Source organism: Ochrobactrum quorumnocens, from assembly GCF_002278035.1.
GTDB classification, from domain to species: domain Bacteria; phylum Pseudomonadota; class Alphaproteobacteria; order Rhizobiales; family Rhizobiaceae; genus Brucella; species Brucella quorumnocens.
Genome location: NZ_CP022604.1, coordinates 1490858 through 1601143, shown reverse-complemented (window position 1 = coordinate 1601143; position 110286 = coordinate 1490858). Strand labels below are relative to the sequence as shown.

The window sequence follows — 110286 nt, the reverse complement described above, 5'->3', positions numbered from 1 at the left end:
TACGCTGCAAAAGAGAAGTCAGGGCTATGTTGTACCTGAAAGCTTCAACCACGGCACATCGGCACAGCGTGCCAAATGGTTCCGGCGTGGTTTTGAAAGCGGAAAGATTGAATCCTGCGATACATTCAGCGGTGATATCTAACTGGTTCTTATGATAGGACTGAGAGGCGGCTTAGGCCGCCTTTTTATATGGGCGATAGGCGACGGCCCGCAATAATTTTACCGAGCATCAGGCTTGCTGTGGAATAATTTTCCCTGTAAAATTTAACGGCAGCGCGGCCCTTTTTGTCAGCCATTCGTGACGCTCAGTTTTGAGCGGCGATTGCGCGCGATTCTTTCCAACAATCAAATTATTATGCTTTGTTGCGGTTTGTCCGCATGTGCATTTCAGGTGTTCCATGCATAATCCCCAGTTTGTGCGGCGGGGCTTGTTACTCGTCTTTATGACCCTTTTTCTCGATATTATCGGCATTGCAATCATTATGCCGGTTCTACCGACTTATCTTGAAGAACTCACTGGAGCGGATATCAGTACGGCCGCCGTTGATGGCGGCTGGTTGTTGCTGGTCTATGCGGCAATGCAATTTCTGTTTGCACCGATGATCGGTAATCTCAGTGATCGCTTTGGTCGGCGCCCGGTGTTGCTGGCTTCGATCTTCACCTTTGCGATTGATAATCTGATTTGTGCACTCGCAACCACTTATTGGATGCTGTTTATCGGTCGTGTGCTGGCAGGTATCAGTGGTGCCAGTTTTGCTACCGCGTCTGCCTATATTGCCGATGTCAGCGATGACAGTAATCGTGCACGCAATTTTGGTCTTATCGGCATTGCCTTCGGGGTAGGTTTTGCACTTGGGCCGGTTCTGGGCGGATTACTCGGCGAATTTGGCCCACGTATACCGTTTTACGGGGCGGCATTTCTGTCGTTCGTCAATTTCATTCTGGCCTATTTCCTGTTGCCCGAAACCTTGTCACAGGAAAACAGACGCACATTCCAGATCGCCCGCGCCAATCCGCTAGGTGCGCTTAAACAGATGCAGACCTATCCAGGCATCGGCTGGGTAATATTAGTGTTCTTTCTGTTCTGGCTTGCCCATGCGGTTTATCCATCGGTCTGGGCATTCGTGGGTGCCTATCGCTACAACTGGAGCGAAGCGCAGATCGGTTTGTCGCTTGGCCTTTTTGGCATTGGCGCGGCAGTTGTCATGGCGCTCGTGCTTCCAAGGGTCCTGCCGGTTCTCGGCGAAAGGCGCACGGCAATTATTGGCGTGCTGTTTTCATGCTTCGGCATGATTGGTTACGCAATCGCGTGGCAGGGATGGATGGTGTATGCGGTCATCTTTCTGACTGCACTGGAAGGTTTGGCCGACCCGCCATTGCGCAGTATTGCTGCAGGTAAGGTGCCGCCTTCTGCTCAAGGTGAATTGCAGGGGGCGCTGACAAGTGTTTCGAGCATAACGACTATTATAGGTCCGCTGATCTTCACGCAGCTGTTCAGCATTTTTACGGGAACGAATGCACCTTTCGTCTTTGCCGGAATGCCTTATGCCGTTGGGGCTGGGCTGATCTTCCTCGCATTTGTCGTTGTTGTGGCAAGGGTGCGTCCGGCTGCATCGTTTATGGCCACTGGTATCTAAGCGCTTAAGCGATAAAAAAAGGCCGGAGCATCAGCTCCGGCCTTTTCATTTATAGACAAAGAGTTAGAGCGGCTCCAGTTAAGAATGAATCTTTGGAGCTGCTCCATCTATTCGTTTTTGCGCAATATCCCACTCAAAACCGCTTCGCACTTTTGCTGTAAGTATAGCGTGTTAGTGCGACCTTTGTGCGCCCAAAAGGGCGCACGGCGCTCTAATTCGCTTTATTCAGATTGCGGTTCACGCTGCCTGGTCGCGTTCTGGCAGAAGAGCTTCGCCCTTCTTTTCGCGGATCAGATTGATGAACCGGCGGAAGAGGTAATGGCTGTCCTGTGGGCCAGGAGAAGCTTCCGGGTGATGCTGTACCGAGAAGATCGGCTTGCCGATAACGCGTAGACCGCAATTGGTGCCGTCAAACAGCGAAACATGTGTTTCCTCGACATGCTCAGGCAGGCTGTCGGAATCGACCGCAAAGCCATGGTTCATCGATACGATTTCTACCTTGCCGGTGGTGTAGTCCTTGACCGGATGGTTTGCGCCATGATGGCCCTGATGCATCTTTTCAGTCTTGGCACCGAGCGCCAATGCCAGCATCTGATGACCGAGGCAGATGCCGAAAACTGGCAATTCGCTGTCTACGAGCTTCTGGATCGTTGGCACGGCATATTCGCCGGTTGCTGCCGGATCGCCGGGGCCATTGGAAAGGAAGATGCCGTCTGGATTATAGGCGAGAACATCCTCTGCCGTGGCTGTGGCTGGCAATACAGTGACCTTGGCACCAAGGCCTGACAGCAGACGCAGAATGTTGCGCTTCACACCGAAGTCGAGCGCGACAACATGATATTGCGTGGCTGACTGTTCGCCATAGCCCTCTTCCAGCGCCCACGGTGTCTGGTCCCAAGTAAGGCTCTGGCCAATGGTGACATCTTTTGCCAGGTCGAGATTTTCAAGACCGCTCCAGTTTGCAGCGCGGGCCTTGAGCGCATCGATGTCGAATTTGCCGTCCGGATCATGGGCGATGACCGCATTCTGCGCGCCACGCTCACGGATAAGCGAGGTGAGGGCGCGCGTGTCGATGTCAGCCAGCGCGATGACGCCGCGGTTCTTCAGCCATGCATCGAGATTTTCCGAAGCGCGGAAATTGGATGGGTTGGTGATGTCGGCTTTGAAAATTGCGCCCACAGCACCGTGACGGTTGGCAGGTGTGAGGTCTTCCACGTCTTCTGCATTGGTGCCTACATTGCCGATATGCGGAAAAGTGAAAGTAACGATCTGTCCTGCATAGGATGGATCAGTCAGAATTTCCTGATAGCCGGTGAGGGCGGTGTTGAAGACCACTTCGGCTTCAATTGCGCCAGTTGCGCCAAGACCCTTGCCTTCAATCACTGTGCCATCAGCAAGCACAAGAACGGCGGTTCGCTTTGCAGTCGTCCAGGGTGCTGTCTTCGATGTGGCTTCGGTCATGGCGTGCACTCCTGTCAGGTTTCGCGCTTGCCGTCTGGCGCGCGTTCTACGTTATCAGTCATGCGGCATGTATCCGTGTTTCAGCCGCCCGATGCCAGACAGCTTGAAAAATGGAGTTTATGGGGCCATATATGCGCCAAAAAGCAGCGGGGATTAAACTTCCCGCCGCGAGCACATGCCGATGTCCTGCTAAGCCTCGAGCAATAGAGAAACTTGAGCGCGTGGTCAATCGTTTGAACGCAAGCTTTTCAGGAAATTGTGAGAGTAATGCCTCATTCTTTCTATGATGGTTGTTCTGACAGGTCGGATTAGGCGTGTGATTGCTTTATGGGCCCGGTTCTGGATACAAGGGCTCTGATTTTTCATTATTACGCATGACGTCATTGGAAAAGCGAGTTTTTTGCTTTTTGGCGATATGCGCTAACACCGTCAGGAGAGACGTATGCTTCGCCAGGAGATTTCTCAGGCACTCACGCAGGCTATGAAGGCTCAGGATAAGCTGCGCCTATCGACATTGCGTCTGATCATGGCTGCGGTGAAGGACCGTGATATTGCCAATCGTGGCGCTGGCAAGGACCCGGTCGGCGATGAGGAGTTGCTCGGCATATTGGGCAAGATGGTCAAGCAGCGCGAAGAATCTGCGCGCATTTATGAAGAAGGCAACCGTATTGAGCTTGCCGAAGGCGAGCGTGCAGAAATTGTTATCATCAATGACTTTTTGCCTGTGCAGATGAGCGATGATGAAATCAAAAAAGCCTGCGCGGACACAATCACCGAGATCGGTGCACAAGGTTTGCGAGACATGGGCAAGGTGATGGCAGCTCTTAAAGAGCGCTATGCTGGTCAGATGGATTTCACCAAGGCCAGCACGCTGGTGAAAACGCTTCTTCAGTAGAAGCGTCTAAGTTTTCAATGAAAAAGCCCCGCCGAAGCGGGGCTTTTTTACAGCATAATTCCTTAAACTTGAATCAGTTTAAGATAAAATTATGCTGTAAATATAGAGTGTTAGAGCGACCTTTGTGCGCCCAAGAAGGCGCACGGCGCTCTAATTCTGCTTCGCTGTTTTCAATCGTGTCGAGCCGAGCAATCCTTGTTCTTCAAGGACTGGATAGGCCATTGATGCGAGCAGCGAATTGATCTGCTTCAAATCGCGAATGGTATCGAGATGGATGGTGCTTGTCTCGATGCTTCGGGTTGAACCCTCGCGCAGCCGCGAGAAGTGACGCATGCTCGTCTGCTTTTCCAGATCGCGCAGATTGTCTTTCTCCTGCACGAGCAGGCGGGCAGTCCGCCCATCACGCGAGACGATGACATTGAACGCCATGTGGGCGTTGGCAAGCACCATGGCGTGGAAATGGCTCAGTTCCTTCCAGCCCTCTTCGGTGAATTCGAGATTGTGATCCATCTTCTTCTGCACATGCGCGAGCATGTTTCGCACGATGATATCGCCAACCTGTTCGAGCTTCACACATGCGCCCATCAGTTCCTGCATCCGCAAAGCTTCAAACTCGTCGAGGTCTTTGCTTGCGAGCTTGGTGAGATAAAGCTTGATGGCAGCATGTTTCTTGTCGACCCGGTCGTCGAGGCTTGCCAGTTCGTTGATGCGCGCCTGATCCGGCTTTTCGTAGAGATCGATAATCCGGCGCAACATGACTTCAATTGTATCGCAAACGCCAACAACTTCGCGCGTTGCATTGGCGAGCGCCTGTGAAGGACGATCAAGAACGGCATTATCAAGAGCACTGTACTCTTCGACTTCAAGCGGCTGGGCGGGTGCGTTCTTGTCTGAATTGAGATGAACCAACGCTTCAGTCGCACGGAGCACCAGTCCAGACAATGGAATGCCTGCGACCATGACGATAACGTTGAACAGAATGTGGGCGTTGACCACTTGTGAAACAGGGTCGCCACCAAGGAAGCCAATCGACGGCTTAAACGTCTCAAACAGGATCAGCATGAGTAGCGAGCCAGCGCCGCGCATCAAAAGATTGCCAAGCGGTACGACTCGGGTTTCGGGTGGTGCGTTGCGGGTCAGGATCGGCGCGATGATTGACGAACCAAGATTGACGCCAAGCACCATGACCACAGCAAGTTCCGGCGTGATCAGTCCGCGCGATGCAAAAGTAGTCAGCAGGATGACACCCGCGATGCTTGAATGAAACAGCCAGGTCATCAAGGCTGCCAGCAGATAGGCGGTCACGGGATCGCTGGAGAGATAATCCACGATGACGGGCAGAAGCTCGCTCTGACGCAGTGGCTCTGTCGCCTGTCCTGTCATTTCCAGTGACATGATGAGCAAACCGATGCCGACGAGAATGCGCCCGATTTGTCGCCAGTCACGTCGCTCTGTCGTCATGAAAATGGCTGTGCCTGAAACGAGGCATAGTGGAACCAGCAATGTCAGATCGTAGCTCAGGATTTTCACAACGAGCGCCGAACCGAGTTCACCGCCGCGCACGGCCATCAGACCTGCAACGCCACTGACGATACCCGAGCCGACAAAGGAGCCGACCAGTAGCGTCACAGCTGTCGAGCTCTGTAAGGCGATAGCCAGAATAAGGCCAAATGCTATAGAAAGCAGTGGGTTCTGCATCTGATTGCGCAGGCGGCGCCGCAAACGATCGCCATAGGCGCGCTCCACTCCCGTTCGCACCATGCGCGTCGCCCATAATAGGAGCGCGACTGCACCGGCAAGATGCAAAAGGACCAGAGAACCGTTCACGGAAAAATCCTTTCGGGGTGTGAGGAGAATTGGATCTCGATTGGGTTAAGCTTACGCAACAAATAAAGAAAAAATATGTTCCGGCTAACCATATTCGTCGGAAATATGGGCCGGAAATGCTCTGAAATCAAGCGTCGCAATTGTAATGTGACAACTATATGACAGTTTTATGAACAGTGCGACTGTATGCAATCATTGTAATTTAGAGGCGTTCAGCATGTGATTAGCGGGGAGGGCCGCTTGTGTGTGATGGACTGTGTGTCTGCGCACGCCTATATATATTCCACTGGATACCATGGTTACAGCGGTTCCAGTTGCGACTGAATCGTTGAAGCCGCTGTAGTTATTTTTTACGCATTATCCTACGCAAAGTCGTTTCACAGTTTTGCTGGTAATGCTTATCTGACCCGAAAGTGACAATCGTAATGCGTTTTCCGCCATCCTTTCTTGATGAGATCAGAGATCGCGTGCCGATCTCGACGCTGATCGGAACGCGCGTTTCGTTTGACCGTAAGAAGAGCAACCCGCCAAAAGGCGACTTCTGGGGCTGTTGCCCGTTTCATGGTGAGAAGACCCCAAGCTTTCACTGTGAGGACCGTAAGGGTCGTTATCACTGCTTTGGTTGTGGGGTGACGGGTGATCATTTCAAGTTCCTGACTGATTTGGAAGGTGCGAGTTTTCCCGAAGCCGTCGAGCGTGTTGCCGATATGGCCGGTGTGCCGATGCCGGCGCGTGATCCGGAAATGGAAAAGCGCGAAGCGCAGCGTGCTACGCTCTATGATGTGATGGAGCTTGCGGCGCAGTTTTTTGAAAGCCAGCTACAAAGTGCGTCGGGCGCGAAGGCGCGCGCTTATTTGCGTGATCGCGGTCTTTCGAGTGCGACGCAACAGACATTCCGCATCGGCTATGGTCCGGAATCGCGCAATGCGCTCAAGGAATTTCTGGCAGCCAAAGGCATTTCGAAAGAGCAGATCGAGGCTTGCGGTCTTGTCGTTCATGGCGAGGGCATCGCTGTTTCCTATGATCGCTTCCGTGATCGCATCATGTTCCCTATTGAGGACTTGCGTGGACGTATCATCGCTTTCGGGGGGCGTGCGCTTTCCGCTGATGCGCCTGCGAAATATCTGAATTCCCCGGAAACTGAGCTCTTCCATAAAGGTCGCGTGCTTTATAATGGCCTTCGTGCGCGTAAAGCCTGCCAGCCGCAGGGTGGCGAGCCAGCCAAGCCCATTATCGCGGTTGAAGGTTATATGGATGTGATTGCTCTGGCGCAGGCGGGCATTCATCAGGCGGTGGCTCCACTTGGAACGGCGCTGACTGAAGAGCAGCTTGAACTGTTGTGGCGCATCAGCCCCGAGCCGATCCTGTGTTTTGATGGTGACGGAGCAGGTGTTCGTGCGGCACATCGTGCTGCCGATCTTGGACTGCCCACTTTGCAGCCGGGAAAATCCTTGCGCTTTGCGATGCTTCCCGAAGGACAAGACCCGGACGATCTGGTTAAGGCTGAAGGTCCATCAGCTTTTTATTCTGTTTTGCGTGATGCCAGGCCACTGGTTGACATGATCTGGACACGCGAAACGGCAGCGGGAGTATTTGATACGCCTGAACGCCGTGCGGAACTGGAAGCGCGCTTGCGTGAAATCACCACTCGCATCGCAAATGAGGACATTCGACGCCATTATAGCCAGGAAATGCGTGACAGAGCGCAGGCATTTTTCGGGCAGAGGCGGCAAAATAATGGCGGAAATGCATTTAATCGCGACAAAGGCAAGGGCCGTGGTCCGCAGGCTGGTGGTCGCAACGGTAACGCAGTTGGCGGGCGTCTGGCTTTTTCGGACAGCCTGACACGGTCCAATATGGTCAAAGGCCGTAATGCGCCTCTGCGTGAAACTGCAATTGTGTTGATGTTGCTCAATCACCCGCGCCTGATCGAAGAAGACTTTGAAACAATGGCGGCGCTCGATCTCGAGCATGAGGCTTTGAAGGTTCTGCATCTGGCGATGCTCGACGTTCTGGCATCGGATCATGTCGACGATGGTTTCGCGATGCGCAAGGCGCTGGTCGCAGCCGGACATAGCGAACTGATCGAAACGCTGGAAGCTGTTGTCCGACGCACGCGGGAATGGACGGCCACGTCGCAAGCAGCGGAAGATGACGTCCGCGAAGCATTAAAGCAGGCGCTTCACTTGCATCAGCGCGCGCGCACCCTACATAGGGAACTGCGCGCTGTTGAAGCATCGCTTGATAGCGATGAAACGGGCGAAATTTTCGCACGGCTTATTGATATTCAAAAACAGATTGCTCAGGCAGAAGCTACCGAAGCCCTTATCGACGGTTTTGGACTTTCCTCAGGACGCGCATCCGGCGGTTCGTAACCGCACTCAAGTGAGGCACTCATGGTGCCCGAATCACTTTGAATCGCCTAAAGACTCGAAACTGCCGGAAATGGTGGGTTTCGTGAATCTTTAGCGGCTTAAAGGCGTGAGAACGCGCCGCGACAATAAATGATTCGCTTTTTAGACCCGAATCAGGTGAGTCGCTCTTGACGTGGGCCAGAAATGACGGAATCACGACAGTTCGAGCAAGGATTAAAGAACTGATATTGATAAACGTTCCTTAAGTGGACTCCTGAAATTAGCCTTGATGGGCAACAGTCAAAGACCGGGCGGGCCTTAAAGGCGACCATTGATCCCGGATCTACCCACAAGAATTTGGAGACGGCAGGATCGGTTAATGACGGCACGGTTAATTCGGCATTAACACGAAATCAGCTATTCGCAGAATCAACAGTTAAACGGCGCTCTCGCAAAACCGTTTGACCACTCTATATATCTTAGACGCGACCGGTGTCGCCTGGAGACGAGCAATATGGCAACGAAGGCTAAGGAAAACGAAGAAGCCGAAGTCGAGCGCGAAGGTGCGACCGACGGGCCGCTTCTCGACCTTTCTGACGATGCTGTCAAGAAGATGATCAAGCTTGCGAAGAAGCGCGGCTACGTCACTATGGACGAGCTGAATGCCGTGCTGCCTTCCGAAGAAGTGACATCTGAGCAGATCGAAGACACCATGTCCATGCTATCGGACATGGGTATCAACGTGGTTGAAGACGACGAGCAGGAAGCTGATCGCGACGACAGCAACGATGATGATACGGACGAAGGCGGCGATCTGGTCGAGACGACCGGCACTGCTGTTGCCGCTACCACGACTAAGAAAGAACCGACTGATCGTACGGATGATCCTGTGCGCATGTATTTGCGTGAAATGGGTTCCGTCGAGCTTCTGTCGCGCGAGGGCGAAATCGCCATCGCAAAGCGTATCGAAGCCGGTCGCGAAACGATGATTGCCGGGCTTTGTGAAAGCCCGCTGACCTTTCAGGCCATTATTATCTGGCGTGAACAGCTGAATGAATCCAACATTCTGCTGCGTGAAATCATTGATCTCGAAACCACTTATGCTGGCCCAGAAGCCAAGCAGGCACCAATTGTTGAACGTGTGGAAGAAGAAAAGCCACGCGACGACAAGTCTGTGCGCCGTTCGCGTGACGACGACGACATTACCAATGTCGGCGGCGATATGCCTGCGGAAGAAGAAGAGGAAGACGAGGACGAAGCCAACCTGTCGTTGGCGGCTATGGAAGCCGAGCTGCGCCCGCAGGTTATGGAAACGCTTGATCTTATCGCTGACACGTACCGCAAGCTGCGTAAGTTGCAGGATCAGCAGGTTGAAAGCCGTCTGGCTGCAACTGCCGATCTGTCTTCGAGCCAGGAGCGCCGCTACAAGGAACTGAAAGATCAGCTGATCAAGGCTGTGAAGTCGCTGTCGCTGAACCAGAACCGTATTGAGCAGCTGGTTGAGCAGCTTTATGACATCAACAAGCGTCTCGTCCAGAACGAAGGCAAGCTGTTGCGTCTTGCTGAATCCTTCGGCGTCCGTCGCGAAGAGTTCCTGAAGGAATATCAGGGCCACGAACTGGATCCGAAATGGGTCGACCGCGTCAGCACTCTGTCGGCGCGTGGCTGGAAGGAATTTGCAGCCAAGGAAGAACGTGCGATTGATCGTCTGCGTTCGGAAATTCAGATGCTGGCCACTGAAACTGCGATTTCGATCGGCGAATTCCGCCGTATCGTCAATCAGGTTCAGAAGGGCGAACGCGAAGCAACCATCGCCAAGAAGGAAATGGTAGAAGCCAACCTTCGTCTCGTTATCTCGATTGCCAAGAAGTACACCAATCGTGGCCTTCAGTTCCTCGATCTTATTCAGGAAGGCAATATCGGCCTGATGAAGGCGGTTGATAAGTTTGAATATCGTCGTGGTTACAAGTTCTCGACCTATGCGACATGGTGGATTCGTCAGGCAATCACACGTTCGATTGCTGACCAGGCCCGTACCATCCGTATTCCGGTGCACATGATCGAAACGATCAACAAGATCGTTCGTACATCACGCCAGATGCTGCATGAAATCGGTCGTGAGCCTACGCCGGAAGAACTGGCAGAAAAGCTGGCCATGCCGCTTGAAAAAGTGCGCAAGGTTTTGAAGATTGCGAAAGAGCCGATCTCGCTCGAAACGCCAGTGGGTGATGAAGAAGATTCACATCTCGGCGATTTCATCGAAGACAAGAACGCGCTTCTTCCAATCGATGCAGCCATTCAGGCAAACCTTCGCGATACGACGACCCGTGTTCTGGCATCGCTTACGCCGCGTGAAGAACGCGTACTGCGCATGCGTTTCGGTATCGGCATGAACACTGACCACACACTTGAAGAAGTCGGTCAGCAGTTCTCGGTAACACGCGAACGTATTCGTCAGATTGAAGCGAAGGCGCTGCGCAAGCTCAAGCATCCGAGCCGTTCGCGCAAGCTGCGTTCGTTCCTTGATAGCTAAAGCATGTCGCCCGGAGCCGGAAACGGTTTCGGGCGATGTTCTTAAATAAAAAGAGAGGGAGCGACATGTCCTTTTTGAAGCGTCTTTTCGGTGGTGGTTCCACCGAAGAAACTCCAGCAACGCCAAAAGAAGCTGGGCGTCTGGAGCACAAGGAATTTCTGATTATCGCGACGCCTTATAGCGAAGGTGGACAGTATCAGGTCTGTGGTGTGATTTCCAAGACGATCAACGGCGAGCTGAAAGAACACCGCTTTGTTCGCGCAGATCGTTGCCCCGGTATCGAAGATGCTGCGAGCATTTCTCTGAACAAGGGCCGCCAGATCGTCGATGAGCAGGGCGAAGCCATTTTCCGCTAAGCCGTCAGCAACAAAATTGAAAAAGCCGCGCATCAAAAATGCGCGGCTTTTTATTTTGATTTGTCAGTGCGGGTGGCAGATGAAGCCGACCATTTTTCGGACGACTGGCAAAATAGCCAGCAGAACCGGAAAGGCGATGAGCCATGAAAGAACCCATGAGGTCATCCAGCTTGATGCAAGCTCAGGATGGCTAAAGCCAAGGTTTTTTGTGGTTGCGATCAGTGAGACGACGAATGTCATCATGATCGAGAGAATGAAAGGCATCACAATAGATGCATAACGCGCTGGCAGTTTTCTGCGGCGAGTGCCTTCAAACTGAGACATGTGTATTCCTGAATATTATGCGGGAAACGTGCAACGAAACATCAAAAATGGATAGCCGTTCCCAGCTAAATTGATGCGTTGCCTAACGTAAGACGCTTACGGTCATAAGGATGACGAGGGTTCTTTAACCCAAGAATACTCAGCATTCAATAGCGAAGGGCGGCGATTTGCCCATGCCACTAAGCTCGCAATTGCTCTATATGCTGCGGCATGGATAAGAAACCCTTTTGGCAAACCAAATCACTTGAGCAGATGACTCGCAATGAGTGGGAAAGCCTGTGCGACGGGTGTGGTCAGTGCTGCCTGCATAAATTGCTGGATGACGATACCGAGCAGGTTTACTGGACAACGGTTGCCTGCACGCTGTTGGACGCGCATAGCTGCAAGTGCAGCGACTATCCCAACCGCCGCAAAACTGTGCCCGATTGCGTGTTTCTGACGCCGGAAATTGTCTATGAGGTCAACTGGCTGCCGGCAACCTGTGCTTACCGCCTTGTTGCGGAAGGTGCAGATCTTTATTGGTGGCACCCGCTCGTTTCTGGTTCACCCGACACAATCTATGAAGCCGGTGTTTCCGTTCGTGGCAAGGTGACGGCGTTTGATCACGAATTGGCGGATGAAGAAGAATATCTCGAACACATGGTTCCGTTGGATTACAGCGGTTCCAGTTAATATTAGATCGGTGGAACCGCTGTAACTATTTGTTTTTAGGCATTTCCGAACACAAAACCGGTTCCCACTTTTGCTGGAAATGCTTTAGAGCGCGTTTCGATCTGATTGGATCAGATCGGCGCTCTAATTATCTGTTTTAACGCGCATCTTTGTCCGAAAACCGTTTCACACTTTTCGGGATGCGCTCTAATCGGTGCTATTGGGGACATTAATTAAGTTTAATGTTCTTCCGTCAGTATTTCCCAACAACCTAATCTTTTTTACCAAGTGCTTGTTTTATAATATTTTTTCGCATGTTCTTTTGCAGCGGTGTATAGCGGTGTTTACCAAGCTGAATGCGGTATGAACGTGAACTTGGCTTTGCGTTCATATTCGCTACGCTACTTATCGGATGTCTCGGGTGAGGATCACCTGACAAAAGTTCGAAAGGGTTTCAAGATGTCCGCAATTTCGCTCAAGTCGTTCGTTGTCACTACGGCAATTGGCTTTGCTGCTGTCTTCACCGCTGGTGCTTCAGCAAATGCTGCATCGCCTGCATCAACTCCTGCGGTCAGCACTGCAGCGCATTCCCCTGTGGTAAATATTGACTATCGCGGAAATCGCCATCATGCCCGTCCGCCCCGTCGCGGCCCGGCCTGTTCGGTTGAAGGTGCAAAGATGAAGGCGCACCGCATGGGTATCCGTAACGCACGCGTTGTCTATCGCGGGAAATCGGTTCAGGTCCGTGGCTTCCGCCAAGGCCGCCCAACTGGCGTTGTGTTCGCCAATGTACGCGGTTGCCCTATTATCCGCTAATTGCAGCCGGATTGAATAAAAGCCAACCTGAAAACTCAGGTTGGCTTTTTTGTTAGCTAAGACTGGCAAAATAAAGGGGCGAATGATCGCCCCTTTATGCTGTCGTTATTCCTTGATTTCGAAAACGACGTTAACTGAGACATCGTAGCTATTCTCACCTGCAGCGACAGGAACCGAATCCTGAGGTGCGGCGGCTGCCATCATCTTGGCCTGACGCGCGATTGGCATCGGCATAGGCGCGCGGCTCTGTTCGTTGATTTCAACAACGCGACCTAGGCCAACGCCTGCAGCATCGGCAAGTGTCTTAGCCTTAGCAATTGCATCCGCTACGGCGCGCTTGCGCGCTTCGTTGATGGTGGCTGCCGGATTGTCATTGACGAAGGTGAGATCGCCACCCTGATTGACGCCGAGTGTCACTGATTCATCGAGTACATTGCCGACCTTGTCCAGATCACGCACACGTACGGTCAGGCTGTTGGAGACGCTGTAACCACTGATCTTAGGCTCTTTCAGGCCGTTCTTGTCGTCTGGGTAGACGTAGCGTGGCTGAATGTTGATGCCGCTCGTCTGGAGGTCGCGCTCCTCGACTCCAGCCTTCTTCATCGCGTCCAGCACCTTGGCCATTGCTTCGTTGTTGGCTGTCATTGCTTCGCGTGCAGTTTCGGCATCGCGCAAGACGGTAAGGTTGAGAATGGCCATGTCCGGTGCAGAGTTCATCTTACCTTCACCGGTCACCGCAATACGCGCGGTCTGCTTCGTCATCTGATTCTCCTGCGCTGCGGCTGGCAAAGAAAGTGCGCCTGCGAGCATGATTGCCGAAAATGAGGTAGCAAGAAGGGTAGTAGCGCGATTGTTCATAAAATCTCCTGTAGAGAATGTTGAGGTAGCTTGTGCAAAGCAGTCTCCATGAGAGGCCATTTCTGCTTTGTCATTTATGTATTTAAGTTCCCTCTAAAGCAAAACGCCACGTTATCTGACTTGAAATGCAGTTAAATTGCAACCGAACGCTTCAAGTTCGATGAATCGTGCCTTGAGTTGCATGCATGACAATCGAATATGTGCGCATTAGGGCAACTCGTGCAATTGACAGCTTGTGTCCCGTCTTTCTTTAGGGTAGGTGCTGTGTTGCGTGGGGCCTGTAGCTCAATTGGTTAGAGCCGGCGGCTCATAACCGCTTGGTTGGGGGTTCGAGTCCCTCCGGGCCCACCATTCGCAAATTATGACATTGATTTTATTGTCTTTTTTGTCACTTTTTGCCCCACTTTTTGCAAGCCCGGTTTTGGTGGGACAACTTTGTTCTCCATTTGCTCCGGCAACAGCTTGTGGATCGCATTGCCAGCCAGACGCTTACGATTCGCATTTCGGGTGTAGAGCGTCGTCTGTTGCTTGGTAGTCCAACCGAAGATTGCCATAAGCTCGTCGTCAGTAGCGCCGTTCTCAGCTGCTATAGTAGCGCCTGCTTTGCGCAGTCCGTGGGCCGAACAGTGGGGAAGGTCTGCTGTGTCGCACCATTTACGCACGCGGTTGCCTAATCCTCCACTGGTATAAGCTTTCCCATATTCATTCAAAAGGAGCGTTAGATCGCCTGTCTGGCTGTCGGCAATGGTATTCTGCAAGATTGGCAGGATCGGAATTTCGACCATAACGCCGGTGCTATGCTGCGTCTTGCCGGGCCGATATTTTAACCAGCCACTCTGCATGTGCTGCCGACCGACTTGCGCGAGATCTGAAATGCGCAGCCCTGTGAAAAGGCCTAGATGAAGAAATAGACGCGCTGTCGATCCTGCTGGATGATGCTTCTCGAATTGTCTGACTTCTTCAATCGTCCACGTATGATACGATTGGTCAGCTTTGCCGCGCGAGATCCCGTGTGCAGGATTGTTTGCGATCAGACCATTCTTTTCAGCCCAATCAAAGAGCGCTGAAATCGCCTTCACCACATTGTTGCGAGCGCCAGCTGTGTCGCGCAACTCGTCGCGAGCCTCGGTAATGTGCCGCTTTTCCATCGCTTTATAAGGCAGGTCGCCTCGACGATGCTTGTTGGTTCTACTGTCGCATATCTCTTCGATCATCGTGACACGACGACTGAATGTGTCGTCGGTGACAGTCCCTCGCGCCCGTGCCTTGTACTGCTCTAGCAACCATTGCAAGCTGCCCGGCTTGGCTATCGTTATACCGGGCTTCTGCATCTTACCTTCGGGTTCGTATGGAATGTCAAGACGAGCGCAGGCAACCTCACGCTCAAAAGCGTGCGTGCCGGGTGTTTCATGCAGGCGCACTTTCGGGCGTCCCGCCTTTCTGAAATAAAGGCGGACGTTTTGAAACCGATCCCGATCTACGCTTACGCCTTTCGGCAGTTTGTTATCTGTGCTCATTCGTCCCAAGGATTGCCGTTTGTGCTGAGGGCGTCAAGATCTTCGCGGCGATGCGGCACAGATCTCCATGCTTCACCAAGTTCAACCACGTCCCATACCAGCCTGCCGCCAAGCAAGCGCGGCTGCGGTAGCTGCCCATTTTCGACCAGTCGGTCAAACAGGCTGGGGCTGATATCAAACAGTGCTGCGGCTTTTAGTCTGCCTACCCCGAAGGGCGGGAGTGAATGTGGCAAGGATGCCATGCGTTCCGCTTTAGCTGGCATCACGGTCTCCTGTCTGGCGGGTGGAACGGCCTGCATCTGTCAGGACACAATCAATGCGCACAAACGACTTGCAATCACGATCCCATTCAGCAACGCCCATCGAAATGAGTTTGCCGACAACCGTTGGGTTAGCGCCTTGAATGCGCCACGCGCCGTATCCGAATTTTTGCTGATAGACTTTGCCCTGATTAATCAGCGCAAGCGTTTCATTTTGAAGTGGGGTCAAGGCTCTCATCCCGAAACCTCAGGTGACAGAGACTCGATCTCGATATTTACACATTCACAGTGATCGCTAGGGCCTTCTACGCCCCAAACTACCCGCTTTACTGAGAAGGCGGCTTTCCCGTGAACATCACCAACATAGCGACATCCAGCGTTGAGCATGATTTCATCGCCCACGCGTGGGACATGGTGCCAAAAGCGCCCGGCATACTCGCCGTGTCGGTCAAAGAATCGAATTGATATTCTACCTTCCACGTCCAGCCTCCTTTGCGCGCAAGATGGCGATGCAGAGACTGACCGCATCAACCGGCGAGTGGCCGGTGAAATAGCTGTCTTTCTGTTCGCCGGGAATGAATATCTCACCCAGATAAAGGCTGGTGTCTGGTCCTTCACCATCATTGCCAACGCGATACATCATGTCAGGCCATAGGCGACGAGCCAGCGCGATAGCCGCGTCTACAGAGGCGGTGTAATGCGCGGTTTCCTTGTAAAGTTCTTGATCTGGATAGAGTGTCCACGGACCTGAAAAAGCTCCGATGCCTACAAGCAAGCCGAAATTGCGATCAATCTCCGCATCCACTTCCCTATCAGGCCCGTCCAGCTTGGATAGTCTGTCAATGAGGGTCATGCGCCTTCTCCTGATGACCAAGAGGCAATCACTAAACTGCCAATACCTCCCAAGAAGAACATTGTCGCGACCTGCGGATTGTTCATTGTGTGGTAGCCAGAAGTCAAAAAACCGCCTGCCATTAAAGTAAAAGCGTATGAGAATTTCATGGCTTGGCCTCCAAGGCGGCAGTACTTGTTATTCTGCCAGTAAACCTCTCACGCCAAGTTGGTCTCCTTCGAATAAGGTGCTCACCTTTTCCAATCTCAAGAACAATCGACCTACAATGATTGAAACTACGGCTTTTCCGATGCGCCATTGCATCGGCCTTAATCTCTGCATCATCAAGACAATCTGCCTCAATTGTCTCTACTTCAAAGTGAATGCTGTGCATCCACCAATGATGGAAAACTGCGATATACTTCATCGTCCTGTCTCCGAAGCTACGCGCGCATCAAAGAAGTCTCTCGCAGTCAATCGATGCTCGCCAAAGACATTGATGATATCGGTATCGTTGTAATTCCGCTCGAACAGCATCGCTGCATACTTGCTGAACGGCTCCAGCGCCTTTTCAGCCGCCGCGAGTTGGGCTTCGAGGGTTTTGACCTTGTCCGTAGCCAGCGCCTCGGCCATTGGATTATACGGCGTATCAAGCCGCTTAACCCGCGCAGTCAGCGCTGCGTTGTCGGCTTCGAGGGCATTGACACGGCTCGCTAGATTTCTGTTCACCTCAGAACCAAGATTTGCGGCGACTTGCCATTCTGCATCCTTCGCCGCCAATAGCTCCACAGCCCGCGAGCGGGTGACTTCCTCGCGTTCGAGACGCTTTTCCAGTCTTTCGGAATGTTCCCGGTAATCCTTGGCTTTAGCTTGAAGCTCAGCAATGATGGCTCCGGCCTGCGGGCGGGTGACGAGTTCTTCGTTATGAATGTCGGGCCTTGGGTGTTTGCTTTCGCTATATGTCCAGTTGACGTAATCGACATGGCGGTACCGATACGCCACAACCTCCAACCCTTCGACCGGCGCGGCGGGGCGGGTGTTCCAAGCTGCCAATGCCTTATCTTTGTCAGGGAACAAGAGTTGTTGCGGTTCCGTGGTGATGTGGCATTTATCGCAGCGAACTTCGGTATATTTTACGCGCGGTAACGTGAACCCGTTGCCAGTGAACTGGCTGTGACTAGCGGTGCTGCCACAAAACGGGCAAGGCTTAAGCGTCAGCATCGCTACCTCCATTCGGGCAGGTGGGCTTGAGGAAACAGATCCAGTGGGTGTTCGCCTGCTTGCCGGAGACGTGTCCGACGACTGGCTGCACATCGGTGAGAGCGAGGATTTCCCGCACTTTGATCTGCGTTTCATTCCATTTGAAAATCAGTGTGCCGTGTGGTTTCAGGACGCGGAAAGCCTCGGCAAATCCCTGCCGCAGATCCTCGCGCCACGTTTCACGGTTCAATGCACCATATTTCGCGCGTAACCAGCTTCTCTCACCTGCGTTGACCAGATGCGGCGGATCAAAGACGGCAAGACTGAATGTCTCGTCGTCAAATGGCAGGTTGCGGAAGTCCATAATGCGGTCTGGCGAAATGATCAGCTCGCGGCCGTCGCAAAGGACGTGGCTTTCTTCACGAATATCGCCGAAGACAGCGCGGTCGTCCTTCTTGTCGAACCAGAACATGCGAGGGCCGCAGCACATATCAATAATCGGCTTCATGTCGCCACCTCGGCAACGATTGCTTTCGCCTGTTCCATCTCTGCATCGAAGCGTTCGCGATCTATGACGACAATTCGGGAATAGTCGATGCAGTAGGAAAACACGCCTGATTGCTTGGAACTCCAGAACTTCCAAAACTCCCTAAGCCAATCGTAATCCTTGATAAGATCGCGTGCATCTTCGTGATGATTGTCAGCAAGGTAGCAATCGAGGGCTCCCTCAAGATCAAAGATGAATGCGTCCTCTGTGGTGCAATAAACCCAAGCGGGCAGGGATTGTTTAATCTCTTCCTCGGTCGGCTCGTTGTCGTCAGATTTATCGTTAGCGATGCGATCTGTGTAGTGTTCAATCAGCGCATCAATACTATCAAAATAGTCGTCTTCATCTCCGGAACATGTCACCCATCCAGCGTAATTTTCTACGATTTCCGCCTTAGTCAATCGGCCCGCCAGCATCCTACGGCGTGACCTTTCCTGATATTCTTCGGTATCCATGAGCATCGATTTCTCGGCCCACTGGCGTTCATAAAAAATGCGCTTGCCGTCCGATGTGGCAAAGCAATTCGGGTTTTCGTTATCTACCCGAATACGCAGCGGGATTGGCTGGGAATGATCGTGATCATCTGGCACGCGCACTGTAATATGCTGGCAGTTGATAGGTAGACCGTCGAGGCGTGGTTCAGGCACATCTCTTCTGGCTTCCTGATCGCGAATAACATTGGCCGCCACTTCAACGGCATGCCAATCGCGGCGGCTGATGGCGGCATGAAGGGCTTGGATTTCCTTACGATCGCTCATTGGACGCCTCCCTGCGTTTCGGGAAATGTCGCAGTAAGCCATTCCGGCAAATGAAGTTCGGGCTCCTTTGGAAGCCTCATCGGCATCATGACGCCTACGAAATCTGAACAGTCGCTAATTCGCAGCACAATCGGGGCGTCACCGGTTTCGCTATCAAGCGTTTGTCGGGCATAAAAGTGAGTGCCGTCCTGGTGCTTTTCCGTGATCGTGTTGTGGATGCGATCAAATAGGCCGACTACGCCCGGCGCTATGCCAATTAAGCTTTCTTTCCGATTGGCTAACTCGATGGATTTGCTGATCACTGCGCGCCATTCTACGGCGCTGCCTGCGTCAGCCTTATAATCCACGCCGATTTCAACAGAGTTTCCTGCCGATGTGCGTTGATACAGGCAAGGGTAAAATTCATCATCTTCAGTCATCCAGTCGGGATGGCGCATTTGCGTGCCGACAAACATGCCCGCAGAATGCATAACGACGTTGCCCGCCTGAGCCCACTCAGGAAGCGCCGGGGAATACTGCTGTCCGCAGTAATTCATTGCGACTGACACATGTGGCTTGCAATGATCGAATGCATCCTCAGGAACAAGAACGCTCATGGCCTCTTTGCAATAGCCTTCCGGATCGCGGAACACTGCCATGGCTGTTCCTGACACTGCTGCGATGATGCAGCCACCTAGGTCGCAAGGCTCAATGATTAGGTTCTGATCAAAGAAGCGCGTATCCTTGCGCTGCCTCGAAAGGATCGGCTGCACCATCCATAGTATCTCGGCGCGAAAATGCGCATACAAATTCTTCTCACGATTTTTCATGGTGCTCCCTCTCGCGGGCTAATCGAAATACTTGAATTAATCGCTCTGCCGCTATGCGCGGGATTGCCTCGCGCCTTTCCGGCGCGGCGGTGTGTGTAATCAGGTCGGCTGTCGCCCGTAGAAGCCCGTCAATGAGTGCGTCAAAGGTTTCGTCTGGGGGAAATCCGATTGTCCGTACTTCTCGCCATTGCTCGTGAAATGTGTCGAGCACTGCTTGTCGGGCGTCATCCGCAATCAATTGCAGAGTTGCTGGATTTGGCCCGCCTGCGGACAATTGGTGCGATCAGCCGAAAATGCTTACAGCCAAGATCGCCGCACATACGCTGCCTGCAATCAGCGTGGCAATCGCGACCATATGATCGAGCTGGCGTGCATGTGCTTTGTAAGCGGTAGGAAGATGAAATCCGCCATCAACCTCAGTTTGGAAACGGATTTCGTTATACATGGCTGGCAACCTGACGAACCGATAGGCGGCGTGCAAGCGCAGCTGCGCGAGCACCGAAACGGTCGACCACATCACCGGAAAAGCCGTGGTGCGCAAGTGTTTCAGGGGAAACGTTGTCGCCAGAAAATGCCAGCACGCGCATCGTGTCTGCCATTTTGACAATGACATTGTCACGGCAAGAGAGGGAGTAGCTAGGGGTTGGCTTCATCGGTTCAAATCTAATCATCAGTCTCGCTCCGTTTCTGCGCTAACCGATCTGTTTCGGCGGCTCGCAAAAGTAAAGCACTGCTTTCAAATAAAATGCAAGCGATACTTTAAAAAATAGAAGTGAGATTCGATTCGACAATGCGAAAAAAAGAATCAATATTGAGAACAAAATTAGAACAGGGTGGTTTGAGTAATGTCTTGTGTCCAAGAGCCAACCGTAGAGTCCACGTTGGTTATAGAGATTGAATGTGCGGACTGTGGGCGTATTAGATGGCGTAAGCCGCACGATTTGTATCGTGCTGGCGTCACCAAGCAGACGACGATACGTCAGCTCGGATTAAAGCTGTTTTGTACGGGATGCAGAGATGAAGGGTTGCCGGGGAGAAGTTTGATTCTCAGCCCTAGATTCGCCACGAACAACGCCCGAATTTACGCAGAAGCCTATCAAATCAATAGCCGAGAAGCTCGCGCGTAGGTATTACTCGCCACATATTCTTTATGGCATATGGATCAAAACTGAGTTCTTGAGCAGGGTTGTATTGCTTGCAGAGAATCTCGGTTTTCGTCCTTTTTATCAGTCTTTTAATGTAGGCTTTGCCTACAGTCTCGTCGTCGGTAGGAAACATTTCAATGACTACGTCATCTCCTGCGACAGCATCGCGACCGCCGCAATAAAGCAGTTCCCCCGGTTCGTAGCGGGGGACCATGCTATCGCTAAGAACATGTAGTGCGAAGACTTTGCGCAGATGGGCAATTCCAGCTGGTCGCCGGGCGTAGCCCGCTACTTCACCGTTTAGTGTGAAATCGCCGTCATCGCCGCCAACAGCTACTCCTAGAATCTCAACATCTAGTGGTCCGGTGTCTATGTGCCCAATATCCGTGATTATTTCTGCATCAGATATGGCGTGATTCTCTGTCAGGAATTTTACTTCACCTCTGCTTAAGGCAATGGGGTCGATCCCTAGGAACGCCGAAACCGCCTGCAAGTTCTCCATAGAGAGCGTATTTGCACCTCGCTCCCAGTTACCTACAGCCCCCGTGCTAACGCCCGCGGCTTGCGCAATGTCGCGCATTACCAAGCCGCGTTGCCGTCTAGCGGTACGAATAGCGGTACCAATTCTTTGAGCTAATTGAGTTTCGTTCATGTGAGGATGTGACGTAAACAGCATGATTTCGTCCATGGAAGAATTGCTTGCAAGAAAATGAAAGCTATGCTTTAAAACAAGCATGGCTGACAAAGATGAAATGCATCAGGCCCTAGAGGTCGCAAAATCAAAGGCGGGTGGCGCGAGTTCCTTGGCTCGTGCCCTCCGGATTACGCCGCAAGCAGTGAATCAATGGAACGTCGTTCCTCCAGAGCGCGTGCTTGAGGTTGAGCGCTTTACGGGTGTATCCCGCCATTTGTTGCGGCCCGATGTGTTTGGCAGTCAGCCTGACGGACTTCTCACTTCGGTGGGTAACACTGCTGGGGTGTCTGTTTCTTCCGCAGATCGTTCGGACACCTTGGAGTGTGTGACTGGCTTTGTTTCGTCCGCTGACCTCCCCAGTGACGAAGCGGGGGCGCGCTGTGTCAATGCTGCGCAGCGCGCCCCGACCGCAAGTTCCGATTTGGTGGCGGCGCCATGAAACCATCATTCGTATCCTTTCATAAGCGTTGGACCTGTGGTCCGCCTCGTTTCGAGTAGATGGTCAAGCTTTAACGGCGCGACCTGAGAGTTTCACCGAATCCTTTGACGACTTTTTTTCCTTGAAATTTTCAGGGGGGGTGTTTCGTGCGCACTATTTCCGAGCAAGAACAGCGTTCGCTTAAGTCTGCCACCGATGGCGCTTATGCTTTGGCAGGCGGCATTAGCTGCATTCTGCCATTTACCCGCGTCGGCACTTCGACGCTTTCCAAGTACGCATCATTCAATGATGAGCATCACGACAGTTTCATGCCGCTTGATGTTGCTATCGAGGTTGATCGCAAAGCGAAATCCCCGACGATCATTAAGCAAGCTGCGGAACTGCTTGGTTATGAACTGGTTGCTGCCAATGCTGTGATTGACGGTGATCACGCGCCGCTGACGGCAATGGATGCGCACCGCGTCATGTCTGAAACGATGGACGTTTCGCAGGCTGTTCTTGCAGCTCTGGCAGATGGTCGTATCGATGCTGGTGAACGCAAGACCATCGCCAAGGAAGCGCGCGAGGCAATGCGGGCGCTCGAAGACCTGCTGCGCAAGGTGGGGGCTTAACGATGGTTTCCGTCTCAAGCCTTGTTGATCAATGGATCGCTGACAATGGCGCTCCTCGCCGGTTCGAGCCGGAAGTAAGCGGGAGCTTTGAATACTTCAATTGCTATCTGCATCGCTTTGGTATCCGCCTGCGCATGCAGGGCTGGCGCTGTCATTACTCGCAGAACGGCGGTCAATGGCGTCCCATTCCTCGCCGCCGGGTGCGGAAACTGGTGGACGAGTTGCGCAAGCTTGAAGGGTTGGAACCCCTCCGGGCGGTGCGGCAATGATCAAGGGCCTGCTTAAGCACGATTTTCTTATCCCCGTCATCGTCGCTGTCCTGATCAATCTGATGGCGGCTTCTCCATTTTTTATAGCCATTTATCTGGCGGAAGGGCGCTGACATGGATGCACCTGTCCATATCAAGATTGCCGATATCGATGTTCGCGACCGCTTGCGCGAGGTCGATGCATCCAAGGTTGAAGCACTCAAGCAATCCTTTGCCGAACTGGGTATGCGCACGCCGATCACGGTTCGGGTTGGTGAGGACGGTTTGCCGTTTGTACTATCTGCGGGTGCCCACCGTCTGGAAGCTGCCCGGGAGTTGGGCTGGCTGGAGGTTCCGGGCTTTATTCGTGATGAAAGCAAGCTTGATTCCGAGTTGTGGGAAATCGATGAAAATCTCGCTCGTTCTGAATTGTCGCCTGCTGATCGTGCCGTCTTCACATTCCGCCGTAAGGAATTGTATCTGGAGAAATATCCTGAAACTGCGCACGGCGGTGACAGGAAATCAAGTGGACAAGTTGGCCACTTGATCGACCGGCAAGAACGAAAGAGTTTTGTCGCGGCGACAGCGGAACTATCTGGGAAATCTGAGCGTGCAATCAGGCGGGATGCCGATCGCGGCGAAAAGATTTGTGAAGCTGCGCTTCGTCTCTTACGCGGCACCCGTTTTGATAACGGAACCACGCTCGATAAGCTCAAAAAGCTCCCCAGTGACGTTGCCCAGATCGCCCTCATTGAGGGGTTGAAAGCTGAGGATAAGCGGGTTGCAGCTGAGAGCAAGCAAGCTCGTGCGCATACACAAAAGGTCAAACACGCAGTGCGCATGACAATCGCAGCTGAGATCGCAAAGCGGGGCAGAGAAACTGCGCCCGGCATTATCCAGAAGCTCTATCCGATCATCTATGCCGATCCGCCGTGGAAGTTTGAAACTCATTCGGAAATTACCGGGGGCGAGAAGGGCGCGGAAAACCATTATCCGACGATGGAATTTGACGCGATCTGTCGGCTGTTCAAAGAAATAGGCGATCCAGCCACCCCAGACGCAATGCTTTATCTCTGGGTGACAACGCCTATGAAAGGCCGCGCCATCAATGAACTGCTCCCAGCTTGGGGCTTTGAATACGTCTCAGAGCAAATCTGGAACAAGGTCAATATCGGCACCGGCTATCAGGTTCGTGATCAGCATGAAAGCTTGTTAATAGCCAAGCGCGGCAAAGGATTTTCGCCTGAGTTGGGCGATGCTGCACCCAGTCTCTATACCCAAAAGAAAAGGCGTCATTCCGAGAAGCCTGCTTGGTTCGCTGAGCAGCTCGAACGGATTTACCCGGACTTGCCAAAGTTGGAGATGTTCTGTCGCGATCCGCGTCCGGGTTGGGATGCCTGGGGCTATGAAGCTGCGGGGAAGGAACGATGCTGACCTATGGTTCCGTTTCTTCGGGCATTGAAGCTGCAACACAGGCTTGGCATCCGCTTGGCTGGTCGCCTGCATTCTTCTCTGAGATTGCACGATTTCCGTCACAGGTTCTCGCTCATCACTACGGCTCAAACATGCCGGGTGACGAATTGTCTACAAATGGTGTCCCGAACCTTGGCGACATGACAGAATTTGAAGGATGGCCAGATTATGCAATTGACCTTCTTGTCGGTGGAACCCCATGCCAAGACTATTCAATCGCAGGTCTGCGAGCGGGAATGGATGGAGTGCGTGGTAGCCTCACGCTTACCTATGCTGCGATTGCTCGCCGATATCGGCCCCGATGGATTGTCTGGGAGAACGTCTGTGGCGTCCTTTCAAGCAAAAGAGGACGAGATTTTGCGAGCTTTCTGGGATTGTTGTCCGGACAGCGCATCGAAGTCCCCGTCAACGGCTGGCGAAATGCGGGAGTGGTCCCAGGCTACAGTCGCGCTTACGGCCTCGCATGGCGAGTGCTTGACGCTCAGTATGTCCGAGTGGACGGCTATGGACGGGCAGTCCCTCAAAGACGAAGGCGTGTGTTCGTTGTCGGATATCTTGGAGATTGGCGACGTGCAGCGGCGGTATTATTTGAGCGCGAAGGCATGTCAGGGAATTCTGCGCCGCGCCGAAAAGCGCAACAGGTCGCTGCCGCTCTCACTGCAAACGGCGTTGGAACATGTGGCCCAGACGACAACCAGGCTCAAGCAGGTCACTTTGTAGCTGAAGTATCCCGCGCTTTAACTGCGTGTTCCACAGCAACTGGTCGACTAGACCCAAATGAGCAAGAGTTTATTGCTGAGGTAGCCCCGTGCTTGGATGCGAACTATGGCCGTCTGCAAGGTCACGATAATCAGCACATCGATGGCGGTGGCGGTCTCTTTGTCGCTGGCGCTATTTGCAAAGACAGCTTCACAGGCGGCGCAGGAGGTCGTCCGGAAGGTGCCGCAGCTGGTCACTTTGTACCTATCGCTTGGTCCATCATGCCACAGAATAGCGGCAAGGATTACAAGGCCCGTCAGGTTGATGTTGCGCAGCCTTTAATGGCCGGCGGCCCTGTCGGTGGTAATCAGGGCGGTGACTATATCCAGCAGCAATGGGCCGTCCGTCGCCTCACGCCAACCGAATGCGAGCGCCTGCAAGGCTTTCCAGACGGATACACGAATATTCCTGTTGGCAAGAAAATGGCCGCTGACGGCCCGCGCTACAAAGCTCTTGGTAATTCCATGGCAATCAATTGCATGCGCTGGATCGGCCGGCGCATTGAAATGGTCGAATCCTTGGCGGAGGTGGTATCATGACCGACACCATGCTGCCAATCCTCCGCGCAATGCATGATGAGGGGACCGATGCTGGGCGCGCGGCAATTCTGCTTACCTGCCCGATTTCGATCATGTTGAAGTATCGTCAGGTGCTGGAAGGCTCTTGCGAACGCCACGGCTTTGCTGCGGGCAGCGAGTATCTCACTTGCTTTTACGCGGCGATGCATCAGACGCGCTATCGCGGCAATGTTCGGGGCGCAGCACTCAAGCATGCTGAAGGGCAATTGCTTCTGCTTTGTGACGCGGTGTCGTCATGAGCGCAGAAGTAATCGCACTCCGGCGCATTCGATCCAAGCTTGCCGCTCTCGATGGCGCGCAGTGGTTTCGCTCTACCGATGAGCGCGGTGAGTTTGTTGAGGCAAAAACCCGCAATGGTGAACTGAATGAGATCGCTCGGTTTCATCCTGGCGCGCAGCCTGAAGAAATAGACTTCATCGTCAGCGCGCCTGAAATGGTGTCGTTCCTTCTGAAGCTTGTTGACCGTGCGATCAGCAAGGCGCGGCAGGTTTCCGGAACGGCACGGCAGCGCCCACAGACGCGTGAAGGGAACTTCGCGGCGGAAGCTGCCATGAAATGCGATGAGCCTGCTTTCAAGGTGTTTCTTGAGCAGCGACACGGCCTTGATCGGCCATTGACGAAGGATCGTGCGGCGGAACGCTTGCGCTCGATCCTCAACATCAAATCCAGAAAAGAACTGAACGAAAACAGCGCTGCGGCTGAACGCTGGCGGGATTTGCGCGCTGATTTTGAAGCATGGAAGAGGGACGGGCGATGAGCATTGCTGTGATGTCACAGATATTCAAAAAACAAATGGGTTCGTCCAGTCGCAAGATGCTCGCTGTTCGCTTGGCTGATTTTGCAGATGATGACGGTCGGGGCATTTGGCCTTCTGTCGCCACCTTGGCGCGTGAAACGGACCTGTCAGAGCGGACCGTGCAGCGCCTTTTGCGCGATTTTGTGGATGAGGGTCTGTTGCTAGTGGTTTCCGCTGCTACAGGTCGCCCAGGCGAACCGACGCGCTACGACTTCAACATGAAGTCATTGACCTCTTTGCGCGATGCAAAAGATGCCGCTGACGGGTGTCATGGTGTCACCGGTGACACGGTGTCACCCGTGACAACGGCGGCTGAGACGGGTGACATTGACGACGCCGACGGGTGTCATGGTGTCACCCGAACCGTCATAGAACCATCAGATAAACCATCATCTGAGAGAGAGCGCGAGGGCGATCAGGAAAGCAGGGAAAACAGGAAGGCCATTGAGCGTGCATTCAAAAAGGCTTTCCACGTTTGGCCGACTGCGGTCACGGACAGCGAGCCTGACGCGTTCCGGGTCTGGAATACGCTCTCGCCGGAAGATCGCTTAGCGGCTTCGGATGGTGCGGCTCGTTACGTCGAGGCCGCAAAGGCCATTGGACGTAAGGTTGTATGCTCCTATGCGGTCTATCTTCGAGAAAAGCGTTGGGAAAAGCTGCCAGCGAAAGCGCCGGTCGAACAATCGGGTTCGGTGCCAGCGCCGCAACTCGGCAAGATTTGGGGCGCACGCGTCTATGAGCTTTTGCTGAATGGTCCCACGCAGGCTGTCTCACTGAATGCATTCGAGCGGGACCTCGCAGATAGCGGACGCTTTACGGCGGAGGCCCTTCTTCGCGAAAAGAAGGCACGGCAAGGTTTCCCGGCTGTGAATGAATTGTTCGAACGTGCTTCGAACCGTCGCGGTGCGCTTGTTCCTGCACGATTGCAGGCAATCAAGGACTTGCTGGTTCAGGTTCGTATTGGTGGTGACGAATGGACCGCTTGGGAGGCGTTTCACCTTGAGCGCGGTTGGCCTTGGTTGCCTGATACGGGCAATGCCGAATGGGCTTATTTCCCGGCAGGTGGGCCGGAAGGGTTGAACGGGTTCGAGATTGCTTTGAGGGGATTGGGTGATGATGATGGCAGATAAGCGTTTGATTGATCAGGCAACGCATATCGACCTGTCGCGATGCTACGCAAAGCTCGATAAGTCCATTGAAGAAAGAAAACGCAGGCGCATTGAAAATGCCAAGGCGGCGATTCGGGCCGGTGATGATTCTCCTTGGCTGGTGCTGAAAGTGATGACTGGCCGTGAAATCGCTGTGGGCAATGCTCTATTGGATGCTGATATCGAAACGCTTGTCCCCATGAAATTGGGCAAGGAAATACGCAAGCGTCATCGTGTTATCCCACCTAGAAAAGAACCAATTTTCATTGGTTACATCTTCGCCCGCTGCATCATTTCAAATGACACGATGGCTGCATTAATGGGCTTCGAGTATGTTGCTGGCATACTTGGAGGTTATGAAAACCCTCATCTTGTTTCAGCCGATAAGGTATTGTCTTTCAACGAGAAAGCAGAGAACGGCCATTTTGATCATGAGGTGCCGCAAGCTGTATTCAAGCGAGGTATGAAAGTTCATATTCGCGATGGGATATTTGCCGGGCGCAATGGTGAGATCGTTTCAGGCGGTCATGATGGAAAGGGTAACGCGGTGGTTGATATCGATTTCTTTGGAAGATCGACGCCAGCAATTATGCCTCTTGCAATCCTCGAACCTTTGTGAGCGTATTCGGCTCACGGATAATCCGATGATCCTGTAGTGAGCCTCTGAGAACGCCTAGACAGCGGGAACGAAAGTTCTGAGGTTGGTACGCCGGTCGGACCCCGCCTTGACCGTCTCAAACGAGAGACGCCGATTCAGGGCCAGTGCGTAAGCTATGCCTACCAATCACCGATACCATTGAGCGCCCATGAGGCGCTCTTTCCATTTCTATAGAGGCTGACCATGGCAACGATAACGGCGCACTGGGCTGACAAGCACCTGTCACTGTTTGGTAGCAGGCTTAACCAGCTGAACACACGCTTTCCTAAAGTGCTGCCACGCATCGTCAATCAGGTTGGCAACAGGGCGAAGACGCAAGTTATTCGTGCGCTGACGAAACAGACCGGCTTGCAGCGTAAGACAATCGTCAAAGCAATTGGCGATCCCGGTGTCGCAAGACCCGGCAAGCTTTCTTACGATATGGTCACGCGAGGCGGTAACATTCGCTTGAAATACCTGTCGCCGAAGGAAACCCGCAAGGGTGTCTCGGCCAAGCCATTCGGACAGCGCAAGGTTTTCGCGGGTTCGTTTATGAAGGGTGGCAAGTTTCCGAACCGACAGGATGTGCCAAAGTTTTACGGACACGTCTTTCATCGGCTTAACAAGTCAGGCAGTCGTATTACCTACACCCGGTCGGATGTGTTTATCCCAGTGGAAATGACCAAGGGATCAACCAAGGCTGCATTCGAACGTATGGCAGCGCCATTGCTTCAAGAGCGTGTCGACGCAGCGATCAAGAAGTTGCTGCCATAGGCTGCCGATCAGGGCAGGGCACCCGACCGACCCGGTCAACCCTTCGACCCCTGACCCCACCCCCTCCATTGGGTCCTTTCCCCGGTCTGTGACCGGAGCGGGTGAGCGCGACTGCGGGATTTCGCCCTGTGTAATATTTCATAAGGGGATTCCCCCGCCATTTGGATGGAATCGGAATCAGATGGCAAAAGGCTATTCGGATGAGCTGCGGCAACAGGTGATTGCCTTCATCAATGAAGGCAATACGGTTCGGCAGGCGGCTGAGAAATTCAGTGTCAGCCCCAGCTTTGCTGCAAAATCGCACAAAAAGCATGCAGATCAGTCGGCAGCGCCGTTGTTTTCGCAGGAGCCTACGGTGGAAGCCGATGAAGCGCCTGTCGATGATGGCATGATCAATGCACTAGACCTCGCTGAATTGATCGGTGTCTCAAAGCGTTCAGTGTCCGATTTCGCAGAACGTGGAATCATCGTGAAGACAGGTCGGAATCGCTATGACCTGCGAAAGTCAGTCCAGCTTTACTGCGAGCACCTTCGGGCCATTGCAGCTGGTCGAGGCGGTGAAAACGTCGATGTGCTGGCAACCGAACGTGCCCGCCTCGCCAGCGAACAAGCTGATCATACTGCGATGAAAAACGCCATTATGCGACGAGAGATGATCCCTGCCGCAGAAGTGCGCAGCGAGTGGGTTTCAATCGCAAGGCGGGTCAGGTCTGCGCTCATGTCCTTGCCGTCTCGTTGCCGTCAAAGGCTTGGCCATCTCACTACTTACGATGTCGATGTGATCGACAGTGAAGTTCGAGCAGCGCTTGTGGAGCTTGGTGAAAAAGACAATGACGGCAGCGTTGACGATATTGCGACGAGCAGTATGGGAGGCATTGACGCCACCACCGAAGCTGCGTCTGTCGGAATGGATTGAAAAAACCGTCTATCTTCCAGAAGGGGTTTCTTCGGTTAAGGGGCAGGTAAGACTATGGCCTCCGCAGAATGAAATCGCAGACGCTATCGGCGATAGCGCCATTGAGCGAGTGACACTGGTAAAGCCCGTTCGTGTCGGCTTCACCACGCTTCTCACCAGTGCAATGGCAAGTTTTTGCTCGAATGATCCGTCGCCAATCCTGCTGTTGCTGCCAACAGAGTCGGATTGTCGCGATTATATGGTTTCTGATGTTGAGCCGATCTTTGATGCTTCACCCGATCTAGAAGGGTTACTGACAGGTGACGTTGATGAGGGCGGGCGTAATACGCTCCTGTCACGTCGCTTTCCCGGTGGTTTCCTTAAAGTAATTGCAGCAAAGTCACCGCGTAACCTTCGACGCCACAATGTGCGCATTCTCTTCATCGACGAAGCGGACGGTATGACTGCAACGAAGGAAGGCTCACCAATACTTTTGGCTGAGCGCCGTACCTTGTCTTATACTGATCGTAAAATCGTCATTGGATCGACGCCTGTCCATGAGGCGACAAGCCACGTGCTTCAAGCTTACGGCAATTCAGATCAGCGAATCTATGAAGTGCCTTGTCCAGAGTGCGGACACTTTCATGAGATCCAGTGGTCAGACATACACTGGCCAGAAGGTGAACCCGAAAAGGCATATTATGTCTGCCGGGAATGCGGCTCGGTCATTGAAGAACGGCATAAGCCGGGCATGGTCACGAATGGCCGATGGCGAGCACTGAAGCCAGAAATTAAGGATCATGCGGGATTCAGAATGAATGCCCTGATCTCGCTTCTACCGAATGCATCGTGGCGATTGCTGGCGAAGGAGTTTGTAGAAGCTAAAAACCATCCGGATAAGCTGCAAACTTTCGTCAATACGATCCTTGCACAAGGTTGGAAGGAGAATACCGACGAGCTGGATGATATCGAGCTTGCAAGCCGTGCCGAAGATTTCAGTCTGGTGTCGGAACCACCAGAGGATGAGAGCGAAACCGGCACCACCGGAATACCGATCCAAGTTCTTATCATTACCGCAGGCGTCGACGTTCAGGATGATCGTCTGGAAGTCACCTTCATTGGTTGGGACAAAGAGGGCATTCCTTACGCTCTCGGACACATAGTCATTTGGGGGCGCTACGACGATCATACGACATGGTCGGAATTGGATGTCGCTCTTGGTACGCAGTGGGATCATCCTCTTGGCGGCAAGATCAAGGTTGAGGCGACCTGCATTGACAGCTCGGACGGCGAAACGATGGAAACTGTCTATCGTTATGCGTTCCCACGTTTTCGCAGACGTGTGTTTGCGATTAAGGGTGTGGGCGGCAACCGGCCTTGGATTGAGAAATCCAAGTCAACTGTGAAGGGCGGAAAGCTTTTCATCGTCGGTGTCGATGGCATCAAAAGCCATATCTTCGGTCGCTTGGCGCGTGCCAGTTCTATGCGCTTTTCAAAGGCTCTGCCGGACGTTTGGTTTGAGCAGCTCGTCGGTGAGCAGCTCGTTGTCAAATACTCACGCGGTCAAACGATCCGGCAATTTGTGCCAGTGCCTGGACGACGGCATGAGGCGCTTGATTGCACGGTCTACGCCTTTGCAGCGCGACAGATGGTCAATGCCAACTGGGCGCATCGTGAAGGCGAGCTTTCCACCCCGCCCGAAACCAAACGTGTTTCAAACATACCAGAAATCGCACCTTCGGAGTGGTTGTAACCATGGCGACGATTGATGAACGGATTGCAGCGCTCGAAGATGCAATTGCTACTGGCGCGAAAAAAGTCATCTTCCATTCCGGCGGCACCCGCCGCGAGGTGGAATATCATTCCCTGAAAGATGTGCGTGAAGCATTGAACGATTTGCGTGCACGCAAGTCGGGCCGCTCGCGCACCATATTGGCGGCGTTAGACTGATGGGCATCACCAATATTCTGGATAAGGCCATTGGCTATGTTTCCCCGCAGGCAGGATTGCGGCGCGTTCAACAGCGTGCCGCGATGGAAATTGCGCAGCGCAACTATACTGGAGCTGAAACCAGCCGGCTAAAATCGGGCAGGCGGGCAAAGTCTACTTCGGCTGATGCTGAAATCACACGGGCCGGACGCATTCTGCGGGATCGGATGCGCGATCTTGTGCGCAACAATCCTTATGCAGCCAAGGCGGTTTCCGAGCTTGTCAGCCATGCGATTGGTGACGGGATCATTCCCCGCTCGAAAAATAAGAAAGCAATCAAACTGTTCCAAGAGTGGAGCAAAGTTTGTGATGCCGATGGGGATCTCGATTTTAATGGAATCGTGGCACTCACGGCTCGCGAGATGTTTGAAAGCGGCAATGGCATTGTTCGCCGTCGTCGTCGAAGGCTGGAAGACGGCTTGCCAGTTCCATTGCAATTGCAGGTTCTGGAATCTGACCTGATCGACACAACAAAAGAGGGTGTGCTTTCAGGTGGTGGCAAAACCATTCAGGGTATCGAGTTTGACGCCATGGGACGCAAGCGCGCCTATTGGATGTTCGGATCTCACCCCGGAAACAGTTTCTTTGATCCGCAGTCGACTATTGTTTCCAAGCCGGTCCCTGCCGGTGACATTGCGCATGTATTCGAAAAACAACGCACACAAGTCATAGGGGTGCCGTGGGGCACTCCTGCAATGGCTGACACGTTCGATCTCGCTGAATATGAGCAGGCCGAACTTGTTCGCAAACGGCTGGAAGCCTGCCTCGTTGGTGTGATGACCGGCGGCGACGTTGATGACAATATCGGTATGCCAATGACTGGCGAGGATGGTACCGCGCAAAAACCGGGCATCTACAATACGCGCGGTCAACGGGTCGAGAAATTCGAACCCGGCATGTTTTATAATGCTGTTGGCGGTCGAGATATGAAGTTTTCGCAGCCTGCCGTTACGGATAGCTACGACCCCTATAAAACTTCGATGTTGCATACGGTTGCAGCGGGATGGCGTGTGCCGTTCGCTATTATGACTGGACGGCTCGATAAGGTAAATTATTCGTCGAGCAAGATCGGACTTGAAGGCTTTCGACGGCTGATCTCGATGGTGCAATGGCAGATGATAATTCCTATGCTGTTGCAACCTATCTGGGATTGGTTTTGTGAAGCCGCTTATCTGGCGGGCAAGATCCCCACGCCAACGGTCGCGGTCGAATGGTCGCCGCCGCGCTTCTATTCGGCAGATCCGCTGAAAGACGTGAATGCCCGTATCAAGGAAGTCCGTGCCGGGTTCCGTTCGCTTTCATCTGCGATTGCTGAGACAGGCGAGGATCCAGATGATGTTCTTGATGAAATCAAGTCGGACAATGCCAAGCTCGATAAACGCGGCATCATCCTTGACAGTGATCCACGGCACATCTCGCAGGCCGGGCAGACACAACAGCGGTCCGATGATGACCCTCCCGACAAGGACGAAAACGATGACGAAACTTAATCTGCGCAAAATGCCAGACAGTTTGCCCATGCAAATGCAAGAGGTACGGTTGCTGCCGTCTGGCATTGATGTCGAAACCCGGACTGTTAGTCTGGTCTGGACAACTGGCGCTACTGTTCGCCGTCGACGCTATGTCGGGTGGGATACGGTCGTTCCATTTGATGAAGTTCTTGTCGTTAGCGACAAGGCCATTGACCTATCCCGCATGAATGCTGGCGCTCCGGTTCTCGACAGTCATTCGGTCTGGTCGACATTCTCACAGGTCGCAGTGGTCGAACGGGCGTGGATTGATGGCGGTGAAGGGAAGGCATCTGTACGTTTTCCGAAAGCCGGTATCGATGAGCGCGCAGATCGCATGTTTGGGCTTGTTTCCGACGGCATCATCAAGAATGTGTCGGTCGGCTATTCCATCGACAAGATCCGGATCGAGGAAGCCACGAAAAAGGGCGAAGTTGAAAAGGTATTTGTTGAGCGCTGGACGCCGAACGAAATCTCTTTTGTCACTGTCCCAGCAGATCCCGACGCACAGGTGCGCTCGCAGGCTGGCACATTTCCGCTCTCATATGAGGGTGGTAGCTTCTCAGGCATTGCAGCAGCCGCACGAATGAGAATGGCGGAAGCTGTTCGCCTCATCGGCTGATCATTCCTCACAATTTATCAGTTTGCCGCCTGCAACTCCGGGGTTGCAGGGCGACGGCGCTTGTTTTGCCCGGTATTTAGAAGGAAGCGCACACCATGAAAAAGGGTGCTCACATTTTCGCGACCGTCGCCGCAATCTTCTGCGTCGGTCTGGCATTTGCGTTCTTCGCAGCAGATCCATCGCATGCAGCATCTTTCGATCATGGCATGCTCACACAACCAAGCGGCATGCATGTCATTGGCGCAAACATCGCTCTGTTGGGTCTGCGCGCCAAACTCACGGATATAACCACGCGGGCCGAAGCCAAGCGTGCCGAAATTACGGATGGAATGGACGAAGCAGCTGTTCGCGCAATCGAAACGGCTCATGCAGCTATTCTGGCGGAAGCCGATCCGATTAAAGCCGACATTGCGCGACTGGAAAACGAACAACGCAATGCACCACCAGTTAACACGGATCCGCAGGCTGTTGCCGATGCAGCGGTGCGCGCTGAGCGTGAGCGTTCAAATATGATTGAAGAACTCGCAACACGTGCGGGATTCGCGGATTTCGGACGCGACCACGTTCGTTCTGGTACAGCGGTCGATGCATTCCGCAGTTTGCTGCTTGATCACATGGTCACTAGTGAGCGGAATGCCCCGACTGACAGCCGCGTCAATGTGATCCGCGATGAAGGCGACACTCGCCGTTCTGCGCAGATTGAAGCCTTGGCCTATGGCCTTGGCGCACCGACACCGGATGCCGGTCCATCAGCTGCCGCTCGCCAGTTCATGGGTATGGGCCTTGTGGATCTTGCCGCTGAAAGTGTGAACTATCGTGGTCGTCGCATGATGAATGCTCGCGACATTGACGATGTATTCACACGTGCGTCTCATTCGACTTCGGACTTCCCAGTGATCTTCGAAGGTGCTGTTAATCGCACACTTGAACAGCGTTACGCATTGGCACAGCCAACGTTCAAGCGTTTCGCCCGCAAACGCAACTTCCGCGATTTCCGTCCTGATACAACCGTCAAGGTGGGTGATTTCCCGCTTCTGAAAAAGGTGCTTGAAAACGGCGAGATCAAGTATGGCTCGTTCGGTGAAGGCAAAGAGCAGGTGCAGGCTTTCAGCTATGCGATTGCGCTCAACATTAGCCGCCAAATGCTCATCAATGATGATCTTGGTGCGATTTCAGAGCTCCTGACAAGCTATGGTGCTTCGGTGGCGTTATTCGAGGAAGTCACCTTCTACGCCGGTGCCTTCAATGGCAACCTTGCAGACGGCAAGACAGTTTATCATGCCGATCACGCGAATCTTGCCGAAACCGCATCTGCCATTACGGTCGACGCAGTTGGCGAGGGTCGCAAGTCAATGAGTAAGCAAAAGAGCATTGATAAAAAGCCGCTTCTTTCGAATGCTGCGCGCATTATGCTTGTAGGCCCCGACAAGCTTACGGAAGCTGAAAAGTTCCTTGCTTCGATTACCCCAGCGACGGTTTCGACCGTGAACATTTTCTCCGGCAAGTTCGAACTTATCGAAACCACTCAGATCGAAGGTAATGACTGGCATTTGCTTGCAGATCCTGCATCCGGCTCAAATTATCGCTGGGGCTATTTGGAGGGCTATGAAGCGCCGCGTGTTCGCTTGGATGAGCCTTTCGGTCGACAGGGCTTCAGCATGTCGGTCGAACACGACTTCGGTTGTGGCGCTACCGATTATCGCTTCGGCTACAAGAACACCGGGGCCTGATCGACCAACGGCGGATCACAATGATCCGCCATTTCTCCCGTTTCGTTATCCAGAAGGGTTAACCCCATGAGAAATTATATCCAGCCCGGCAAGACGATTACTGTGCCAGCTCCTGCCGATGTGAAATCCGGCGAACTAGTTGTCGTCGGTAGTCTGTTTGGCGTTGCAGAGTTTTCAGCTGCAGAAGGCGATCCGGTCGAAATTGCGACCGAAGGCGTCTTTGAATTGCCCAAAGAACAAGCGCAGGCTTGGACCGTTGGTGCCAAAGTCTACTATGTCGCCGCAGACAAAGTTCTGACGACGACAGCGACGGGCAATACCTTTATCGGTCACGCGACTGAAGCGGTTGCCAATCCTTCCGGATCCGGCGCTGTTCGTCTGTCAGTGTAACTGATCATGGTGAACTGGCGAAAACTTGAAGCTATGGTCGATCAGAAGATCGGCCTTAGCTATGGCGAGTCAGTTCGCCTGTCTTTTATGAAAGGGCAGGTGGCTGATCCAGCGCGGCCCATGATTGAAGTCCCCACCGCCGTGCTTCATGTCGGCGGTGATGATTCTCACGCTCCCGGACCTACCGGCACATATCGCTCTCGCCTTTCATTAGGCGAAGCTGAATTATTCCTTGATCGCTCGACCTATAACGGCCCGATGCCGCAAGCTGGCGACAAAGTGCGGGCCAATGATCGGGACGGCAAGCCGTGGTTTGAAGTGGCTGCGGTTTCTGATCGCTATAGCAATCTCATTGTTTTGAAGTTGGGGCATTCCTGATGTCTATTGGCCGTATCGCATTGCGCATCGCTACGATTGAAGCTTTGCGCGGTAATACATCTGTTGAAGGCAATGTACTTGATAGTGAGATTGGCTCGCTCGATGTTGCCGCAGATGAAAGTCTGCGTACCAATCAGGAAAAGCCTTTTATCTCAGTTTATACCGACAGCGCGAAGGCGGACGATCTCGGCACTGGTCGCAGGCTTTGGATCAATGGTTTGACCGAATTGTTGATTGAAACAGGCATTGCCGCCTCGATGACGGAAACCAATCAGGAGACCGGCGAAAGCACAATTATAGGCGGCATTCCAGCTACCGACTCCGCTTTTGAATTGTTTCTCGACGTTGTCGACCGCGAGACCGTCGCAGCGCTGATGGATCCCGACAATGAGTGGGCTGAGCTATGGCGCGGGCTTGTCACCAATGTTGCGAAGGTGGAACGCAGGCGAACGGCGGATGCTGAAACCGGAACGCGGATGGCTGCGCATCAGCAATGCATTCTTTGCGACATTCTGCCAGATCCAGTTTATGGGGCACCAATTGCGCCCACGTCGCTATGGCAAAAGCTGCTCGATCAAATGGCCGCGATCAAGCATCCTTATTTGACGAACTTCCGCGATCTGCTCGGCTTGGAAGTCGTGCAACTCAAATCAGAAAAACAGCGACGACGGTTTGGTCTGACGCTAGATGAGGCGAGGGCACTTTGCATCACACCGCCGCTATCTGCGGAAATTGGCGAGCCTTCCATCGCGAAAGTAGAAGCGGTCGAAACCCATGGCTGATTTCATTGATGAGTTCGTGGAAATGCAAAGGCGGGTGTTCGAGCTTGAACGTCGCGCTGCAAATCGCAAGCGAACAGGCACCGTACAGAAGCTTGATCTAGGTAAAGGTCTTGCGCGTGTTCTGATAGAAAACGACGGGGATCGGCCTTTTCTTTCTCCGTGGGTGCCCTGGAAGGAAATCGCCGCAGGCGGGATATCCTCGCATATTCCTCCCACTATTGGACAGCAGGTCGACGTTGTTTCAGAAAGCGGCGACCTCACCGACGGTACTATCGACTTTTCTACTCACTCCAACGCAAATCCGCGACCTCATAACGGCCCTGAGGCTGTTATCGTAAAGGGCAGTGCCCGGTTATTCATAGGCGACGATACGGTGACAATTGATGCGCCGAACATCGCTTTTAGAGCGTCCAGCGGAACGCTAGGATAATGCCACTTATAGCCCGGCTAGGCGATGCCGGGTCGCACGGCGGTTCGATCACAACATCGGCAGCAAAATGGGAATGCGAAGGAGCTTTGATTGCTCGTCGCGGCGATACCTATGCGTGCCCGATACATGGTTCAAACCCGATTGTTGGCGGCTCTGGAAAATTCATCTGTGAAGGCGAGCCAATTGCTCGCCATGGCGACGCAACGGCCTGTGGGGCAACGCTAATTTCTGGCGCGTCCCGATGGTCATGCGATTAAGAAGGAAAACCGTGATGAAAGTTATCGTTAAAGAAAGTGGGTTTTACGGCGGCACTTGGTGGGACGCTTCGTCTAAACAGGTCGATATCCCTGAAACAATAGCGCGACCGTTTCTTCCGCCGCACGGGCATCAACTGGTCTTGCCTAAACCAGTCGAGAAGCTGAACGAAAAAGAACTCCAAAAAGCTAAGGGCTGACGCCAATGTCTTCAAGCGGCGTCAATCGCGTGGACGGGCGGCCATTGTCGAACTTCGAACACGTCCGGCAGTCGATTGAAGTCATATTGACGACGGCAATCGGCTCCCGCGTGATGCGCCGCGAGTTCGGTTCGGAAGTCCTGAACTTGATCGACCGTCCCTTAACCGACCGCGTCATCCTCGCCGTTTACTCGGCTGTCGTGATGGCGATAGCACAGTGGGAACCTCGTTTTGCTGTGACCGGTTGCAAGATCAGCAGAGCTGATGAAACCGGCAAGCTCTCGCTGCAAATTTTCGGCATCTATTATCCGCGGGGACATTTGGGCGACTTTTCCAGACCGGAAGATGCTCAAACGCGGGTTTTCTTTGAAAGGCAATAACTATGGCGTTCGATCTTACGACCTATCCGAAGCCGGACGTCATCGAAACTCTTGACTACGAAGTGATCCTTTCGCAGCGCATAGCGCTGCTTAAGGAGCTTTGGCGGATAATCCGGCAAAAGCACCCCGAATTACCGGACTATGACGTCGAACTTCTGGAAACCGATCCAATCCAGATTACGGAAGAGGCCGAAGCATATCGGGAAATGCTTGTCCGTGCGCGCATCAATGATGCCGCACTGGCTAATCTATTGGCTTTCGCTGGTGGTGCTGACCTAGATCATTTGGCCGCTTTTTACGATGTTGATCGCCTCGAAGGTGAGGGTGACGAGCCTTTTAGGGATCGCATCGTTCTTGAAATCAAAGGGAGATCACCCGGTGGCGGCGCTTACTGGTATGAGGCGGCGGCGCGGCGGGCTGATGTGCGCATACGCAGCGCCAAAGCATTCCGTGAGGATTTTTGGCCGATCATCCATATTGCTATTCTCTCCCGCGAAAATGGTGGGATTCCCGACAGTGCGATGCTTGGTGCGGTAACGGACATTGTCACAAGCGACCGCGTTCGCACCCTCAACGACACAATAATCGTCGAGGCCGCAGTCACGACAACAACAGATATCGAGGCAAACGTCTGGCTCCTTCCTTCTGCGCCTCTGATAGATCTATCGCCTCTAGAAACAGCGCTCCGGAAATCATGGGATTCCGAAACCGCAATCGGTTTTGATCTCGTTCCTTCATGGATTGAAGCAAAGCTTCATCTCGCTGGCGTTCAACGGGTTGAAATGGTTTCACCAACTGATCCAGTCGTTGCCTCTCCGGGAACTGCAATCGCTATTGGGGCAATCAAACTCAACTATATGGGGCGCGATTACTAATGGCAGACCGAACCGCGTTGCTTCCAAGCAATGCGACGGTGCTGGAAAAAACGCTTTCGGAGGCCCTTGACCGGACCCCGGAATTGTCACCCGGCATTGTCGAATTGCGCGGGTTTAAGTTCCACCCGATAGACAGGGTCGTCCCCTATCTGGTCTCTGAATACGGCCTCTCTGAAGTCGCCGAATACCTTCCAAACCTTCGCGACGTTATTCGCGAGGGCATACAATGGCAGCGATTAATTGGAACCCCTGCGGCGATCCATAAGTCGTTGCGGTGGATCAATCACGACGGGGACATTGAGGAATTTCCGGCAACTGCGCGCAAGTGGTGGTGGTTTCAAATTCACCTGCCGTTTGAGCCGAACAATACGCAGTTTCTCCGGCCTATGACGCGCTTGGTAATGTCGTCAAAGCCTCTCCGGTCGGAATTCGCGAGAATGACCGCCGGTTGGGACGTACGGGCGTTTCGCCTGAATGAGCATCGGCTCAATGGTGACGCTGGCCTTAACACTTGGTCGGGCACACGAAAAGAACCGGGCGGGCCTGTCGTTTCAATTCGCGTCAACCATCGGAAGCAAATTGTTGTTCCGACCGGCGGGCGCGTCGACGTCAAAGATATCCAGAATGTCGAAATGGTTCGCACTGTTCGAGCGAACATTCCGGTCAATCAGCTTTCAGCGCGCTTTGCCTCACTAGCTGCGGTTCGGGTCGAGTACCGCAACCGCGCAACGGTCGCATTTCAGAATGCGCCGTTTGTTCATCAACCTTTCGGCGCTCCGGTGCCGCGTGTCCAAACAGGATCAGAATAATGGCTGTCTTTACCCAAGACGGGCGCGTCGCATTGGCGAAAGCGCTTTACGATATGACGCTCTTTCTTGCTGTGGGAGAAGGCTTGCCAGAATGGGACGACCAGCCCCGGCCAACAACGCCCGAAGAACAAGCCGCGCAAGATGCCGTTTGGTCTGTCCTTTCCAATCTGGAAAATCCGGTCGGTGTTACGCGTACGCGCGATAAGTATTTCGTGGTACCGGACCCTGACGGCGACATTGTCATGGCCGACGGTGCAAAGTTTTCACAGAGCACCGAACCCACCGGCTTTGTGTTCCTGCGGTTTCAACTCGATCTCGACGACGCGAGTAACAACACGTTGCGAGAAACCGGCATGTTTGTCGGAACCAAGCTGGCCGAAGGTGTCCCCGGCGGTAAAATGTTTATCCCTGTCGCCGACGTTGTCGATCTTGGCAAGATGATCGAGGTTGATCGGTTCTCGCCGATCATTCGCGACGGCTCTATCGGACAGACTTTCACTTTCATCATGACAATGTGAGGTGCCATGAGCAGCATCATTAAACGCGCCGGTTACGGTGACAGGTTCGACCGCGCTCAACGTCGCCACGCGATAGCATTTCAGGACGTCGGCAGGGATAAGAAGGGCATCTATCTTCAATCGGCTGACTTGAACGAAATGCAGTCGATGAACATCGACCATATGCGCAGGGGCTTTGATTATATACTGCAAGATGGTCGGGTGATGGACGGGCAAGACCCCGTCGTCGAAATTGAAGACGACAATCATATCCGCGTCCGTCTGCCAGCGTGCCCGATCTATATCGAAGGCATCGTCCATGACGTACCCGATGCAACCTTTGTACTTCCCAATAAAGGCGACCTGACAATCGGTGTCCGGAGCATGGAAGTGCTGATAACCGACGTCGTCGACGTGGAATTGAAAGGCTCGATCCCCGGCACCGAAGCTTACATGGAAGAAGGTCCGGGCCGGGTCGAGATTACCGTGCTGTGGGGCCACTCTCAGGACGGCGACCCGAAGCCTCTCGTTTCCGTTTATCAGGTCCGCGACGGCGTTATTCTCACGACGTCGACGAATATTGATTTCTCGGAAATCTACAAGGCGATTGAAGGCTATTCACGCGAGAGCAATGGCTCTTACGTTTATGACGGCTTTCTGATCACTGCACTCGGCCCGAAGGCCAACGGCAAGCAAGGTTTTTCGGTTTCGGAAGGTACTGCTTACGTCAACGGTCGACGCATCAGCCGACGTCAGTCGTTGCCTTTCGAGGTCGAGGAAAAGCCAGACCTGCGCAATGTCGACGCCGAACCGCATCCGTTTACCGAGGCGACCGGCGGAACGCAGACTTTCAAGGTATCGAAAGCCCCGATCTCATCGATACGGCGCGTCACTGTTGAAAAGGAAATCACCGAAAGCGTTCTTCATGGGCCGTTCTCCGGCGCTGTCGATCCTCTCGCGCATCCTTCGGTAACTGCGATCCTTGAAATCAAACAAGGCGGCACGGTTTATACCTCGCCTGCTAGTTGGCTTCTTTCGCAGGGACAAATCGACTGGTCGCCCTCCGGAGCGGAACCCGCTCCCGGTTCGACCTATTCCGTCAAGTATCGGTACAACGAGAATATCCAGCCCGACGAGGTCACGCGCGATACTGTGAAAGTGACCGGAGCGGCCAAGGATACGAACGTTCTTATCGATTATGCCTACAAGCTTCCGCGTATCGATGCCGTCTGCATGGATACGACCGGATCAATGGTCTATGTGACCGGGACGTCTGCCGTATCGCGTCCTCGCCCTCCGATTGTATCGGACAGCATGATAGAGCTTGCACGCATATCGAACGATTGGGGGAAAAAGCCATTCGTTGAAAGCACCGGCGTTCGCAACGTGCCCTATAGCGAAATTCAGGACATTCGCACAATGTTGCTCGACGTTTACGATCTCGTCGCGCAGGAGCGTCTTAAGAATGACGTTTCCGCCCGAGACGTTGGTGCGAAACGCGGGCTATTCGTCGATCCGCTCCGCAATGATGCGATGCGCGATCAAGGCATTGCGCAGACGGCGGCGGTATTCGGCGGCAAAATGACATTGCCGATTTATGCCCGTCTTCACGAGTTCCCGGCCTTTGTGGGTATCCGTCATCTGGAGTTTTCCGAAGTTGCCGTCATTCGCCAGCCCCGGCGAAGCAAGGCAATGAAGATCAATCCCTATCAGACGTTTACCCCGATGCCAGGGCGCGCAAGCATTGAGCCGTCAACGGACGTTTGGACAGACAAACAGACGGTTTGGACTTCACCGGAAACACAAGCTTTCGAAGCCAATGAGGGTGAGTTCATCAGCGGTATCTCGCTTGAACAAAAGGTCGAAAAAGTAAGCGAGCGCGTCGTCAATGCTGAATTTATCCGGCAGCGCGACGTTAATTTCCGGCTGGAAGGCTTCATCGAAGGTGAAACTTTGGTGGTTGTCGACTTCGACGGCGTAGAAGTAACCCCTACAGTGTCCGGACCTGCCGATGAAGATGGCGTCATAACAGGGCACTTCACAACCCCGCCGAATATTCCGGCGGGTTCCAAGTCGATCTACTTCCAAGGTTCGGTCGGGACAGAAGCGGGTTGCACCTATGTCGGACGCGGCTCGATCACAGTTGAGGAATATCGTCTAACGTCGTCGCTCGAAACAACGACCGAAACGATGCCGCAGCCGGTCGTAAACAACACCGTTATCAACAACGTGACGAACGTCACCAACGTAACGAATGTTGCTGCGAACAACTCGACCCCTATCGTTCGCAGAGAAGGAAGCGACGGCGGTGGCGGTCACGATCCGCTTGCACAGACGTTCACGCTCGCGCAATCGTGGTGCTTGTCGAGCATTCGTTTGATGTGCGCAAAGATCGGCTCTCGAAGCAATTCGATTGCCGTGCAGCTTCGGACGGTTGAAGTCGGAATGCCAACGCAAACGGTTCTCGCCGAAGCGTTTGTCCCCGGCACCGATTTGGTTGAAGGCGAAGTCTTTACGGCTCGTTTCAATTTCCCGGTCTTCCTACAAGGCGGGCGGGAATTTGCTTTCGTTGCGCTGACAGACGATGCCGAACATTCCTTGTTCGTTGCAGAGATTGGCAAGATCGATCTCGATACACAGGCGGTTATTTCCGAACAGCCTTTTACCGTCGGCGTGCTCCTGTCCTCGTCGAACGCTTCGACATGGACGGTTCACAATGAAGCGGACCTTTGGTTTGAAATGATCGGCTGTCGCTTTGATCCTGTTGAGAGGGTTGTCCCTATCGGCACATTCAAGGCGAACAAAATGTCCGACGTGATCATTCGCGCCGGTGTTGAATATCCCGATCCTTCGGTCGATGTGTCAATCAGACTTCGCCGTCCGAGTGGCGAAACCATCACGACAGCACCTTCGCAAACGATCCGGTTCGATGAGTATATTCAGAACGAGGATATTCAAGTCGAGGCGATCTTGCGTGGCACGGAACGCATAACGCCGTTCTTGTTCCCCGATATTCAGATTATCGAGGGCGAGATACAGCCGACCGCAAACTATGCAACGCGCGCGATCGATGCCGCAGACACAAACCGCGTCCTTGTAACATTGGATGCGCGTTTGCCTGCGGGGTCATCGGCAACGGTTCAAATCGGAATGCCGGATGATTATCCGAATATCCCGGTTTCCAGCGCCACCCAACTCGGCGACGGCCTCGTCGAGCAAACCTTCATCCGTTCCGCCTATCCGGCGGCAAACCTCGACGCGCGAACGCTGATAACGATTACCGGCACGCCAGCGGCGCGGCCGGAAATCTCGGCCGTTCGCATGCTACTTTCAAAGGTGTGATAGATGGCTACCACGGCAAATTACGATTGGCCTTTGCCGTCACCTGGAGGCAACCAGATGGAGGAGGTCGCAAAAATTGCGACCTCTCTCATCGCAATAGATGCCAAGCTCAAGTCTTCGGAAACGGCGCTTTCGACGCATAAGCATAAGTTTACGGACTTACTGGAAAGACCTACCACTCTTGGCGGGTATGGCATTACAGACGGAATGACGGCAACGGAAGTTGCCGCCGCAATTCAGCAAGCGGTAAGCGATCTAGTCAACGGTTCCGGTGCTGCACTCGACACGCTTAAGGAGCTTGCCGACGCTCTCGGCAACGACCCGGAGTTCGCCACAACGGTCAGCAATGCGCTTGCGCTTCGTATCCGCGTAGATGCCGCACAGTCGTTCTCGCTGGCACAAAAAGCGCAGGGACGTTCGAACCTTGACGCTCTCGGCACCGTCGACAAAGGTAAGGAAGGCGGCGTCGCCTCGCTTGACGGTAACGGCAAGGTGCCGTCCACGCAGTTGCCCACGATGGACTACTTGCCCCGAGCGGGCGGTACGTTGTCTGGCGCTCTGCAAATTCAGGCGCCGGGCAATAAAGTCATCCGGTTTCTGCGCGCCGACGGAACGCGATCCGCCGCCATTTATGCCAATCCCGACGCCGACACGGGTCTGAATATTCACGTTGACGACGCGGCGGGGACTAACACAAAATTCTTTGCCTTCGGGCATGACGGGGTATTTCGGTCACCCGGCAGTATTGCGGCGGGCGCTTCGGGCGTCCTTGAGGGCAATGGTAACGTTTGGGGTTCGGCGTACGGGGCTTCTGGCAATCTGCTAACGTGGCTGGCGAATACCGGCACTTATCTCAGCGCCGCTGCGTATCCCCGCCGTTCCGACGGCGCGAAAATGACTTTTCAGTGGTCGGGTCAACCAGGGCAACCGGCTTGGCTTTGGGGCGGAAATGGAGACGGTACGGCGTTTCAAGTCTGGAACCCCGCAAACTTCAACGTTAATTGGGCAAACGGCGCGGCTTATGCTGATCGGCTGGGAAATAACGGCTGGACGCTAGGCGACGTCCAGAATTACATCAACGACCGCGCATACTGGCGAACCCAAGAATATTTGCTTGCCGAACTTATTCCCGTCGGTGGATACACCTTGGCGGGTCCTACTGGAAACGAAACCATTGGGATCGGCGCGGATAGGAGCGGTGTTCAGCTTTACTATAAGAATACCGTCAACAATTCGTCGGCGGGGCAAATCAACTATGGAACCTGGCGCAACGTCGCGTCATCGGCCTCCCAGACTGGGCCGTCTTTGTTTAAAAGGATTGGCTAAATGAACGTTGTAGATGTACTGGCACTCAAATGGGATGATCCCGATCACACTATACTTGGCGGATCGGTCAAAACATCTGACCTCGGCGTGATCCCGATTTGCATCCATGCAAACTACGATACGGAAGTCGGTCGACAGATATGGGCAGATGCTCATCTCGGAAAATATGGCCCGATCTTCGATTATCGGGAACCGGAAGCACTACCGGAGCCGGTTCCCGACGACATCAGCCGACGCCAGTTCTTCCAGCAACTATTCGTTCTGGAAATTATCTCTAAGGCGGAAGCGCTTACTGCAATTCCGGGCCTAAATATCCCGCCTCCATTGCAAGCTATTATCGATCAGCTGCCAACCCAAAGCGACAGGGACAGCGCCGAAATGCTTGTCGTAGGTGCGCAGAACTTCAATCGCCTGCACCCATTAAGCGAGACGGTTCGCCTCTCGTTAGGCTGGTCTGTCGAACAAAAAGACGACTTCTGGCAAGAAGCTTCGAAGCTCTAACCAAATCTCACAACTTAGTTTTTTGCATCTAAGCCCGGCTTATTGAGCCGGACTTTGGTGTTTCTACGCGCCATAGCAAAGGAGCAAGACGCAATGGCAACCGTTCCATTTCACCACGGCACCCGTGTTTTTGAGAGTGCAGAAACGCCGATCCTTGTTCGGATCGGACGTACTGCGGTAGTTGGTATCATTGGCACCGCAAAGATCGTCGATCCGCTTCTTTTCCCGCTGAATAAGCCGGTGCAGATCCTGCGTCCGCAAGATGTGATCAGCATCGGTTACGATGGCACCTTGAGGCGTGCGATTGACCTTGTTCAAGCGCAGGTTGCTTGTCCTATTGTTGTGGTTCGCGTCGAGGAAGGTGAAACAACCGCAGAGACATGGGCAAACCTTGTCGGTAATCGCGCGGCATTCTCCGGTGTTCACGCGTTTCGTCGTGCGGTATCGGACGGGCTGTATAAGCCGAAGATGCTAATCGCTCCCGGCTTCACGCAGACGTCGCCGGCAGACGGCATCGCATCGGTGAATGTTACCGCAGGCGGAAGCGGTTATGCACAGGCAACGACGACGGTAACGGTTTCAGGTGAGACCGGCACCGGAGCAATAGCCGAAGCCGTCGTCAGCGAAGGTGCGATTACCTCCGTTATCGTTCGCAAGGCTGGCTATGGTTACACTATGCCCGTCACAGTCACGATTACGGGCGGTGAGGGTGCCAAGGACGCTGCCGCAACCGGAAACATCGGATCCGTCATTAATCCTGTGGTGGCGGAACTGGCGACGGTTGCAGACGCTCTAAAGGCAATGGCCTATGTTGACGGTCCAGATACGACCGATCAAGCCGCAGTCCAGTACCGGAGCCTGATCAATTCGGGGCGCGTGGTAGTTTGTGATCCGAAGGTTCTTAAGTTTGACACTGAACTCGCTGCGAACGTACCGACGCCGTCTTCCGCGCTCTTCGTCGGGCAGCAAGCTAAAATGGATCTTGAGCAAGGTTTCCATTGGGCCGGTTCTAACGTTCCGGTTAGTGGCATCGTCGGGGTTAACCGCCCGATTGAATACGGCGATCAGTCAAACTACCTCAACGAAAACCGTATCAACACTATCGTCAATATCGACGGCACGGGATTCCGTTTGTGGGGCGTTTGGACGTGTGCGTCGGATCTGTTGTGGCAGTTCATCCCGGTTCGCCGCACCGCTGATGCGATCAATGAGGCGCTGGAAAAAGCATATCTGGAATTTGTCGATAAGCCCTTCACACGAGCTAACCTCAAGTTCCTCGTCGAAAGCGGTCGTGCCTTCCTTCGTACTATGGAACTCGAAAGTGCGATCTTGCCGGGACATGACGTCTGGTTGCTCGAAACCAATACCGACAATGATATGGCGCAGGGCATCGTCAAGCTTGGCGTGAAGTTTGAGCCACCGGCACCGATGACCGATATTCAGATCACGTCACATCGAAATGTCGTCAGCTACGAACTGCTGCTCAATCAGGTTGCACAGGAAATCGGCGACGGCACATACGGCTAACGCCGTTTCTCCTTCGCTCCATCATTAAAATTTCAACGATTAAGAGGTTGGGCCATGTCTGACATGCCTCGTTATATCCTGCGGAATTGCACGATCTTTGCAAACCGCGTTTCACTCATCGGACAGGCGAGCGAAGTTACGCTGCCTGTTCCAACCGAAAAGCTCGAAGAATTGCGCAATGCGGGCATGATCATGCCGATTGACGTGCCTTTGGGCTACGAGAAGCTTGAAAGCGGCTTCAAGATGAGCGGTTTCGACCCACAGGTCATTCAGTTATTTGGCCTTGCCGTTGGGCAAGAGCGTGAGTTTATGATCACGGGTGCGCTTGCGCATGAGGATGGCACGGTCGTTAACGCCACAGCCTATATTCGTGGCCGTCTCATGAAGAATGATCACGGTTCTTGGAAGCCCGGCGATATGGCCGAAAACGATTACGGAATCACCGTTCGTTATTATCGCCTCGAAGTCGAAGGCCGCACCATTCTGGAAATGTCGCCGTTTGATGTTTCGGTCGGCGGCACTTCTGTCACTCAATCCATCCGCAACGCACTTCTGGTCTAAGGTCCCTATAACTCATGAGCAACGAAACAACACTCCAGCTTTCCAAGCCTTACACTCTTGCAGGCAAGGAAACCGACAAACTGTCATTTCGTGAGCCGGTCCTTGGGGATCTGGTTCGGGTCGAAACAGCTGCAAAGGGTACGGGCGATAACGGTTATACAGCTGTAATGATCGCGCAGCTCTCCGGTGCGACCGTTCCAGAAGTACATGCCTTGTCCCTGACTGATTACAGGAAGTGTGCTGAAGCAATGCGCCCTTTCTTGAACACGGAAAGTTCGGATGGCGACGCCTAGCCATTTGGCTTAGTCAGTCACTTTTCACACCCTTATCGACGTTCCTTGAAATGCCGCCGGACGAGGCCGTCCGGTGGCACGATGAAGTCGTCGAGCTATCCAAACCAAAAAAACCGGGTGCGTGATGGGTACGCTTGTTTCAAAACTGATAGTTTCGCTCGTTAACAAGATTTCAGGCCCAGCGCGTGTTATCGGAGCGGATCTTGATCGTCTTCATTCCCGTGCCTCTCGCACCAGCTCGGCCCTCTTGCGGGGGCCGGGCGGCTTTTCAGCTGCTGGATCGGTCCGCAACCTTGTTGCAATCGGCGCTGGTTATGTAGGTCTGCGTGAAGGGATAGGGGGCACCGTCGGTGCCGCAATCAAATTCGAAGAAGCCTTCGCCGACGTCCGCAAAGTTGTTGATGGCACTCCGGCGCAGATCGCTGTTCTGAGAAATGAAATTGTCGAAATGTCGAAAGTGATCCCGACTTCGGTCAAGGGCCTTTCAGATATTATGGCAGCTGCCGGGCAGTCGAATGTTCCTTACGAGGAACTGGGGAAATTCACCGAACAAGTGGCGAAAGTATCGGTGGCTTGGGAAACAAGCGAGAAAGATACGTCCGATGCTCTCGCCAAAATTAAAACGCAGCTCAATTTGTCGGTGGATGGGGTCGGGCTTTATGCCGATGCTATCAATCACTTAGGCAACAATACCGCCGCGAAGGCTCCGGATCTCGTCGACTTCTCAAAGCGCGTTGCGGCAACCGGTAAAATGTTCGGTTTTTCGGCAACAGAAACGCTTGCGTTCGGTGGCGCCATGGTCGCCATGGGCGCGGAAACTGAAGTCGCGGCCACATCATTTCGTAATATGGGCAAGGCGCTCACTAAGGGCGACAATACCGCTAAGGCGGCTCGCGCGGCTTGGGCACGGATAGGCATGTCGCCTAAGGCTGCGGCCAAGGACATGCAGAAGAATGCCGTAAAGACCACTCTCAAGGTGCTGGACGCAATAGGAAAGCTCCCGGAATGGGAACGGGCAACTAATGCGTTTGCTCTCTTCGGCGAAGAAGCTCGCGCCCTGATGCCTGTCATCAGCGATACGAAAGAACTGCGGCGACAGCTGGGGCTTGTGGGTCGGGAAGCTGATTATGCGGGATCCGCATTTCAGGAATACATGGTCCGGGCAGACACCACGGCCAACGTTCTGGAACTTCTCGGAAACAAGTTGAGTGCGCGGGGTATCAAGTACGGTGACACATGGCTACCAACCCTGAAAGAGTTTTCACTTGGCGTCGGTGATGTGGTCGACACTCTCGACAAGCGTGTCGGAGTAATCGACAAAATTCAGATGGCGCTTACTGGGCTTGTGAGCGGGTTGGGTTATGGCGGAACCGGCGGCGTCCGTGAGATGGTCAACGACCTTGGCGACATACTGTTCGGCAAGGCATTCGAAGGCGATACCAGTGCATTTGATCAGCGCATGGTGGATCTTGCAAAGCTTTCGAACCACGCTCGAAAAATTGGCTCGGATATTAAGTCCTTTGTTAGCGATATCGGAGCGGGCGACATTTCCGGGGCCATGACTAGTCTTGGTTCTGCATTTGACAAAATGTCCGGAAGCATGACCGTGGGTAGCGCGCTAGCTATTGGGTTGGTTGGGCGTGGCCTTATGGGGATATCTTTCGGTGCGATTGCGTTAGCCGCATCGCCAATCGGACGGATCACGACTGTCGCATTTGCAGCGGCAAAGCTAATCGATGCCGTCAAGGGTGCTGATAGCATCGGTGCGTTTGCCGATAACTTAATGAAGCTCTCAACTGTCGACTGGGTAATGATCGGTGCGGGTTTGCTAGCTGTTGCCGGGCCGATTGCGAAGGTTGCGGGCTTAGGTGGCGGCCCGAAGGCTGGAGGGCCTACCGGGGCACCTCCTGCCGGTGCGGGATCGGGAGGGAGCGCTCCAACCGCTGGCGGTGGGTGGAAATCATTTGCCCGTGGCGGCGTTTTTGCGGTCGTCGCGGAAAAATTGGGTGAATACGCAATTCAGTCCGGACTTGATGCACTTAACGACCGCGTACATACCGACGAGCAAAAGAAGAAGGCCGCCGATTTCAATGCCACCCATAACCGAGGCATATCGGCCCTTTGGGATCGTTCGTTCTGGCTTGGCGATGATGACGGCAAGCGCCCATCTTTCAAAGAAACAATGGCGATCGACGTCAACAAATATCGACCGCCAGCTAGCAGCAGCCCTGAGAATGTCAACATCGTTGGCACGCCTCCGGTCGCTCTCGCTGCACCGGTTCAAACCGTCCCGTCTGGCACCCAAGACGTTCGCGTCACTAATCCGCCGCCTGCGGCGCAAATCTCGGTTGCCGTTAACGTGCAGACGAATGCCTCTCCGAGTGAAATCGGGGCAGCGGTCGGCAACGCGATATCGGCTAAACTTCAAGCAGCCTCAAACGGCGCTTACTCTGACGGGGGAATGTAATGTCAACTCCGATGTGTCTTGGCCCGTTCATGTTCCAGTCGTTGGAATTTGGATACACGGGCGTCAGACGCGAGCTATCGACAAAATGGGCCGATATTCAAACTGTGGGCGGCTTGAACCGCCTACAGTGGACCGGCGGTGATAGTGATACGACCACTATTGAAGGTGTTCTTTTCCCGCATGAGTTCGGCGGACTAACCACACTGGAACAGTTGCGACAGGCCGCAACCACGGGAACGGTGCTGCCACTCATTACACTGGCTGGGAACGTCTACGGAATGCATGTCATTGAAGGTGTGAGCGAAGATCAGTCATACCACGATGCCAGAGGCATGCCCCGAAAGGACGTCTTTCGTATTCAATTGAAACGATATTCTGGCGGGAACTTCTCGCCGGTTTCAATCGTCCAAACGTTGTTCGGGTGATATTATGAGCCGTACTTACACTACTATTCAGGGCGAAATGATCGATATTATTTGTCGGAAGGAATACGGCGACGAAAGCGGCTACGTCGAGCAAGTTCTCGAAGCAAATCCCGGATTGGCGGAACTCCCACATAAATTGCCGCCCGGAACGGTGATACGTCTGCCCGAATTAAATAGGGCAGACGCAACGCCGTCAATCATTTCGCTTTGGGATTAGGAGTCAGCAGGCTCGAAGAAAAGCCAAGGCTTATTGTTCTTCTGTATTATACGGTATCGAATATCTTGCTCGGTGCCGTCACTTAAAAATCCTCGACCTTCGCATTCGATCATCTTGGACGTTCCCGCGACAATGGTTTTCGGGGCAGAGATATCCAATAGCTTAACGTTTGTTAGCGGGTTTGGGTTGTCGGTCGATAGTTTGACGACCTCCGGAATGAGCGCTTTGCAGTCATACGGACCGCTGTCACTTCCAAACAGGATGCTTGGCGCAAGCCATATTGCTGCAATACCTAAGACGATTACAGCCCCACCCTTTTTCCAATTACTCCCAAGAATCCCTTTGTTTGCTTCCATAGCAAGCCCTCCATGGTGTGAACATGCAAACTCCCGCATTCGAAATCAAGGTGAACGGCAAACCGGTCGCCTCAATCATGATCGACCGCCTTATCTCATTGACGATCACAGATAAAGAGGGTGTCGGCTCGGATAGCATCGACGTTGATCTCAACGACGGGCACCCATTTGCTGCGATCCCGAAGAAGGGTGACACAATTGAGGCTTCGCTCGGTTACAAAGAAACCGGCGTAATTCCGTTTGGCTCTTACACAATCGATGAACCTGAAATCCGCTGCCTTCCCTATGGCATGTCAATCAAAGGGCGTGGCGCAAATGTCAGAGACCAGCTGAAGCAAAGCCGGACTCGCCATTGGGACGACAAAACGGTCGGCGATATCCTTAGGGATATTGCAGCCGATAACGGCCTTTCTCCTGTGATCGATGAGAGCGTCTCTAATCATAAATATAGTTGGTTTGGACAACAGGGAGAAAGCGACCTTCATGTTGCAGAACGCCTTGCGCGCCTTCACGGGGCTTTGTTTTCAGTGAAGGATGGCAGGCTGGTTTTCACAAAGCGAGGCAGCGGCAAGTCTGCGAGCGGCAAAGATCTAACCGCTATTGTTGTGGGGCCAAACGATATTATTGCCGGAACTTGCCGCATTAATTATGCGTATCGGAAGAAGGTCCGCAAAGTTAAAGCTAAAACCCGCGACCGTCTGACCGCCGAAACCGTCGAAATTGAAGAAGATAGCGACGACGAAGGTACTGCCGATTTCACAATCAAAGACAATTTTGCCAGCGAAGAAGAGGCAAAACGGGCCGCTAAGTCTAAGGCCGAAAATCTAAAGTCAGAAACTGTGACAACAACGGTCGCGGTTTTTGGCAATCCAGCCATTCGAGCCGGTGCTCCATTCTCCTATTCGGGCGTGCGACCAGAAGTCGACGGCGTGGAATTCATTATTGAAACTGCCGTCCATCGCATTTCCAAGAGTGGTTACGTCACCGAAATAACTGCGAAGCTTAAGCCAATCGCGTCAGCTAATTCCGGCGAGAAATCCACAAACAAGGCTCCCAGTAAGCAACCGAGTAAGAACGGATCAAAGACGCCAGAGATCCCAAGCCCGACACCCTCGTCGTCTTCCGGATCCATGCCCGGCGGTTTCGGTATTGGCAGGGCTTAAGCCTGACTGAATTGTTTCATTGAAAGCATCAGTATGAAACTTGTCACCGATTGGAGGCGGGTGCTTCGCTATGCGTGGAGCATCCGCTTGCTGCTGGCCGCTGCAATTCTGTCCGGCCTTGAAGTCGTGTTGCCCTATCTGGGTGACGCTTTCCCCATCCCCACAGGCGCATTTGCAGCTCTCACCTTCGTCGTGACGGTGCTGGCCTTTGTCATGCGCATCAAATCACAGAAGGATTTTCGCGATGAGTAAACGTGCAAAAGCGGCTTTGGCGTCTACGCTTGGTCTGGTTGCATTGACTGCAACATATCTGACTGCGCCGTGGGAGGGCATGGAAAACCATGCCTATTACGACAAGCTAGGCAAGGTATGGACAGTGTGCCTGGGGGAAACCAAAGGCGTCAAAAAAGGCGACAGCTACACCGATAAACAGTGTCAGGAGATGCTGATCAAGCGTCTTGAAACTGATTTTCGTCAGCCGCTTCGCAAATGCATCCGGACTTTTGATCAAGCTCCGATCAGCGTGCAGGCATCAATGCTCGATCTCTCATACAACATCGGTACTGGCGCTGCCTGCAAATCGACTGCCGCTAGGCGCATGACGGAAAAGCAATGGCGCATGGCCTGCAATGCCATGACGGCATTCAATCGAGCTGGCGGCAAGGTCGTGGAAGGTTTGCGTAAGCGGCGCGAGCTGGGCGATGCGCAACGCATCGGTGAGCTTGAACTTTGTCTGGCTGGTTTGAAATGAGCCAGATCCTCGACGCCATTAAGGTGACTGCGGGTGTTGCAATCGGCATCGTGCTTGCATCGATTTATTACAACGGCGTCCCGGTGCTGAAGGATATTCCGTATATTGGGGCCGCGTTCGAGGGGCAGGCGAAAAAAGGGCTGGTGCCTGAGTTTCAGGCGTTGGCCTTAAAGGCTGAACTCGATCAGCTCAAATCAATCAGACGCGCCAATGACCTCGTTATCGAAGCCTATCAAGTGCAGCTGCGCAACGCACGCGCAGCTGAAGCCGCACGCATTGAACAAACGGAACAGGAGATTGCCGACTATGAAAAGCGGCTTGCTGATGCGGGGCGGGTTTGCCTGCTTGATCGCGATGACATTGAGTTCCTGCGCAAGTAACAGGCTTTTGCAGGAAGCGGCTGAACGGGCGGGGCAGGCGCATTCAGAACGGCAATTGCCAACCTATCCTGATGACTGCCGCAGAAAAGAACAGCATGCAGCGCTGATCGATGGGGTAGAAGTTCGATCAGTGCTCAAACGCGAACGGCAGGCGCTTGATCGACAGAATGCGCGTACAGATCGGTGCGCTGATTTTTATGATGGCTTGGCGGGGGAATGAGGTGATGCCAATGGATCCGGAAGCTACCACAGCTGGCAAGCTGATCGAATTACCCGAAGAAACCCGCGAGTTTCTCTCACAGCTTAGAGAAGAAGATATCGACCTGATGAAACACGGGTTGGATCTGATCAGATCAATGCGCACCATTGGACGTTTCATGAGGTGGGTTATTTTGGGCGTACTGGCGATACTTATCGGAGTTGTGTCTCTCTATGAAAACACTGTGAAACTGATCGCTTGGTTTCAGAAATAACGAAAGCCCCGCTTAGGCGGGGCTTTTGTTGTTTGAATATCCGGCTCATTCCATATCCGGAATTTCGCCGTATTGGAAAATAATGGCTGGAGGTCCATATTCACCAATGTCCGGATCGGCCTCTCGGCTCCATGCAACAACCCCTGCATGTCTGCTTTCCAGCGCAAGCGCGGTCTTCATCGCGCGCCCTTCTGTTTCAAATGCTATGGGATCAAATGCTGGAATCAGTTCGCCGTCATCGTTCTTATCAAAAGCCGCAACCACGATCAGTCGAGCAGCTGCCATTCAGTTCACTTTCCCTCGGTGTTGAGATCATGCTCCGCATTGTCTTCCGACGGGGTTGCAGATTTCTTTTTAGAAGCTTTTCCTTTCCCTGCTTTGGGTTCCGGTTGACGGTCAGGTGAGCTTGTAAACTTGATTGCCATGGATCTCTTTATATTCCTCTTAAACGGATGTTCCTAAAATGTTCTCATTTTCAAGAGAAGTCAATCGCTATTCATCCGGTTCGGTGCCGGTGAAACCACGATACATTCCAGCGGAAACGATCTTTATGGCGCTCGCCGTTTCTTCTGCTGACCATCCCGCCGCGACCGCATCGTCGATAAGGTCCCGTATGCCGGGTACTCCTGTGTCAGCTATAGCGGCGGCGGCTTCTTGCTCTGAGCTGCCGGAGAGCGTTGCTTGCTCGATTAGATCTGCAATTCCCTGCGCAACGGCTTCCTGACAATCAATGTCGCGGTCTGGATAATCGCCCGGTTGTTTTGGTCCCAGCATGTCGTCCTCCTATTTTCAAAGGAGGTAGTGCGGAATTTACCGGCGTCCAGCCAGTGCCTCTTCGCCTTCTTGTTTATGGGCGCGGCAAAACCAGAGCTGCCCATACTTGGTTTTATATCCAAAGGATCCCCATGCCTTGCAGCCTTCAGCATCACACCAATGCTCAAAAAGCTTTCCGGGCTTGGACACGCGACCGTTATCACCACCATAACCGCTCATGCTAAACCACCCACAAAGCCGCTCATTTCTTTAAGGCGCACCATGGATAGGCGCATCGGTCCATTGCAGCCCCGGCGTTTGCATACGGCCTTTTTCTCGATCTCATCTAGATAAAGTTGCGAGCGGTCTTTTTCTTGGCAGAGCATTGTTCGATCCGTATAGGCGAGGCGGTTACATTTGCGGCATATCAATTCGAGCTTCTGATCGTCTGCCAGATCGCCAACCTTGACTGTTGTTTTCCAGTTTCCCATTACCAGAAATCCTCGGCGCTAGGGATCCGCGTGTAGCTGATCTTGCCACCGACATGACCGCCTGCCGGTGGTTTCCATTCACCCATGCTGACAATCGTGCCGGAATATTTCGAGTTGAGTTTATCAACTGCCCCGTTGGCGCGTTCCCATTTCTGGCGCAGCTCGTCGTCATTATCGAGCAAATCAATCTGCCGCTCGTCGGCTGGTGACAGGTCGTAAAGTGTGACGCCAACCCGAAAGATCTCGACGCCTTTCGGAAAGTCTTTTCTGACGTTCTGCCAGAGTGCATGCAGGCCGGATAAAATGGCTTGATCATCATTGACGACAGAAAGGTGATGCTTGCCAAACCATGAGCCGTCACGGATCGACAGCCAGAGCCATAAGCCCCCGGCGTAATAGTTCTCTCTGCGCAGGCGACGGGCAGCTTTCGTGAGCAATAGGCGCGATATCTCATATGCGCCGTCAATCTTGCGAGCTTCGGGCGGTAGCACTCGACCGTGGCCGAACATGCCGCGCTGCTGCTCTGGCGCTTGGATGTCATATCCGTGCAGCGCATACCAAAGCCGCTCGCCATTCACGCTGTTCCAGATTTTGCGCATGTGTTTCGGTTGAAGCGCATAGAGCTGCTCGGTGCTGTAAACCCGATTTCGATAAAGCCGCTTTGCCATGCTCGACCCGATGCCGGGAATATCCTCCAGCTCGACCTTAAGCAATGGCGCGGGCATCGAGGCGGGCCGCCATATCGCAAGGCCGTTGCCATAGCTTCCGTGTCGCTTGCTTTCTTCTTTGCCAGCCTTGCAGGCGATCTTCGCCAGCTGGCGGTTGGCGGCAAAGCCGATTGAACTGGTGATGTATGGGCCGATGTTGTCAGCAATCGCAGCTTTTATCCTTGCTGCGAGCAATTCAGGATCTCGCTTTCCGCTGTCATCGAGAACGCATGTCAGTTCATCGATGCTCTTTGCGGTGTCGATGGCGATCACCGTTTCGATCTCGCAGAGCAGGGCGTTATGTGCTCGGCGGTAAAGGTCTGGCTTTTGCGGAACAAGTACAAGATCCGGACACACCCGCAATGCGTCCTTGATCGGCATCACGTTCTTGACGCCTTGCGCCTTAGCTTCTTTCGAGCATGCAATGACTGCTGTGCGGTTTGTGCCTTCAAATGGAACCACACCTATCGGCCTGCCGCGCAGGCGCTTGTCGCACTGCTGTTCGACTGATGCGAAAAAGCCGTCGAAATCGAGGTATAGCCGTTCAATCGCCTCCGGCAGACGCATTACAAACTCCAGAAAACAGGGCGAACGAAACCTGCCTCGCGCACAGGGGTGCACAGGAACATATTCCGCTCAATGTGGATATGTTCCTAAAATGTTCTCATTTGGAAAAAGAGTCAATCCGCGTTTTTACGGCTGTGGAAATACGGTTGATATCCATTGGATAACGCGTGGATAAAATCTTAGATTTGTGGGGCAGGCGATTTAAAAAACATAAACGAATCATATGGGGCATTTCTGTCCCACTTTTCTGCAAGTAGTTGATTTAACTCGTTTTCCGTAGAACCTCCGGGCCCACCATTTCTTCCAGAAGTTTGTTCTGTCGTTGCTGTCGGTATGGATGGCTATCAAGCCGTTGTCCTTGACGTGCTTAGTGAAGATAAAACACGCAGAAACAGCGTTTGCGACCTCTGCATTCCCGGTTTCAGAATATTTGAATAGTGTTGATCACAGCTCGTCCGATTTGTCGTTGAAGTGTCGAGCGGACGCGCTTTTTCATGCGCGAAGTTTATTCAGCCGCGACCTTTTTTCCTGTTCAACAAGTTTTTAGGAGTCTGTTAAGGAAATAGTAACGCAATGAAACAATTTTTTATGCCACGTGATTGGTGACATTATGGAGGTTTCAGGCAATGACTAAAAAGACAACCACTGTTGCGTTGGCGCTTGCAGGGTTGGTGGCGAGTTCTCTCGCGGCTTCGGCTAAAACGAGTCATATTGGTGAGTTCAGGGATTGGGGCGTTTATCAAAACACCCAGCTGCCCGGCAACAAATGCTATGCTTTGACCGTGCCGTCGAGTTTTCTTCCGGCAGGCGTTCGGCATGGCGATAATTTCATTATTCTTTCCAAGTCGGGTGCGAGCTATAGCCCGCAGCTTGTGATGGGGTATGATCTGAAAGCGGATAGCACCGTAAAGGTAATGGTTGACGGAGCGCAGTTTCCCTTCTTCAGCGAAGGAAACCGGGCATGGGCGCAGAACGTCGGTGATGAGGCACGCATCGTCAGCGCCATGCGGTCTGGCCGTACTGTCAATGTGCAAGCCACATCGGCACGTGGCACGCAAACCCGTTACACATTTTCGCTGATGGGATTGTCTGCATCGCTTCAGCGCGTTGATCGCTGCTGAGCGTAACAAACATGGAAAAATGAAGCCCCGCCATAGGGCAGGGCTTCATTCTGTCGGTCTGATTACGGGGCTTTTGTTAGGAAAGCCACTGCTGGTGTTTGTACCAGTCATCGATATCCGATTTTACACGGTCCTTAGCGATGCCGTAACGTTCCTGAATCTTGCCTTCCAACTGCTCGCGGCGGCCATTAATCTGGTCGAGATCATCATCGGTGAGCTTACCCCACTGTTCCTTGACCTTACCCTTAGCCTGCTTCCAATTGCCTTCTACGCGATTCCAGTCCATTGGATTTCCTCCGTTCTGGTTGTTGTGACTAGTTAACGCGCGGGATGCCGATTGGTTTCAGATTTTTTGGCCAGAATCAGTGCTCTTAATGGTCTAGGCCGGTTTTAGGCTTTGCTGAATGGCGCTTAAAGCCCGAGGAATTTGAAAGGTTTTGCGTCCTTGAAATCCTTGTTCACAACACCGGAAAAAATATTTCGCTGATCGGGACCAAGGTCGAGCTTCTGTACTTTTCCCTTATCGGCAGAGAAGTCTACCGTGTTCAGATCGACCCAGAAAACGTTAGGCGTCAGAGCCGACTCAAAGAAATAGAGCTTACGCTTTTGATCGGAAACAGTGCGCCAGCGTGTCGACGAGATGTTCGGTTCGTCTGGTGTTGTGATGCCGAACGGAACCGATGCGTTACGGATGACGCCGAAAACGCTAGCAAGCGCTTCAACAGGTTCTTCCGATTTTGGTACGGCATTCACATAGAAGGCGGCACGTGTGAAGCGATCAGATGCCCGGTTCGTACCCGGTAACATGACCGTTCCACCGATCTGCGACCAATAAGAGTGCAGCGCAAGCTGTTCGTCGAATGTCGGGGAATTGGTCATTACCTGATATTCACGGCTGTGATGGATGACCTGCTTTCCGTCAATATATTCGAAGATCGCACTATCGCCTGACGCATCCGATATTGACAGGTGAAGGGTCGCGAGCCGGTCCTGGCCGGGCACATTGTCTGTCACGATCGTGAATGGATTGGTGCTGAGTTCCTTGACCGCGTCGTCAACGGTGGCAAAGTTATCGAGTACATATTGTGCCCAGGCTGCAATGGAAAGGCCAGGGCCGGTTCCATCATATTTCGGATATTCGGATTCGACCAGCCACAGCACATTGGCAACGAGGCCAGCTTCGTTCATCCCATCGGTTGTCGAAATATCGTAGCCGGAGGAAATCACGCTGCCATATTTGGACGTCCACTTGATGGAATTGGGCCCAGCCTCGCCATTGCGGTCCATGCCGCGCGGGAAAATCCAGAGATTGGTGCCGACATCGACCTTCCAATCCATGGAACGCGCCGTTATCACCTGATCATTGGCTCCAAGATAAACCACCCGTGTGCAAGCTTCAGCGACGGGTGCAGCAAACATGCTGAATGCGACAAGTGCGCTCGTGCACGCGGCTGCAAAGGACTTCTTCAGAATAGCCATTGGTAACCCCCTAGGTGAAACGGCCTACACATTCATCATCATGAGCGCTTCGTTTTACGGCTTGGTGTGAAGCTGCTACTGCACTCAATCTGTATTTATCTTTCGCCGCCATAGCCGCGGCGCTTCCAATCTGCCAGCGGCATAATGTCGGGCGGACCGCCGCCTGCTTCGTACCAGGAGTCAACCGCCCAGCGCTCACTATCCTTGGCTTGGATAACCGCTGTCCAATGAGGATAGCGCCCATCGAAAAAGCTGCCGCGTGCGCTTTTGCGCACAGGAGCATGATGTTTCAGCCAGCCGCGAGAATCCAGATAACGGATGAAATTGTCCGTATTGGTCGATTCATCAATGCAGTCCATCTGCCCTTTGATGCGGGCCTTGCCAAACTGCATGCGAGGCTTGTCACGAACGCCGATGGCGGCTGTACTGCGCTGTTCAAATAAAGCGACTGCTGCTCGAAGAGCTTTGCGTTCGGCGGCAGGAGACTGCGCGCCTTGCCGCATGAGATTCTGTATGCGGCGTAGATCCTGATCGGATAGCGTTACCTTGGTCTTGTAGTAGCACTCGTAGCCGTGACAGACCCGGAAAGTCTGGGCCTCGGCCTTTGGTAAGGCTACGAAGAGTGTCAACGCTGTGATGGCTATCGAAAGAGATTTCATTCGAAAGATCAGCTCGATTTCTGGTTTGTAAATAGAAGCGACGGTTCGAGCCGCTCTATTCCCTGATATGGATTGGCATGGATTGCGAGAATCCAAAGACAAAATGCTGCCGTGATCGAATAGATTACCATGGCTTTGATGCCAGCACTTACCCTGTCTGCATGGGTGGCTGCGATGGTGATGATGGTCAGGATCGTCAGCGAAAACAGCAGATACCATTTATACATGTCAACTGATGTCGAGCCGACAGAGAGGCGCGTATTGCGGGCGTCCTGCAATTCGTCAAAGTCATGCACGAGCTGCGATATTATCGGCGACGGAATGTCAGTCTTCGCAAGCTTCACGATCTCGCGGCGTATATTCTGCAATGCAATTTCAACGGAATGCACAGGCGCGATGTTGCTGTTTCCAAGCCACTCGTCTTTGACGACTGCAGTGCGGTATTCAGAAAGAGATGCCACAAGTACTGGGGCATTTAGAATGTCGGGGCTTGCGGCTCCAATCAGCCGCGAAATGGATGATCGTTCTTCGCTCGTTGCCTGATCAGCTTTTGAGTTGGCCGTCCAAATATCGGCGGCAACAAACCCCAATGAAAGTGCCCATGCCGTCGCTATGGTGCTGATGAAAGCGCCAATCGGGATGGACAGAATATCATGATTGGCATGATGGGACAGAATGTGAAGCGCAAAGCGACCAACGAAGTAGACGGCAACGCCGAGGACCGCGAAAGTCACAAAAGAAAGATAAACGGATAGTTCAAATATGTAATTCATCCCGCGCCCAACGCTCCGCTAATTCAAGTAGATGACGAAAGCAGATCCATGTTGTGAATGGTTGCTGTCAAAATCATCAAGCCTGTTCAGATAGTTGAGGCCATATCACCCAATCTTGCAAGCATGAAATCGTGGCACATTATTTCTTGCTAAACAAAGAGCTTCCGTTCGATCCGTGTGGATAAGGTTTCCTACTTAGAGAAAAACAAAAGCCGCCGGAACAATCCAGCGGCTTTAGAGCGATTCCGGTTGCAATTGAATAGTTGGGACCGCTCCAACCATTTGTTTTTACGCGTCATCAGACGCAAAACTGCTTCGCGCTTTTGCTGGAAACGCTTTACAATACGTAAGCCGGATCAAAATTGGACGGAGAGGCCGATCACTGGGCCATGTTGTGTTACGTCATACTTGAACTTTTCGACGCCATCATTGTCCCGGTAGTCCTGATAGAGTGCGCGATAACCAACGCGCCATGTGGTCGGGACGTCGAATAACAAAGTGCGGTAGCCAAGGTAAATCTGGCCGTTAGCGCTGAGCTTGGTACCTGCACCAAAGCCGCCAATGTCGGCTTCAGCAAAGATGTTCCAGCGGTCATTGATGTCGTAGAAAACGCGGGTTCCGATAAATGGATCGGTCCAGTCTGCTTTGCGAGAGGCGCTGAATGGCCCGACATTGACCTGGGCCTTGATCTCTGTCCAGCGCACCCCTACGGTCGGTTCGATGGCAAAAATTCGCTGCCCGCCGAAAAGCGTTGTGCCGTCCAGTTGCTGTTCATAAAGGCGATAGTAGACACCACCTGAAAGCGTCGTCGACTTGATATCCATGTCGAGCTGTTCGTCGCGAATGTCGGCATCCTGACTGGTTTTGGTATATTGGCCGTCAAAATAAACGCCGAATTTGCCGTTCGTTACTTCGATATTGCCCATAAGACTCATATCGAGATTGTCCAGAATATCCCTGAACGGTACGTCTACATTCGTGCTCAATCCAAGCAGCCCGGCTTTACCATTCAATGATGCGCCCCAGACATAAGGGCTGAAGATAACGCGCCAGCGCTGTTGGTCCTGAATTTCTGTCTGCACAGGAGGAGGTGCGATAATGTCTGCCGCGTGCGATGCGCCTGCTGCCGTTATTATAAAAGAATTAGCTAATATAATATTTCGAAAAGTAGTGCTCAGTAAATTTTTACTATCGGAACGCGAATTGTTTCTTATCACGGCGTTTTCCCCTCGGAACCTAATTTAGAAACATATAAAAGACCCGACCTATAAAGGCATAATCAATGATTATGTTAATCATCGCAAGAAATAAACGGAAAAATGAAGGCAATACAGAGGTTTTGTCTGTTGACTTTGCTTTAACGTGGTCGCTCTATTCGCCAGCGATTGGATTAATGAATGTTTCTGGCTTCTGAGAATGTCGCCGAGCTCCCCAAGTGGCTGCATTTATCAATCCAGACAATCTAATTTTGTGATGAGGTTTATCATGCAAAAGAATTGGTCTATCTGGAAATCTTCCTGCCGGGTGTTGGCTCGCGGTGCAGCGATAGCGGCGCTTGCTTCCGCGCTCACCATTCCACAGGCTGCACAAGCCTGCACCAGCTTTGTACTGCCTACTACAGATGGAAGCATCGTTTATGGGCGCACGATGGAGTTTGCGTTCCCGATCGATTCACAAATGATCGTGCTTCCTCGCAATTTCGATATTGCGGCCACGCCAGCTGACGGCAAAACGGCCAAGACCTGGAAAGCCAAATATGCGGCTGTTGGCATGAATGCTTTTGGCGTTACAGCACTTGCTGACGGCATGAACGAGAAGGGGCTGACTGGCGGCGTTCTCTATTTCCCTGACTTTGCCGGCTATGCGGACCCGGCAGAAGCAAAGGCTGAAAACAGTCTCGCCCCGTGGGATGTCCTGACCTGGGCGCTTACGAATTTTGCAAAGGTTGCCGAAGTGAAAGAAGCACTCAACGATATTTCTGTCGTGACCGTTATTCAAAAGAACATGGGCATTGCGCCCCCGCTGCATTACACACTTCACGATGCAAGCGGCGCTTCCATTGTTATCGAACCTGTCGACGGCAAGCTGAAGGTCTATGATAATCCGCTGGGCGTGATGACCAACTCGCCTTCATTTGATTGGCATATGACCAATCTGCGGAATTACGTCAAACTCTCTCCGAACAATGCCAAGCCAGTGAAAATTCTTGGCGCTGAAATCAAGCCGCTCGGCGAAGGCTCGGGCATGCTGGGTATTCCGGGTGATACCACGCCTCCGTCGCGCTTCGTGCGGGCGAGTGCTTTTGTTCTTTCGGCAAAGCCTGTTGCAAGCGGCCCTGAAAGCGTGCGACTCGCCGAGCATATCGTGAACAATTTCGATATCCCGAAGGGCTGGATCGAAGAGCCGAACACGCCTGCTGAATATACTCAGTGGAGCACAATCGGCGATCTGAAGAACCAGGTCTATTACGTAAAGACGTATGACGATCCGGTTCTGCGCGGTGTTGCTTTCAAGGATCTTAATCTAGATGCCAAGGACATGGTCACGATTCAGATGCACCCGAAGCTTGAGCCTGCCTCACTGATTGAGAAAAAATAGGCTTACAGCGGTTCCAGTTAAGACTGAATCGTTGGAACCGCTGTAACTATTTGTTTTTACGCATTTGCCTCACGCAAAACCGCTTCGCACTTTTTGCTGAAAATGCTTTAGTTCTCGTTGAAACAAAGGGCGACCCGAGAGGTCGCCCTTTTGCCTTTGTCAGGGAACGTCGTCGTAGCCAACGACGCCGCCTTCATTTTCCATATTTGCAATGCGCTTTGATTCAGAGCGATTGAATTTCAGCCTCACGCCAAGTCCGCCGCCATTCTCCCATATGAACTGCGCACCAACTTTCTCGAGCGTATCCTGCAGGGTTTGAATCTGCTCATCGGACGGAGAGCCGATCTTTCGTTCAAAATGCTCGATTATCTTAGCATCAATGCCCGAAAGCTGGGCTAGCCGCTCCCGCGTGAATTCCACCAGTGCACGTGCAGCGCGGCATTGCGGTCCTGTTATCATGGCAATCGTCCTCTTCATTCCAGATGAGTTCTGACGATAAGTCTATGACAAATCGCGATAATTGCCATGTGACGTTTTGCTGAAAAGTTGCGCCCTCTTGATCGATCACGCAATCTTGAGCTTTGCTTTTTTTCGTGAACAAAATTTGGCCACGATCTTCCTTGTCCCCGATCCGTCCGCTTCTTACATAAGCTATTGCGCCGCAGGAGAAGCGCCGTCGGCCCAGCGCATTGTCGGACCGGTAGTTCAGCCTGCCTCATAAACATAAAAAACAATGGTTCGCGATGACCACTTATAAGTATTTCATTTGGCCTGCATTTTTCACGGTCATTGGACTTCTCTGCGCTCTCTGGCTTGGATACTCGACGACTGGCACTGTTGGAGGCATGGTTTCTGTCTTCATCATTTGTGCGGTATTGAGTGTGCTAGAAATCTCCCTTTCATTCGATAATGCCATCGTTAATGCGCGCATCCTGCGCGATATGACGCCTGAGTGGCAGCATCGTTTTTTGACCTGGGGTATCATTATTGCCGTCTTCGGCATGCGTATCATCTTTCCGCTCGCAATCGTTGCGGTTGCCATGTGGACAGATCCGATTTCGGCGCTGAAACTCGCTATATGGCAGCCAAATGAATATGCGCGGGTGATCGCGGAATCCCACACAGGTATCGCAGCCTTTGGCGGCACATTCCTGCTGATGGTCGGCATGAAATACTTCTTCGATGTCGAAAAAGACGTGCATTGGGTCAAGATCATTGAGAGCCGCATGTCAAAATTCGCATCGGTTCAAGGCGTTGAAATCGGCGTTGCCATCGCGCTGATCCTGTTCTTCTCCTATCAGCTCGATGCCGAGCATTCGCACACATTCCTGGTCGCGGCGCTGTTCGGCCTGTTGACCTTTCTGGCCGTTGAAGGCTTAGGCGAGGTGCTGGACGCTTCGCAGGAACAGGTGGATATGGTCCATCGCGGCGGTCTTGGTGCCTTCATCTATCTTGAAGTGCTTGATGCCAGTTTCTCGTTCGATGGTGTTATCGGTGCCTTTGCACTGACGACTAATCTCTTCGTTATCGCGATTGGCCTTGGCATTGGTGCGTTCTATGTTCGCTCGCTCACCATCATGCTGGTCGAGCGCAAGACACTTGGTCAGTATCGCTATCTTGAGCACGGCGCATTTTACGCCATCCTGGTGTTGGCCGTGATCATGTATGTGCAGACGCTGGTGCACATTCCGGAAGTCATCACCGGCTTGATCGGCGCTGTGCTAATCGGCCTCTCTCTTGTGTCCTCGATCCGCTTCAACAAGAATAATCCGGAGTGGCAGAAAGAGGCAGATGAGGCCGCGCTGCATTAAAGCCCGGGGTTAAAAGCCACTAAAAGGCGGCTTCGAGCCGCCTTTTTTGTTTTTTACGCATTATCCTACGCAAAACCGCTTGGCATTTTTGCTGGCAATGCTCTCTTGACCGAATCGAAAGAGTTAGCGAGCCTTGATGCGCTTATGGTGCTATCGCCAGAGCGTATCAGCATATGCCGCAAGTCTCGAAAAGATTGCGGCTGCGACTTTTCTGGAGAGGGGTCTTCCATGGTCGTTACTCGTTTGAGCAAGACCGCATTCGTTGCGGCAATCGCCTTCTTCGCCACACTCGTTTCTTTTGGCAATATTACCGACTACGGCAGTAATTTCGCATTCGTGCAGCATGTTCTGCTCATGGATACGATTTTCCCCGACGCGACGATCAAATATCGCGCCATTGACAGCAATTTCCTGCACAATGCCGGGTACATTTTGATCATTGCCGCTGAAACTGTGACGGCGATCCTATGCTGGATTGGAGCATTTGCGATGCTCGGTCGTCTGGGTGGTGATGCCGGTAGTTTCAATCGCTCCAAGAAATGGGCGATTGCCGGTCTCTCACTGGGCTTTCTTGTCTGGCAGGTTGGCTTCATGTCGATTGGTGGCGAATGGTTCGGCATGTGGATGTCATCCACATGGAACGGTATTGAATCCGCGTTCCGCTTCTTCATCACCATCATTGCCGTGTTGATTTATGTCGTTCTGCCTGATGGCGAGATCGAAAAATAATTAGAGCAAATGCGATGCAAGGGCGGGTTGATTGATGAACTCAACGCCCGCCTTTTGCATTTTCTCAAGCATGGCATTGATAGAGCCGCCTATGTCGATACCGCGACAGGCATCAAGCCGAACACGCACCTGAAAGCCATGTGAAATTGCGTCGAGTGCGGAATAGGCAACGCAGAAATCAGTGGCTAGTCCTGCGAGTGTCAGAGAACTGATATTGCGTTCGCGCAGATACCCTGCGAGGCCGGTCGGGGTCTGGTGATCGTTCTCAAAAAATGCCGAATAGCTGTCGACGCCGATGCGAAAACCCTTGCGGATAACCAGTTGCGCACGCGTCCATTGCAGATCAGGGTGAAAATCCGCGCCATGGGTGCCTTGAACGCAATGATCCGGCCATAATGTCTGCCGACCATAGGCCATATCGACTGTGTCGTAAGGCTGTTTACCCGGATGGCTTGTTGCGAAGCTGGAATGGCCTGCCGGGTGCCAGTCCTGTGTCAGAATGACATGCTCACTCTCATCGATCAGCCGGTTGATTGCGGGTAGAATTTCATCGCCTTTATCGACGGCAAGTGCGCCGCCGGGGCAGAAATCATTTTGCACATCAACGACGAGAAGGGCGTGACCAATCATAAAATTGCTCCTGACTGCTTTGAGCCAACTATAGTCAGCAGCGCAGGCCCATACCAGCGAATATCCATGTTCTGGTATTACATTGTCTTTGGTGCTACCGACCAATTTTGTTGAGAGCGTATCCGGAAAATTGTTTCACATTTTTCGCAATAAGCTCTGAGGCCACAGGGGATAATCATGACGGATGTAATCACGCGCGATAGCAACGGAGCGCAGCTGAATGACGGCGATTCTGTTACGCTGATTAAGGATTTGAAGGTCAAAGGCACGTCAACCACGCTCAAGCGCGGTACGTTGGTCAAAGGTATTCGTTTGACGGGAAACCCGGATGAAGTTGATTGCAGCACCAAGCAGGTCAAAGGCCTTGTGCTGCGCACTGAATTTCTGAAGAAAGCTTAAAGCATTTCCAGTAAAAGTGCGCAGCGCCTACGCGGAAAAATCAGTCCAGTGGACTGATTTCCGATCCTGCTTCGATGCATCGGATAAGGCGTAAAAAAGTGAGCGTTTCCTTCGTTAAGTCAAAAATGGAAACGCTCTACGCATCAATTTCGACACGACCACGTGGGCGGCTGCAGCAGGCGAGAATATAGCCTTCAGCGATTTCGTCATCGCGAATGCCTCCATTATGCGTCATCTCGGTTTCCCCACCGACGCATTTAACTTTGCAGGTTCCGCAAATGCCGAACTCGCAGGCGCTCGGGATCTTCAATCCACCATTGCGGGCTGCAAGCAGGATAGTGTCGTTTTCTGTGCATTCGACTTCAACGCCGGAAAGGCTAAAGACGACGCTGGCTGGAGCAACCGCCGGTGCAACCGGCGCGGTTGGTGTGTTGGTGGTTGCTGCAAGTGAGGATGGCACCGGTACTGCAGAGATTTCCGTCGCAGGCTGAAAACTCTCCTGATGATAGTTGGTCATATCGAAGCCGGATTGTTCCAGCAGACCACGCACACCGTTCATGAACGGCTCTGGCCCACAGCAGAATACCTTGCGATGCAGGAAGTCAGGTGCCAGCAACTCCAGTCGTGCATGATCGATGCGGCCATGAAGGCCGAGCCAGACATGGCGCGCAGAAGACTGTTCCACGATGAAGGCAAGATGCATGGCTTCCATGCGGCCGGAAAGAAGTTCCAGTTCTTTGCGGAAGATAATGTCATCGGGGGTGCGCGCGCAGTTGATGAAGGCTACATCGGTTGCCGGTGCACAATCGAAAAGCCAGCGGGTCATTGACACCATAGGTGTGATGCCTGAACCAGCCGAAATGAACAGGTATTTCTCGCTTGGATGATTGGCGAGCGAGAAGTCGCCATTTGGACCATAGGCCTTGATCGTCATCGGCGGACGCAGATTATCGAGCATCCAGCGGGTGCCGATGCTGTCTTTCTGTGCCTTGACCGTAACCGAAATATGATAGGGCCGTGAAGGCGTGGATGAGAGCGTATATGTGCGCAACACCGGTCCAAGCCCATCGGACCGCTCGATTGGAAGTTCGAGCGTGATGAACTGTCCCGGCGTATAGCGAAACCAGTTGTCGTCCTGTGTTTTGAAGGAGAAGGTCATAACGTCCGGCGCTTCTTCGATAGCTGAGATGCATTGAAGCATCTGCAACCTGTCGTTCCACGGCAGCATCTCGTCCAGATATTTCAGAGGCTGCATGGCCTTCTCACTTCTCTATTGCTTTATTTTAGGCGCATCTTCTTCCGAAAACCGTTTTACGCTTTTCGGGATACGCTTTTAGTTCAGGCTACGCGGCTAAGCTTTGCGGCTTCGCCTTTCAGGCGAGGCGTGATGGTGTTGGTGTACCATTCGAGGAACTGCATCACTCCGCCTTCGTGCTCGACCGAATATGGGCCGGGCTGGTAAGCGGGCGATCGGATGCCGACCGCGTTCTCTTCCACGATCTGACGGTCCTGGTCGTTGGTCTGAATCCAGACATGCGTCAGCTCATCGAGGTCGTAATCAACGCCTTCAACGGCATCCTTGTGGACCAGCCACTTGGTTGTGACCATTGTTTCTTCGGCACTGATTGGCAGCACGCGGAAGGAGATGGCGTGATCCACCATCAGATGGTTCCATGTGGACGGATAGTTGAAGAGCAGCATGGCGCCGATATTGGTGTCACCAGCAACTTTATCGCTCAATGGCTTCTTAACGGCAGGCTTACCTGACATGGTATAGCTCACGGCGTCGCGTAGCAGCGGAATGCGAGTGATGCGATAGCGCCCGTCTTCCGACATGTTGAATTCAGCAGGTAGACCAATTGAAGCACAGTTTTTCCAGAGCTGGTTGATTTCCGGGTCTTCCATCACACCCTGAACGCCGGTTGCGCTAGGTGCTTCAGGATAGGTACGGCAGAGTTCTGGATGGTTGGCCGCACAGTGATAGCACTCACGGTTATTTTCCCATACCAGCTTCCAATTACCCTTCTCGATGATTGAGCTTTCAAAGGCGACCTTGGCTTCCTTGATGCTGTGCGGAGCGAGATAAGGCTCGACAAGCGCGCGGAAGCTGTTGAAGTCAGGTGCTTCGTCAGCGAGACAAACATAGATATAGCCGGCGACAGTTTCGCAATGAACGTGCTTCAGACCGTATTCTGCCGGCTTGAAATCCGGGCCGACCTGACGGGCGAACAGCAAGCGACCATCCAGTTCATAGGTCCACTGATGGTAAGGGCAGACGAGCTTTGCCGTGGTGCCTTTTTCGGCAGAACAAATGCGCGAACCGCGATGGCGGCAGGAATTGTGGAATGCGCGAATACCGCCCTGCGCATCACGCACGATCAGGACGGGATAGGCGCCAACCTGCACAGTCATATAGGAGCCGGTCTTCGGCAGTTCGCAATCATGGCCGACGAACAGCCAGTCGCGGTAAAAGATGTTTTCCAGATCCAGCTTATAATAGTCAGGATCAGTGTAAAACTTCTGTTCCAGGCTGAAATTTGGGTCGCGCCCGGTCAAAAGCCCCAGCATTTCATTGCGAACGTCCATAGAATCGAACCTTTGTGCCGTATCAAGGTCGTGCTGACGCTGTTCTCTCAGCGACGTTTGCTCGACCGACTGTTCCCGTTGTCTTCCGAAAGCACGGCTTTTCCCGTTATCTCAATGGCTTGTCTGTTCATTCGGTTCTGTTCAGACTGGCTTCCGTTGTCATGATTCAATCACTGAAATGTTCTAAACGCGCATTGGGATGCGACATGATTTTCGCGTAAAGACGACACGCCAAAATGACGCGCTGAGAATGGTGCTGGACTTCGCAATTGTGTGAGACTCTCTGTTGTGGGATTGCCAAGAGCACTCAAAGGCAGTTACCAAACTGCGAAATATATCCTGTTTCATTCTATGGGAGGCTTAGAGGCCATGAAACGTTCAGAAATTAATGAGATTATCCGCGAGAGCGACGCTTTCATCCGCTCGTTTGGTTATATCATGCCTCCCTTTGCTTATTGGTCGCCAGAAGAGCTGAAAACACGCACTTCCAGTGATGCGAAGGCAATTCTCGACGGTCGCCTCGGATGGGACATTACAGATTACGGTCAGGGCAAATTTGCCGATCTGGGTCTGTTTCTCTTCACCACGCGCAATGGTAATGCTGAAGATCTCAAGCGTGGTGGCGGTATGCTCTATGCCGAAAAGATCATGATTTCGCGCAAGAATCAGATTTCTCCAATGCATCGCCATGTGGTGAAGGCAGAAGACATCATCAATCGTGGTGGTGGTACGCTGGTGCTTGAGCTTTTCAATTCGCGCGCCGACGGCAGCGTGGATGAAGAAACCGAGGTCACGGTCGCGACGGACGGTCGTCTGGTTACGCAAAAAGCTGGCGCGCATCTCAAGCTTGCACCAGGCGAAAGTGTGACGCTTTTGCCGGGCAACTGGCACGCCTTCTGGGGTGAGGGTGGCGACGTGCTGATCGGTGAAGTATCGACCGTCAATGACGATCTGACGGATAATATTTTCCGCGAACCGATCGGACGCTTCTCAAATATTGAAGAAAACGAGAAGCCGGTACATCTACTTGTCTCAGATTACGATAAATGGCTCTGAACCTACCGATATTCTGGCTTTGGCCGTCTGCAAATGTCACTTTTCTGCTCTTCTGGTGCTCGCGTACCTTTAGGTACGCTGCGCGCCGGTTCTCGAAAATCACCATTTTCGACAGGCTATAACCGGAATCTTCGCAGGTCTGCGATAAACGAAAAAGGACCAAATCATGAAACTGGCGATGATCGGAACGGGCTATGTGGGTCTGGTTTCGGGCGTGTGTTTTGCCGAGTTCGGCTTTCACGTCACCTGTGTCGACAAAAATCCGTCGATCATCGAGCGCTTGACCGCGGGCAAGGTCACGATTTTTGAACCGGGGCTCGATGAGCTTATGGCGCGAAATATTCGTGACGGACGGCTTGAGTTCAGTACCGATCTTGCGACCAGTGTTGCAGATGCAGATGTGATCCTGATCGCTGTCGGTACTCCGTCACGACGCGGTGATGGTGAGGCGGATTTGCAGTATATTGAAGCGGCTGCCGATGAAATCGCAGCCGCCATGAAGCCGGGTGCGGTGGTCGTCATCAAGTCGACCGTCGTTGTCGGCACCAATGCGCGTATTCGTGATCGTATCGCTGCGGCACGTCCCGGTGTCCAATTTTCGATGGTTTCAAACCCTGAATTCCTGCGTGAAGGTTCAGCAATTGAAGATTTCATGCGTCCTGATCGCGTTGTGGTCGGTGTTGACGACGAGCGCGGCAAGGCTGCTATGCAGCGGCTTTACCGACCGCTTTATCTGCGTGAGACGCCGATGGTGGTTACATCATTGGAAAATGCTGAAATCATCAAATATGCGGCCAACGCCTTTCTTGCGATGAAAGTCACCTTCATCAATCAGGTTGCTGATCTTTGCGAGAAAACTGGTGGCAATGTGCAGGAAGTTGCTCGTGCCATTGGTATGGACAACCGCATTGGTTCAAAGTTTCTGCATGCGGGTCCTGGTTTTGGCGGCTCGTGCTTCCCGAAAGATACGCGCGCGTTTGCGGCTACAGGTAAAAAATACGATGCGCCACAATCTCTGATCGAAGAAGTGATTGCGGTCAACGAGGCGCGCAAACAGTCGATGGCGGAGCGGATTGTTGCAGCTGCTCACGAGAGCGGGACTAAAACTGTTGCTGTGCTGGGCATCGCTTTCAAACCGAATACGGACGATATCCGCGAGTCTCCTTCGCTCGATATCGTGACGGCTATTCAAAAGGCGGGGATTTCCGTGCGTGCGCACGACCCAGAAGCCATGGAGGCCGCAAAATCGGTTCTGCCAGATGTAACGTGGTGCGGCTCTGCCTATGAGGCAGCACAAGGCGCCGGTGTTGTAGCACTGTTGACCGAGTGGAATGCCTACCGTGCACTTGATCTCAAGCGCCTCGCGAGTGTGATGGAAGGCAAGGTGCTGATGGATCTGCGTAACGTCTATAAGGCGGATGATGTGGTTGGCACCGGGCTGGATTATCGTTCAGTCGGGCGTGCGCTCAAAGCGTGATATTTCAAACTAGAACGCCGATCTGATATCGTCAGATCGGCGTTTTGATTTTGGGTTGGGCAGGGTGATTTAATCAGCTGCCGTAGTTCGCTTTTTCTCATTGGCAATGAGCCAGAGATTGCGAACATAAACAATCAGGCCCAGTGCCTGACCGGCGATGAACACCGGGTCTTTGCGCTGGATCGCATAGATCAGAAGAAGCGCACCGCCGAACAGCGAAAAGAACCAGAATGCCACTGGCATAACGCTCTTCTTGGCTTTTTCCGACGCCAGCCACTGCACCACAAAACGCATGGTAAAGCAGGCCTGTGCAATGAAGCCCAGAATGATCCAGCCATCCCATTGTGCTACGAAAACATCGTGCAGCCATTGAGTGAGGCTGTTCAGAATGTCAGTCATGGGTAATCTCCGTCACACGCGGAACAACCTTACGACGCTTGCGCAACCACCACACGCCATAAAGGTCGAGGATACCGCGCAGGCCGCGGTCGAGAATGCCATAGTTGGATTTTCCATGGCGGCGTTCCCGGTCGGTGACGTCGATATGCACGACATCGAAACCTTCGCGAAGTGCCAGCGCAGGCAAATAACGGTGCCAGCCGTCGAAGAATGGCAGCTGACGGAAAAGATCGGTGTGGAGCGCCTTCAGGCCGCAACCAGAATCGCGCGTCTTATCTTTCAGGATTGAGCCGCGCAGATTATTGGCAAAGCGCGAGGAAAGCTGCTTGAGCCTGGTGTCTGTACGCTTGAGTCGTTGACCTGCGGCAATACCAAAGGCTGGACCTGCATTCATGAGAGCGTCTGCAAGCGCTGGCAAATAGGCTGGATTGTTCTGGCCGTCGCCGTCCATCGTGACGACGATCTGGCCGTGCGCTGCGAAAACACCTGAGCGCAGAGCGGCACTTTGGCCTGCAGAACGATCATGGCGGATATGGCGCAGCGGCCTGCCTGCGTGAATGCGGCCAGCCAGCACGTCACTGGTGGAATCTGTCGAGCCATCATCCACGACAATCACTTCATAAGCACGACCAAGCATGGCACTGTCGACTTCATCGAGCAGAAAAGCGAGATTGTCGGCCTCATTGCGGCAGGGGATGACCACAGAAATCGTTGGTGTTGCCAAGCGGAGCTTCCTTCATTCCTTGCGCATTTGCCGTAAAACCGGTGTGCTTAATGTCTATGTACAGATGCCCTGTAGCGCGCAAGGCGGGCTCCATAACATTGATTGCGAGGCAAACCAAGATGTTTCAAGAAATCGTGAGTTTGATCCGGTCTTTGAATATCTGCCGGTTTTAACCGGAGATGCGGCTGGACGGAAGTGCTTCAGCGAGCCAATCCAGAAAATTCTGCGTCACTTCATCCCGGTTGATCTCATTCAGGCTTTCGTGGCGGGTGCCGGGATAGATAGTGCAAGTGACATTGCTAAAGCCCAACGCCAGCATTCTGTCCGCCAGTTTGCGCGTGGCTTTGGCTTTATCGGTTGCCGGATCTTCAGTCCCGCCAACGAGATTGAACGGCAGATCTTTGCGGATGTTCGCGAAATTGCTGTCGGTTGCGCCGTTCTTCATCATGCGGAAGACGTCAATCCAAAGTGCCACACTTGCATCAAAACCACAGAGAGGATCGTTCACATAAGCTTCTACTTCTGCCGCATCACGAGACAGCCAGTCAAAAGCAGTGCGATGACCCGGAATGGAATTGCCCCATGCCCGGAATGTAAGCTTTGGTAGCAGCGCGCTTGGCACGTCCGAGCCTTTGAGCATGCGCTCGGCATAAAGCAATGCCATCGCAGCACTGTTCTCGATACCACCATTAAAATTGGCGTTCCATACAGCGGCCGCATCCACCGTATCCGAATGCGCAAGGGTGTAGTTCAGCGCGATAAGCCCGCCCATTGAGTGGCCGAATAACACCACGGGCAGGTCGGGATTGGTTGCATGAATATGGCGGTTTAGCGTCAGAACATCCTCGATAGCCACTCTATTGCCGTCTTTTGGTGCGAACATGCCTCTTGGTGCATGTGGACCGATATTGGCTCCATGTCCGCGATGATCGTGTGCGTACACATGATACCCCGCCTGGTTCAGTGCTATGGCAAAACGGGCGTAGCGAGCCGAGTGTTCGGCAAGTCCATGACAGATATGGACGACAGCTTTCGGGGTTGGGGCTAACGACTGCCGATAGGGCAGTTCGGTTCCGTCCGGCAGCGGCAAGCGGTGAATGGTTTCAAATGACATAAGGCCATCAGAATTTATGCCGCGCAAATAGTCAAATTCTCTTTTTGTAGCGTCTCAATAAAAGGCATCCAGAGGTTGAATGAGGTAATTTTAGGCATTTGCTTTTTTTGAGAAAATTCCGCTTGAAAACCGCGAAATCCTAGGCAAATCTATCTCTGTCAGGGGATATGGACGGAGTTTTGAAGAGAATTCAGAGGCGCAGAAACGAAGACTATAGCGTATCGCATGGACATGATGGAACACGATAGGCTTTGGTCGTTAAGGCATAACCAGCAGGCCATTCGGCGAAAGGGAGGAAACTTTCCCGAGTGGTGGCCAGAGGGGAAACCGGGTGACGGAAATATCCGCGCCCGGTTTCATTTTATTTGAGGTTTACTCAAGTCAGATACCGGGCTGCGTGAATAACAAAAACGCAGCGCATCTTGCGCGATGATATTTGCTTCCGCGCTCTATTTCGCCTACATACCCAGCAGCAATTTCCCTGCGGTTCGGCTTTTTCGCCGTTCGCGCTTTTTAACTCGTGGAGACGACGCGCTTTATGGCACGCCAATTCATCTATCATATGTCCGGGCTGAATAAGGCCTACGGTGCTAAAAAGGTTATCGAAAACCTTCATCTGTCGTTCTACCCAGATGCGAAGATTGGTATTCTCGGACCAAACGGCGCCGGTAAATCGACAATTCTCAAGATCATGGCCGGTCTCGACAAAGACTTCACCGGTGAAGCTTGGCTCGCAGACGGTGCGACTTGCGGCTATCTCGCGCAGGAGCCACATCTCGATCCCGAAAAGACGGTGCTCGGTAACGTAATGGAAGGTGTGGCCAAGAAAACGGCTATTCTCGACCGTTACAACGAGCTGATGATGAACTATTCTGATGAAACCGCAGACGAAGGTGCGGCACTCCAGGATCTCATCGACAGCCAGAACCTCTGGGATTTGGACAGTCAGGTTGAAATGGCGATGGAAGCTCTGCGTTGCCCGCCAGCGGATGCCGATGTCACTACGCTTTCGGGCGGTGAGCGTCGTCGCGTTGCGCTTTGCAAGCTGCTTCTGTCGAAGCCTGACCTTCTCCTGCTTGATGAACCGACCAACCACCTTGACGCTGAAACTACTGCTTGGCTCGAAAAGCACCTGCGTGAATATGAAGGCGCTGTCCTGCTCATCACGCATGATCGCTACTTCCTCGACAATGTAACAGGCTGGATTCTCGAACTCGACCGTGGTCGCGGCATTCCTTACGAAGGCAATTATTCTGCCTATCTGGAAGCCAAGTCCAAGCGCATGATTCAGGAAGGTCGTGAAGACGATTCCCGCCAGAAGGCGCTTGAGCGTGAACGCCAGTGGATTGCCGCAAGCCCGAAAGCGCGTCAGTCCAAGTCGAAAGCTCGTATCAAGGCTTATGACCAATTGGTCGAAGCTGCGAACAATCAGCGTCCGGGCGATGCCCAGATTCTGATCCCCGCTGGCGAGCGTCTTGGTCAGGTGGTTATTGAAGCTGAAGGTTTGACCAAGTCCTTTGGTGACCGCATGCTGATCGAAAACCTGACTTTCAAACTGCCTCCAGGTGGTATCGTTGGTGTTATCGGGCCAAACGGTGCGGGCAAGTCGACACTGTTCAAGATGATCACCGGTCAGGAAAAGCCTGATTCCGGCTCCATTCGTATTGGTGACACGGTGCATCTTGGTTATGTGGATCAGAGCCGCGATCACCTCGATCCGAACAAGAATGTCTGGGAAGAAATTTCCGGTGGTAACGACATCATCAAGCTCGGCAAATTTGAGATGAACTCACGCGCTTATTGCGGTGCGTTCAACTTCAAGGGCGGCGATCAGCAGGCCAAAGTCGGCAATCTGTCCGGTGGTCAGCGCAATCGTGTGCATCTTGCCAAGATGCTGCAGGCAGGTGGCAACGTTCTGCTGCTCGACGAACCGACCAACGATCTTGATACCGAAACGCTGGCAGCGCTCGAAGACGCGCTTGAAAAATACGCGGGCTGCGCCGTTATCATCTCCCACGATCGTATGTTCCTCGATCGTCTGGCGACGCATATTCTGGCATTCGAAGGTGATAGTCATGTCGAATGGTTCGAAGGAAACTTCGAGGATTATGAAGCGGATAAGGTCCGTCGTCTCGGACCTGAAAGCGTTAATCCAAAGCGGGTCACCTACAAGCCGCTGACACGCTAAAGAAATTGAGGCCGGTGCAATGCACCGGCCTTTTTGTTTGCAAGGAGTGAAGAATGAAAGACTGGTCCGCAAAGCAATATCTGAAGTTTGAGGATGAACGCAGCCGCCCGGCGGCTGACCTTCTGGCGCAGATAAAAATCGATAAACCGCGCAAGGTTGTTGATATTGGTTGTGGTCCGGGAAACTCAACGGAGCTTCTGGTTGAACGCTGGCCAGATGCTCAAGTGTCGGGTTTCGACACTTCACCCGATATGATCGAAAAGGCAAAAACGCGTCTGCCTCAGGTAAGTTTTGATCTGGGCGATGTGACCAAGTTCGAACCGGATGCCGAAACGGATGTGCTGTTTTCAAATGCCGTTTTTCAGTGGCTACCCGATCATACGGAGCAGATGAAGAGGCTTTTGTCGCTGCTTACGCCGGGTGCATGTCTTGCGGTACAAATGCCGGATAACATGGGTGAACCGACCCACAAATTAATGCGTGAAGTTGCGAAGACAGCACCATTCGCCGCCAAGATTGGCGATAAGGGCAGAGGACCGCTCGCACCCGTCACCGATTACTACAATGCGTTGGTCGGATACGCTTCCCGCATCGATATCTGGCACACGATCTACAATCATCCGCTGGCTGATGTCGATGCGATCATCGAGTGGGTGAAGTCGACCGGCCTGCGCCCGTTTCTTGATCCGCTGGATGATCAGGAGCAGCAGGCGTTTCTGACAGCCTATAAATTGAGGCTCGAAGAACATTACCCAACTTTGAAGGATGGCCGCGTATTATTGCGCTTTCCGCGAATTTTTATCGTCGCCAGCAAATAGACAGACACGTTCCTTTCACAAAGATTTGACCGGGAGACATCGAGAGGTTTCCCGGTAAAACATATTTAATTCAAAGCGTTACTTGTTTCATTAAATCCAAGTCTGTGAATAGTAGTCTTTGATAATAGATTGCATGCAAACGATATTGCTCCTATGATTTTGCGTTATCGGAGGTAATTCCTAGTATTTTTTGCGAACTGCAGGGATCGCTTGGTTGGGAGCATCAATGTCTCTTTGCCGAGATGTGGCGCAGTTTTCGGGATGCGCTCTAAGTCAAAAGCCTGACTTCCTGGCGAGCTAGCGCAACTTTGCAGATTGATGACTGAGGCCTGGCTACCTGCCGAATATATTGTTTATGAGGTCAACGATCACTGGCTTTTGCGCTCTCCCGTGCAAAACGAGTGGTCACGCAGGCGCTCCCCCTCGTGACGGTGCCTGCTATCGGGAGTTTCAGAATGAGCAATGCAGAAATGCAGAGTGATGCCAATGGCGAGATTGAAGCGAAACACGACGCTCATGATACGCGCCGCCGCATCTACGCAATTGTTGCCAGTGCCTCTGGCAATCTGGTGGAATGGTATGATTTTTATGTCTATTCCTTTGGCGCGCTTTATTTCGCGTCACAGTTTTTCCCGTCAGAAGACCAGACAAGTCAGCTGTTGAATGCGGCTGCAATTTTTGCCGCCGGTTTTCTCATGCGTCCCATTGGTGGGTGGCTGTTTGGTCGTCTAGCCGACAAGCTTGGCCGCCGCACCTCCATGCTGATTTCGGTCAGCATGATGTGTCTGGGGTCCTTTGCCATCGCAATATTGCCGACCTATGAAACGATTGGTCTTTGGGCACCGTTTTTGTTGCTGGTGGTGCGGCTGTTGCAGGGCTTATCGGTCGGTGGCGAATACGGCACTACTGCAACCTATATGAGTGAGGTCGCGCTGGCTGGTCGCCGCGGATTTTTCTCGTCTTTCCAGTATGTGACTTTGATTGGCGGGCAACTGCTGGCCGTTCTAGTTTTGGTTATTTTGCAGTTCTTCCTCACTTCAGAACAACTGCACGAGTGGGGATGGCGCATTCCTTTTGCGATTGGCGGCTTTGCAGCAATCGTAGCACTGTTTCTGCGCCGTACATTGCATGAAACCTCGACTGAGGAATCGCGTGCCAACAAGGCTGCTGGCAGTTTCTCCAATATCTGGCAGAACCATCGCAAGGCGTTTCTGGTTGTCGTGGGCTTCACGGCCGGCGGTTCGCTGACCTTCTATACCTTCACGACCTACATGCAGAAATATCTGGTCAACACAGCAGGCATGAACAAGGAAACGGCAAGCGAGGTTATGACCGTTGCTCTGTTCGCTTTCATGCTGATGCAGCCGTTGTTTGGTTATATCTCCGACAAGGTCGGACGTAAGCCGATGATGATCGCATTTGGGGGCGTATCGGTGTTGACCACTATTCCGCTGCTGACTGTGCTTGGGTCGGTGCAGAGCCCGACCATGGCGTTTGTTTACATCGCAATCGCCTCGGCCATTGTGAGCATGTACACGTCAATTGGCGGTATCGTGAAATCAGAATTGTTTCCCGCAGAAGTGCGCGCTTTGGGCGTCGGGTTCTCTTATGCGATTGCCAATGCGATCTTTGGCGGCACAGCCGAATATGTAGCACTCTGGTTCAAGAAGGTCGGCTTTGAAAGCGGGTTCTTCTGGTATGTCACCATCATGATGGTGATCGTGTTTATCGTGGGACTTGTAATGCCAGATCCCCGCAAACATGGCTATCTGCAAGGACATGGTACCCACTGAGATTTGCAAGAAAGATGCTGTAGGCGGCGGTTATGTTACCGCCGCTTCATCCTCATCCGAAGTGACAAGGCGTGTCGCGCGCCATTCTGTCAGCTTGGAGTTGATGGCATCCATCACAAAGAAGCGTGCCGAATCCTTGTCATAGCCATCATCACGCAGGACGTCATAATCGGTGTGCATGTGACGAACATGGGCTACCGTCGCGAGCCATACGGCAATTGATGGTGGAAGCGTTTTCATATGTGGTGCAAGAGCTGCCGCGCGAATTGGCTCTGAATCGGAATAGGGGACCGCAGGAAGCAAAAGCGTGAGGGATTTTGCGATTGCCTTCTGACGCACAGTGCCTGCACTCATAGCCGTCTTCCTTTCACGCTACCGTATCCGCCGAAGAATCAAAATCAGTTCCCGAAAAGGCGACGCGTAGTCCAGTATGTTAGGGCGCTCGAAGCAAGATTCGCAATAATCATAACTCGGTTGTCCTTCAGCTCAAATGACTTCCCATAAGGGAGGTATAGTTTGCTGTGCATTGGGTCGCGAAAATTCCTTGCGTGTGATCCGCGCTTCATATAAACATATCTTTATATCTTTAGAAGCGTATGGAGATTGCGAATTGCGCCTGCAGCTCGATCAGATGGTGGATGTGTTAAAAGCAGTGGCAGAACCAAGCCGCTTGCGCATCCTTGCGCTTCTTTCCAAGGGCGATCTCACCGTTTCAGATCTGACCACAATTTTGGGGCAGTCGCAGCCGCGTGTTTCGCGCCATCTCAAGCTGCTGGGTGAAGCTGATCTTATTGATCGCTATCAGGAAGGTGCCTGGGCTTATTTCCGCCTGTCGGACAATGCGCTGTGTGGGGAAGTCGCACGCAATCTGCTGCTGCGGCTCGATGCAGCTGATCCACTGATCGAACGCGATATGGAACGGTTGTCGCAGGTCAAATCAAGCCGTCAGGAAAAGGCTGCGGCTTATTTCAGTGCCAATGCTGGTAGCTGGGACGAAATCCGCAAGCTGCATGTTTCCGAAAACGCGGTTGAAGTCGCTCTCAAAGGCATCATTGGTGACAAGCATTTTCAGGCGATGCTCGATGTCGGTACGGGTACGGGCCGATTGTTAGAACTGTTTTCGCCGCTTTATGTGCGCGGATTGGGCATCGATATCAACCGCGACATGCTTTCGGTAGCGCGTGCCAATCTCGATCTCGCATCGGTAGGCAACGCGCAGGTACGGCAGGGCGACGTCTATGCGCTGCCTGTCGAACGCGAGAATTTCGATCTGGTGACGATCCATCAGGTTCTACATTTCCTCGATGATCCGCTTGCTGCAATCCGTGAAGCGGCGCGCGCGCTTCGCCCGGGTGGGCGTTTGCTGATCGTCGATTTTGCACCGCACAAACTCGAGTTCCTGCGTGAGGAACATGCCCATCTCAGGCTCGGCTTTAGCGATGAGCAAATGCTGGGATGGATGAAGGATGCAGGGCTTGAACCTGCCAAGACGACTGAATTGGGGCCGAAGGCTGCAAATGGTGACGACGGATTGACGGTTAAGCTTTGGCTTGGCCGCGACCCACGCTTGCTGATTGCCGAACCAGCGCACCAAAATGCAAGCATAACGGAGACAGTCTAATGGGCTTTTACGGTCTTTCCCGCCGATCGGATATCGGCCAGACCACCCGCGTATCGTTCGAGTTTTTTCCACCCAAGACGGAAGAAATGGAACAGCGCCTGTGGGAAACCGTGACGCGTCTTGCGCCGTTGAAGCCGAAATTCGTGTCAGTAACTTATGGCGCAGGCGGTTCCACACGTGAACGCACGATCCGGACTGTGGCGCGTATCCTGAAAGAAACCGATGTAGATGCGGCTGCACATCTCACATGCGTGGATGCGACGAAGGAAGAAGTCGACGAAGTCGTACGTGAATTTGCAAGCCTGGGCGTGAAACGCTTCGTGGCGTTACGTGGGGACCCCGCAGCAGGTATCGGCGAAAAATATGTCTCGACGCCCGGAGGATATCAGAGCAGCGCTGAGCTGGTGTCCGGATTGCGCCAGATCGATGATTTCGACATTTCGGTTTCCGCTTATCCTGAGAAGCACCCGGAAAGCCCGGACTTTGCAACCGACATCGATATGCTCAAGCGCAAGGTCGATAATGGTGCAACCCGTGCCATTACGCAGTTCTTCTTTGATAACGAGCTTTTCGAGCGCTATGTCGAACGTGTGCGCCGTGCTGGCATTTACATCCCAATCGTGCCGGGTGTACTGCCAATTCATAATTTCAAGCAGGTGAAAAACTTCTGTGCGCGATCGGCCACGCATATTCCGACTTGGCTCGCTGAACGCTTTGAGGGGCTGGATAATGATCCGCAGACCCATCAGCTCGTTGCTGCTGCGATTGCTGCGGAGCAGGTGATGGACCTCATCGAACGAGGCGTGCAGGATTTCCATTTCTACACGATGAACAGAGCCGATCTGCCGTTTGCGATCTGCCATATGATTGGCATCAGACCCAATACGGAAACTGCTTTAGAAGTTGCATGAAATGAAAAAAGCCCGGTTTGAAAACCGGGCTTTCTTTTTGGGTTTTGTTTCGCAATTCCAGTAAAACCGCTTTGCACTGTTACTGGAATTGCTTCTAAAACGGATCGGTCTATCCTCAAGAACCGATGCCGCCATAATGGCTTGGCTATCCCAATTCAGGGAATAACGCCTGCTATCAACGCTGCAACAAATGCGAATGCTGCACAGATCATGAGGACATTCAGAGATCGCGTAAGTCCCATTGGTCTGTCTCCTTATATGCACCCGACGAGGTCGGGCACGCGCTGGTAGAGACCCGGAATCTAAGCGCAAATTGGCTTAAACAAAAGAACATTTCGTACTGCAATAAGGGGTGATAGGGAAAAAAACCTTTTGTTTACTAGCTAAGTCATTGAAATTTTTAACTGTAAAAATTTGTTCACATTTCATGAAAATGCCACGAAACCGCCAATTTTGGCCACGCTCCGAACGATGAACTGGCTATTTTACGTCATCGTTTAACGGATCAGTGCGAGGAATCCCGACAAGGTGAGCACCGAAAGAACGGTTGAATAAAGGATCACATTCGACGTAATGGCCGCTTCGCGGCGATAATGCTCCGCAAGCATGAAGGGACCCGTGCCTGCGGGTAACGCTGCGAGCAGTGTTGCGCTTTGAGCCAGATGCGGAGGAAGTCCGAAGACATAGACCGCAAGCAACCATGTTGCCAGTGGCATGACGATCAGCTTGACCGAAACGAGGAATGCGATGGCGTTGATGCTGTCGCGCTCGATCTTGCGCGTTTGTGCAAGGAAAAGGCCAAGCGCTACAAGTGCGCAAGGCGAAGCCGCACCGCCCAGCATTTTCAGAAAGGTTTCGGCAGGAGCCGGGATCGTCAGGCCTGAAAACGACACGAGCGTTCCCAGAGCGGGCGCAAAGATAAGCGGATTGCGGATCAGGGACCGCGCGACTTTCCAGATAAGGCGGAGTGGCTTCTTTTCAGTCTGCATTCCGATTTCGATCAAGATAATCGCAAAGGCAAAGGTTACGCAGACGGTGATGATGATAGAAATCGTTGTAGCAGCCAGAACGCCGGATCCGAAAGCGATCATCGAAAGCGGAATGCCCATATAACCCGTATTGGGGTAGGCGGCGTTTAGTCCATCAAGCGCATTGTCGGCCAAAGATAACTTGCCGCGAAGGCGGATGATGAAAGGCAGGGCAAAGGCGATAGCGCTGCTCAATAGAAAGACGCTGATAAAGCCGGGTTGCCACAAATCGCTGCCGTGGGTATTGGCCATGATGTCGAAAAGCAGGGCTGGCAGGGCCAGATAGACAACGAAACGGTTGAGCTCTGCGATTGCATGCGGCCCCAATATCTTCAGCTTGAATGCACCCCAACCTGAAAAGATGAGAGCGAAGACGGGCAGAACGATGATAAGGGTGGAAATCATGGCGCTTGAATAACTTGCAAAAATTGAAAGGCGCGGAGGGTGGTCCGCGCCTTTGATTTACTTTGGTTTAGAGCTTTTCGAGCAATTCAGGCGTTGGCCATGAATCGGCAGGCATTCCAAGGCGCAACTGTTCGGTGCGAACGGCATCACGCGTCAGTACGCCAAAAACGCCGTCGATTTTTCCCATGTCATAGCCGCGGGCTTGAAGCTTGGTCTGCAATTCCTTCATTTGCTCCTGCGTCAAACCCTGATCGGGATTGCCGGGATTGAAGGCTGGAGCACCAGCGAGGCGGGTGGCGAAATAGGCAGCCGTTGTCGCGTAAACAATCGACTTGTTCCATTCTACGAAAATATCAAAATTCGCATAGGACAGGAATGCAGGGCCTTTGCGACCCAGTGGCAGAAGCAGCGATGCATCGCCGTCATCTGGACCGAGTGGACCTTTAAGCCCAACCACGCCCTGCTCAGCCCACCATGAGTGTGGCTTGCGGTTGGTGCGGATGGATTCTTCCCAAGGCAGATCCTTGGTGATGCGTACTTCTTCGAGCCACGGCTCGCCGCGCTTCCAGCCGAGTTCGGAAATCATGCGGCCAGCGGTCATCATCGCATCGGGAACGCTGTTCTTCAGATCCACCTTGCCGTCGCCGTCGCCATCAACGCCGCGCTCGAGATAATCCTTAGGCAGAAGCTGCATCATGCCGATTTCGCCAGCCCATGCGCCAGTTGTGGCAGCATCAACAACGCCGGTATCGAACAGCTTGAGAAGAGCGATCAGCTGCGGGCGAAACAGATCCGGACGGCGGCAGTCATAAGAAAGTGTCACAAGTGCATTGAGCGTGTCAAAATCGCCCTGAATGGCACCGTAATCGGTTTCAAGCCCCCAAAAGGCGGCAAGAACAGGGCCTGGAACGCCATAGGTGTCTTCGACTTTCTTGAAAACATCGGCATGCTTGATCAGATTGCTCTGGCCGTTCTTGAGGCGCGCTTCCGAGATGAGGCGCTTTGAAAAATCGGTGAATGTCAGGTTGAAGACTGTCTGCTTGCGGTCGCGATCAAGAACTTTCTGTTCGAGCGACGCCTTATGCAGTTCGGCAATACCCTTTTCGCCAACGCCTGCTTCGCGTGCTTCCTTAGTCAGATTGTCCATCCACTGACCGTAATCAGTTTCGCATTCGGGCTTAGGCAAGTTGACGGTGCTGTCGGCGCTGGCAGACGGTGCGGGAGAACCGGAAGCCTTTGCGCCAGATTGGGCGACAGACATTACAGTCGATGCCAGCAAGGCGGTAGCCATCACTGAAGCTATAATTTTCATCGAGAAAACTCACAATTCATAGGGGAAGTCTCCCCGTCGGGTTTTTCAAGCTATTGCCTCATCACGCATCGGAAATGAAGCAAAACTTGGTGTGAGTACCCAATTAACGATGAGTTAACGGACCTTGTTGCTTTCCAGCCACTTTTTCCAGGCACCCGCGCTACCTGCAAAGACATTTATATCTGCATCGCCCTTGATACCCGGAATAGTACCCGTTCCGGTATATTGCCAGAATGTCCAAGGGTGGGGCCCATATTTTTCTGTCGGATGCCCCGCAGTTGAGCGCAGCCAGAATGGGTATTCGCGCAGCTGGTTCAGATCATTTTCGTCGAAGAAATCAACTGTCGTATAAATGATCGGGCGCTTGCCATAATGCTTTTCTATCGCATCAAGGAAAATCTTCATTTCCTTGCGGACGATGACCGCATTTGGTCTCAGCTTGCAGCTTGGTGACTGTGCGTTCCATTCCATGTCGAGAACGGGCGGCAGAGCATTCGGATCGCGCGGCACATTCTGAATGTACCAGCGCGCCTGTTCGATAGCTGGACGGCAGAAATAATAGAAGTGATAGGCGCTGCGTGGAATGCCAGCCTGTTTCGCGCCGTTCCAATGTTCGGTGAAGCGGTCATCGAAACGGTCGCCGCCTTCGGTTGCCTTGATGAAGACAAAGGAAATTCCGCTGCGCCTCACTGCGCTCCAGTCGACATCGACCTGATATTTGGAAACGTCGGTTCCGTGGATCGGATAATGCCACGGCGTTCTGCCTGTCCACTCAAACGGTTTGCGGTCGCCGAAACGTGGTGCGTTGACGGCTCCGGTTGGTCGCGCCATCTGCTGCATTGAGTTGCCGGACTTTTTCACATCGGAGAAGTCGTAATCCACTGTCGTACAGGCGGACAGAAGGAAAACACCAAGGGCAAGAATGCTGCGGTTGGCCAGACGGTTCATACAGTGGTCCCGATGTCGCGAATCAATCTCAACAACGGTTACGCGATCCGGGTGCGAACGTCATCAGTTATGCTGGCAAAACTTTGCGGGAAATTGATTGTGTCGCACCAGCTGAAGGATAATTAAGGGTGCTGTCGGAAATCTATCTGGCCTGAATGACCGCAATCCAAGCAAAGCCACGATAAAGATTTATGCTTTTGGAGGTGGCGCCCTGTTCTGCAGCCATTTGATCCGCGACACTGAAGAGATCATTACGCGGTGTCACATGGAACCATGTGAGCCATGTGAAAAGCGCCTTCTTAAACCATCGCGGCAGGCGCTTCTGATCGCCAAAATCGACGATATGCAGCTCACCACCGGGGTTTAAGTGTCGGATGCTTTCCCGAATGACCGATTGCCATTGCGGTATCATCGAAACCGCATAGGAAATGAAGATACGATCAAAGCTATCCTGGCCGAAAAGGGCAGCAGGATCGAAATGCGTGGCGTCGGCACGTTCAAGTCTGGTGCGATCTGCAATTCCTGAACGCTGTGCTGCCTGAAGTGCGGTGTCGAGCATTTCAGCCGAAATATCGATGCCGAAGAGCGTAGCACCGGGATAGCTCTGTGCTGCTTTGACAAGATTGCGTCCCGTGCCGCAGCCGATTTCGAGCACGCTGCCACCTTCCGGCACGTTTAGTCCGGCAATCATAGGATCGCGGCCCAAAAGGTAATATTTGCGCGTGGCATCATAGAAATGCCGCTGCCGCCGATAGACCCTATCCATCAGGCTGGCATGATCAATGCCCTTGATCTGCCTCTGTGCTCGTTGCGGATTTGTGCCCATGTCACGCATCCCTCAGTATATAGAGGTGGAAGCCGCCATAGATTGAAGAGCGGTCGCGATCATGCAACTGGCGAGATTCTTCTTCGTGATAGTGCCAGTGTTCAAGGATTGATGGATCAACCCGACCCGGCAAGAGGCTTGGCTCTGCCGCAGTGCGAAAGATAACGCGTGCGCCCATAGCTGCTGTGCGGGTAATTTCGCTCCAAAGTGCATTGAGCTGCGCGTCGTTCATCCAGTCCTGTGCGTCGAGCAAGATGTAGCGATCCACCGATCCGGCGGACTTGTGGCTGAGAAACTCTGTGTAATTGGCATTGCGTACGGTCATACGATCAACGCGGGCGCGAACCGTGTCGAAATTTGCCCTTGAAAGGTAAGGCGGCAAAGGGCCGGTTTCTTCGTCGCCGCTATAACCGCGTCCAAAAGCCTGCCAGGCGAAATAGTTCTCGGTCAGCGGGAAAGCGCAAGCGAGTTTCTCAAGCCGGGCACGCAGGACGAATGCCATGTCGCCATTTCCGGCTGTTGCCAGTGCATCATATTGCTGAGGCGGAATACCCAGACCAAACAGTGAGGATTTGCGAGCGGTCGCCCAGCGTACCATGCGTTTTTCAAATAAGGGGGCGAGGGCAGTGTCGAAGAAAGTGCGCTGTTCTTCCATCGTGCGGGCTTTAAGGATGTCGCGCGGGTCAATGCCATAGAGACGGGCCACGCGATGGCCCATACCGATAAAGACGCCCAGAAGACCGTGGCGATAGAGATCGCGCGAGAATATAGAAATGCGCTGGCGACCACTCCATTTGCGCTTTTCCCAATATGCGCGACTTTCCCCGTCGAGATGCGGACGGATGAAACGCTGATAAGCGGCGAGATTGGCCTTGTCATCCGCTTTGCCATAGAAGCGATAGAAGCTGGCATAATCTGGCAGATGCTTCAGAGCGCCCAGTTTCAGACGGTTGAAGGCAACATGGGCGCTGTTGAGGTCTACAGCCTCTACCGATGCCGGATCAGCCGTTAGATAAGAAAGAGCGTTGCAGCCGCCTGACGCGATGGTAACGATACGATGGCCCGGTTGAATGGAAAGTGCCGCCATATCTACTTCAGGATCTTCCCATATTTGCGGATAGACCAGTCCTTTGAAAAGCCAGGCGAACAATCTTTCGGAGACGCCATCGCGTGAAAGCGCATGGTTTTGTGTGACTGCGCGCTTGAGGATTGTGCCGTTGGCATCTTGGCCGGTCATTCCATGCTCCCCGTATTTTAAGAGCGCATTCCGAAATTCTGAATCGTTTCGGGCAAGATGCGCGAAGGTTCCAAGGCGAATCCAACCTTGTTTGCCAGAGTTAAGCATCTGCCGGTAACAGGGGCGTGACGGCTGTTTCGGGGGGAAACTAAGGTTAAAACTTTGTTATTATGGCGGTTTGTTACCAGCCGTAAGACAATTTGAGAGAACCTTTCCCCATCCTCGCCGTTTTCTGGTGTGACGTTGGCGTCGTCGAAAAGCATCACCGGGGACTAAGAGTGGTGTGACGACCGTCTTCGTAAGGTGATTGATCGGACTGATCGGTCAGACACGGAAAACCAAAACGGCGTTGGCTATATCCCCGCAACGCTGAATTTTAGGGAAGGAGAGCCATCATGAAGAAGTTTTTGATTGCTTCGGTTGCTGCCGTATCGTTTTTGGGGCTTGCAGCTTGCAGCGACAATTCAAACGACGCCAGCAAGGCACCGGCATCGCCCTCGCCTGAAGCGCCGGCTGCACCAGCAGCGCCTTCAAATAACGATACAACCACGCCGACGACACCAGCACCTGCGCCATCGACTCCAGGAACGACTGGTTCGCCTCCTGCAAACTAAAGCATGTCTCCCAAAAGTGGGAACCCGTTTTCGGATAAAGACATGCTTAAAATTGCAGTTTGCGTGATTTTAATGCCAGTTGTATTTGCTGGCAAACGAATGGCGGTCCAATCAATGGGCCGCCATTTGCCCCGAAAGGAGCAAAGCTGATGGATAATTTTGCAGTGGTCGTCAACAAAGACAATATAACTGCGTTTTCCATGTTCAAACGCAGGCTTTCTTCGGTTATGGCTTTTGTTATGAGCCGTCATTTTCTGTTTCTGATTTCCGCTATTGTTCTTGTTGCTCTTGCCGCTTGCGGCAGAGGAGAGGACGAGCAGGCTGCTGTTCCAACTCAGCCGGAACAAACTACAGCTACTCCAGCGCCTGACGCTGATAAGCAGGCTGGCCCTGATCTGATGAAGGCTTTGCAGGACAATTCAGGTGTCATGACACCTGAAGAGCAGAATGCAGCCATTGAACGTGCACGCAGCAATGCAGAAGCCGCAGCCAAGTCTGTGGGCCAAAGCGCTGACCAGATTCAGGCCGCTGGTGAAGCGGCAGTCGCTGCCGCGCAGCGTTCGTTCGAGGCTCGTCAGGCTGCGCAATAATTGTCTCTGCACAGCGCAATATTCTTCTAAATTATTGTTTTTTCGTCGATTGCAACGGGTTGCTGTTTCCAGCCTTTACGGAATTATATAGAAACGATTCATGTCTATCTGGGTTCGCATTGGTGAATTTGTCACCTCCGTCACGCTGAACGCTATTTCAAGCGTTATCGAGGCTGTGCGAACGGTTTTCGAAGGCGATGCGGATACGCGCAGGCGCGTTGCATTCTCCATTGCGATGATTGCGCTTTCTGCCAAAATGGCCAAAGCCGATGGCGTGGTGACGCAGGACGAGTTTCGCGCGTTCCAGAGCATTTTCTCCGTGCCGCCAGAAGAACATGCCCATGTCGTTCGCTTGTATAATCTCGCGCAGCAGGATGTTGCAGGTTATGAGAGCTATGCGCGTCAGCTCGCTGGCCTTTGCCGTGAAGGTGATGAGAACTGTCATCTCCTTGAAGATATTCTCGACGGACTTTTTCACATTGCAACCGCTGACGGCTATGTGCACGATAAGGAAATGGCTTTCCTGTCCAGCGTTGCCGAGATTTTCGGCTTCGATGAGGAAAGTTTCGAGCGTATCGCATTGAGGCATGTCAATCGAGGCGAGGGCGATCCTTATGCCATTCTCGGGCTGGTGCGCGGCGTTTCTTTTGAGGACGCGCGCAAGCGCTACCGTTCATTGGTGAAAGAACACCATCCGGATCGGCTTTATGCGGAAGGTCTTCCGCTGGAATTCATAAATATCGCGAATGCACGTCTTGCAGCCATCAATGCGGCTTGGGCAAGTGTCGAAAAACAATTGGAGCCCGCATGAGCAGCGCAGACGCTTCGCAGGAAGAACTTGTAGCGGAACTGTCTTTGGAAAAGCCCGACTATCCGGCCGCTTCTCTGGATGCGTCACCCAATTTTGGTCCCCGCCGCGATGGCAAGACGCCGACCTTCCTCATCCTGCATTATACAGGGCTGGCAACAGCTGAAGAAGCTTTGGATGTACTCAAGTCACCCGAGCGGGAAGTTTCTGCTCATTATCTCGTTCACGAAGATGGCCGTGTGGTGCAGATGGTATCTGAAAAGGCACGAGCATGGCATGCAGGTCAAAGCTTCTGGAAGGGTGAAACCGATATCAACTCGGCGTCCATTGGCATCGAGATTGTCAATCCGGGTGACTTGGAAAACTATCCACCTTTCGCAGATAGACAGATTGAAACCGTCATCGATCTTTGTCGCAGCATATGCGGACGCTATGAGATCCGCCCGGAAAATGTTCTTGCGCATTCCGACATTGCGCCTGAACGCAAGACGGACCCGGGGCATAACTTCCCATGGAAGAAACTGTATGAAGCAGGCATTGGCCACTACATTGAACCAACGCCGATCCGTGGCGGGCGCTTCCTCGCACGTGGCGAACAGGGCCAGCCAGTGGAGGCTTTGCAGTCCATGCTTGCCCTTTATGGCTATAAAATCGAGATCAATGGTGTGTTCGATGAGGCCACACAAACCGTGATTAAGGCGTTTCAGCGACATTTTCGGACACAAAATGTGGACGGTGTAGCCGACGTATCTACTATAGATACCCTCTACAGGCTGATTTTTTCATTGCAAAATGTTACCGCTTGACCACGCATGGTCCGGCAGGATCGAGCAGTGTCGGACTTTCATATTTCCATAATAATTTCATCAAATTAGAACAATTGCAGCTTTAGGTGGTGATCCTCTTCCACTGTGGCGCGCATCACGAAATGTGACAGCGTTTATTACAACCTGTAAGACTATTTTACTTCCCCAACCAATCTTCGGCTGCATTTCCCCAGCAAATGATCTGCCATTCCCAGCGGTGACGGGCGGGCAAAAATGCTTGTCGAGCGGGATCATAAATAAACGGCAACGCTGCCCCCAAGACCAGCAATGCCCCATAAAAACGATCCAAGACGGTAGGTTATGAAAGTAAAATTTGTTGTTGTATGCGCCCTCATTGGCGCCATGAGTTCATTTGGCCTTAATTCTGCGATGAGTGCTCCCGTTAATGAGCCAACCAATCTCGCAGATCTGCTCAAGGCAAGAGCACAGAGCAAGACCGCTGAAGCCAACAAGTCTGAAAAGGCATCCCGCGCGGCTGTACGGGCAGATCAGAAACAGACTGCCAAGAAGGTTTCGGTCATCACCAAGCGTGCTGCGCCAACAGCTAAAAGTGCAAAGCGTTCCAAGTCGCGTGGCGAGACTTCAAAGTCTGTGCAGGGCGGCAAGGGTTACTCACAGATCATCAATCGTTATGCTGCAACTTACGGCGTATCTTCCTCGCTGGCTCATGCCGTTGTTCGTCACGAAAGCAATTTCCAGCCAAACGTTCGGGGTGCTGCCGGTGAAATTGGTCTGATGCAGATCAAGCTCTCGACAGCTCGCGGTCTGGGTTACACGGGTTCGGCAAAGGGCCTCTATGAGCCTTCAACCAACATCCAGTTCGGCATGAAGTATCTTGCCATGGCACAGAAGCTTGGCGGCGGCAGCACCTGCGGCACCATCCTCAAGTACAATGCCGGTCATGGCGCAAAGCGCATGAACCCGACCTCTGCAAAGTATTGCAGCTCGGTTAAGACCTATATGGCCGGCCTTTAAATATTTGTTCTAACGCACATCTCGTTCCGAAATCCGGTTCCCACTTTTCGGGATGTGCTCCAGATTTACGTTGTCGGTTGCGTAGAGTTCCAAACCGATGATGTGAACGAAAAGCCGGTAGCGGTTTCGCTGCTGGCTTTTCTGTTGTGTATAGTTTTTTTCAAAACCCGGTTCCCACTTTCCACGATCATGCTATACACGCGCCGTCAGTCGGTCGGGCAGCCGCGCTTGTCATATGCCGAAAGGCGGCAGGTGAGGAAAGTCCGGGCTCCATGGAAATACGGTGCCGGGTAACGCCCGGCGGGGGTGACCCTAGGGATAGTGCCACAGAAAGTAGACCGCCCCGTCTTCCGTACCGCTTCACGAAGCGGCAGGGATGACGGGGTAAGGGTGAAAGGGTGGGGTAAGAGCCCACCGCGCCGGTGGCAACACAGGCGGCACGGTAAACCCCACTGGGAGCAAAACCGAATAGGGACGGCGCATCAGCCCGCAAGGGCTGATAATCAGTTTCCGGATCAGCCGTCCGGGTGGGTTGCAAGAGGCGGGTGGCGACATCCGTCCCAGATGAATGGCTGCCACGTTGGACGCAAGTCCAGCCATACAGAACCCGGCTTACAGACCGACTGACACTTTTTCACTTATATTGGCTAATCGACATTTCTGTTTGATCGCAGGAAACGGATAGTTGTGTTCTTATTGCGCATCTATTTCAGAGCCTCTCAACCAAGGAGGTTTTCATGTCGAGCTTAAAAGATAAGGTCGTGATCATTACCGGTGCATCATCGGGAATAGGGCGCGCTACGGCAATGCTGTTTGCTTCGCAAGGTGCGGCTGTCGTTCTGAATGCGCGTAACGAGGGAGCACTTGAGTCGGTGGCGAGGGTCATCAAAGAGCTTGGTGGAAAAGCACGTTATGTGGTTGGGGATGCTTCCCGAATTGAAACACATGAACAACTGGTCGCTGCTGCTCAACGGGAATTTGGTCGTCTTGATATTGCCTTTAATAATGCGGGTACCGTTGGTCCGATCAGACCGCTGATAGAAGCTAGCCTTGATGACTGGGACACTGTGATCGCTGGAAATCTGACATCTGCATTTCTCGGCGCAAAATTGCAGATACCATCGATGCTCATGTCTGGCGGTGGTGCAATCATTTTCACATCAACTTTTGTCGGTACCAGCGTTGGGATTCCAGGAATGTCACTCTATGGTGCGGCAAAGGCTGGGTTGATGGGATTGGTAAAGGGTATCACCGCGGACTATGGCTCGCAGGGCATCAGAGCCAATGCGCTTTTGCCGGGCGGTGTCGATACGCCGATGGCAGGTAGCGACGCACAGAAAGAATGGGCAGCGGGTCTACATGCAATGAAGCGGATAGCGCAGCCCGAGGAAATTGCCCAGGCAGCACTCTTTCTTGCAGGGCCAATGGCGAGCTTTGTTTCTGGTTCAGCGCTTTATGCTGATGGTGGCAATTCAGCGGTCAAATAAAAAACAGCGGCTTTCCGGGTTGGAAAGCCGCTGTGCCGCCTCAAAACGGTACGCCTGTGAAGAAGTCGTAGATGAGTTTCATGTTCAAGACGACGATGATGGCGGCGGTGATTGCTGCAAGGATTGTAACCCAGCGCGGGGCAACCAAAGCGCCCATTTTCTTCTTTTCTGCCGTGAACATCACCAGCGGTATGATCGCAAAAGGCAGCTGCAGGCTGAGTACGACCTGTGACAGGATAAGGAGCTCGGTCGTTCCCTGCGAACCATACATGATGGTGACAATGGCTGCGGGCACAATCGCAACGAAACGTGTGATGGCGCGGCGAAGCCAGGGCTTCAACTTGATATCGATAAAGCCTTCCATCACGATTTGACCGGCCATGGTTGCCGTAATGGTCGAATTGAGCCCGCAGCACAGAAGCGCAATTGCAAAGAGGGTAGGCGCCAGTGCCGAGCCGAGCAGCGGATTGAGCAAAGCATGGGCTTTGTCGAGATCCTCTACCCCGGTATTGCCGGTTGCGTGGAAGCTTGCTGCGGCGAGGATCAGGATCGAGGCATTGACCAGCAATGCGAAGGTGAGGGCGATGGTGGAGTCTAGCGTCGCAAATCGGATCGCTTCGCGCTTTTCCGGCAGGGTATGTCCATAATCACGGGTTTGAATGATGCCTGAGTGCAGGTAGAGATTATGCGGCATCACCGTCGCACCAATAATACCCAATGCTATATAAAGCATATCCGGATTTCGGAGAATTTCAGTCGTTGGCGCAAAGCCGCGGATTACTTCGCCCCATTTGGGTTCTGCCATCAAAATCTGGATCAGGAAGCAGAGAGCAATCACGCCCAACAGCGTGATGATGAGTGCTTCGACGCGGCGAAAGCCCTTATTCTGTAAATAGAGAACGAGGAGTACGTCGGCTGCAGTGATGATGACGCCGATTTCCAGTGGAATGCCGAAAAGAAGATTAAGACCGATTGCCGTGCCGATGACTTCAGCCAAGTCTGTGGCGCAAATGGCGAGTTCAGCCAAAAGCCACAAGGGCCATGCGAGGAAACGCGGATAGGCATCCCGGCAAGCTTGCGCGAGATCGCGACCTGTCGCAACTGCAAGCCGGGTGCAGAGTGCCTGCAAAAGCACGGCCATCAGATTGGAAATCAGCACGACCGACAGCAACATATAGCCGAAGCGGGAGCCGCCAGCGAGGGAAGTCGCCCAGTTGCCAGGGTCCATATAGCCGACGGCAACCAGATAGCCGGGGCCGAAGAACGCCGTCGCGCGGCGAAGTTTTGAGCCTGATCGGCTGACCCGGATTGACCGGTGCACGTCTGACATGGACGCTTCGCCACGATCACGACGCCAGCCTTCAAATGTGACGTCGTGTTGTGCGGGGGGAGTACTCCCCCGAGGGGCCATCTTAAATGCCATTCTGTGTGCTTTCAAAATGCAATTGCGAATTATTTGCAATTAATAAACCTGTGAAGCTTTTCCGTCAACGGCCGCAAACGGGGGCTTTTCTCATAAATATGTGATCGAGCTGTACTGGATATTGCGGTATTGAACTGCCGTTCAAAAGCACGATTTGTCGTCGATTTGTTCCGTAAAAACGTGCTCGAAAAACTTTTGTATAACGCCCGGTTTTCTGCATGTGCGTAGCAAAGGATAACGGTTCATTAAGCTTAATATCCGATAACTGTTTGATCGAATCCGCCAAGCTGGGACTTGTCTACAATTGGCCGGAATTCATGCAGACAAAGACAGTTTAGCGGGATGTGAGCCCGAGAAAGGATCGGAATGATGGCTAGCCTCGGCGGAGACACATCTCAAGCTGAAGGGGCTAAGGACCGTCACGTTCCGGTGCTCATTTCCGAAGTGATTGAAGCCTTGAAGCCTGAATCCGGCAAGGTAATCGTCGACGGCACGTTTGGTGCGGGCGGTTATACGCGGCGTATTCTGGAAGAGGGTGCCAATGTCATCGCTATTGATCGCGACCCGACCGCAATTGCAGCTGGTCGCGCTATGGAAAAGCAGTTCGAAGGCAAGCTCAATCTGGTCGAGAGCCGCTTTTCGGCGTTGGATAAAGCCGTTGAAAAAGTCGAGGGTGAAGGCGAGAAAGTTGATGGCGTTGTGCTCGATATCGGCGTCTCGTCGATGCAGATCGACGAAGCCGAGCGTGGCTTTTCCTTCCAGAAAGACGGGCCTCTCGACATGCGCATGTCACGCAATGGGCCAAGTGCTTCTGATGTGGTGAACCGTCTGAAGATGGGCGATCTTGCTCGCATCTTCAATTTTCTGGGTGAAGAACGTAATGCGGGCCGTATCGCACGCATGATCGAAAAGCGCCGCGAAACACAGCCTTTTACGCGCACTCTGGATCTCGCCAATGCTATTGAATCGCTGGTCGGTCGCAATCCGAAAGTGCCTATTCATCCTGCTACGCGCGTGTTTCAGGCGCTGCGCATCTATGTGAATGACGAGTTGGGCGAGCTGGCGCGGGCATTGCTTGCAGCCGAGCGCGTTCTCAAGCCGGGCGGACGTCTGGTCGTCGTTACGTTCCATTCGCTCGAAGACCGCATGGTCAAACGCTACTTTGCCGACCGCGCTGGCGGCAGTGCCGGTTCAAGGCATCTGCCTGAGACGCATGTGCGCTATCCGAGTTTTACACCTGCAGTGAAAGGTGCCGTTGGTCCAACTGCAGAAGAAGAAGAGCGCAATCCACGTGCGCGCTCTGCAAAATTGCGCGCTGGTCTGAGGACCGAAAACCCGCCTCTTGAAGATGATCTTTCGCTTTTCGGGCTGCCCAAATTGCCCGAAACGCATGAACTGGCCCGGAGTTGAACGAGTGCTGCGTACTTTTGAACTCATCATGATAGCGGCGATGCTGGTAGCAGCAACGATCACCTATACCATCAAGTATGATGCGGAGAGGCAGATCGCTGTTATTGCCAAGCTCAAGCGCCAGATCGATTCCGAAAAGGATACGATTACGCTTCTGCGCGCGGATTGGGCTTTGATGACCCAGCCGGGTCGCTTGCAGAGCCTCGTGGGCGTTTACTCTGAGGAACTTAAGTTGCAGCCGATCGAAGCAGAGCAGCTTGCGATGGGTGTGCAGGACATTCCGGAACGCCAGCTGGACGATATTCAGAAACTTATCTCAGGCAGTGATGAACTGGTGGCAAGCGGTGTTCTCGTACCCGATGCAACAACCACCGGCAGCATCAAGAAGAATGGAGCGAGGCACTGATCATGCGGCTGAAGCTCGGATTTTCCAAAAAGAACAAGCAGAACCTCGACCAGGGCCAAAGTCTTAATAGCGGTCCAAATCTGAATAACGGCAATGCGCCGGTTGGCAATGAAAAGCTGGCCGGCAATATGGCGTTTGTTGGTTCTCGTAAGAAGCATGGCAATCGCGCACGCAATCGTCTGTGGATGGCAATTGCCTGCTTTGTCGGCATTTACGGCGTGATTGGTGGCAAGCTAGTCTATTTTGGCGTGATTGGTGGTGAGGACGATGATTCCAACGGTCCTGCCGTACACCAGCTCGCATCGCGTCCCGACATTCTGGATCGCAACGGTGAAATTCTTGCGACAGATATCAAAACATCTTCGCTCTTTGCCGAGCCGCGCAAGATCGTCGATCCGGATGAAACCATCGAACTTCTTTCGACGGTCATTCCTGATCTCGACTGGGAAGCAACCTATCGCCGTCTCAAGAGTGGTGCAGGCTTCGTCTGGATCAAGCGCGGTCTGACGCCACGCCAGCAGAGCCAGATCATGGCGCTTGGTGTGCCGGGTATCGGTTTCCGTACCGAAAAGCGCCGTTTCTATCCTGGCGGCCCAACGGCATCTCATGTTCTCGGCCTCGTGAATGTCGACAATCAGGGCATTGCCGGCATGGAGAAATATATCGACAGCCAGGGTCTAAGTGATCTGCGTGCGGTCGGTATGGCAACCGGCCAGTCGCTTGAGCCAGTTCGGCTTTCGATTGATATTCGTGTTCAGCACATTATGCGTGACGTGCTGGTCAAGGCCGTCGACCGCTATCGCGCAATTGCCGCGGGTGCTGTGGTGCTGAATGTGAAGACCGGCGAAGTTATCGCCATGGCTTCTGTTCCTGATTTCGATCCCAACAATCCAGTGCATGCACTCGACAAGGATCGTCTGAACCGTATGTCGGCGGGCACCTACGAAATGGGCTCGACGATCAAGAGTTTCACGACAGCAATGGCGCTCGATTCCGGCAAGTTTAATCTTAACTCGAGGATCGACGCATCACGGCCACTGGTGATTGGTCGCCAGACCATCCGCGACTTCCACGGTAAAGGCCGCGTGTTGACGCTGCCCGAAGTGTTTATCTTCTCGTCTAATATCGGTTCAGGTCATGAGGCGAATGTGGTTGGCATCGAAGGCCATCGCGCGTTCCTCAAGAAGATCGGCCTGCTTGATCGCATGCAGACGGAATTGCCGGAAGTTGCGCGTCCGGTCGAACCACGCGTCTGGAAGAAAGTTCACTCCATGACCATTTCCTTTGGTCATGGCATGATGACGACACCGCTTCAAACGGCAGTGGGTGCTGCCGCGTTGATGAATGGCGGCAAGCTGATTGAACCGACATTCCTGACCCGTACACAGGCTCAGGCTGATCAGGTTGCGCAGCAGGTTATACATCCGCAGGTTTCTGCCGATATGCGCTATCTTTATCGTCTGAACTCCACCGCTCCGGGTGGTTCGGGTAAGCGCGCGACGGTTCAGGGCTATCGCGTTGGCGGTAAAACTGGCACGGCGGAAAAGGTTGTGCACGGCCGTTATTCGAAAGATGTACGCTTCAACGCGTTCCTAGCATCCTTCCCGATGGACGATCCGACCTACGTTGTTTTGACGATCATTGATGAGCCAAAACCAGAAGAAGGCAAGTACAGCGCAACCGCTGGTCTTAATGCCGCCCCGATGGTTGCAGACATTATTCGTCGCTCAGCCACCTTTTTGGGGGTTAAGCCCGATTTTAAACAGGAATTTGCGCCAGCAGAAGCAGAGATCGCTTCCGCTGATTCGATAAACGACTGACCCGTGCAGTTTCGCCATTGGGAGCGGAAGCTACACCACTGAACCTGGATTTGGTAAGACCATGAAGCTGAAGGAAATTACACTCTTTAAAGAACTGGCCTCCGGCACTGCGGACGAAGTGGACATTACCGGCGTCACGTCAGACTCTCGTAAGGTCGAACGCGGCTTCCTTTTTGCGGCCCTCAAGGGTGTAAAGGCTGATGGTTCTGCCTATGCTGCCGATGCAGTCAAGCGCGGCGCAGTTGCGATTATCGCGGGCAAGAATGTGACTCTGGAAAATCCGGGCGTGCCGGTGCTGCATGTGGATGATCCGCGTCACGCTTTGGCAGTTGCTGCCGCCCAATTTTATGGCAAACAGCCCGAAGTCATGGTCGCTGTCACCGGTACGAGTGGCAAGACGTCCGTCGCTTCTTTCACACGACAGATCTGGGCTTATGCAGGTTTTCCTGCAGCCAATATAGGAACGACTGGCGTCTTTTCGCCAACGCGCAGCGATTATAATTCGCTGACCACACCTGATCCTGTTGAGCTGCATCGTGTTCTGGCTGAACTCGTCGATGAAGGTGTTACTCATGCCGCAATGGAAGCCTCGTCGCACGGTCTTGATCAACGCCGTCTTGACGGTGTGACGCTTGCCGCCGGTGCTTTCACCAATCTCGGTCGCGATCACATGGATTATCATGCGACGATCGAAGAATATCTGAACGCAAAAATGCGCCTGTTCGATACACTTTTGCCAAAAGGATCGCCTGCAATCATTTTTGCAGATGATCAGTTCTCGCCGCAGGCGATTGAAGCGGCGAAGGCTGCTGGTTGTGACGTCAAGACTGTCGGCCGCAAGGGTGATTTCATCACCATTAAACGTGTCGAGCATGAGCGTTTCCGCCAGCATGTTGAGGTTCGCATTGCCGATGAAATCTTCGAAATCGCGTTGCCGCTGGCAGGTGATTTTCAGGTGGCGAATGCTCTCGTATCAGCAGGCCTCGCAATCGTGACAGGTGTTCCTGCGGCTGCTGCTATGCGCGCGCTTGAGCGTCTTAAAGGTGCGCCGGGTCGTCTTGATCTGGTTGGTGCTACGGAAGAGGGTGCTCCCGCTTACGTCGATTATGCACATAAGCCGGAAGCGCTCGAAAATGTTCTGACTTCCGTCCGTCCATTCACGACGGGTCGTGTGATTGTGGTGTTTGGCTGTGGTGGTGATCGCGACAAGGGCAAGCGTCCGATCATGGGCGAAATTGCTGCGCGCCTCGCGGACGTGGCCATTGTCACCGATGATAATCCGCGTTCGGAAGTGCCTGCGCAAATCCGTTCGGAGATCATGGCAGCGGCACCGGGCGCGACTGAAATTGGCGACCGCCGCGAAGCAATTTTCACCGCTGTATCGATGATGATGCCGGGCGACACACTCGTTGTTGCTGGTAAAGGGCATGAAGAAGGCCAGATCGTCGGCGACATCACGCTGCCGTTCTCGGATCATACGGAAGTGGCGGCAGCACTGGCTGCGCGCCTTGAGGAGCATAAGGAATGAGTGACTGGCTCTGGACATCTGCCGATATGGTGGAGGCCATGGAAGGCCGGCCTTTCGGTACGTTGCCTGCGGGTATCACCGGGATTTCCATCGATAGCCGCACGCTAAAGGACGGCGAAGCTTTTTTCGCGATCAAAGGCGATCTGTTTGATGGTCATGATTTTGCAACCGCTGCCATGGCGGCGGGTGCAGGTCTTCTGGTTGTCAATGAATCCCGTCTTCCTGCACTCGGTAATCTTAAAGTTCCGATGATTGTGGTCGAGGACGTGCTTGAGGCCCTCACCAAGCTCGGTATTGCTTCGCGCGAACGATCCACGGCACAGATAATCGCTGTTACCGGCTCAGTCGGCAAAACCACAACCAAAGAAGCGCTGCGTCATGTGCTGGTCGATTCAGGCAAAGTTCACGCTTCTGTTGCTTCGTTCAACAATCATTGGGGTGTGCCGCTGACGCTCGCCCGTATGCCTGCCGATACCGATTATGGTGTGTTCGAGATCGGCATGAATCATCACGACGAAATTCGTCCGCTGGTGAAGATGGTGCGTCCGCATGTGGCGCTGATCACACTGATTGCACCTGCGCATCTCGGGCATTTTGCCAATCTTGAAGAAATCGCAGTCGCGAAAGCTGAGATTTTTGAAGGTGTTGTGCCGGGCGGTTACGCGCTTCTCAATCGTGATGACAAGCGTTTCAAACAGCTTGAAGAACTGGCTGAAAAGGCAGGCATCGAGCATATCGTAACTTTTGGCGAGAATGCCCGTTCCGATTATCGCCTGCGCGAAGCGAAGATGCATCCGACCTGCTCATGCATGACGGTCAAGATCGGCAGCGAAGAGGCAGTCGTAAAGGTTGGTATGCCGGGACGCCATATCGTGCAGAACATGCTGGCTGTTCTGGGCGCGGCTCATCTTGTCGGTGCGGATATGGCAAAGGTTGCCATCGCAATGGCGACGCTTTCGGCAGAAGGCGGACGCGGTGCACGTCACGTGCTGGAACATCCGGATGGTGGTTCTTTCACGTTGATCGACGAAAGCTACAACGCAAATCCAACTTCGATGCGCGCATCGCTGTCGCTTCTCCAGGCCACTCCGCCGGAGGGGCCACGTGGTCGCCGCATCGCAATCTTAGGTGATATGCTCGAGCTTGGTCGTCAGTCAGGAAAGCTCCACGCCGATCTTGCACGGCCTATCGTCGATGCAGAAGTGAATGTGCTTTACATCGGCGGACGTGAAATGTCGGTGCTCAAAAACGCCTTGCCGGTTGAAATTCACGTCGAATACAGGCAGAGCACCGAAGAATTGTTACCGCTGGTGATGAAAGCAGTCCGCCCCGGCGATGTTGTCATGGTGAAATCCTCCAAGGGGATCGGCTTCTCCAAGATCGTCAAGGCGCTGACAAACCAATTTCCGCCGGTGGTGCCTGCTGAATAGGCGATTTTGAGGGATTTTTCTCCGCATGTTGATGCTTCTTACAATTTTTGCCGAGCATGTGACACCGTTCAACGTGTTCCGCTACATCACGTTCCGCACCGGCGGCGCGATGATTACCTCGGCACTGATCGTGTTTCTGTTCGGACCGACCATCATCAATTCGCTGCGCGCGCGGCAGGGAAAAGGTCAGCCAATCCGCGCTGACGGTCCGCAGACCCACTTCAAAAAAGCCGGAACGCCGACCATGGGCGGCCTGATGATCATGACGGGTATTCTCGTTTCATGTTTCTTCTGGGCCAATCTTTCCAGCGTCTATGTCTGGGTTGTGCTCATGGTTACTGTTGGCTTCGGCGCCATTGGCTTTTATGACGATTATCTCAAGGTCACGAAGCAGTCGGACAAGGGCTTTTCCGGCAAGTCGCGTCTCGCTATCGAGTTTCTGATCGCAGCTGTTGCGGCCTTCATCATCATGCGCGCTGGTCAGGAACCTTTCTCTTCGTCGCTGACGTTCCCGTTTATGAAGCAGTTCGTCATGAACCTCGGCTGGTTCTTTATTCCTTTCGCAGCCTTCGTCATGGTTGGTGCGGGCAATGCCGTGAATCTGACGGACGGTCTTGACGGCCTTGCAATCGTGCCAGTGATGGTTGCGGCCGCTTCATTTGGCTTCATCGCTTATCTTTCGGGCAATGCGATTTTTGCTGATTACCTGCAAATTCATTTTGTGCCTGGAACGGGTGAGCTTGCCGTGGTGCTTGGTGCGGTCATTGGTGCTGGCCTTGGCTTCCTTTGGTTCAATGCGCCACCTGCCGCTATCTTCATGGGTGACACCGGCTCGCTGGCCTTGGGCGGCATGCTTGGAACAGTTGCAGTTGCGACCAAACACGAAATCGTTCTTGCGATCATTGGCGGTTTGTTCGTGGTTGAAGCGCTTTCGGTCATTATTCAGGTCGGCTCGTTCAAGCTCACCGGTAAGCGCGTGTTCCTGATGGCGCCGATTCACCATCATTTTGAAAAGAAGGGCTGGACGGAAAGTCAGGTCGTGATCCGCTTCTGGATCGTGGCGATCATCCTCGCCATGATCGGCCTTTCTACCTTGAAGCTCAGATAACAGGCACGAAGAATGATCCCGATCACCGCCCTTAAAGATAAGACTGTAGCCCTCTTCGGATTGGGCGGGTCGGGCATCGCCACTGCCAAGGCCATCGTGGCTGGTGGGGCGAAGATCATTGCCTGGGATGATAATCCCGACAGTGTTGCCCGCGCTCAGAGCGCGGGGATTGCGACTGGTGATTTGAGGCAGGCGGACTGGTCGCAGTTCGCTGCCTTTGTGCTTTCGCCGGGTGTACCTCTCACTCATCCGAAGCCACATTGGACGGTTGATCTGGCGCGTGCCGCAGGCGTTGAAGTCATCGGTGACGTCGAACTCTTTGCGCGTGAGCGCAATCATATAGCGCCCGACTGCCCGTTTATCGCCATAACCGGCACCAACGGTAAATCGACCACGACTGCGCTGATCGCGCATATTATCAAGGCGTCCGGTCGCGATATGCAGCTTGGCGGCAATATTGGTACGGCCATCCTCACACTGGAACCGCCTGCACCAAGCCGCTTCTATGTGGTCGAGTGTTCGTCTTACCAGATTGATCTGGCGCCTTCGCTTAATCCGACTGCCGGTATTCTTCTCAATCTTACGCCTGATCATCTCGACCGCCATGGCTCCATGGAAAACTATGCCGCCATTAAAGAACGGCTTGTTGAGAAAAGCGGTGTGGCAATCATTGGTGTGGACGATGAATATTGCGCGGACATTGCGACACGCCTTGAGAGTAAGGGTGTAAAAGTCGCACGTATCTCCAAGAATAAGCGCCTTGAGAATGGAAGCTTCGCTGACGGCGCAAAGCTTTATTCGACAACAAATGGTCAGATCGAAGAACTGACTTCACTTGAAGGTATTGGTTCGCTGCGCGGCGCGCATAATGCGCAGAATGCGTTGGCTGCAGTCACTGCCTGTTTGTCTATTGGTCTTTCAATCGAAGAAATTCGTGCTGGTCTGAAGAGCTTTCCGGGTCTTGCACACCGCATGGAGCAGGTGGGATATCGTGGCAAAGTTCTGTTCGTCAACGATTCCAAAGCAACCAATGCGGAAGCGACTGCACCTGCACTGTCGTCTTTCGCCAATCACATTTATTGGATCGCCGGAGGCGTTCCCAAGGCTGGTGGCATCACATCGCTATCGAGCTTCTTCCCGCGCATCACCAAAGCCTATCTTATTGGTGAAGCAGCGGCGCAGTTTGCTGCGACGCTTGGGGATGCCGTGTCGTTCGAGATTTCCGACACCTTGGCCATTGCCGTCGAGCATGCTGCACGTGATGCAGGCAATGATGCAGCAAACGAACCTGCGGTGCTGCTCTCACCTGCATGTGCGAGTTTCGATCAGTTTCAGAATTTTGAAAAACGCGGTGATGCATTCCGTAACGCCGTTCTTGCGCTCCCGGGTGTTGAGCCGATGAGAGGGGAAAGCTGATGGTAAGTCGTGTTGACCGCGGTCCTGTCGCCAATTGGTGGTGGACAATCGACCGTTACTTTCTGGCTGCATGTCTGGCCTTGATGGGGCTTGGCGTGTTGTTATCCTTTGCGGCAAGTCCTGCCGTTGCGCAGCGCATCGGCCTCGACAGCTTCCATTTTGTTGAGCGCCAGACCTTCTTCATGATCCCGGCTGTGATCGTGATGATCGGGGTGTCATTCCTGACGCCACGCCAGATCAGGCGCTTCGCGCTGGTTTTGCTGGGCGCATCGCTGTTGCTGATGGCGGCAGCGCTTTTCGTCGGTATCGAGATCAAGGGCGCGCGCCGCTGGGTAAGCCTTGCGGGCATTTCCATTCAGCCATCCGAGTTCATGAAGCCCGCATTTGTGGTCATTTGCGCGTGGCTTTTCTCTGAGCGGGAACGTGGCGGCGAAATGCCGGGCAATTTCCTTGCAATGCTGCTTTTTATAGCGACTGTTGGGCTTCTTGTGCTCCAGCCTGACCTTGGCCAGACCATGCTGACGACGGGCACATGGGGTGCAATGTTCTTCCTGGCAGGCCTGCCAATGTTCTGGATTCTGGTTCTCGGCGGCATTGCAGTCTGCGGTGCTTTTGGCGCTTATCTGACATTTGATCACGTTGCAGGCCGTGTTAACCGCTTCATGACGGGTGAGGGCGATACGTTCCAAGTGGACGCAGGCCGCGAAGCCATTCTGCGCGGCGGTTGGTTTGGACAAGGTCCAGGCGAAGGTACGGTCAAGCGCATCATCCCTGACAGCCACACTGACTTTATCTTCTCGGTTGCGGCTGAAGAATACGGCATCATTCTGTGCATGATCATCATGGCGCTTTTTGCGTTCATAGTGATCCGCGGGCTTTCGATTGCGCTTCGTGAGCGCGATGCTTTCACACGTTTGGCTGTGTCCGGTATCGTCATTCTGTTTGGCTTCCAGTCGATCATCAACATGGCGGTTAATCTGCATCTGATGCCTGCCAAGGGTATGACGCTGCCATTCATTTCCTATGGTGGTTCCTCGCTGGTCGCTATTGCGATCACCATGGGTATTCTTCTGGCGCTGACACGCCGCCGTCCGGAAGCGCGTATGACGCATACGGTCAGTATGGGTGAGCGCATTCCGGCTTTGTGAGGGGAATATGGGAAAAGGCGTAATCGTATTGGCCGCCGGGGGAACTGGCGGTCATCTGTTTCCGGCGGAAGCGCTGGCTCATGAATTGAAGATACGTGGTTGGGATGTGCATCTGGCGACTGATGCGCGTGCTCAGCGTTTTGCCGGTGCATTTGCCGAAGACCATGTGCATGTGATCCGTTCAGCCACTATTTCAGGCCGCAATCCAATAGCACTCATAAAGACCTTCTGGTTGTTGTGGCAGGGCAATCTTGATTCGCGCAGACTATTTCGTCGATTGAAGCCGAAACTGGTTGCAGGCTTTGGTGGCTATCCAACGCTGCCACCGCTTTATGCTGCAAGTAATTTGGGAATCCCAACCGTCGTACATGAACAGAACGCCGTCATGGGTCGCGCCAATAAGGGCCTTGCGGGACGTGTGAAAGCAATTGCCGGTGGTTTCCTGCCTGAGACGAGCGGTGCACACGCCGACAAGATTATTGCGACCGGTAATCCGGTTCGCCCACCTGTGCTTGCTGCGGCCAATATGCCCTATAAGCCTGCAAAAGAAGGCCAGCGTTTTCGTCTGCTGGTGTTTGGTGGAAGTCAGGGAGCGCAGTTCTTCTCGAATGCCATACCCGAAGCGATTGCGCTGTTGTCGGACGCCGAACGCGCACGATTGCTGATTACACAGCAAGCACGTAAAGAGGACGAGGCTGCCGTTCGTACGGCTTATCAGAATCTGAAAATCCCCGCCGATGTGGCACCGTTCTTCAACGACATGCCTGCACGCATTGCGGATGCACATTTCGTGATCTCCCGTTCGGGTGCTTCGACGGTTTCAGAAATCGCGGTGATTGGCCGTCCAGCCATGCTGGTGCCGTTCCCGCATGCGCTCGATCATGATCAGGCAGCCAATGCGGCGGCGCTCGCGGCAGCAGGTGGTGGTCAGGTCGTGCGACAGTCTGAGCTGACTGCACAGCGACTGGCTGAGATCATCAGTTCAGCCATGAACGAGCCTGAAAGGCTTGAACAACAGGCAAAAGCTGCAAAAAGCGTTGGTAAGCCGGATGCCGCACAGTTGCTTGCCGATCTGTCAGAGGCTATTGCAGCAGGTAAATCAGTACAAGAATTGAAAAAAGGAAACCGGCCATGAAAATGCCGCTGAATATCGGGCTTGTCCATTTTATCGGGATAGGCGGCATCGGCATGAGCGGCATTGCGGAAGTGCTGCACAATCTCGGCTATAAGGTTCAAGGCTCTGATCAATCAGACAGCGCCAATGTGCAGCGTCTGCGCGAGAAGGGCATTGAGGTCTTTGTCGGCCACAAGGCCGAGAACCTTGGCGACGCGGAAGTGATAGTCGTCTCGACTGCGATCCGCAAAAACAACCCTGAGCTTGTCGCTGCACGTGAAAAACTTCTGCCAATCGTTCGCCGCGCTGAAATGCTGGCTGAACTGATGCGCTTCCGACGTGCAGTTGCTATTGGCGGCACACACGGCAAAACCACAACGACCTCAATGGTGGCAGCCTTGCTTGATGCCGGTCATCTTGATCCGACCGTGATCAATGGCGGCATCATCAATGCATATGGCACCAATGCCCGTATGGGCGATGGCGACTGGATGGTTGTTGAAGCGGATGAAAGCGACGGCACGTTCCTGAAGCTTCCAGCTGATATCGCGGTTGTAACCAATATCGATCCCGAACACCTCGACCATTACGGCAATTTCGACAATGTGCGCGCAGCTTTCGCGCAGTTCGTTGAGAACGTGCCATTCTACGGTTTTGGTGTGATGTGCCTCGATCATCCGGAAGTTCAGGCTCTGGTGAGCCGCATTGAGGATCGTCGTATTGTGACCTATGGGCAAAACCCGCAGGCTGATGTGCGTTTTCTCAACCATCGCATGGAAGGTGCTGTCAGCCTGTTTGACGTGCTGATCCGTTCGCGCAAGGGTGAGACGACGGAGATCAAAGACCTGCGTCTGCCAATGCCGGGTCTGCACAATGTTTCCAACGCCACAGCTGCGATTGCCGTGGCGCATGAGCTGGGTATTTCACCCGACGATATCCGTCGTGGTCTTGGAGCATTCGGTGGTGTGAAACGCCGCTTTACGCATACGGGTTCGTGGAATGGTGTCGAGATATTTGATGATTATGGACATCACCCCGTTGAAATCCGCGCTGTGCTGAAAGCCGCACGCGAAGCAACCAAGGGGCGAGTCGTCGGTATCGTCCAGCCGCATCGCTATACGCGTCTGCACAGCCTGTTTGATGAGTTTGCAGCGTGCTTCAACGACGCCGATACAGTCATTGTGACGCCAGTTTATACCGCTGGCGAAGACCCGATTGAGGGCGTGAATTCGGACGCGCTGGTTTCGCGTATCAAAACGGCTGGTCACCGCGACGCGCGTTATGCAAGCGGGCCGGAGGCACTTGCGCCACTGGTGGCATCCATCGCTGAACCCGGTGATTTCGTGGTTTGTCTGGGTGCAGGCAATATTACGCAATGGGCTTATGCGCTTCCCAAAGAACTGGCTGAACAGGGAAGCAAGTAATGGAAAGCGGCGAGGCGCTTCTCAAGAAGCTCGACGGCAAGCTGTCGGGCCTGCGCGGCAAGCTGATGCCGGATACTGGCATGGACAAGATCACTTGGTTCCGTGCCGGTGGCCCTGCACAGGTTTTGTTCCAACCAGCTGACGAAGAAGACTTGTCGGAATTTCTGAAAGCTGTGCCAGAAGAGATTCCGCTTCTGGTTGTAGGTATCGGCTCCAATCTGCTGGTACGTGACGGCGGTATCCCGGGCTTTGTGGTTCGTTTGTCGGCCAAGGGCTTTGGAGAAGTTCAGCAGGTTTCTGAAACACAGCTCAGGGCAGGGACGGCAACGCCAGACAAGCGCGTGGCTGCTGCGGCCCTTGACGCTGGTCTTGGTGGCTTTCATTTCTATCACGGCATTCCCGGTGGCATCGGTGGCGCTTTGCGCATGAATGCGGGTGCTAATGGCGTTGAAACGCGCGAACGCGTAGTGGAAGTGCGCGCACTTGATCGCAAGGGCGATCTGCACATCCTGTCCAATGCCGATATGGGCTATGCCTATCGGCACTCATCGGCTTCACCAGATTTGATCTTCACTTCAGCATTGTTTGAGGGCATTCCGGGCGACCGGGAGGAAATCAAAAAGGCGATGGACGAGGTGCAGAATCACCGCGAGACAGTACAGCCTGTGCGCGAAAAAACCGGCGGTTCAACCTTCAAGAACCCCGAAGGCACATCCGCATGGAAAGAAATCGACAAGGCAGGCTGTCGTGGTCTGCGTGTCGGTGGGGCGCAGATGTCAGAGATGCACTGCAATTTCATGATCAATACCGGCAATGCGACCGGATATGACCTCGAAACGCTCGGTGAGACAGTTCGCGCTAAAGTTTATGAGAATTCCGGCATTCGCCTTCATTGGGAGATTAAACGGCTCGGCTTGTTCCAAGAAGGCAAGCAAGTGAAAGAATTCTTATAAAAATTAACATTTTAAGAAGCCCGGATTTCCCACTGAAATACCGGGCTTTTTTGCGCTTGTTGAGTCATGCGTAAGTTGCTCCCCTTTTGATAGGGGCTTGCCACGGAATCAACTCTCTGATTCTTTATGGTTAACCGTACAGTGATTTGATTCGTCAGGGTTTTCCTGACTTGGGTGTCTGCGGCTTGTGTCGCCGGGCTATCCTGATTCTATTTTTGATTCGAGCGCAGGGAATGCGCAGAGGGGATGACTAACGTGGCTGGACAGAAGGCTGTAAAGCATGTTGCCGTTTTGATGGGCGGTTTCTCTTCTGAGCGTCCTGTCAGCCTATCCTCCGGTGCTGCCTGTGCGACAACGCTTGAAGAGTGCGGCTACCGCGTCACGCGTATCGATGTCGACCGCAATGTTGCCAGCGTTCTTGCAGAGCTGAGGCCTGATGTGGCGTTCAATGCGTTGCATGGCCCTTTTGGTGAGGATGGCGCTATTCAGGGTATCCTTGAATATCTTCAGATCCCTTACACGCATTCCGGCGTGCTCGCTTCGGCGCTTGCCATGGACAAAGATCGCGCCAAGAAGGTTGCTGCTGCTGCCGGTGTGGCTATTGCGCCATCACGTTTGATGAACCGTTTTGATATTGGTTCAGAGCATCCGATGGAGCCGCCATACGTCGTCAAACCTGTGCGTGAAGGCTCAAGCTTCGGTGTCGTTATCGTCAAGGAAGACCAGTCGCATCCGCCTCAGATTATTGGTTCTACTGACTGGCGCTATGGCGATGAGGTCATGGTCGAGGGTTATATTGCCGGTCGTGAATTGACCTGCGCTGTGATGGGTGATCGCGCGATGGATGTCTGCGAGATCATTCCAGTGGGTCATCAGTTCTACGATTATGATTCAAAATATGTGGCTGGCGCATCAACTCACGCATGTCCGGCAAAAATTTTACCAAATATTTACCAAAAAATACAAACAATGGCCCTTACGGCGCATCGGGCAATCGGGTGTCGGGGCGTAAGCAGATCAGACTTCCGTTTCGATGATCGTTTTTCCGAAGAAGGCGAAGTTATTTGGCTGGAAATTAACACCCAGCCAGGAATGACTCCTACATCGCTCGTGCCTGATATCGCGAAGGCGGCAGGTATCTCTTTTGGTGAATTGTTGAGTTGGATGGTGGAGGACGCGTCTTGTTTGCGGTAAACGGCAGATCTCAGGAATATAGGCGTTCGGGCGCGATGCGGGATGCATCGGGTGCAGCCTTTGTTCTGCCGCGCCTTCTGCGGAAGCCATTCCGCTTTGCTGTCCGTCTGTTTCAGGGCAATATCAACGTTCCACGCTATGCTGGCACGATTGGCATGCTCGGCTTTCTCGGAGCAACTGGTATTTATGGCATGGTCCTTGGCGGCCATTCCGAAAACATGGTCAAGGCAACGGCTTCGACATTTGGCTTTGCGATTGAAGACGTAAAGGTCGTTGGCAACAGCGAAACTTCTGACATCGATATTCTGGGTCAGCTTGAGCTGGATGGTGAAACCTCACTGGTCGGTTTGAGTGCCGAACAGGCGCGTCAGGCTATCGCAAAGCTGCCTTGGGTTGAAGGCGCAGAAGTGCGTAAGGTTTATCCGGGTACGCTGCTTGTTTCTCTCGAAGAGCGCAAGGCATTCGCCGTCTGGCAGAACGGCCAGGAGCTTTCTTTGATTGATTCTGCCGGCGATACCATCGTTCCATTTCGTCCGGGTCGTTACAACGCTCTCCCGCTTGTCGTGGGTGAGGGTGCCGAAAAGCGCGTTAAGGGCTTCGTAGACGAGGTTGCGGCCTATCCGGGGCTGGCTGGCAAGGTTCGTGCCTATATCCGCGTCGCTGACCGCCGTTGGGATATTCTGCTCGAAAATGGCGTTCGCATTATGCTGCCGGAAGATGAGCCGATGAAGGCTCTCGCCGAGGTTGAGCGTCTGGATAGCGAAAAGCAACTTCTGTCGCGTGATATCGCATCTGTCGATCTTCGTCTGGATGATCGCGTTACCGTTCAATTGACTGCGAGTGGCATGGAGCAACGCCAGAAGTTTTTGGCGGAGCGTAAAAAAGAATTATCCCGCACGGGGAAGCGCGTATGAGTATTCTTGGCGGAAAAGGTTCATCACCGGTCGGAACTTCAGGGCGCAAGGTGCGCCTTCTAACGGTTCTGGATGTTGG

At 53.2% G+C, this 110286-nt stretch carries 123 protein-coding genes, 1 tRNA gene and 1 other RNA gene (2 of these 125 only partly in view); 82 read left to right on the top strand and 43 right to left on the bottom strand.

What is annotated here, in order from left to right; genetic code table 11:
- On the top strand, positions 1-142 hold the end of the coding sequence (ypfJ, locus tag CES85_RS17315; protein ID WP_095447064.1) for a KPN_02809 family neutral zinc metallopeptidase. The gene continues 788 nt to the left of window position 1, outside the view; 142 of the gene's 930 nt are visible here — the last part of the coding sequence; its start codon lies off the left edge, out of view; it ends in the stop codon at positions 140-142.
- A gap of 87 nt (positions 143-229) precedes the next feature.
- Here the strand turns inward: ypfJ and CES85_RS27185 are convergent, their stop codons facing one another.
- Positions 230-400, bottom strand: coding sequence for a hypothetical protein (locus CES85_RS27185; RefSeq protein WP_157743468.1), 171 nt, complete (start codon positions 398-400; stop codon positions 230-232).
- On the opposite strand from CES85_RS27185, the gene CES85_RS17310 reads away from it, so the two are divergent.
- On the top strand, positions 399-1637 hold the full coding sequence (locus CES85_RS17310) for a TCR/Tet family MFS transporter (RefSeq protein ID WP_095447063.1): 1239 nt from the start codon (positions 399-401) through the stop codon (positions 1635-1637). The genes CES85_RS27185 and CES85_RS17310 overlap by 2 nt on opposite strands.
- A gap of 237 nt (positions 1638-1874) precedes the next feature.
- On the opposite strand, the gene carA is transcribed toward CES85_RS17310, so the two are convergent.
- Entirely contained in the window at positions 1875-3098 is a 1224-nt protein-coding gene (gene carA, locus CES85_RS17305; protein ID WP_095447062.1) for a glutamine-hydrolyzing carbamoyl-phosphate synthase small subunit, read from the bottom strand.
- Positions 3099-3540: 442 nt separating this feature from the next.
- Here carA and CES85_RS17300 point away from each other — a divergent pair, with 442 nt between their 5' ends.
- The gene (locus CES85_RS17300) at positions 3541-3993 is read left to right on the top strand and encodes a GatB/YqeY domain-containing protein (RefSeq protein ID WP_095447061.1); all 453 of its coding nucleotides are present in this window, start codon (positions 3541-3543) and stop codon (positions 3991-3993) included.
- Between the two features lie 150 nt (positions 3994-4143).
- Here the strand turns inward: CES85_RS17300 and CES85_RS17295 are convergent, their stop codons facing one another.
- Entirely contained in the window at positions 4144-5820 is a 1677-nt protein-coding gene (locus tag CES85_RS17295) for a Na/Pi cotransporter family protein (RefSeq protein WP_095447060.1), read from the bottom strand.
- A 425-nt stretch (positions 5821-6245) separates the two neighbouring features.
- Here CES85_RS17295 and dnaG point away from each other — a divergent pair, with 425 nt between their 5' ends.
- The 3 genes from dnaG to CES85_RS17280 all read left to right on the top strand — a co-directional run bounded on the left by dnaG (position 6246) and on the right by CES85_RS17280 (position 11063).
- Entirely contained in the window at positions 6246-8195 is a 1950-nt protein-coding gene (gene dnaG / locus CES85_RS17290; RefSeq protein WP_095447059.1) for a DNA primase, read from the top strand.
- 493 nt (positions 8196-8688) lie between these two features.
- On the top strand, positions 8689-10707 hold the full coding sequence (gene rpoD / locus CES85_RS17285; protein ID WP_095447058.1) for an RNA polymerase sigma factor RpoD: 2019 nt from the start codon (positions 8689-8691) through the stop codon (positions 10705-10707).
- 65 nt (positions 10708-10772) lie between these two features.
- Positions 10773-11063 carry an HlyU family transcriptional regulator gene (locus CES85_RS17280; protein ID WP_095447057.1) on the top strand — a complete coding sequence of 97 codons (291 nt, stop codon included), beginning with the start codon at positions 10773-10775 and terminating at the stop codon, positions 11061-11063.
- Between the two features lie 63 nt (positions 11064-11126).
- On the opposite strand, the gene CES85_RS17275 is transcribed toward CES85_RS17280, so the two are convergent.
- Entirely contained in the window at positions 11127-11387 is a 261-nt protein-coding gene (locus tag CES85_RS17275; protein WP_095447056.1) for a DUF2798 domain-containing protein, read from the bottom strand.
- 210 nt (positions 11388-11597) lie between these two features.
- Between CES85_RS17275 and CES85_RS17270 the strand changes: the two genes are divergently transcribed.
- Positions 11598-12059, top strand: coding sequence for a YcgN family cysteine cluster protein (locus CES85_RS17270; protein WP_095447055.1), 462 nt, complete (start codon positions 11598-11600; stop codon positions 12057-12059).
- Between the two features lie 438 nt (positions 12060-12497).
- On the top strand, positions 12498-12854 hold the full coding sequence (locus CES85_RS17265; RefSeq protein WP_095447934.1) for an antifreeze protein: 357 nt from the start codon (positions 12498-12500) through the stop codon (positions 12852-12854).
- A 105-nt stretch (positions 12855-12959) separates the two neighbouring features.
- On the opposite strand, the gene CES85_RS17260 is transcribed toward CES85_RS17265, so the two are convergent.
- The gene (locus tag CES85_RS17260; RefSeq protein ID WP_095447054.1) at positions 12960-13712 is read right to left on the bottom strand and encodes an SIMPL domain-containing protein; all 753 of its coding nucleotides are present in this window, start codon (positions 13710-13712) and stop codon (positions 12960-12962) included.
- Positions 13713-13986: 274 nt separating this feature from the next.
- Between CES85_RS17260 and CES85_RS17255 the strand changes: the two genes are divergently transcribed.
- A tRNA-Ile gene (locus tag CES85_RS17255) sits at positions 13987-14063 on the top strand.
- Positions 14064-14071: 8 nt separating this feature from the next.
- On the opposite strand, the gene CES85_RS17250 is transcribed toward CES85_RS17255, so the two are convergent.
- The 13 genes from CES85_RS17250 to CES85_RS17195 all read right to left on the bottom strand — a co-directional run bounded on the left by CES85_RS17250 (position 14072) and on the right by CES85_RS17195 (position 21468).
- A complete protein-coding gene (locus tag CES85_RS17250; protein ID WP_095447053.1) occupies positions 14072-15229 on the bottom strand; it encodes a tyrosine-type recombinase/integrase in 1158 nt (385 codons plus the stop codon).
- Positions 15226-15492, bottom strand: coding sequence for a helix-turn-helix transcriptional regulator (locus CES85_RS17245; RefSeq protein ID WP_095447052.1), 267 nt, complete (start codon positions 15490-15492; stop codon positions 15226-15228). The genes CES85_RS17250 and CES85_RS17245 overlap by 4 nt, the downstream gene beginning before the upstream one ends.
- Positions 15482-15718, bottom strand: a complete 237-nt coding sequence (locus CES85_RS17240) for a hypothetical protein (protein WP_157743467.1) — start codon at positions 15716-15718, stop codon at positions 15482-15484. Before CES85_RS17240 ends, CES85_RS17245 begins: the two co-directional genes overlap by 11 nt.
- Positions 15719-15958: 240 nt before the next feature.
- Positions 15959-16342, bottom strand: coding sequence for a hypothetical protein (locus tag CES85_RS17235; protein ID WP_095447050.1), 384 nt, complete (start codon positions 16340-16342; stop codon positions 15959-15961).
- Positions 16339-16491, bottom strand: coding sequence for a hypothetical protein (locus tag CES85_RS27180; protein ID WP_157743466.1), 153 nt, complete (start codon positions 16489-16491; stop codon positions 16339-16341). Before CES85_RS27180 ends, CES85_RS17235 begins: the two co-directional genes overlap by 4 nt.
- Entirely contained in the window at positions 16488-16748 is a 261-nt protein-coding gene (locus tag CES85_RS17230; protein WP_095447049.1) for a hypothetical protein, read from the bottom strand. The genes CES85_RS27180 and CES85_RS17230 overlap by 4 nt, the downstream gene beginning before the upstream one ends.
- Positions 16745-17542, bottom strand: coding sequence for a Lar family restriction alleviation protein (locus tag CES85_RS17225; RefSeq protein ID WP_095447048.1), 798 nt, complete (start codon positions 17540-17542; stop codon positions 16745-16747). The genes CES85_RS17230 and CES85_RS17225 overlap by 4 nt, the downstream gene beginning before the upstream one ends.
- Positions 17529-18029, bottom strand: coding sequence for a class I SAM-dependent methyltransferase (locus CES85_RS17220; RefSeq protein ID WP_095447047.1), 501 nt, complete (start codon positions 18027-18029; stop codon positions 17529-17531). Before CES85_RS17220 ends, CES85_RS17225 begins: the two co-directional genes overlap by 14 nt.
- Positions 18026-18826 carry a hypothetical protein gene (locus tag CES85_RS17215; RefSeq protein ID WP_095447046.1) on the bottom strand — a complete coding sequence of 267 codons (801 nt, stop codon included), beginning with the start codon at positions 18824-18826 and terminating at the stop codon, positions 18026-18028. Before CES85_RS17215 ends, CES85_RS17220 begins: the two co-directional genes overlap by 4 nt.
- Entirely contained in the window at positions 18823-19635 is an 813-nt protein-coding gene (locus CES85_RS17210; RefSeq protein WP_095447045.1) for a hypothetical protein, read from the bottom strand. Before CES85_RS17210 ends, CES85_RS17215 begins: the two co-directional genes overlap by 4 nt.
- Positions 19636-19918: 283 nt before the next feature.
- The gene (locus tag CES85_RS27175; RefSeq protein WP_157743459.1) at positions 19919-20080 is read right to left on the bottom strand and encodes a hypothetical protein; all 162 of its coding nucleotides are present in this window, start codon (positions 20078-20080) and stop codon (positions 19919-19921) included.
- The gene (locus CES85_RS17200) at positions 20073-20306 is read right to left on the bottom strand and encodes a hypothetical protein (RefSeq protein WP_024899497.1); all 234 of its coding nucleotides are present in this window, start codon (positions 20304-20306) and stop codon (positions 20073-20075) included. Before CES85_RS17200 ends, CES85_RS27175 begins: the two co-directional genes overlap by 8 nt.
- A gap of 430 nt (positions 20307-20736) precedes the next feature.
- A complete protein-coding gene (locus CES85_RS17195) occupies positions 20737-21468 on the bottom strand; it encodes an XRE family transcriptional regulator (RefSeq protein ID WP_421505524.1) in 732 nt (243 codons plus the stop codon).
- Between the two features lie 46 nt (positions 21469-21514).
- Between CES85_RS17195 and CES85_RS28320 the strand changes: the two genes are divergently transcribed.
- The 35 genes from CES85_RS28320 (at position 21515) to CES85_RS17020 (ending at position 51335) form a co-directional block, all read left to right on the top strand.
- Positions 21515-21913 (top strand): transcriptional regulator, encoded by a 399-nt coding sequence (locus CES85_RS28320; RefSeq protein WP_434063356.1) that lies wholly within the window; start codon positions 21515-21517, stop codon positions 21911-21913.
- Positions 21914-22059: 146 nt separating this feature from the next.
- On the top strand, positions 22060-22524 hold the full coding sequence (locus CES85_RS17185) for a phage regulatory CII family protein (RefSeq protein WP_095446569.1): 465 nt from the start codon (positions 22060-22062) through the stop codon (positions 22522-22524).
- Positions 22525-22526: 2 nt separating this feature from the next.
- Complete coding sequence (locus CES85_RS17180) at positions 22527-22793, top strand: hypothetical protein (RefSeq protein ID WP_095446570.1); 267 nt, start codon at positions 22527-22529, stop codon at positions 22791-22793.
- 114 nt (positions 22794-22907) lie between these two features.
- Positions 22908-24206 (top strand): MT-A70 family methyltransferase, encoded by a 1299-nt coding sequence (locus tag CES85_RS17175; RefSeq protein WP_095447043.1) that lies wholly within the window; start codon positions 22908-22910, stop codon positions 24204-24206.
- On the top strand, positions 24200-25543 hold the full coding sequence (locus CES85_RS17170; protein ID WP_095447042.1) for a DNA cytosine methyltransferase: 1344 nt from the start codon (positions 24200-24202) through the stop codon (positions 25541-25543). The genes CES85_RS17175 and CES85_RS17170 overlap by 7 nt, the downstream gene beginning before the upstream one ends.
- Entirely contained in the window at positions 25540-25821 is a 282-nt protein-coding gene (locus CES85_RS17165; protein WP_095447041.1) for a hypothetical protein, read from the top strand. The genes CES85_RS17170 and CES85_RS17165 overlap by 4 nt, the downstream gene beginning before the upstream one ends.
- Positions 25818-26339 (top strand): hypothetical protein, encoded by a 522-nt coding sequence (locus tag CES85_RS17160; RefSeq protein ID WP_095447040.1) that lies wholly within the window; start codon positions 25818-25820, stop codon positions 26337-26339. The genes CES85_RS17165 and CES85_RS17160 overlap by 4 nt, the downstream gene beginning before the upstream one ends.
- Positions 26336-27508 (top strand): helix-turn-helix domain-containing protein, encoded by a 1173-nt coding sequence (locus tag CES85_RS17155; protein WP_157743464.1) that lies wholly within the window; start codon positions 26336-26338, stop codon positions 27506-27508. The genes CES85_RS17160 and CES85_RS17155 overlap by 4 nt, the downstream gene beginning before the upstream one ends.
- Positions 27492-28145 (top strand): transcription termination/antitermination protein NusG, encoded by a 654-nt coding sequence (gene nusG / locus CES85_RS17150; RefSeq protein WP_095447038.1) that lies wholly within the window; start codon positions 27492-27494, stop codon positions 28143-28145. Before CES85_RS17155 ends, nusG begins: the two co-directional genes overlap by 17 nt.
- A gap of 222 nt (positions 28146-28367) precedes the next feature.
- Positions 28368-28937, top strand: a complete 570-nt coding sequence (locus CES85_RS17145) for a hypothetical protein (RefSeq protein ID WP_095447037.1) — start codon at positions 28368-28370, stop codon at positions 28935-28937.
- Between the two features lie 181 nt (positions 28938-29118).
- The gene (locus CES85_RS17140) at positions 29119-29853 is read left to right on the top strand and encodes a MerR family transcriptional regulator (protein ID WP_167388301.1); all 735 of its coding nucleotides are present in this window, start codon (positions 29119-29121) and stop codon (positions 29851-29853) included.
- A complete protein-coding gene (locus CES85_RS17135) occupies positions 29768-31585 on the top strand; it encodes a phage terminase large subunit family protein (RefSeq protein ID WP_095447035.1) in 1818 nt (605 codons plus the stop codon). The genes CES85_RS17140 and CES85_RS17135 overlap by 86 nt, the downstream gene beginning before the upstream one ends.
- 2 nt (positions 31586-31587) lie before the next feature.
- Complete coding sequence (locus CES85_RS17130) at positions 31588-31782, top strand: phage head-tail joining protein (RefSeq protein ID WP_095447034.1); 195 nt, start codon at positions 31588-31590, stop codon at positions 31780-31782.
- Positions 31782-33311, top strand: coding sequence for a phage portal protein (locus tag CES85_RS17125; protein WP_095447033.1), 1530 nt, complete (start codon positions 31782-31784; stop codon positions 33309-33311). Before CES85_RS17130 ends, CES85_RS17125 begins: the two co-directional genes overlap by 1 nt.
- On the top strand, positions 33298-33951 hold the full coding sequence (locus CES85_RS17120; RefSeq protein ID WP_095447032.1) for an HK97 family phage prohead protease: 654 nt from the start codon (positions 33298-33300) through the stop codon (positions 33949-33951). Before CES85_RS17125 ends, CES85_RS17120 begins: the two co-directional genes overlap by 14 nt.
- Positions 33952-34046: 95 nt before the next feature.
- Positions 34047-35681: a phage major capsid protein gene (locus CES85_RS17115; protein WP_095447031.1), complete on the top strand. Its 1635-nt coding sequence runs from the start codon at positions 34047-34049 to the stop codon at positions 35679-35681.
- 66 nt (positions 35682-35747) lie between these two features.
- Positions 35748-36071 (top strand): DUF2190 family protein, encoded by a 324-nt coding sequence (locus CES85_RS17110; protein WP_095447030.1) that lies wholly within the window; start codon positions 35748-35750, stop codon positions 36069-36071.
- A gap of 6 nt (positions 36072-36077) precedes the next feature.
- A complete protein-coding gene (locus tag CES85_RS17105) occupies positions 36078-36449 on the top strand; it encodes a hypothetical protein (RefSeq protein ID WP_095447029.1) in 372 nt (123 codons plus the stop codon).
- Positions 36449-37231: a hypothetical protein gene (locus CES85_RS17100; RefSeq protein ID WP_095447028.1), complete on the top strand. Its 783-nt coding sequence runs from the start codon at positions 36449-36451 to the stop codon at positions 37229-37231. Before CES85_RS17105 ends, CES85_RS17100 begins: the two co-directional genes overlap by 1 nt.
- Positions 37224-37661: a phage baseplate assembly protein V gene (locus CES85_RS17095; RefSeq protein WP_095447027.1), complete on the top strand. Its 438-nt coding sequence runs from the start codon at positions 37224-37226 to the stop codon at positions 37659-37661. The genes CES85_RS17100 and CES85_RS17095 overlap by 8 nt, the downstream gene beginning before the upstream one ends.
- A complete protein-coding gene (locus CES85_RS17090) occupies positions 37661-37918 on the top strand; it encodes a PAAR domain-containing protein (RefSeq protein ID WP_095447026.1) in 258 nt (85 codons plus the stop codon). Before CES85_RS17095 ends, CES85_RS17090 begins: the two co-directional genes overlap by 1 nt.
- Positions 37919-37932: 14 nt before the next feature.
- A complete protein-coding gene (locus CES85_RS17085; protein ID WP_095447025.1) occupies positions 37933-38115 on the top strand; it encodes a hypothetical protein in 183 nt (60 codons plus the stop codon).
- Between the two features lie 5 nt (positions 38116-38120).
- On the top strand, positions 38121-38495 hold the full coding sequence (locus CES85_RS17080; RefSeq protein WP_095447024.1) for a GPW/gp25 family protein: 375 nt from the start codon (positions 38121-38123) through the stop codon (positions 38493-38495).
- A gap of 2 nt (positions 38496-38497) precedes the next feature.
- Entirely contained in the window at positions 38498-39370 is an 873-nt protein-coding gene (locus CES85_RS17075; RefSeq protein WP_095447023.1) for a baseplate J/gp47 family protein, read from the top strand.
- The gene (locus CES85_RS17070; protein WP_095447022.1) at positions 39370-40179 is read left to right on the top strand and encodes a phage tail protein; all 810 of its coding nucleotides are present in this window, start codon (positions 39370-39372) and stop codon (positions 40177-40179) included. Before CES85_RS17075 ends, CES85_RS17070 begins: the two co-directional genes overlap by 1 nt.
- On the top strand, positions 40179-40697 hold the full coding sequence (locus CES85_RS17065; protein WP_095447021.1) for a BW3TFN family phage tail fiber component: 519 nt from the start codon (positions 40179-40181) through the stop codon (positions 40695-40697). Before CES85_RS17070 ends, CES85_RS17065 begins: the two co-directional genes overlap by 1 nt.
- A 6-nt stretch (positions 40698-40703) precedes the next feature.
- Positions 40704-44018, top strand: coding sequence for a DUF4815 domain-containing protein (locus CES85_RS17060; RefSeq protein ID WP_095447020.1), 3315 nt, complete (start codon positions 40704-40706; stop codon positions 44016-44018).
- A 3-nt stretch (positions 44019-44021) separates the two neighbouring features.
- A complete protein-coding gene (locus CES85_RS27820) occupies positions 44022-45344 on the top strand; it encodes a phage tail protein (protein WP_244923261.1) in 1323 nt (440 codons plus the stop codon).
- A complete protein-coding gene (locus CES85_RS17050; RefSeq protein ID WP_095447019.1) occupies positions 45345-45845 on the top strand; it encodes a hypothetical protein in 501 nt (166 codons plus the stop codon).
- 93 nt (positions 45846-45938) lie between these two features.
- Entirely contained in the window at positions 45939-47372 is a 1434-nt protein-coding gene (locus CES85_RS17045; RefSeq protein WP_095447018.1) for a phage tail sheath subtilisin-like domain-containing protein, read from the top strand.
- Positions 47373-47426: 54 nt separating this feature from the next.
- Positions 47427-47933 (top strand): phage major tail tube protein, encoded by a 507-nt coding sequence (locus CES85_RS17040; protein ID WP_095447017.1) that lies wholly within the window; start codon positions 47427-47429, stop codon positions 47931-47933.
- A gap of 14 nt (positions 47934-47947) precedes the next feature.
- Positions 47948-48226: a phage tail assembly protein gene (locus CES85_RS17035; protein WP_095447016.1), complete on the top strand. Its 279-nt coding sequence runs from the start codon at positions 47948-47950 to the stop codon at positions 48224-48226.
- A 124-nt stretch (positions 48227-48350) separates the two neighbouring features.
- The gene (locus CES85_RS17030) at positions 48351-50693 is read left to right on the top strand and encodes a phage tail tape measure protein (protein WP_095447015.1); all 2343 of its coding nucleotides are present in this window, start codon (positions 48351-48353) and stop codon (positions 50691-50693) included.
- A complete protein-coding gene (locus CES85_RS17025; RefSeq protein WP_095447014.1) occupies positions 50693-51118 on the top strand; it encodes a phage tail protein in 426 nt (141 codons plus the stop codon). Before CES85_RS17030 ends, CES85_RS17025 begins: the two co-directional genes overlap by 1 nt.
- Positions 51119-51122: 4 nt before the next feature.
- Complete coding sequence (locus tag CES85_RS17020; protein ID WP_095447013.1) at positions 51123-51335, top strand: tail protein X; 213 nt, start codon at positions 51123-51125, stop codon at positions 51333-51335.
- On the opposite strand, the gene CES85_RS17015 is transcribed toward CES85_RS17020, so the two are convergent.
- Positions 51332-51691 (bottom strand): hypothetical protein, encoded by a 360-nt coding sequence (locus CES85_RS17015; protein ID WP_095447012.1) that lies wholly within the window; start codon positions 51689-51691, stop codon positions 51332-51334. The two genes, CES85_RS17020 and CES85_RS17015, sit on opposite strands and share 4 nt — an antisense overlap.
- Positions 51692-51714: 23 nt before the next feature.
- Between CES85_RS17015 and CES85_RS17010 the strand changes: the two genes are divergently transcribed.
- The 5 genes from CES85_RS17010 to CES85_RS16985 all read left to right on the top strand — a co-directional run bounded on the left by CES85_RS17010 (position 51715) and on the right by CES85_RS16985 (position 54458).
- Positions 51715-52854: a phage late control D family protein gene (locus CES85_RS17010; protein WP_095447011.1), complete on the top strand. Its 1140-nt coding sequence runs from the start codon at positions 51715-51717 to the stop codon at positions 52852-52854.
- 33 nt (positions 52855-52887) lie between these two features.
- Positions 52888-53106: a DUF7940 domain-containing protein gene (locus CES85_RS17005; RefSeq protein ID WP_095447010.1), complete on the top strand. Its 219-nt coding sequence runs from the start codon at positions 52888-52890 to the stop codon at positions 53104-53106.
- Positions 53099-53605 (top strand): lysozyme, encoded by a 507-nt coding sequence (locus tag CES85_RS17000; RefSeq protein WP_095447009.1) that lies wholly within the window; start codon positions 53099-53101, stop codon positions 53603-53605. Before CES85_RS17005 ends, CES85_RS17000 begins: the two co-directional genes overlap by 8 nt.
- Positions 53602-53985, top strand: coding sequence for a hypothetical protein (locus CES85_RS16995; protein ID WP_095447008.1), 384 nt, complete (start codon positions 53602-53604; stop codon positions 53983-53985). The genes CES85_RS17000 and CES85_RS16995 overlap by 4 nt, the downstream gene beginning before the upstream one ends.
- A 167-nt stretch (positions 53986-54152) precedes the next feature.
- Positions 54153-54458: a hypothetical protein gene (locus tag CES85_RS16985; RefSeq protein ID WP_244923260.1), complete on the top strand. Its 306-nt coding sequence runs from the start codon at positions 54153-54155 to the stop codon at positions 54456-54458.
- 45 nt (positions 54459-54503) lie between these two features.
- On the opposite strand, the gene CES85_RS16980 is transcribed toward CES85_RS16985, so the two are convergent.
- The 5 genes from CES85_RS16980 to CES85_RS16960 form a co-directional block, all read right to left on the bottom strand.
- Positions 54504-54743, bottom strand: coding sequence for a hypothetical protein (locus CES85_RS16980; protein ID WP_095447005.1), 240 nt, complete (start codon positions 54741-54743; stop codon positions 54504-54506).
- A gap of 207 nt (positions 54744-54950) precedes the next feature.
- Entirely contained in the window at positions 54951-55232 is a 282-nt protein-coding gene (locus CES85_RS16975) for a hypothetical protein (protein ID WP_095447004.1), read from the bottom strand.
- A 36-nt stretch (positions 55233-55268) separates the two neighbouring features.
- Entirely contained in the window at positions 55269-55451 is a 183-nt protein-coding gene (locus CES85_RS16970; RefSeq protein WP_095446602.1) for a hypothetical protein, read from the bottom strand.
- Positions 55448-55702 (bottom strand): hypothetical protein, encoded by a 255-nt coding sequence (locus CES85_RS16965; RefSeq protein WP_095446603.1) that lies wholly within the window; start codon positions 55700-55702, stop codon positions 55448-55450. The genes CES85_RS16970 and CES85_RS16965 overlap by 4 nt, the downstream gene beginning before the upstream one ends.
- Positions 55702-56976, bottom strand: a complete 1275-nt coding sequence (locus tag CES85_RS16960; RefSeq protein ID WP_095446604.1) for a Y-family DNA polymerase — start codon at positions 56974-56976, stop codon at positions 55702-55704. Before CES85_RS16960 ends, CES85_RS16965 begins: the two co-directional genes overlap by 1 nt.
- Before the next feature lie 626 nt (positions 56977-57602).
- On the opposite strand from CES85_RS16960, the gene CES85_RS16955 reads away from it, so the two are divergent.
- The gene (locus tag CES85_RS16955; protein ID WP_095447003.1) at positions 57603-58097 is read left to right on the top strand and encodes an invasion associated locus B family protein; all 495 of its coding nucleotides are present in this window, start codon (positions 57603-57605) and stop codon (positions 58095-58097) included.
- A gap of 76 nt (positions 58098-58173) precedes the next feature.
- Here the strand turns inward: CES85_RS16955 and CES85_RS16950 are convergent, their stop codons facing one another.
- The 5 genes from CES85_RS16950 to CES85_RS16930 form a co-directional block, all read right to left on the bottom strand.
- Positions 58174-58383 (bottom strand): CsbD family protein, encoded by a 210-nt coding sequence (locus CES85_RS16950; protein WP_007875896.1) that lies wholly within the window; start codon positions 58381-58383, stop codon positions 58174-58176.
- A gap of 125 nt (positions 58384-58508) precedes the next feature.
- A complete protein-coding gene (locus CES85_RS16945) occupies positions 58509-59576 on the bottom strand; it encodes a linear amide C-N hydrolase (protein WP_095447002.1) in 1068 nt (355 codons plus the stop codon).
- 95 nt (positions 59577-59671) lie between these two features.
- Positions 59672-60235, bottom strand: coding sequence for a hypothetical protein (locus CES85_RS16940; protein ID WP_095447001.1), 564 nt, complete (start codon positions 60233-60235; stop codon positions 59672-59674).
- Positions 60236-60243: 8 nt separating this feature from the next.
- The gene (locus CES85_RS16935) at positions 60244-61008 is read right to left on the bottom strand and encodes a bestrophin-like domain (RefSeq protein ID WP_095447000.1); all 765 of its coding nucleotides are present in this window, start codon (positions 61006-61008) and stop codon (positions 60244-60246) included.
- A gap of 356 nt (positions 61009-61364) precedes the next feature.
- Entirely contained in the window at positions 61365-62225 is an 861-nt protein-coding gene (locus CES85_RS16930) for a hypothetical protein (protein ID WP_095446999.1), read from the bottom strand.
- 268 nt (positions 62226-62493) lie between these two features.
- On the opposite strand from CES85_RS16930, the gene CES85_RS16925 reads away from it, so the two are divergent.
- Positions 62494-63606, top strand: a complete 1113-nt coding sequence (locus CES85_RS16925; protein WP_095446998.1) for a linear amide C-N hydrolase — start codon at positions 62494-62496, stop codon at positions 63604-63606.
- 159 nt (positions 63607-63765) lie between these two features.
- Here CES85_RS16925 and CES85_RS16920 read toward each other — a convergent pair whose 3' ends face one another.
- Positions 63766-64065 (bottom strand): helix-turn-helix domain-containing protein, encoded by a 300-nt coding sequence (locus CES85_RS16920; RefSeq protein ID WP_095446997.1) that lies wholly within the window; start codon positions 64063-64065, stop codon positions 63766-63768.
- A 284-nt stretch (positions 64066-64349) separates the two neighbouring features.
- On the opposite strand from CES85_RS16920, the gene CES85_RS16915 reads away from it, so the two are divergent.
- Both CES85_RS16915 and CES85_RS16910 read left to right on the top strand, forming a co-directional pair.
- Positions 64350-65417, top strand: coding sequence for a DUF475 domain-containing protein (locus tag CES85_RS16915; protein WP_095446996.1), 1068 nt, complete (start codon positions 64350-64352; stop codon positions 65415-65417).
- Positions 65418-65645: 228 nt separating this feature from the next.
- Positions 65646-66146, top strand: a complete 501-nt coding sequence (locus tag CES85_RS16910; protein WP_095446995.1) for a DUF2165 family protein — start codon at positions 65646-65648, stop codon at positions 66144-66146.
- On the opposite strand, the gene pncA is transcribed toward CES85_RS16910, so the two are convergent.
- Complete coding sequence (gene pncA / locus CES85_RS16905) at positions 66147-66776, bottom strand: bifunctional nicotinamidase/pyrazinamidase (protein WP_095446994.1); 630 nt, start codon at positions 66774-66776, stop codon at positions 66147-66149.
- Between the two features lie 177 nt (positions 66777-66953).
- On the opposite strand from pncA, the gene CES85_RS16900 reads away from it, so the two are divergent.
- Positions 66954-67175: an alkylphosphonate utilization protein gene (locus tag CES85_RS16900; protein WP_095446993.1), complete on the top strand. Its 222-nt coding sequence runs from the start codon at positions 66954-66956 to the stop codon at positions 67173-67175.
- A 136-nt stretch (positions 67176-67311) separates the two neighbouring features.
- Here the strand turns inward: CES85_RS16900 and CES85_RS16895 are convergent, their stop codons facing one another.
- Entirely contained in the window at positions 67312-68430 is a 1119-nt protein-coding gene (locus CES85_RS16895; RefSeq protein WP_095446992.1) for an FAD-binding oxidoreductase, read from the bottom strand.
- A gap of 83 nt (positions 68431-68513) precedes the next feature.
- Positions 68514-69761: an aromatic ring-hydroxylating oxygenase subunit alpha gene (locus CES85_RS16890; RefSeq protein WP_095446991.1), complete on the bottom strand. Its 1248-nt coding sequence runs from the start codon at positions 69759-69761 to the stop codon at positions 68514-68516.
- A gap of 369 nt (positions 69762-70130) precedes the next feature.
- On the opposite strand from CES85_RS16890, the gene CES85_RS16885 reads away from it, so the two are divergent.
- Complete coding sequence (locus CES85_RS16885; RefSeq protein WP_095446990.1) at positions 70131-70817, top strand: D-lyxose/D-mannose family sugar isomerase; 687 nt, start codon at positions 70131-70133, stop codon at positions 70815-70817.
- A 166-nt stretch (positions 70818-70983) separates the two neighbouring features.
- Positions 70984-72294 (top strand): UDP-glucose dehydrogenase family protein, encoded by a 1311-nt coding sequence (locus CES85_RS16880; protein WP_095446989.1) that lies wholly within the window; start codon positions 70984-70986, stop codon positions 72292-72294.
- Between the two features lie 69 nt (positions 72295-72363).
- Here the strand turns inward: CES85_RS16880 and CES85_RS16875 are convergent, their stop codons facing one another.
- The 3 genes from CES85_RS16875 to CES85_RS16865 form a co-directional block, all read right to left on the bottom strand.
- On the bottom strand, positions 72364-72693 hold the full coding sequence (locus tag CES85_RS16875) for a lipid-A-disaccharide synthase N-terminal domain-containing protein (protein WP_095446988.1): 330 nt from the start codon (positions 72691-72693) through the stop codon (positions 72364-72366).
- Positions 72686-73417 carry a glycosyltransferase family 2 protein gene (locus CES85_RS16870; protein ID WP_095446987.1) on the bottom strand — a complete coding sequence of 244 codons (732 nt, stop codon included), beginning with the start codon at positions 73415-73417 and terminating at the stop codon, positions 72686-72688. The genes CES85_RS16875 and CES85_RS16870 overlap by 8 nt, the downstream gene beginning before the upstream one ends.
- 169 nt (positions 73418-73586) lie before the next feature.
- Positions 73587-74531: an alpha/beta hydrolase gene (locus CES85_RS16865; RefSeq protein WP_095446986.1), complete on the bottom strand. Its 945-nt coding sequence runs from the start codon at positions 74529-74531 to the stop codon at positions 73587-73589.
- Positions 74532-75069: 538 nt separating this feature from the next.
- On the opposite strand from CES85_RS16865, the gene ettA reads away from it, so the two are divergent.
- From ettA to CES85_RS16850, 3 genes are all read left to right on the top strand, one after another.
- Positions 75070-76719: an energy-dependent translational throttle protein EttA gene (ettA, locus tag CES85_RS16860; protein ID WP_095446985.1), complete on the top strand. Its 1650-nt coding sequence runs from the start codon at positions 75070-75072 to the stop codon at positions 76717-76719.
- Positions 76720-76772: 53 nt separating this feature from the next.
- On the top strand, positions 76773-77537 hold the full coding sequence (gene tam / locus CES85_RS16855) for a trans-aconitate 2-methyltransferase (protein ID WP_095446984.1): 765 nt from the start codon (positions 76773-76775) through the stop codon (positions 77535-77537).
- A 455-nt stretch (positions 77538-77992) separates the two neighbouring features.
- Positions 77993-79330, top strand: a complete 1338-nt coding sequence (locus CES85_RS16850) for an MFS family transporter (RefSeq protein WP_095446983.1) — start codon at positions 77993-77995, stop codon at positions 79328-79330.
- A 30-nt stretch (positions 79331-79360) separates the two neighbouring features.
- Here the strand turns inward: CES85_RS16850 and CES85_RS16845 are convergent, their stop codons facing one another.
- Positions 79361-79684, bottom strand: a complete 324-nt coding sequence (locus CES85_RS16845; RefSeq protein ID WP_095446982.1) for a DUF2293 domain-containing protein — start codon at positions 79682-79684, stop codon at positions 79361-79363.
- 277 nt (positions 79685-79961) lie between these two features.
- On the opposite strand from CES85_RS16845, the gene CES85_RS16840 reads away from it, so the two are divergent.
- Together CES85_RS16840 and metF are read left to right on the top strand one after the other, a co-directional pair.
- Positions 79962-80951 (top strand): ArsR/SmtB family transcription factor, encoded by a 990-nt coding sequence (locus CES85_RS16840; RefSeq protein ID WP_095447932.1) that lies wholly within the window; start codon positions 79962-79964, stop codon positions 80949-80951.
- A complete protein-coding gene (gene metF, locus CES85_RS16835; RefSeq protein ID WP_095446981.1) occupies positions 80951-81862 on the top strand; it encodes a methylenetetrahydrofolate reductase [NAD(P)H] in 912 nt (303 codons plus the stop codon). The genes CES85_RS16840 and metF overlap by 1 nt, the downstream gene beginning before the upstream one ends.
- A gap of 497 nt (positions 81863-82359) precedes the next feature.
- Here the strand turns inward: metF and CES85_RS16830 are convergent, their stop codons facing one another.
- The 5 genes from CES85_RS16830 to CES85_RS16810 all read right to left on the bottom strand — a co-directional run bounded on the left by CES85_RS16830 (position 82360) and on the right by CES85_RS16810 (position 87618).
- On the bottom strand, positions 82360-83295 hold the full coding sequence (locus CES85_RS16830; RefSeq protein WP_095446980.1) for an AEC family transporter: 936 nt from the start codon (positions 83293-83295) through the stop codon (positions 82360-82362).
- Positions 83296-83362: 67 nt separating this feature from the next.
- Positions 83363-84607: a lytic murein transglycosylase gene (locus CES85_RS16825; protein WP_095446979.1), complete on the bottom strand. Its 1245-nt coding sequence runs from the start codon at positions 84605-84607 to the stop codon at positions 83363-83365.
- A gap of 114 nt (positions 84608-84721) precedes the next feature.
- On the bottom strand, positions 84722-85555 hold the full coding sequence (locus tag CES85_RS16820) for a glycoside hydrolase family 25 protein (protein WP_095446978.1): 834 nt from the start codon (positions 85553-85555) through the stop codon (positions 84722-84724).
- Between the two features lie 142 nt (positions 85556-85697).
- Positions 85698-86381: a class I SAM-dependent methyltransferase gene (locus CES85_RS16815; RefSeq protein WP_095446977.1), complete on the bottom strand. Its 684-nt coding sequence runs from the start codon at positions 86379-86381 to the stop codon at positions 85698-85700.
- 1 nt (position 86382) lies between these two features.
- On the bottom strand, positions 86383-87618 hold the full coding sequence (locus CES85_RS16810; RefSeq protein ID WP_095446976.1) for a BtaA family protein: 1236 nt from the start codon (positions 87616-87618) through the stop codon (positions 86383-86385).
- Between the two features lie 395 nt (positions 87619-88013).
- Between CES85_RS16810 and CES85_RS16805 the strand changes: the two genes are divergently transcribed.
- The 7 genes from CES85_RS16805 (at position 88014) to CES85_RS16775 (ending at position 92919) form a co-directional block, all read left to right on the top strand.
- Complete coding sequence (locus CES85_RS16805; RefSeq protein ID WP_095446975.1) at positions 88014-88232, top strand: hypothetical protein; 219 nt, start codon at positions 88014-88016, stop codon at positions 88230-88232.
- Between the two features lie 149 nt (positions 88233-88381).
- On the top strand, positions 88382-88822 hold the full coding sequence (locus CES85_RS16800) for a flagellar basal body-associated FliL family protein (protein ID WP_342352143.1): 441 nt from the start codon (positions 88382-88384) through the stop codon (positions 88820-88822).
- Between the two features lie 100 nt (positions 88823-88922).
- Positions 88923-89633: a J domain-containing protein gene (locus CES85_RS16795; RefSeq protein WP_095446974.1), complete on the top strand. Its 711-nt coding sequence runs from the start codon at positions 88923-88925 to the stop codon at positions 89631-89633.
- Positions 89630-90436: an N-acetylmuramoyl-L-alanine amidase gene (locus CES85_RS16790; protein WP_095446973.1), complete on the top strand. Its 807-nt coding sequence runs from the start codon at positions 89630-89632 to the stop codon at positions 90434-90436. The genes CES85_RS16795 and CES85_RS16790 overlap by 4 nt, the downstream gene beginning before the upstream one ends.
- A gap of 321 nt (positions 90437-90757) precedes the next feature.
- On the top strand, positions 90758-91432 hold the full coding sequence (locus tag CES85_RS16785) for a lytic transglycosylase domain-containing protein (RefSeq protein WP_095446972.1): 675 nt from the start codon (positions 90758-90760) through the stop codon (positions 91430-91432).
- A gap of 206 nt (positions 91433-91638) precedes the next feature.
- An RNA gene (gene rnpB / locus CES85_RS16780) (RNase P RNA component class A) lies at positions 91639-92063 on the top strand.
- Between the two features lie 106 nt (positions 92064-92169).
- Entirely contained in the window at positions 92170-92919 is a 750-nt protein-coding gene (locus tag CES85_RS16775; protein ID WP_095446971.1) for an SDR family oxidoreductase, read from the top strand.
- A gap of 40 nt (positions 92920-92959) precedes the next feature.
- Here the strand turns inward: CES85_RS16775 and CES85_RS16770 are convergent, their stop codons facing one another.
- Positions 92960-94249: an Nramp family divalent metal transporter gene (locus tag CES85_RS16770; protein ID WP_235901971.1), complete on the bottom strand. Its 1290-nt coding sequence runs from the start codon at positions 94247-94249 to the stop codon at positions 92960-92962.
- A gap of 459 nt (positions 94250-94708) precedes the next feature.
- Here CES85_RS16770 and rsmH point away from each other — a divergent pair, with 459 nt between their 5' ends.
- The 14 genes from rsmH to ftsA form a co-directional block, all read left to right on the top strand.
- Positions 94709-95752, top strand: a complete 1044-nt coding sequence (gene rsmH / locus CES85_RS16765) for a 16S rRNA (cytosine(1402)-N(4))-methyltransferase RsmH (protein ID WP_208636297.1) — start codon at positions 94709-94711, stop codon at positions 95750-95752.
- A 4-nt stretch (positions 95753-95756) separates the two neighbouring features.
- On the top strand, positions 95757-96158 hold the full coding sequence (gene ftsL, locus CES85_RS16760) for a cell division protein FtsL (RefSeq protein ID WP_095446969.1): 402 nt from the start codon (positions 95757-95759) through the stop codon (positions 96156-96158).
- A 128-nt stretch (positions 96159-96286) separates the two neighbouring features.
- Positions 96287-97978 (top strand): peptidoglycan D,D-transpeptidase FtsI family protein, encoded by a 1692-nt coding sequence (locus CES85_RS16755; RefSeq protein ID WP_404901340.1) that lies wholly within the window; start codon positions 96287-96289, stop codon positions 97976-97978.
- Between the two features lie 61 nt (positions 97979-98039).
- On the top strand, positions 98040-99506 hold the full coding sequence (locus CES85_RS16750; protein ID WP_095446967.1) for a UDP-N-acetylmuramoyl-L-alanyl-D-glutamate--2,6-diaminopimelate ligase: 1467 nt from the start codon (positions 98040-98042) through the stop codon (positions 99504-99506).
- On the top strand, positions 99503-100936 hold the full coding sequence (locus CES85_RS16745; protein WP_095446966.1) for a UDP-N-acetylmuramoylalanyl-D-glutamyl-2,6-diaminopimelate--D-alanyl-D-alanine ligase: 1434 nt from the start codon (positions 99503-99505) through the stop codon (positions 100934-100936). The genes CES85_RS16750 and CES85_RS16745 overlap by 4 nt, the downstream gene beginning before the upstream one ends.
- A gap of 25 nt (positions 100937-100961) precedes the next feature.
- On the top strand, positions 100962-102044 hold the full coding sequence (gene mraY, locus CES85_RS16740; protein ID WP_095446965.1) for a phospho-N-acetylmuramoyl-pentapeptide-transferase: 1083 nt from the start codon (positions 100962-100964) through the stop codon (positions 102042-102044).
- A gap of 12 nt (positions 102045-102056) precedes the next feature.
- Entirely contained in the window at positions 102057-103460 is a 1404-nt protein-coding gene (murD, locus tag CES85_RS16735; protein ID WP_095446964.1) for a UDP-N-acetylmuramoyl-L-alanine--D-glutamate ligase, read from the top strand.
- Entirely contained in the window at positions 103460-104608 is a 1149-nt protein-coding gene (gene ftsW / locus CES85_RS16730; protein WP_095446963.1) for a putative lipid II flippase FtsW, read from the top strand. The genes murD and ftsW overlap by 1 nt, the downstream gene beginning before the upstream one ends.
- Positions 104609-104615: 7 nt before the next feature.
- Positions 104616-105743, top strand: coding sequence for an undecaprenyldiphospho-muramoylpentapeptide beta-N-acetylglucosaminyltransferase (murG, locus tag CES85_RS16725; protein WP_095446962.1), 1128 nt, complete (start codon positions 104616-104618; stop codon positions 105741-105743).
- Positions 105740-107146 carry a UDP-N-acetylmuramate--L-alanine ligase gene (gene murC / locus CES85_RS16720; RefSeq protein ID WP_095446961.1) on the top strand — a complete coding sequence of 469 codons (1407 nt, stop codon included), beginning with the start codon at positions 105740-105742 and terminating at the stop codon, positions 107144-107146. The genes murG and murC overlap by 4 nt, the downstream gene beginning before the upstream one ends.
- Complete coding sequence (gene murB / locus CES85_RS16715) at positions 107146-108099, top strand: UDP-N-acetylmuramate dehydrogenase (protein ID WP_095446960.1); 954 nt, start codon at positions 107146-107148, stop codon at positions 108097-108099. Before murC ends, murB begins: the two co-directional genes overlap by 1 nt.
- Before the next feature lie 294 nt (positions 108100-108393).
- Positions 108394-109293 carry a D-alanine--D-alanine ligase gene (locus tag CES85_RS16710; protein WP_244923307.1) on the top strand — a complete coding sequence of 300 codons (900 nt, stop codon included), beginning with the start codon at positions 108394-108396 and terminating at the stop codon, positions 109291-109293.
- On the top strand, positions 109281-110207 hold the full coding sequence (locus CES85_RS16705; protein ID WP_095446958.1) for a cell division protein FtsQ/DivIB: 927 nt from the start codon (positions 109281-109283) through the stop codon (positions 110205-110207). The genes CES85_RS16710 and CES85_RS16705 overlap by 13 nt, the downstream gene beginning before the upstream one ends.
- Positions 110204-110286, top strand: the start of a protein-coding gene (gene ftsA, locus CES85_RS16700; RefSeq protein ID WP_095446957.1) for a cell division protein FtsA. It continues 1240 nt past the right edge of the window; 83 of the gene's 1323 nt are visible here — the first part of the coding sequence; its start codon is at positions 110204-110206; its stop codon lies off the right edge, out of view. The genes CES85_RS16705 and ftsA overlap by 4 nt, the downstream gene beginning before the upstream one ends.

What these genes read in the sequence shown, in the direction of transcription:
- CES85_RS17310 (WP_095447063.1), top strand. Translation starts at nt 399, where the DNA reads ATGCATAATCCCCAGTTTGTGCGGCGGGGCTTGTTACTCGTCTTTATG.
- CES85_RS27185 (WP_157743468.1), bottom strand. Translation starts at nt 400, where the DNA reads ATGGAACACCTGAAATGCACATGCGGACAAACCGCAACAAAGCATAAT.
- carA (WP_095447062.1), bottom strand. Translation starts at nt 3,098, where the DNA reads ATGACCGAAGCCACATCGAAGACAGCACCCTGGACGACTGCAAAGCGA.
- CES85_RS17300 (WP_095447061.1), top strand. Translation starts at nt 3,541, where the DNA reads ATGCTTCGCCAGGAGATTTCTCAGGCACTCACGCAGGCTATGAAGGCT.
- dnaG (WP_095447059.1), top strand. Translation starts at nt 6,246, where the DNA reads ATGCGTTTTCCGCCATCCTTTCTTGATGAGATCAGAGATCGCGTGCCG.
- rpoD (WP_095447058.1), top strand. Translation starts at nt 8,689, where the DNA reads ATGGCAACGAAGGCTAAGGAAAACGAAGAAGCCGAAGTCGAGCGCGAA.
- CES85_RS17280 (WP_095447057.1), top strand. Translation starts at nt 10,773, where the DNA reads ATGTCCTTTTTGAAGCGTCTTTTCGGTGGTGGTTCCACCGAAGAAACT.
- CES85_RS17275 (WP_095447056.1), bottom strand. Translation starts at nt 11,387, where the DNA reads ATGTCTCAGTTTGAAGGCACTCGCCGCAGAAAACTGCCAGCGCGTTAT.
- CES85_RS17270 (WP_095447055.1), top strand. Translation starts at nt 11,598, where the DNA reads ATGGATAAGAAACCCTTTTGGCAAACCAAATCACTTGAGCAGATGACT.
- CES85_RS17265 (WP_095447934.1), top strand. Translation starts at nt 12,498, where the DNA reads ATGTCCGCAATTTCGCTCAAGTCGTTCGTTGTCACTACGGCAATTGGC.
- CES85_RS17260 (WP_095447054.1), bottom strand. Translation starts at nt 13,712, where the DNA reads ATGAACAATCGCGCTACTACCCTTCTTGCTACCTCATTTTCGGCAATC.
- CES85_RS17250 (WP_095447053.1), bottom strand. Translation starts at nt 15,229, where the DNA reads ATGAGCACAGATAACAAACTGCCGAAAGGCGTAAGCGTAGATCGGGAT.
- CES85_RS17245 (WP_095447052.1), bottom strand. Translation starts at nt 15,492, where the DNA reads ATGCCAGCTAAAGCGGAACGCATGGCATCCTTGCCACATTCACTCCCG.
- CES85_RS17235 (WP_095447050.1), bottom strand. Translation starts at nt 16,342, where the DNA reads ATGACCCTCATTGACAGACTATCCAAGCTGGACGGGCCTGATAGGGAA.
- CES85_RS27180 (WP_157743466.1), bottom strand. Translation starts at nt 16,491, where the DNA reads ATGAAATTCTCATACGCTTTTACTTTAATGGCAGGCGGTTTTTTGACT.
- CES85_RS17230 (WP_095447049.1), bottom strand. Translation starts at nt 16,748, where the DNA reads ATGAAGTATATCGCAGTTTTCCATCATTGGTGGATGCACAGCATTCAC.
- CES85_RS17225 (WP_095447048.1), bottom strand. Translation starts at nt 17,542, where the DNA reads ATGCTGACGCTTAAGCCTTGCCCGTTTTGTGGCAGCACCGCTAGTCAC.
- CES85_RS17220 (WP_095447047.1), bottom strand. Translation starts at nt 18,029, where the DNA reads ATGAAGCCGATTATTGATATGTGCTGCGGCCCTCGCATGTTCTGGTTC.
- CES85_RS17215 (WP_095447046.1), bottom strand. Translation starts at nt 18,826, where the DNA reads ATGAGCGATCGTAAGGAAATCCAAGCCCTTCATGCCGCCATCAGCCGC.
- CES85_RS17210 (WP_095447045.1), bottom strand. Translation starts at nt 19,635, where the DNA reads ATGAAAAATCGTGAGAAGAATTTGTATGCGCATTTTCGCGCCGAGATA.
- CES85_RS27175 (WP_157743459.1), bottom strand. Translation starts at nt 20,080, where the DNA reads ATGTATAACGAAATCCGTTTCCAAACTGAGGTTGATGGCGGATTTCAT.
- CES85_RS17200 (WP_024899497.1), bottom strand. Translation starts at nt 20,306, where the DNA reads ATGATTAGATTTGAACCGATGAAGCCAACCCCTAGCTACTCCCTCTCT.
- CES85_RS17195 (WP_421505524.1), bottom strand. Translation starts at nt 21,468, where the DNA reads ATGGACGAAATCATGCTGTTTACGTCACATCCTCACATGAACGAAACT.
- CES85_RS28320 (WP_434063356.1), top strand. Translation starts at nt 21,515, where the DNA reads ATGGCTGACAAAGATGAAATGCATCAGGCCCTAGAGGTCGCAAAATCA.
- CES85_RS17180 (WP_095446570.1), top strand. Translation starts at nt 22,527, where the DNA reads ATGGTTTCCGTCTCAAGCCTTGTTGATCAATGGATCGCTGACAATGGC.
- CES85_RS17175 (WP_095447043.1), top strand. Translation starts at nt 22,908, where the DNA reads ATGGATGCACCTGTCCATATCAAGATTGCCGATATCGATGTTCGCGAC.
- CES85_RS17170 (WP_095447042.1), top strand. Translation starts at nt 24,200, where the DNA reads ATGCTGACCTATGGTTCCGTTTCTTCGGGCATTGAAGCTGCAACACAG.
- CES85_RS17165 (WP_095447041.1), top strand. Translation starts at nt 25,540, where the DNA reads ATGACCGACACCATGCTGCCAATCCTCCGCGCAATGCATGATGAGGGG.
- CES85_RS17160 (WP_095447040.1), top strand. Translation starts at nt 25,818, where the DNA reads ATGAGCGCAGAAGTAATCGCACTCCGGCGCATTCGATCCAAGCTTGCC.
- CES85_RS17155 (WP_157743464.1), top strand. Translation starts at nt 26,336, where the DNA reads ATGAGCATTGCTGTGATGTCACAGATATTCAAAAAACAAATGGGTTCG.
- nusG (WP_095447038.1), top strand. Translation starts at nt 27,492, where the DNA reads ATGATGATGGCAGATAAGCGTTTGATTGATCAGGCAACGCATATCGAC.
- CES85_RS17145 (WP_095447037.1), top strand. Translation starts at nt 28,368, where the DNA reads ATGGCAACGATAACGGCGCACTGGGCTGACAAGCACCTGTCACTGTTT.
- CES85_RS17140 (WP_167388301.1), top strand. Translation starts at nt 29,119, where the DNA reads ATGGCAAAAGGCTATTCGGATGAGCTGCGGCAACAGGTGATTGCCTTC.
- CES85_RS17135 (WP_095447035.1), top strand. Translation starts at nt 29,768, where the DNA reads ATGACGGCAGCGTTGACGATATTGCGACGAGCAGTATGGGAGGCATTG.
- CES85_RS17130 (WP_095447034.1), top strand. Translation starts at nt 31,588, where the DNA reads ATGGCGACGATTGATGAACGGATTGCAGCGCTCGAAGATGCAATTGCT.
- CES85_RS17125 (WP_095447033.1), top strand. Translation starts at nt 31,782, where the DNA reads ATGGGCATCACCAATATTCTGGATAAGGCCATTGGCTATGTTTCCCCG.
- CES85_RS17120 (WP_095447032.1), top strand. Translation starts at nt 33,298, where the DNA reads ATGACGAAACTTAATCTGCGCAAAATGCCAGACAGTTTGCCCATGCAA.
- CES85_RS17115 (WP_095447031.1), top strand. Translation starts at nt 34,047, where the DNA reads ATGAAAAAGGGTGCTCACATTTTCGCGACCGTCGCCGCAATCTTCTGC.
- CES85_RS17110 (WP_095447030.1), top strand. Translation starts at nt 35,748, where the DNA reads ATGAGAAATTATATCCAGCCCGGCAAGACGATTACTGTGCCAGCTCCT.
- CES85_RS17105 (WP_095447029.1), top strand. Translation starts at nt 36,078, where the DNA reads ATGGTGAACTGGCGAAAACTTGAAGCTATGGTCGATCAGAAGATCGGC.
- CES85_RS17100 (WP_095447028.1), top strand. Translation starts at nt 36,449, where the DNA reads ATGTCTATTGGCCGTATCGCATTGCGCATCGCTACGATTGAAGCTTTG.
- CES85_RS17095 (WP_095447027.1), top strand. Translation starts at nt 37,224, where the DNA reads ATGGCTGATTTCATTGATGAGTTCGTGGAAATGCAAAGGCGGGTGTTC.
- CES85_RS17090 (WP_095447026.1), top strand. Translation starts at nt 37,661, where the DNA reads ATGCCACTTATAGCCCGGCTAGGCGATGCCGGGTCGCACGGCGGTTCG.
- CES85_RS17085 (WP_095447025.1), top strand. Translation starts at nt 37,933, where the DNA reads ATGAAAGTTATCGTTAAAGAAAGTGGGTTTTACGGCGGCACTTGGTGG.
- CES85_RS17080 (WP_095447024.1), top strand. Translation starts at nt 38,121, where the DNA reads ATGTCTTCAAGCGGCGTCAATCGCGTGGACGGGCGGCCATTGTCGAAC.
- CES85_RS17075 (WP_095447023.1), top strand. Translation starts at nt 38,498, where the DNA reads ATGGCGTTCGATCTTACGACCTATCCGAAGCCGGACGTCATCGAAACT.
- CES85_RS17070 (WP_095447022.1), top strand. Translation starts at nt 39,370, where the DNA reads ATGGCAGACCGAACCGCGTTGCTTCCAAGCAATGCGACGGTGCTGGAA.
- CES85_RS17065 (WP_095447021.1), top strand. Translation starts at nt 40,179, where the DNA reads ATGGCTGTCTTTACCCAAGACGGGCGCGTCGCATTGGCGAAAGCGCTT.
- CES85_RS17060 (WP_095447020.1), top strand. Translation starts at nt 40,704, where the DNA reads ATGAGCAGCATCATTAAACGCGCCGGTTACGGTGACAGGTTCGACCGC.
- CES85_RS27820 (WP_244923261.1), top strand. Translation starts at nt 44,022, where the DNA reads ATGGCTACCACGGCAAATTACGATTGGCCTTTGCCGTCACCTGGAGGC.
- CES85_RS17050 (WP_095447019.1), top strand. Translation starts at nt 45,345, where the DNA reads ATGAACGTTGTAGATGTACTGGCACTCAAATGGGATGATCCCGATCAC.
- CES85_RS17045 (WP_095447018.1), top strand. Translation starts at nt 45,939, where the DNA reads ATGGCAACCGTTCCATTTCACCACGGCACCCGTGTTTTTGAGAGTGCA.
- CES85_RS17040 (WP_095447017.1), top strand. Translation starts at nt 47,427, where the DNA reads ATGTCTGACATGCCTCGTTATATCCTGCGGAATTGCACGATCTTTGCA.
- CES85_RS17035 (WP_095447016.1), top strand. Translation starts at nt 47,948, where the DNA reads ATGAGCAACGAAACAACACTCCAGCTTTCCAAGCCTTACACTCTTGCA.
- CES85_RS17030 (WP_095447015.1), top strand. Translation starts at nt 48,351, where the DNA reads ATGGGTACGCTTGTTTCAAAACTGATAGTTTCGCTCGTTAACAAGATT.
- CES85_RS17025 (WP_095447014.1), top strand. Translation starts at nt 50,693, where the DNA reads ATGTCAACTCCGATGTGTCTTGGCCCGTTCATGTTCCAGTCGTTGGAA.
- CES85_RS17020 (WP_095447013.1), top strand. Translation starts at nt 51,123, where the DNA reads ATGAGCCGTACTTACACTACTATTCAGGGCGAAATGATCGATATTATT.
- CES85_RS17015 (WP_095447012.1), bottom strand. Translation starts at nt 51,691, where the DNA reads ATGGAAGCAAACAAAGGGATTCTTGGGAGTAATTGGAAAAAGGGTGGG.
- CES85_RS17010 (WP_095447011.1), top strand. Translation starts at nt 51,715, where the DNA reads ATGCAAACTCCCGCATTCGAAATCAAGGTGAACGGCAAACCGGTCGCC.
- CES85_RS17005 (WP_095447010.1), top strand. Translation starts at nt 52,888, where the DNA reads ATGAAACTTGTCACCGATTGGAGGCGGGTGCTTCGCTATGCGTGGAGC.
- CES85_RS17000 (WP_095447009.1), top strand. Translation starts at nt 53,099, where the DNA reads ATGAGTAAACGTGCAAAAGCGGCTTTGGCGTCTACGCTTGGTCTGGTT.
- CES85_RS16995 (WP_095447008.1), top strand. Translation starts at nt 53,602, where the DNA reads ATGAGCCAGATCCTCGACGCCATTAAGGTGACTGCGGGTGTTGCAATC.
- CES85_RS16985 (WP_244923260.1), top strand. Translation starts at nt 54,153, where the DNA reads ATGCGCGTACAGATCGGTGCGCTGATTTTTATGATGGCTTGGCGGGGG.
- CES85_RS16980 (WP_095447005.1), bottom strand. Translation starts at nt 54,743, where the DNA reads ATGGCAGCTGCTCGACTGATCGTGGTTGCGGCTTTTGATAAGAACGAT.
- CES85_RS16975 (WP_095447004.1), bottom strand. Translation starts at nt 55,232, where the DNA reads ATGCTGGGACCAAAACAACCGGGCGATTATCCAGACCGCGACATTGAT.
- CES85_RS16970 (WP_095446602.1), bottom strand. Translation starts at nt 55,451, where the DNA reads ATGAGCGGTTATGGTGGTGATAACGGTCGCGTGTCCAAGCCCGGAAAG.
- CES85_RS16965 (WP_095446603.1), bottom strand. Translation starts at nt 55,702, where the DNA reads ATGGGAAACTGGAAAACAACAGTCAAGGTTGGCGATCTGGCAGACGAT.
- CES85_RS16960 (WP_095446604.1), bottom strand. Translation starts at nt 56,976, where the DNA reads ATGCGTCTGCCGGAGGCGATTGAACGGCTATACCTCGATTTCGACGGC.
- CES85_RS16955 (WP_095447003.1), top strand. Translation starts at nt 57,603, where the DNA reads ATGACTAAAAAGACAACCACTGTTGCGTTGGCGCTTGCAGGGTTGGTG.
- CES85_RS16950 (WP_007875896.1), bottom strand. Translation starts at nt 58,383, where the DNA reads ATGGACTGGAATCGCGTAGAAGGCAATTGGAAGCAGGCTAAGGGTAAG.
- CES85_RS16945 (WP_095447002.1), bottom strand. Translation starts at nt 59,576, where the DNA reads ATGGCTATTCTGAAGAAGTCCTTTGCAGCCGCGTGCACGAGCGCACTT.
- CES85_RS16940 (WP_095447001.1), bottom strand. Translation starts at nt 60,235, where the DNA reads ATGAAATCTCTTTCGATAGCCATCACAGCGTTGACACTCTTCGTAGCC.
- CES85_RS16935 (WP_095447000.1), bottom strand. Translation starts at nt 61,008, where the DNA reads ATGAATTACATATTTGAACTATCCGTTTATCTTTCTTTTGTGACTTTC.
- CES85_RS16925 (WP_095446998.1), top strand. Translation starts at nt 62,494, where the DNA reads ATGCAAAAGAATTGGTCTATCTGGAAATCTTCCTGCCGGGTGTTGGCT.
- CES85_RS16920 (WP_095446997.1), bottom strand. Translation starts at nt 64,065, where the DNA reads ATGATAACAGGACCGCAATGCCGCGCTGCACGTGCACTGGTGGAATTC.
- CES85_RS16915 (WP_095446996.1), top strand. Translation starts at nt 64,350, where the DNA reads ATGACCACTTATAAGTATTTCATTTGGCCTGCATTTTTCACGGTCATT.
- CES85_RS16910 (WP_095446995.1), top strand. Translation starts at nt 65,646, where the DNA reads ATGGTCGTTACTCGTTTGAGCAAGACCGCATTCGTTGCGGCAATCGCC.
- pncA (WP_095446994.1), bottom strand. Translation starts at nt 66,776, where the DNA reads ATGATTGGTCACGCCCTTCTCGTCGTTGATGTGCAAAATGATTTCTGC.
- CES85_RS16900 (WP_095446993.1), top strand. Translation starts at nt 66,954, where the DNA reads ATGACGGATGTAATCACGCGCGATAGCAACGGAGCGCAGCTGAATGAC.
- CES85_RS16895 (WP_095446992.1), bottom strand. Translation starts at nt 68,430, where the DNA reads ATGCAGCCTCTGAAATATCTGGACGAGATGCTGCCGTGGAACGACAGG.
- CES85_RS16890 (WP_095446991.1), bottom strand. Translation starts at nt 69,761, where the DNA reads ATGGACGTTCGCAATGAAATGCTGGGGCTTTTGACCGGGCGCGACCCA.
- CES85_RS16885 (WP_095446990.1), top strand. Translation starts at nt 70,131, where the DNA reads ATGAAACGTTCAGAAATTAATGAGATTATCCGCGAGAGCGACGCTTTC.
- CES85_RS16880 (WP_095446989.1), top strand. Translation starts at nt 70,984, where the DNA reads ATGAAACTGGCGATGATCGGAACGGGCTATGTGGGTCTGGTTTCGGGC.
- CES85_RS16875 (WP_095446988.1), bottom strand. Translation starts at nt 72,693, where the DNA reads ATGACTGACATTCTGAACAGCCTCACTCAATGGCTGCACGATGTTTTC.
- CES85_RS16865 (WP_095446986.1), bottom strand. Translation starts at nt 74,531, where the DNA reads ATGTCATTTGAAACCATTCACCGCTTGCCGCTGCCGGACGGAACCGAA.
- ettA (WP_095446985.1), top strand. Translation starts at nt 75,070, where the DNA reads ATGGCACGCCAATTCATCTATCATATGTCCGGGCTGAATAAGGCCTAC.
- tam (WP_095446984.1), top strand. Translation starts at nt 76,773, where the DNA reads ATGAAAGACTGGTCCGCAAAGCAATATCTGAAGTTTGAGGATGAACGC.
- CES85_RS16850 (WP_095446983.1), top strand. Translation starts at nt 77,993, where the DNA reads ATGAGCAATGCAGAAATGCAGAGTGATGCCAATGGCGAGATTGAAGCG.
- CES85_RS16845 (WP_095446982.1), bottom strand. Translation starts at nt 79,684, where the DNA reads ATGAGTGCAGGCACTGTGCGTCAGAAGGCAATCGCAAAATCCCTCACG.
- CES85_RS16840 (WP_095447932.1), top strand. Translation starts at nt 79,962, where the DNA reads ATGGTGGATGTGTTAAAAGCAGTGGCAGAACCAAGCCGCTTGCGCATC.
- metF (WP_095446981.1), top strand. Translation starts at nt 80,951, where the DNA reads ATGGGCTTTTACGGTCTTTCCCGCCGATCGGATATCGGCCAGACCACC.
- CES85_RS16830 (WP_095446980.1), bottom strand. Translation starts at nt 83,295, where the DNA reads ATGATTTCCACCCTTATCATCGTTCTGCCCGTCTTCGCTCTCATCTTT.
- CES85_RS16825 (WP_095446979.1), bottom strand. Translation starts at nt 84,607, where the DNA reads ATGAAAATTATAGCTTCAGTGATGGCTACCGCCTTGCTGGCATCGACT.
- CES85_RS16820 (WP_095446978.1), bottom strand. Translation starts at nt 85,555, where the DNA reads ATGAACCGTCTGGCCAACCGCAGCATTCTTGCCCTTGGTGTTTTCCTT.
- CES85_RS16815 (WP_095446977.1), bottom strand. Translation starts at nt 86,381, where the DNA reads ATGGGCACAAATCCGCAACGAGCACAGAGGCAGATCAAGGGCATTGAT.
- CES85_RS16810 (WP_095446976.1), bottom strand. Translation starts at nt 87,618, where the DNA reads ATGACCGGCCAAGATGCCAACGGCACAATCCTCAAGCGCGCAGTCACA.
- CES85_RS16805 (WP_095446975.1), top strand. Translation starts at nt 88,014, where the DNA reads ATGAAGAAGTTTTTGATTGCTTCGGTTGCTGCCGTATCGTTTTTGGGG.
- CES85_RS16800 (WP_342352143.1), top strand. Translation starts at nt 88,382, where the DNA reads ATGGATAATTTTGCAGTGGTCGTCAACAAAGACAATATAACTGCGTTT.
- CES85_RS16795 (WP_095446974.1), top strand. Translation starts at nt 88,923, where the DNA reads ATGTCTATCTGGGTTCGCATTGGTGAATTTGTCACCTCCGTCACGCTG.
- CES85_RS16790 (WP_095446973.1), top strand. Translation starts at nt 89,630, where the DNA reads ATGAGCAGCGCAGACGCTTCGCAGGAAGAACTTGTAGCGGAACTGTCT.
- CES85_RS16785 (WP_095446972.1), top strand. Translation starts at nt 90,758, where the DNA reads ATGAAAGTAAAATTTGTTGTTGTATGCGCCCTCATTGGCGCCATGAGT.
- CES85_RS16775 (WP_095446971.1), top strand. Translation starts at nt 92,170, where the DNA reads ATGTCGAGCTTAAAAGATAAGGTCGTGATCATTACCGGTGCATCATCG.
- CES85_RS16770 (WP_235901971.1), bottom strand. Translation starts at nt 94,249, where the DNA reads ATGTCAGACGTGCACCGGTCAATCCGGGTCAGCCGATCAGGCTCAAAA.
- rsmH (WP_208636297.1), top strand. Translation starts at nt 94,709, where the DNA reads ATGATGGCTAGCCTCGGCGGAGACACATCTCAAGCTGAAGGGGCTAAG.
- CES85_RS16755 (WP_404901340.1), top strand. Translation starts at nt 96,287, where the DNA reads ATGGCGTTTGTTGGTTCTCGTAAGAAGCATGGCAATCGCGCACGCAAT.
- CES85_RS16750 (WP_095446967.1), top strand. Translation starts at nt 98,040, where the DNA reads ATGAAGCTGAAGGAAATTACACTCTTTAAAGAACTGGCCTCCGGCACT.
- CES85_RS16745 (WP_095446966.1), top strand. Translation starts at nt 99,503, where the DNA reads ATGAGTGACTGGCTCTGGACATCTGCCGATATGGTGGAGGCCATGGAA.
- mraY (WP_095446965.1), top strand. Translation starts at nt 100,962, where the DNA reads ATGTTGATGCTTCTTACAATTTTTGCCGAGCATGTGACACCGTTCAAC.
- murD (WP_095446964.1), top strand. Translation starts at nt 102,057, where the DNA reads ATGATCCCGATCACCGCCCTTAAAGATAAGACTGTAGCCCTCTTCGGA.
- ftsW (WP_095446963.1), top strand. Translation starts at nt 103,460, where the DNA reads ATGGTAAGTCGTGTTGACCGCGGTCCTGTCGCCAATTGGTGGTGGACA.
- murG (WP_095446962.1), top strand. Translation starts at nt 104,616, where the DNA reads ATGGGAAAAGGCGTAATCGTATTGGCCGCCGGGGGAACTGGCGGTCAT.
- murC (WP_095446961.1), top strand. Translation starts at nt 105,740, where the DNA reads ATGAAAATGCCGCTGAATATCGGGCTTGTCCATTTTATCGGGATAGGC.
- murB (WP_095446960.1), top strand. Translation starts at nt 107,146, where the DNA reads ATGGAAAGCGGCGAGGCGCTTCTCAAGAAGCTCGACGGCAAGCTGTCG.
- CES85_RS16710 (WP_244923307.1), top strand. Translation starts at nt 108,394, where the DNA reads ATGGGCGGTTTCTCTTCTGAGCGTCCTGTCAGCCTATCCTCCGGTGCT.